Consider the following 111,727-nt stretch of genomic DNA (forward strand, 5'->3'; position numbering starts at 1 on the left):
CATTGGCAAAGGCGGGAAGGATGTCGCGCGGCTGTAATTCGCGATAGACGAACATGCCGATGAGGATGGCGGCGAGGCTTGCGACAGCGGCCGATTCCGTCGGGGTCGCGATACCGCCGAGGATCGAACCGACAATGATAATCGGGATCAGCGCGGCTGGCAGCGCGTCCTTGACGGCGGCAAGGCGCGCCTTCGCCGGCATGGGCGGCGTGGTGGGAAAGTCGTGCTTGCGGCCGAGCCATACGATGACGCCCACGAAAGCCAGGAAGATGAGGACGCCAGGCACGATCCCGGCAACGAAGAGATCGCCGATCGGAATCTGGGCAATGACACCGAAAATGATGAAGAGCATCGAAGGCGGAATGATCGGCGCGAGCAAGCCGCCCGCCGCGGTGATTGCCATCGACACATCCCGTGGATAGCCGCTGCGCTCCATTTCGGGTACTGCCAGCCGCGACATGATCGTGATCTGGGCAACGGTCGAGCCCAGTATGGACGCCATCATCATGTTGGCCACCAGATTGACATAGGCAAGACCGCCGCGAAGCGGGCCGAGCAGCGCAAGCGCAAGCCCCATCAGCCGCCGACCGATGCCCCCGGCATTCATGAATTCACCGAGCAGGATGAAAAGCGGAAGCGCGAGCAGGCCATAGTTTTCCAGCCCGCCGAACATCTGCTGGCCGAAGGACTGAAGCAGGACCGTGTTTCCGCTCGTGAAGATGTAGATCATCGCAAGCGTCGCAAGCGCAAAAGCGATGGGCATACCGACAGCAATCAAGCCGATGAAGGAGACGGAGGCGATCATGCGGCATCCCTCACCGGTGTCCGGCAGACGCTCACGAGCGATGCCAGGATATGAATGACCGACGTCACGCAAAAGAGCGGCAGGACCAGCCAGAACCAGAACTTCGCCATTCCCAGCGTCACTGTCGGCTCCTGATAGATGAAATTGAAGCTTGTCATCGAGTATGTCTCGATAGAGTCCGCCCGCCATAGACCGACGGGATCGAACCAGCTCCAGAGCTGCACGGAAAGAACGGCGAAGAAGACGAGCAGCAGCAGGTCCACCAGGATTGCAAGGCGCTTTCTCGCCGTGGCCGTCAGCGCATCGGGAAGCAGCGTCACGGCAATATGCTGACGGTAGGCGAGCCCCACCGACGCACCGATGAAGGCGATCCACGCCATCAGGAGAACAGCAAGTTCATCGACCCATATCAGCGGCACCCCGCCGGTGCGGGACACCACATTGGCGAGAAGCAGAACAAAGATCAGGAAAACAAGCCCGCCGGCGACGCGCGCCTCGACAGCCGCGACCTTCCGGCTAACGGCGCAGAGCCAGCCGGCGGAAACCTCCCCGCCCGTGGCAGCCGCTTTGCCTGCTGAATCGGTATTTTGCGTCAACAGCATCGATATTCCTCCCGAAGCGGATAAAATATCGATATTATTGCTATGTCAAATTCTAAATTGATATTTTTCTCGAAATGTCATAAATATCGGAAATCAACATCAAGGGATCAAGGCCATTGTCGAAATCGCAGCAGGATGTTTTGGAAGCGGGAGATGAGAAAACCCAGGCGGAGAAGGCCTACAGGCTCATGCGGGAGGACATCGTCTCCGGCGCGTTGGCACCTGATCTGAAACTAAAGATAGATTTTCTGCGCGACCGCTACGATATTGGCGCCGGGCCGTTGCGCGAGGCGCTGGCGCGCCTTTCCGGCGAGCATCTTGTGACCCTTCTGGGACAACGCGGCTTTGTCGTCGCGCCGATGTCGGTGGCCGATGCGCGGGAAATCGGACATCTGCGGAAAATATTCGAGGCGGATGCATTGTCGCAATCCATTCCCAAAGGCGACCGACAATGGGAAGAGCGGGTGATCACCACCTATCACCGGCTCGAAAGGATCGAATTGTCCGACAGGCAGGGCGCTGACCGCCTGGAAGAGTGGGAAAGGCTCAACAACGATTTCCACGAAGCGCTGGTCGCGGCCTGCCCTTCCACCTGGGTGCTGCGTATGCGCGAGATGATGTTCCGCCATCACGAACGTTACCGGAGGCTTTCCCGGGTCAAGACCGTCTTCACGCGCGACATCCATCTGGAGCATCGCACCTTGCTCGATGCGGCGCTCGACCGTGATGTCGAGCGCGCCATCGATGTTATCCGCAGTCACATCGAACGAACCACGAATGCCGTCGCCGACGCCCTTGAGAAGATGGTCGCTTAGGCCCTCTTGCAAAAATCTGCCCGGGGCAGGCTATCGTACCCCCTACAGCGGAACGAACGGCACGAACAGGATGGCGAGGCCCGCCGCCACGAGCGCAACCCGCACCGGCATCCGGTAGACAGCGATCAGGCCATACGAAACGCAAGTCAGACCGGCGGCCACCTTGACGGCGGCAAAAAATGCCGCCACCGGCGCCTTCGCCATTGCCAGAAGGTCTGGATTGGCGATCATCGCCAATGGGATCAGATAAAGCCCGATGCCGAGCGCCATCGCCGTGAATGCCACTTTCAACCAATCCTCCCGCACCATCCCGGCGGCAATGAAGACCGCGCCGCAAACGGGCGGCGTAATGGTCGACAGGAGCGCGAACCAGAACACGAAAAGATGCGCCTGAAGCGACTCCAGCCCGAGTTGCGTCAGTGCGGGTCCGGCAACGGAAACGCAGATGACATAAGCCGCCGTGGTCGGCACTTCCATGCCGAGAATGAGACAGGCTACTGCGGTAAGGAACAATGACGGCCACAACATGCCGCCCGCGCCCGACAGGATCAGCGAGGTGATCTTGACGCCAAGCCCGGTGATCGAAAGCACGCCGATAATCACCGAAGCGCAAAGGATGATCGCCGCGATAAGCGACACCTGCCGCGCCGCGCCGATGAGGGCATCCTCGAACCGGCCCAGCGCCGCGCGCGGATTGAAGCGCATCTTGCCGTCGACCAGAAGCAGGACCGCTCCGGCGAGAATTGCAATAGCCGCAGCATATTGCGGTGTGTAGCGCGCCACAAACATTCCCCACAAAAGGATGGAGAACGGCACCAGAAAGAAAGCCGATGTGACCAGCACGTCGCGTGGCGCGGGTTTCTCATCCATCGGCAACCCTTTTAGGGAATAACGCGTGGTGAAGGCATTTATGCCCACCCATACAGCGAGGAAATAGAGGATTGCTGGTAGAACCGCCGCAGCCATGATGCCGGTGTAGGGCGTACCCGTGAGTTCCACCATGACGAATGCCCCTGCCCCCATGAGCGGCGGCATGATCTGCCCCCCGGAGGAGGCCACCGCTTCGATCGCGCCGGCCAGCCGCTTGGGATAGCCGAGCCGGACCATCGCCGGGATGGTGATGGCGCCGGTGGAGGCCACGTTCGCCGAGGCCGAACCGGAGATAGAGCCGAACAGGGCCGACGAAATCACTGATACCTTGCCCGCACCGCCATTCAGCCGACCGGCAGCAGCGGCCGCCATATTCATGAAACCCCGCCCTGCCTCGCCCGCATTCAGCACTGCGCCAAAAATCACGAAGATCGCGACCGTGCCGACCGAAACGCCGGTCAGGCTGCCCCACAGCCCGCCCTCGGCGATCGTTAAAGTGCCGAGGAAACTTGCAAGCGGCGTTCCGGCATGGCCGAACTCACCGGGGATATACTGGCCAAACAGTCCGTAAAGCAGCGTCAGCGCGGCGACGCTCGGCAGCGCCCAGCCGATGGCACGGCGGGCAGTCTCGAGCACGACGACGAGCAGCGTGACGGCGATCCCGGTCTGCACGGAACCTTCGAGAAAACCATATTGGTCGGCAAGGCTCCCTTCGTTCAAACTCACCCAAAGGCACGCCGCGATCCCGGCCACGGCCAGCACCAGACCGGAAAGGCGTTTCAGTCCGCTCGAAGGTGTGAAAATCAGAAGCCACGGCAGGGTCAGCGCCATATGCAGCGGCCTGCTGACGAGGTTCGGCACCAGGCCGGAAAAGATCAGCCCCAGGTGAAAGGCAACGAGCAGCGCGGCAAGAGCCGCAAGGAGAATGCGTTTGGTCATTGAATGGTCGTTCGGAAAGGAGGGTTGAGCGGCAAGGAAAGAGCGCGGCATCCCGCCACGCTCTTCATTAAGGGCTTACATCTGCCCGTCACTCAGTTCAAAGCCCGCTTCCTTGTAATACCGGATAGCGCCGGGGTGCAGCTTGCCGGTGATATTGGCCAACAGGCTCTTGTCTACGCCGTTCCACCAGGGGGTCAAATCGCTCATCGCCGCCTTCTGCTCCCAGAAGGTCTTGGTGAGTTGATAGGCCGTCTCCTCGTCCATCGCCGCCGTGGTAAAGGCCACGACAGGCAGCGATGTCGTCAGGATGTCCTTGTCCTGGCCGGCATAGGTGCCTGCGGGAATGGTCAATGGGATACTTTTCGTTTCGGCTTCCTGCTCGGGCGTCATCGAAAGGATGTTGATATCAACGCTCGCCGCAGCCTCTACGACATTCGGCGCGGGCCAGGAGCCGGCGGTGACGAAGCCGTCGATCTGCCCGTTCTTCAGCGCATCGCCAGCATTGGAGAGTTCCGCATCGGCGATCTTCACCTTGCCATCGAGACCAAACAGCTTGAGATATTTCTCGCCCTCTGTCGCGCCGAACGATCCCTTGCCGAGCAGAATGGTCTTGCCTTCCATGCCTGCGAAATCCTCCGTACCAGAGGCCTTGGACATGACGAAATGCATCGTAAGCGACGGGATCGGAAAGAGGGCACGGATTTCGGCAAATTTCGGACTGCCCTTGCCCTTGAAGGCGCCGGTCTCTTTCTGCGCGGCATCGACCAGCGCCGGTGGAGTCGTGAAGACATAATCGCTGCCGCGAGCGCGCACTTCCATGACGTTTTGCACCGAACCCTGACTTTCCTCCAGAGTCATGATGATGTTGCCGTCCGTACCCTTCTTGATAGCCTCCGCGACCTCGACCCCCATCTGGTAATAGGATGAGCCCGCCTTGGCGGATTTATAGGTCACGCGGGTTTCGGCGTTTGCGGCATGGGCGGCAAGACCAAGGGCCAGAGCCGAGGCGAGTGTGGCTTTGATGGCTAAATGAAGCATTGCTGGATGTCCTCCCTGTTTTTTCTGCTTTGCTTCCGCATAGCAGGTGCAATCCCGTTTAGCCAAGCACATGATGCTTTTTTATGGCGCATTCCGCGCGTGCCTTGTCAGCCTTGTCGACAAATTGTCTACAGAATATGCATATCCGAAGCGCCGGGCTGATGGCATCACCCGAACAGGCCCGAAAACGCGAGGAGATATTGGGACGGTTCAAATCGCCGGGCAGGCACAGAGCTTTCTTTCCATGCATGACCAGATCAACCTGTGAACCGCCCCAGTCGCTACAAACTCACGACGGCATCCCGCCGTCATGCGGGAGCCGATGCGTTCGCACTATGCGTGGCATCATATTGGAAACGACCGCCTGAACTGAGAAGCGCTGTTCAAGCGTGCAACACGGGCCAAACAATTTCTTGCAAAGAATTCCAGGTTTTACGCCTTGATTAAAGCCAGAATATCGGCGTTGATCTGATCGGGATGTGTGGCAAACATGCCATGGGAGAGACCCGGATATGTCTTCAGCGAGCCATTTGGCAGCAACTTGACCGCCTTGTGCGCGGAGTCGTGTATCGGCACGACTTGATCGTCCTCGCCATGCATGACGAAAACAGGCTGCGTAATCGCTTTGAGATCGCTGGTGAAGTCGGTTTCCGAGAAAGCCGCGATGCAGTCATAATGCGCTTTTGCGCCTCCGGCCATGCCCTGACGCCACCAGTTGTCGATCAGCCCCTGGCTCACCGCCGCCCCCGATCGATTGAAGCCGTAAAACGGGCCGGATGGCACATCGATGTAGAACTGCGCCCTGTTTGCGAGGAGAGCGGTCCGGAATCCGTCGAAGACTTCCATGGGCAGGCCTTCGGGATTAGATGCGGTCTTGAGCATAATCGGGGGAACCGCCCCCAGGGTAACGGCCTTTGAAACGCGGCCGGCATCAGCGCGAGCAACGTAACGCACGACCTCGCCGCCGCCCGTAGAATGCCCGATATGGATGGCATTCTTCAAATTGAGCATACGGGTCAGTTCGACGACGTCCGCGACATAGGTATCCATCTCGTTACCGGTGTCTGTCTGGTCCGAGCGACCGTGTCCACGCCGGTCATGTGCGATGACCCGATAGCCCTCGGAGAGGAAGAACAGCATCTGGTTATCCCAGTCGTCGGACGAAAGCGGCCAGCCATGATGGAACATGATGGGCTGCGCGTCTTTTGCACCCCAGTCCTTGTAGAAAATCCCGGTTCCGTCAGAGGTTGTGAAATAAGCCATCGTAAAGTCTCCTTTGAGGTTGGATTGACACCCAAATGGTGATCGACGCTTACTTCTATCTGATTTCCGGGCCGAGTGCCCACTTCCCGTACGCGATTTGGATGCCGAATGCGGCGTGCTCCTTCATGATGTCCATCACCCCCTGATAGGTTTCCTGACGCGCCCAATCCTGCTGCAACTCGTAGACGAAGTGCTGCGCGGTAGTCGGAACTGCGCCGGCCTGGATCATCCGCTCGACAGCCCGCTCGTGAACCTGGATGTCAGTATCACCGCAGGCATCGGCAACGAAGAAGGCCTCGTATCCACGGCGGAGCGCCTCAATGACATTGAACGCAGCACAGGCGCCGGTCCACAGGCCGGCAATGACCAGCCGCTTACGCCCAGTTGCCTCTACGGCTGAGACAAAGCCGGGATCGAGCCAGGCATTGATTGAAGTGCGATCCGGGATCGGATGCCCCGGAAACACATCCTTGGCGACCTCAGGCACGAATTCACCGGCAAAAGTATTGGCGGTTACGGTCGTCAGTACCGTGGGCAATTTGAACAGCTTGGCAGCTTTGGCGACAATTTGGAGATTGTTTTTGATTTTCAGGCGGTCATGGCTTTCGACGCCCATGAACATCTGGGGCTGGAAATCGATAAGAACGAGCGCTGCGTCGTCGGGTGAGAAGTGCTGGTGGAAATTAGTTGGCATGGAATACTCCTTGCTTGCTGAATTCTTCCTGGCAGAGATTACCTAATTGTAACGAGCCGCAAACACCCGCAATAGCGCTCCAGATCGATATTCTGAGTTCAGAAAACCCGGACAATCAGCGGCCCTTATGAGCAGTTGGAGAGGGCGGTGCCAGCGCACGAACTGGCGACGGCCAAAGGTTCAGTTGAAGAATCTATCGGCACCTACGGTAAGACGACGCGCGACAGATGCGACGCGCCTGCCCTGAAAACGTGCCACGTCGAGTTCCTCGGAGTTCGGCGCGACCGTATCCTGGAGCGAAACGTGTGTAGCGCCGTAGGGCGTTCCGGCTCGGAAAAGCGCCGGGTCGGCATAGCCGAGGGGAACGATAATCAACCCGAGATGGGCCATTGGATTGTATAGTGAAAGAAGCGTCGATTCATTGCCGCCGTGCGTAGAGGACGTAGAACCAAACACAGAGCCAACCTTGCCGTTCAGCTTGCCCCTAAACCAAAGGCCACCGAGGCCATCGATATAGGCTTTTAGCTCTGAGGCAACAGATCCAAAGCGCGTTGGCGTGCCCAGGATGATGCCATCCGCCCATTCCGCGTCCTCCTCGGTCGGCGCCGAATATCTTTCATTCATTTCCGCTGCCTTTTCTGCCCAACCCGGCGCGTTCGCCATAACTTCGGCAGGGACGATTTCACGTGCTCGCCTGAGCCTGACTTCTGCGCCTTCAAGCTCGGCACCCTCGGCAATGGCCTTTGCCAAAGCCTCGGTCGAACCATTTCGAGAATAAAAGGCGATTAAAATCCTGGGTGCGGTCATAAACTTCTCCTGGAGCCATAACGATGTTCCATCGCAATTAGGCCCAGCCCACGATCGACGCTAGGCGGAAAACACAGAACTCAGCATCTGTCAGAAGAGGACAATGCCGGGTATTGCCAAGTCATTTGGCAATAGTTGAACGTGAACGGAGGCTCTCAGTTCGGGCGGGCATTTCCAATGTGTAGTCACGCACGCATAGGGCGAACGCATCGGCTCCCACGGCTATATCGAGACAGCCGACGATGCCGCTCTCTTTCTGCAACAGCAGCATGATATGCAGGCTACCCCGCCCTTTATCCTAGCTGTTCAGATTTCTCGGGTCATTTGTGTTGGCGGAAGAGAATGGGAGTCGAACCCACCAAAGACCGTCTGTCAGCCCCTCCCGGATTTGAAGTCCGGACATGCCACCGGGCATGTATCCCTTCCAGATATTGTTTTTATTACATAATTTCCGGTTTGGCAGTAATTGGAAGCTTCGTTTTGCTACCCAATTGCTACCATTTTTATTTTCCCTTCTTTGCTACCGCATTACTGATCATGACGTCAATCTGGGCGGCGGCGTTCGCCTGCATTCCCGGCATGACATGCGAATACAGGTCAAGCGTGATCCCGATAGTAGAATGGCCGAGCCGTTCGCTGGCAATCTTCGGATGGACGCCAGCGGCCAGCAATTGCGTGGCGTGGGTATGCCGAAGGTCGTGGAAACGAATACGGGGAAGATCGAGGCCCTTTATCAAATCCTGCCATGCGTCGGTGAAGGAGCGAGGCTGAAATGGCTTGCCCTCATGATCGGCAACAATGAAGTTTTCATCGGTCAGGCGTATTCCGAGAAGCAACAGGTTTTCCGCCTGCTTGGCGCGATGCGTCTGCAATGTGGCTGCGACAGAGGCAGGAAGATCGACAACACGCCCCTTGCCCGATTTCGGTTCTTTGTAGTGGGTTTCTTTGTTTGTCTGTTCTGCACTTTCAATGACCATCAGGCGCGATCCGGCGAAATCGACATGCTTCCACCGAAGGGCTGCAATCTCCCCTCGCCTCAAGCCGCACATGACCGCCAACAGCACCGGGATATGCAGGCGCTTGCCTTCCACCGCCGCCAGCAACCTTGCTGTTTGAGCGGGATCATAAGCCGCCATAGGCTTACGCTCGATTTTTGGAGCCTTGGACATTTCAGCGGGATTTTTTGGCAGCAAGCCCCAGACCACGGCCTGCTTCAACGCCATGACCAGAACGCGGCGCATGTGCCTGACAGTCGTTGGAGAAAGTCCTCCCTTGCCATCATGCCGCCCAGATACCAGCGCGGTCGAAAGCGCATTATCGATACGCTCAGTTTTAAGCTTGTTCAGAATGGTGTCGCCAAGCGCAGGGATGAGTTTCTGATTGCAAAGCTCTGCATAGCGTTCATGCGTCTTGCGGGAAACCGTCGGTTTCACGTGATCAAGCCACCGCTGTAAGAATTGTGCAATTGTGGTCTTATTAGGCTCGATATAGATGCCGCCGCTCAATTCGGAAATCAGCCGCGCACATTCCACCTGGGCTTGTCTCTTTGTGCCGTGGAACGTGTGCCATTTTCGGCGGCGCTGACCAGTTTCCGGATCGGGAACATCAAGGACAATTGCCCACTTACCGGGTGAGCGTTCGCGGATATGGCCTTTCATTTTCTAAACTTACCTTTCCACGTTCGGTTTCCAAGCCTTTCTTTCATGACATTATCCCAGAATTGGTCCTTTTCATCCTCTGACAAGGCTTCATATTCCTCCCTGCCCCCTTCTTTTTGCCACTCCTGACTGACTTGAACGATAACAGAGTTCTCCTCAAGCTCTCGTATCCGATCATTCATTTGGTCTATGATTTCCTTGAACTTGGCCTTTACCTCGGTCGATTTATTAAGACCTTCCGAAATCTTTCTCTCATCAATAATCGGGGTAATTCTATTGTACATTGAAATGAGAAGAACATGTAACTGATCTAAGCGCTCGTATATAGAATGCGCCGCACCCATTCTTTCACGAAGAAGGATGAACGATGGATCATTTGTATTGCCTTCTTTTGCTTGCGCATGAACATCTTCTCGCATCTCATCCCAGTGGGCCTCTGCAATTTTTAAGGCCTCATCTATTAGGTCTGTTGCTTCGTCAAGATCACTGTCAACTTCAATCCCCACTTGGCAAAGCCTTCGAATAGCTTCTGAACGGTTTTCTATTTTGTTCGCAAAGCGCCATTCATCAATCGCTTTAAGTTCGTCTTCTGTAATTACCATTTGCAAGCGCTTGCTATCGCTCTCGCCTAGTCTCGGTCGGGCCATTTGGGGAAAACTCCGGATTTTTTAGCAATCATACACATTAAACGTTGCAGGTCAAAACAAACTGGGTTAGATAGGTTTCGTGTGTATGATTGTGGTGAATGAAAGGTGAACCATGACATTGGAAGAAGCTCTATCAAAGCCAACGATTTCGGTTGTTGACGCCGGGAAGCTCTTTTTCGGGCTTGGACGTAATTCCGCCTACGAAGCCGCCAAGCGCGGAGATTTTCAGACCATACGACTGGGCGGTCGGGTCGTGGTGCCGGTAGCACCTCTCGCTGAACGTCTGGGCCTTCGGGCGAATATCGGGGGCAAAGCAGCATGACCAAGAAAGCAAAAGGCCCGGCAGAGGCGGCAACCTCTCCGAGCCAAAGTTCAACCCATCCCAAGCAAGGATATGAGAACATGGAAGTAGATAGCACAAGCGTTCAGAAAACGCCAGAACCATCAATTCTTGATCTAGCAAGGAAGGCGAACGGCACATCGACCACGATCTACGCGCTGCTTGGGATTTGCCGTGCTGCTGCTGAGTTTGCCGACGATCAAGAGGGCTATCTATTGGCCAAGGAAGTACCGGCTAATCTTTCCGCCACTCTCAAGCTAGCAACTGAATTGACGCTGGATATATCCGAATTCATTGAGCGCGTGATTGTCGCGGAGGGGAAGAAATGCTGAACCGTCGTTCCTTCCTCCGCAACGTCCCTGCCTATGGCGTGGCTCTCTCGGTTCCGGCTGCGGCGATTGCCCAGACCAAGCCGGTCTTAACGCCAGATGAACGGATTGACGCGGCTCTAGCCGAAATAGTCATCGCCTTGCGCGAGCGTTATCCAAACTGCCCGGTAAGGGTCGGTGATATCGACAACCTCGATCAAGGATGTATCACAATCATTACTCACTGCGGTGATGATAAGCCAGGAAAGGTCAACTTCCAGCGCAGGAGGTTGCCAGTATGAGGCCGTCACCTGCTGTTTATCGACTTCGCCGCCTGATGCTCGAAAAGTGGATTGAGGAGGCAATCGCTCTTCTCGACCAGATCGACGGCGATCCTGACCTTGAAGATGACGAACGCGAGGATGACCCGGCAGAACTGGGCATAGCCGATGCTGACGGATGGGTGGAGTGATCATGACAGGTGTCCGCATCTTCCTCGCATTCCTCCTGCTGCGCATCGCGCGCGGCGTCACCGAATTGTCAATTTGGATACTGCCGAAACTGAAAGGCGGTTCTTCTCATGGCTAAGAGATCATTTTCAATGGTTACAAGAACAATCTGGCGCTCGAAGAGATTTCGGGCGCTAGACGACAGCATGCGGCTACTGATGTTCTATTTCATAACCTCGCCGCATCAAAACAGCATCGGGTGCTTCACGCTTCCCGTTGAGTATGCCTGCGCAGATTTGGGCTGGCCGCAAGAGGTTTACGAAAGCGCACGCGATGGTCTGGCCAACTGCGGTCTGATCACGGTCAGTGAAGATGGTGAGACGATCTTCATATCAGATTGGTTCACGCATTGCCCGCCTTCGAACAGAAACCATGCTGTAGGGCTTGAGCGCCAGATTGAAGATATCCCGGATGAAGCCGTAAAGGACGCGGCTTTCACTGCCTATTCGGAAGCTGTGCTTGATGGCCAGAACGAGAACAAATTCCGGCCTTCTGGAGGAAACGTAAGCCACCTCACCAATACAAGCTTCCTGCGCGGGAGGGCTTAGAGATGGCTTCACATACCAATTACGCTTCCTATCGATACCCAATGCATACCCTATCGAAAGGGTATGGCGATCCTCTCTTATGGCTATCGAAACAAGGAGAAGGAGAAGGAGAAGGAGAAGGAAAAGCAGAAGGAGAACGAGAAGAACAAAAAAAAGAAAAAGAAAAATCGAAAAGGGAGATCGCCAAAAAGCCGTGTCTAAAATCTGGACACGGAAACGCACGCGATATGCGTCTTTTGGCTTTGGAGAGGGTGACTATCAGAAACGCCTCTGCCTTATCAGGAGATGCAGCATGAATGTTTTCAAACAGCCAGATGGCAAATATCTCGTGGTGAGTGGTAGCAACGTTCTGGCAGGACCATTTGATACCAACGCGGAGGCTTGGCGTGCTCTTGACCGGATTTCAGGCGAGCCAATCAGCCGTTCTGAAAAGGTGTCGATGTGGATCAATGAGCAGAATGGAGAGGCCACATGACGCATCGGTCAATTTTGCCTCAAGAACAAACAGTAAACAGCGAGCGGCGCAGCCCGGTCAGGGCGTCGTCACCGGCAGTAATTTCCCCGGAGAATAGCTCCCCGGAAAATGCCGCCTGTCGTCTCAAGAGCGACACCCGACAGGCGAACTGGAGGCGGGCCAACCCAAGCAAGTATGCGGCCCATATCGCCGTACAGCGGGCGCTCACTTCGGGAACGCTGAACAAGCAGCCTTGCGAGATCTGCGGGGCTTCTGAAGACGATGGCGTCAGGATCGACGCGCATCACGACGATTACCGGAAACCGCTCAAGGTGCGCTGGCTTTGCCGGACCCATCATTCACGTCTGCACAAGTGTGGCGAAGATCTCTTTGCGAAGAAGGATGCAACGCAATGACGACGCGTGAAACCTCCCAAGTGAAACAGGCTGCCGTATGGCTTGCCACGACACCAGACGCTGCGAAGCCACGGCCCGTCATTCCTCACCTCAAGAGCCGTTTTGGCCTGAATGCCGTCGAGGCAGTCAAGGCCATTGAGGAAAGCAACATCATCAAGGCGAGGGCGCAATGACGGAAATCAGTGATGAAGAACTTGAACGCCGCATGCGCGCCAAGCTGTTTTCTGCGGATTTCCGCGGAAATGACCCGTCGAAGCTGACCGAGACAGAGTTGAAGATCGCGGCAAAGCTCATGGGCAATTCGAATGCCCAGCGACTTGCACGATCTGACCGGCCCTTCCGATATCGAGCGCCTTTGGTCACCGCCGAATATTACCACACGCCGGACGGCGAATATCATCGCGGCGGCTGGTCGCTGGATCTCATCGAGGATGGTGTGCGGCGCAAACTGATCGACCGCGGCACATGGCGGGAAGTTTCGACCAAAGTTCGAGAGCTTTCCGAGAAAAACATCAACGTGAAGAAGTTCGAGACTGAACGCATGGTTGCTGAGGCTGAACGGCGCCGAGTGGATGCGGGCGTCAAGAAAGCAGGCAATCGCGGTGCAATCATGAATAGACTGAAGGAATTTCGCCTATGAACATCATGGACATGCGGATCAAACCGAAGGGAAAGCGCAAGGCGAAGAAGCTGCCAAATCCGGGCGCAGATGGGACAAAGATTTTTAACGTCGCGGTTCGACTAAGCCCGATCCGTTCAGAGAACCGATCCGTCAGGGCGCTACCTGGGACATTCGAATGGCGATATGCGCGGGCAAAGGGGAATGTCAAAGACGTGAAAGCACTGTTCTACCATGCGGGAAGCCAGTACGCGCAGGTATGGGAAAAGGCGGGAATTGCAAACATGGGGTCGCCAAACCTTGAAGCTCTGTCAGGCGGCGCGCGTCCCGGCCTAACCGATGGACGTTGCAAGGCGATAGAGGAACTACGGCGAGCGCTCAAGTATCTGGGCACAGGCTCGACCTTGCGACTGATCGCATACTGCGCAGACGGGAAGACCACCAAGGAGATTGCCAAGCGATTTGGCAGCACAGAGCGCGAAATGGGCCATGTCCTTCACAACGATCTGCGCGAGCTGGCGCGCTTCTACAAGCTGTTGGCACCCTGTGGACAGCACATCGTTTCGGGTTCGTAATGAATTGACATTCGTCACGAACTATGAGACACCATGATTATTCGGAAGAATTGTCACTAGAGCGGCCTTGTGCCGCTCTTTTCTCGTCTGGACCTTTTGTCCGTTCGCATGAACGAATTTAATTTTTCTCCATTGCGAGGCTGCGAAAGCGGCAAACGACAGCAGCATATAAGGCCGGGCTAGGTAGTGATTGCTGCAATCCTAGGTAACCCCGCAAGGGACTGTTCCAGCACATGCCCAGCCTCGCAGCTTAATCTAGTAACAAGTCATTGAAACAAGACCGCTGCCTCCATAGTTGGTGCCAGTGCAGCGTAGGGCAGTGCCAGACGTTTGATATTTTTCAGGGTGAGCTTTCGTTTCAGCCCGCGCCTTTTCAAGGTTTCTGTTGAATTCGGCTTTCTTCTTGGCGAGCAGACGGTCGCTGGCTTTACGATCATATAGAGAGCAAAGTTCCATTCCCGGGTCGCCAAGAGAAGCATTGGGAGCGTTGCATCTGGTAATTAGTGCGGTTTCGTTCGCTTTTCGCTCAGATGATGCACACGCGGTAAGAGACAAGAATAGAAAGGCTGAAACGAGAAACTTCGACATACGGTCACCGCCATAGGATGTCGTTAATACTTGGACACAAGTAAACGCCTGTGAACATTCAAAAAAGTGGAGCCCCGGACGCAGCAGGGACGCAGATCAGTTCCCCCATTTAACGTCCATTGGCTTGTCTGTTACGGCCCCGTCAGGGAATACACGGTGCTGCATCTTCTCAGAAACATTGGTCAACGTGCACCAATGCAATCCTCCAGGAAAACCGTCGGTAGGCCGGAACTGATCGAGCTTGGCTACAGCGTCCCAGTGATCGTCGGCTTTTATCTCGCCAGTCTCGATAAGTGAATGTTGACGGTCGAAAATTTGAAATCTGAATTTTTTCATGTCGCCCTCCGATGCGGATGATGTTCTCAGAATTTCAGGTCAAAACAAGATAGTTTTTGCCATGCTGAAGAAAAGCGAGCGAGATCGGTTCCGCGAGCGTGATCAATCCCAGCCATGGCGTCAATGGTACAAAACAGCCGAATGGCGCAAGCTCAGGGCCAAGGTTCTAAAGCGCGACCTCTACACCTGCCAGCAGACAGGTATTCTCCTGATCGGAAAGTACCCGGCAGCGAACAGCCCTGTAGTCGATCACATCAAGCCGCACCGTGGCGACCCGACATTGTTCTGGGACGAGAACAATCTGCAAGCCATGAGCAAGGGCTACCACGACAGGCTGAAGCAATCACAAGAACGCATCGGATATGAGAAGGGCAGCACCTTGGATGGTCGCCCTACTGATCGTTCGCATCCATGGAACCAACAGCTAGCTTCTCCATAAGAACTTTCTGCCAATCGATATTGACGTGCTGTAATACCCGCGTTTCTGGATCGGCTTTTTCATACCCAAAGAACGAGAGTTCACTCACCGGAAGCTCAGAAATTGAGTACTTCGCATCTTCGTGCCCGTGATCATCGATATAAGCAATAAACCGCGCCAATGCATGGTTATCGTCTTCAGCAATTACGGTGAGAGGCGGAAGCAAGTCCCCATTCTTCAAAGTGACTTTTGCAGCATACAGTTTCATGTGATCCCCCTGATCTTATGACAAGCACGACATTAACGTCTGACGACAACAAATCTAGGGGGGGGGTAGTCAGCATTCGAAACCCCTTCGGACTGTAGACCCGCGTCCCCCCTTCGTTTTCACCGAGAGCAAATTCAAAACAAAAAGTTGAGGGCATCCCGTAGGGATGAGTTGCAATGGACGTGATCGAAGGCACTGGCAGCATCGTTGTAGAGCCGGACTGGGAAAGCCTGTTTTCGGACGTTCTGGAGATCGAGGCAGCAAAAGAACACTGGCGCGTCATCACCACTGAACTGCGCGACCGTCAGCTACTGGCCCCGGCTAATGCCCACTCCATCCAGCGTCTGGTCTGTGCGTATATCATGTTTGATCGCATGTACCGGGCCGTTGCCGAGCATGGCGTGGTTTTGAAGGCAAAACGGGGCAGCAAGAGCGGCATCGACCGCGTAAGTCCATATTTCTCGGCGCTTCGTGAAGCTGGCACAGATGCGACGAACATTGAGGCCGAGCTTGGCATTTCGCCGCGCCGTCGTGGTTCTGTGACCAAGGCAGAGCGCAAGCAGCGCAAGGAACGCGCATCCGATGGCTATATCAGCTCGACCCGTCGCGGATGATCTGGCGACCCGATACGCATGTGATGCTGTAGACGGCAAGATCGTCGCCGGGGAACTGGTGATAGCGTCCTGCAAGCGTCATTTGCGCGATCTGGACGAAGGGAGCAAAAGGGGCCTGAATTTCAACGTCGATAAGGCCAAGCATCATTGCGGGTTCTTCCCGGCGATGTTGACCGTGACCGAAGGCGTTGCAGCGGGCAAGCCGTTCAATCTGTTGCCGTGGCACGGCTTTGTCGTTGCCTCTCTGTTTGGATGGGAGCGAGACGACGGACTGAGGCGCTTTCGCTTGGCGTGGATGGAAACCGGCAAGGGGCAAGCTAAATCGCCGCTCATGGCCGGTATTGGCCTGAACATGATGGGCTGGGCCGGTAAGGCGCGCTCTGAAGTGTTTGCCATCGCCAGCGACAAGGATCAGGCAAACGTCCTTTTCAAGGACGGCGTTGCAATGTGTCGGGCAAACCTGCCGGATCGGGATGAGGATGAGTTCGAGAGCCTTGAGAGCTTGGGCGAAGTCATCATTCGTGGCACGGGTGATAACGCATGGAAGATCGAGCATCCCGGAACCGGTTCCAAGTTTCAGTCGATTGCTTCGGCTGACGCCATTTCAGGCCCAAAACCGTATGCAGTTCTCGCGGACGAAATTCACGAGTTCAAGTCGCATCATCCGTTGAGCTTGTGGAAAGCTGCCATCGACAAGATGAGCGGCGACCCGCTGATGATACTGGGCACGAACACGCCAGCGACAAATCAGATTGTCGGCACTGAGTATTCGGAGATGTTTCAGAAGGTCGTGACCGGCCAAGCTGACGATGATGCTCTGTTCGGCTTCATTGCCCGTGTCGACAAAGCCGACAGGGACACGGTTTTCGAGAATGAGGAATGCTGGCCGAAGGCTTTGCCGGCTCTCGGCATCACATACCCGGTCAAGAACGTTCAGGATCGCGTGAGAACGGCCAAGCTGATGCTCTCTGAAGCATTGGCGACCAAGAGGCTATATTTCGGCATTCCGAGCGGAACTGACGGCTTTTGGTGTTCCGAGGAAGCATGGAACAGCTGCCAAGGTGTCGTAGACGAGGCTGAAATGGTCGGCTCGCCGTGCTGGTTGAGCCTCGACTTGTCCAAGAAGAACGACTTGACGGCGCTCACCGCGATCTGGCGCAAGGATTTAAAGTTGCATGCCAAGACGTGGTACTTCACCACGAAACAGGGCATCGAGGAGCGCAGCGTTCAGGACAATGCGCCTTATGACCTCTGGGCAGAGAAAGGCCTGATGGAAGCCGTACCCGGTGCCACCATCGATTATACCTTTGTGGCGTCGAAAGTTCAGGAGCTTTGTTCTAAGCACAAGGTAGATTTCCTCACGTTCGACCCCGCCAAAATCGGGGATTTTATCGATGCGTGTTCGCTTATCGATTTCAACGTCTGGCAGTACGAAGGACCGGACGAACCGCAAGGCAAGGGCCTGAAGCTGGTACGGCATGGGCAAGGGACTCGCATCGTTTTTCAGGAGCGTGCGCTCTGCATGCCGAAGTCCATCGAAAAGCTGGAAGATGCCATTCTTGACAAGGATATCGTGATCGACGCCAGCCCGGTAACGACCATGTGCGCCTCGAATGCGATCATTCATGCCGATGCGATGAACAATCGCATGTTCGACAAGAAGAAAAGCCGGGGCCGAATTGACGGCATGGTGTCGATAGCTCAGGCCGTCGGCGCCGCGAATAATGAGTTCAAGCCGAAGGAACGCAAGTTCCAAATGATGGTCGTAGGGCGCTGATCAAACAGTCAATTCGAACCTTTGGAGGTCCGTCATGGATATGACGCGGCGCGCATACTCTTTGCTCGAAATCAAGGCGGTAAATGAGGATGAGCGAACAATTACCGGCATTGCCAGCACCCCGGCTACGGATCGCGACGGCGACGTGGTGGAGCCGAAAGGTGCGGTTTTCAAGCTGCCACTCCCTCTACTCTGGCAGCACAAGGCTGATAAGCCCATCGGGCATGTGATCGACGCCACTGTTACCGCTTCTGGCATCGAGATCGTGGCGACGATTGCCAAGGACGTGACCGAAGAAATCGAGAACGCTTGGAAGCTTATCAAGGCGAAGCTCGTTCGCGGTCTCTCTATCGGCTTCCGAGGCATGGAAGCTGAGCAAATCCCCGGTTCGTTTGGCCGGAAGTTTACCAAATGGGAATGGTTTGAACTGAGCGCAGTTACCATCCCGGCCAATGCCGAAGCATCCATTACTTCGGTGAAACAGTTCGATACGGGTCTGCCTGCCGCGTCTGGCATTCCGGCGCCCGTGACGAAGACCAACCCCGGCGCTGCGGGGAAATCCACAAATCCAGTCATCCTTAATTCGAAGAAAGGAAATGCAATGGCTACCATTGCTGAACAAATCGCGGCGCTGGAAGCTTCGCGAAATGCGAAGACCGGCCAGATGGCCGTTGTCATGCAGAAGTCGATTGACGAAGGTCGCTCGACCGATGCCGCCGAACAGGAAGAGTTCGACACGCTTAACGGCGAAGTCGAGAAGATCGACGGTGACCTGAAGCGGCTTCGTGCGCTGGAAAAGGCACAGGGCTTTACTGCAAAGCCAGTCGTTGCCAACCAGATTGATACCGCTGAAAAGGCGGCTGCGGCTCGTTCCGGCATCGCGCTGAAAGGCCCGAAGCTTGAACCCGGCATCATGTTTGCACGTCTCGCAAAGGTGAAGGCACTTTCGAAGATTGACGTTGTGAACGTCCGCGAAGTCGCCAAGACCCTTTACGGCGAGGACTCCGAGATCTACGGCTTCTTTGCCAAGGCCGCTGTTCCGGCTGCGAGCACGGGTAATGCCAGTTGGGCGGGCAATCTGGTCGGCGACGAAACCAGCCTGTTTGCCGACTTCGTGGAATGGCTTCGCCCTCAGACCATCCTTGGCCGTTTTGGTGCCAACGGTGTTCCGACCCTTCGCCGCGTGCCGTTCCGCGTGCCGCTGATCGGCCAGACTTCGGGCGGTTCCGGTTACTGGGTTGGTGAAGGCAAGGCCAAGCCGCTGACCAAGTTCGACTTCAGCCGCACCAACCTTGCACCGCTGAAAGTCGCAAATATCGCTGTCGTGACGATGGAAGTACTGCGCGACAGTTCGCCATCGGCTGAGGCTATTGTGCGTGACCAGCTGGCCGCTGCACTTCGCGAACGTCTGGATATCGATTTCATCAACCCGGCCAAGGCCGCAGTTGCTGATATCTCTCCGGCGTCGATCCTGAACGGAGTGGCCGGTATCCCGTCGTCGGGCAACACTGCTGATGCCGTTCGTGCCGACCTGAAGGCACTTTTCGGTGCGTTCATCGCCGCGAACAATGCGCCAACGTCCGGCGTGTTCATCATGGAAGCCACCACGGCGCTTGCTCTCTCGCTCATGACCAACCCGCTTGGTCAGGCAGAGTTCCCAGGCATCACCATGAACGGCGGTACGCTCTCCGGCCTGCCGGTGATCGTGTCCGAGTACGTGCCTGACGGCATCGTTGCTCTGGTCAATGCGTCTGACATCTATCAGGCCGACGACGGTGACGTGAACGTCGATATGTCCATGGAAGCATCGCTCGAAATGGACAACGCGCCGACGCATGACAGCGATACGCCAACGCCTGCAACCGGCCTTGTGTCGCTCTGGCAGACGAACAGCGTGGGCTTCCGTGCGGAACGTACCATCAATTGGGCGCGTCGTCGCGCAAGCGCTGTTGCCTACCTGACCGGCGTGGCATGGGGCGAGCCGGAAGCACCGGAAGGTGGCGCATAAGCCTCGCTACCAGACAATGCCAGTCGCGCCCGTCGCGGCTGGTTTCCTCATTCGGAGATCAACCCCATGAAGTCGAAATCGTACATGACCCGCGCATTGCAGGCGCATGATCCGCGTTACGCGGTAATTCTGGGCAATCTCGGTTATTCCCGCGCCGACATGCGGGCAAAGGTCATTCGCAAGCCCAAGGCGAAAGAACAGACATCAAAGCCGGTTTCCGGTGCGCTGGGCGATCTGCGCAAGGAATATCAGGCTGTATTCGGAAAGCGCGCCTTTAACGGTTGGGACGCTGAGACGATCAAAGCGAAGCTTTCCGAGGCGAAGGACGCGAAATAATGGGAATTTTCGGGTCAATCATGAGGCGCGAACAGAAAGCCGTTTCGCCTGTCACACAAGGGCGCAGCGGCTGGCTGTCGATCTATGAGAGCTTTGCGGGCGCATGGCAACGAAACGTCGAGGTGAAATTCGATAGCGTGCTGTCGTTCTCGGCTGATTTCGCGTGTCGGACGCTGATCGCTTCTGATATCTCGAAACTGCCTATTCGGCTCATGCATCTGGATGATAATGGGATATGGACAGAAATCACGCGCAACCCGTTTTCAGCAGTACTCGCCAAGCCCAACAGGTATCAGAACCGTATCCAGTTCATGGAAAGCTGGGTGCTGTCAAAGCTCCAGTACGGGAACACCTATGTGCTCAAGGCGCGCAACGGTCGCAGTGAAGTCGTGGGGCTGTATGTTCTTGATCCCAAGCTGGTAACTGTGCTTGTGGCTGATGACGGATCAGTTTTTTACGATCTGAGCACGGATAACCTTGCGGGCCTTCCAACTTCGGTCCGAGTCCCCGCGCGCGAAATCATTCACGACCGTTTCAACTGCTTCTTTCATCCACTGGTTGGCATGTCACCAATATTTGCAGGTGGCCTCGCCGCAATGCATGGGCTTTCGATCCAGAACGATAGCACTGCCTTTTTCCAGAATGGCGCGCAGCCCGGCGGCATCCTTTCCAGCGATAGCGAAATCAGCGAAGCAACGGCCAAGCGCATCACCGAACATTGGAATACCGAGTTCAAGGGCAACAATGTCGGAAAGGTCGCGGTGCTGGGCGATGGCCTGAAGTATGACCCGCTGAAAGCCAAGGCAACCGACAGCCAGCTTATCGAACAGCTGAAATGGTCGGCTGAAGTCGTTTGTTCGGTCTATCATGTGCCGCCTTACAAGGCTGGCGTAGGACAGATGCCGACGAACAATAACGTTCAGAGCCTGAACCTTGAATATTATTCGCAGTGCCTTCAAATCCTGATCGAGAGCATTGAGCTTTGCCTTGATGAAGGACTCGGCACCGGCCCCAACCTTGGCACGGAACTGGACACCGAAAACCTGTTGCGCATGGATACCGTCACGCAAATGGATGCGCTCGACAAATCCAAGGGCATTCTATCACCGAATGAGCAGCGCAAGCGCTTGAACCTGCCGCCCAAGCCGGGTGGCAACAGCCCCATGCTTCAGCAGCAGAATTTCAGCCTTGAAGCTCTCGCCAAGCGCGATAGTCAGGCCGATCCGTTCAACAAATCGCAACCGGTGCCAGCCCAGCCTCAGCCAGAGCCTCCGGCAGTGGACAAGACCGTCTCGACGGTGGCCGTCAAAGCGCTGTTCGCCGGTCAAGCCAATCCACGAAAGGCCGCATGATGGACCTACAGAAGATATTCGATGAGGGGTTCGAAGCGGTCAAGGCTTATGTGGACCGCTCGTTTGAGACCTATGACGGCCGTATCGAAGCGCTGGAAAAGCGTGTTGCGGAATTGCTCGACCGACCGGAACCAATCAGCGTCAAAAGCGCTTTGATCGACCGGGAAAACAAGCTCGTGCTGACGTTCTCGAACGGTGAAACAAAGGAACTGGGCAATGTTGTCGGTGATGATGGCAAGCCAGGTGCCGACGGCCTTGGCTTTGATGATCTGTCTGTCGAGTACGATGGGGAAAAAACGGTAACGCTGAAATTCGTTCGCGGTAAGCAGAGCAAGGAGTTCCCCTTGGTTCTGCCTGTCGTGATCGACCGTGGCGTGTTCTCCGAAGGTAAGACCTATGAACCCGGCGACGGCGTGACGTGGGCTGGCAGCTTCTGGATTGCTCAGGAAAGTACGACAGAAAAGCCAGACAACGCCAAGGGCTGGCGTTTGGCAGTCAAGAAGGGCAGAGACGGCAAAGACGGAAAGATCGCGCCAGCGAGTCCTAATCAGCCGATACGGGTCACTATCCCGAAGGACGGTGAATAATGGCCTATAATTTCGTCACCGTCGCAGAAGCCAAGCGCGGCCTGCATTTCGATATCGAGGCTACCGAGGATAATGCACAATTTGAAATGCTGATAGCCGCCGCGTCCGAGCGCATTGCGGCTTATCTGGATACCCGTGTGGGAGAAGTGACCAACGAAAGCGGCGGCACGGATGACCCCCGCGTGAAAGTCGCAACGATCATGCTGGTTGGCTATCTCTACAATGCCCCGGATCAGAGCGCAGACGACAGCTTCGGCACCGGCACGCTTCCCAAGCCGGTATCCTCCATCCTCTATCAACTTCGCGATCCTGTGGCGATCTGAGGCAACCATGGCAAACATTCGACCCGGCGACCTCAATCAGGCGGTCGCGTTCGACATCATGACCAGCCAGCCGGACGGCCAAGGCGGTTACAATCAGGTGCCTGAGACAATCACCACACGGGCACATTTCCGCTTCCTACGTGGCGGTGAAACTGTGCAGGCGGCACGTCTCAATGGCAAACAGCCCGTTGTCGCCACGATCCGACGGAACGAGCGCACCCGACTGATCAAGACGGATACCGTCATGCGCGATACGCGCACCGGCACCAAGTACAACATTCGCGCCGTTGTCCCGACCGATGACCGGAAGTTTCTGGAAGTCACTGCGGAAAGCGGCGTGACCATCTAAGGAGCAAGCCATGCCTTGGGTACGGTTCAAAGAGGTTTTCAACTTTCCTGCGACACCTGCCGTCACGCAACGATATCCGGCAGGGTTTACCGGCAACGTCACCACTCGATGCGCTGACATGGCGGAAGCTCAAGGAAAAATCGAGCGCATCAACACACCACGCAAGGGCGAGGCTCCGCATGGCGATCAAGGCGACAATTCAGGGGCGCGAGGCGCTGAACCGGCGGCTTCGCCAGTTGGTGCCAGACGCGGAAAAGAACGCGGCTGAAGCAAAGTTGCAGATTGCGAAAGAAGCAGCCAACGCCATCGCGGCGAAAGCGCCTATCGGGCCTGCAACTGATCCATTCACCGGCAAGCCGAGACAGGCCGGGAAATACCGGGCCAGCATCCAAGGCGGATTGCAGCGCGACAATCTGGGAAATATCGGGATCGGTCAGAGCCGCTCCAAAGACCCGGATGCGACCGGCGTCTATGCTGAGTACATCTGGCGCTTTCTCGAATTTGGCACCAAGCCGCATATCAATAAGGGCGCAGCACCCGGAACACGTCACCCCGGCACTGCGAAGCAACCGCATATCTTCCCGACATGGCGAGCCATGCAGCGTAAGGCCAAGCGCCGCGTTCGGGACGCGATCAACAAGGCGGTCAGAAAGGCAAGAGGCAAGTAATGGCATCACTCAGCAACAGCTTGCAGGTTGCCGTCTATAACCGGCTGCTGGCCTTCACTCCGCTGACTGACATCGTGGGATCGGGCGTTTACGACATGTCCACGCTGGAGGCTGCGTATCCGTATGTGACGCTGGGAGACGAATATAACTTTCAGGACGATGTCACCTGCAAGAAATCCTATCGGGTCTATTTCCAGGTGGACGGATGGTCAGACCATCGCGGCTACAAGGAAGTGAAAGAGATTGCCCAAGCCGTGAATGACGCGCTCCACGAATATCCGCTGGATGTCGCGGGCTATAGGCTGATCAGTCTTTCACGCATAAAAACCGAGTATATCCGCCAGCCAGACGGCATCCTGTCCCATTCGGTCAGCGATTTTCTGGCTTACATAGAAGCGCTTTAAGCGCCGATCCCCTCACAACTTGACGCAACTGAACCGGTTCGATGGTCGATCCGGCAATAGAGGACTTTTACCCATGGCTGATGGACAGCAGATTGGCCGCCTTCTCCTGATCAAGATCGGTGACGGCAACATTACTCCCGGCCCGGAAACCTTCAAAAACCTTTGCGGCCTGCAAACCACATCCTTCAACATGTCGGCCAATGAGGTTGATACGACCGTTCGCGACTGCCAGAACCCAGCCGCAACGCCTCAGAAGACGGCAGAACCGGGCATCAAGAACCGCACCTTTACCGGCAATGGCAAGTACATCGCTGGCGCGGATAGCTCGACCTTCGTTCAGCACGTGATCGATGCGACCAAGTTCAATGCTCAGGTCAGCGTTCCCGGTATGGGCACGTTCACCGGGCCTTGGTTCGTTTCCGACTATGAGCTTTCGGGCGAGGATGAAGGCAACATGGATTTCAGCGCTACCTTTGTTGCCGCTGGACCGCTCACCTTCGAAGCAGAGGTATAATCAATGGCCGAGAAGGAATTTCCGCTTTCGGTCAACGAAGCACGTGGCGAGGTGGCCTTGTGGGTTGGTGATGTGCCTCTTGTCATCGCCGCCGAAATGGAGGGGCTTTCTGTCCTCTCCAGTCGGCTTGAATGCAAGTCGCTTCACGACCTTTTCACCCGGCTATCTGCCACGGAAGTATCAGCCACGCGGGCCGCTCTGCCTGCTCTGGCGGTGAAGGGCAAGGCCGAGGACGCTCTCAAGGTTCTGAAGCTCAAGCACTTCAAGGCCATCGCAGAGGCATTTTCCAAGGCTCTCTCCCATCATTTCGATGATGATGAGGGAAACGGCGCAGCCGTCAAGGGGAAGAAGTAGAGCAACCGCTCCCTTGGCGGCATTGGCAGAAAACCGCCTACGGTGCCCTACGGTGGACGCCAGACACGTTCTGGCGTTCTACACTCACGGAACTGGTCAACGCGATTGACGGCTACTGTGAGGCCAAAGGCATCAAGAGAAAGAAGTCAGGCGGACCAACCGACGGTGAAATGGCGTGGCTGCTGGCGAAGTACGGCTGACTTACTTCACATCCTCGCCGCTGACTGCAACCGACGTGGTCTCTTTTCCAATCGAAAACATCACGTAGCCGACAAACGGTAGGACCGAAGCCAGCGCGCAGACAACTGCCCATGCTTGGGCGGGGTTGCTTCCAACTGAGTACCTTGGGGCGTTGACCAACATTATGACCGAGAAGGCCATCGCAAGCGGCCCAAGGATCAGTAGAGCGGCACCGACCCAGCCAGTCTGGTTCAGTTCAGTCTTCGAACGAACTTCCAATCGCATTTCATTCTCCCAAGCCCAAAGTGATGGGTTCTTATAGGACGCCTTTCCCATGGCCGACAAGACAGATGATCTGATTATCAGTATCAGCACCGACATGGCGACGGTGCGCCGAAGCCTGAAGAAGCTTGAGGCCGATGTTGCTGCTTCGTCTAGCGGCGTGGTCAAGAAGTTCGAAGCCATGGGCAAAGGCATCGATAATTCGATCACCACCGCCATGCAGTCACGCATCAATGAGATGGTCGGGATCGGTACCAAGGCTTCCAAGCAGTGGACCGGCGCGCTTGCCCAGCAGGGTGCAGAGCTTGAAAAGCTGCGCATGCGTTACAATCCTGTGTTCGCAGCTGTCCGGCAGTATCAGGAAAGCGTCGTGGGCATTCAGCAGGCGCACCGAATTGGCGCTATCTCTGCTGAAGAAATGACGACAGCTATTCAGCGAGAGCGCAAGGCCACGCTGGATAGTATCGCGGCAATCAAGCAGCGTAATTCTGCCGTTGCGTCGATGCGTAAGTCCAGTGGACCGGGCAGCTTTCAGACTGCCAACATCGCCGCTCAGTTTCAGGATATCGCCGTCACGTCAGCTATGGGCATGTCGCCTATCCAGATCGCACTTCAGCAAGGCACACAGCTTTCCGCCGTCTTTAACGAGATGGGCAAAGGCCGCGACGTTATCAAAGGCATCGGCGCTGCCTTTGCCTCGATTGTTAGCCCGGTTTCGCTTGTCACAATAGGTGTAATCGCGGCGGGTGCGGCATTGGCTCAATACATTGCGTCAGCCGGAGATGTAAAGACTGCCGATGACATAATCAAACAGCATGAGGAGAATATTAAGCGTCTCGGTCCCGCATACGAACAGGCAATCAAAGAGCAGCAGAAGTATGCGACTGAAAGCCCTGCCGTTGTAGGAATTTCGCTTAAGGATGATCAGAAGCAGGCTATAGAGAAACAGATTAAAGACGCCCGTGCCGCATATGCCGCAATTCTTTCCGGTACATTGGAAAATGTAGGCGAGGGCGTTATGGGAACCAAAGCGGTTTTCAAACCTGCCGAACAAGCAATTGAGGCGTTTTTTAACTCAGTGCAATCGGGCGCTCCAAAGGTTGCCGTCTTCCGCGAAGAAATCGGGCGGCTGGCTGAGACAGGGAAGCTGACACAGGATGCAGCAGCAGACCTCCTGAAGTTTACCGATGCGGCATACGATAGTGAAAGTCGTCTGGGTAGCGTGTCTGGCGAGGTTGACAGGTACGCTGCTTCTTTTGGCGCGCTACAGGACGCCATAAATCGGGTCAGTTCTGCCAAAGCGCGAGACGAAGCGCAAAAGCTGTACGAACAGTTCAAGGACGGGAAACTATCTGTTGATGAGCTTCGCAAGGCTCTGGGCGACTTGTCGGCTAATGCCCCAAACCTGCAAAGTCACGTCGAAGAAATTCTTCGACTGTCGAAGGCGGCGGCCAATGCTAAGGCCGAAATTGACGGCATTTGGAAAGGTGCGCCGGGGCGGGAAGGTCGGCACATGGGGCCGGGTCTCGATCCGAAGTCATTCAATGACCGTTTCGGTGGAAACCAGGACGCTATTGATGCTCTAGAACGTCAGCGGAAAGAGCTTGAGAAGAAGCCGAAGCGTACAGCGGAGGATCGAAAGGCCGCGCGCGATGCGAATGCCTACCGCGATCTGGTCAAGTCCGCTCAGGATCGCATTGACCAGCTGATGCTGGAAGAGCAGCTTGTCGGCAAGACTGGCGTAGCTGCCGAGTCCATGCGCATGAAACTGGAGCTTCTTCAGCGGGCACAGGACAAGGGCCGCGCTATCAGCGCAGCCCAACTCCAGCAGATAGAGGGGCTGGCCGACGCTTACGGTAAGGCGGCGGAACGTGTTTCGGCCCTTGCGCTTGCAGAAGAGCTACGTTTCGAACGCGAGCAGTTGTTCCGCAGCCCGACAGAACAGCGCGTTGCAAGCCAGCTTCGCAATGCCGGGATCAGCCCTGATAGCGAGTATGGACAGGCCATTGGCAACCAGATCCGGCTCAATGAACAACTGGCAATCGGTCGGGACCGGGCTTTGGACTTCGCCCAAGGTCTGGCAAACGACATCCTGAACAGCGCCGATGCGATGGACATCCTTCGCAACTCGGTCAGCCGGTTAGCGCAGATGCTGATCGAGATGGGAACGAATAGCGCCATCAATGGACTGTTCGCCAATCTTGGCGGCGGATTGTTCGGCGGCGGGTTCCAGGCGAATACGACTTTGGGGAACTTCCTCAAGGGGGTACCGGGCTTTGCAACCGGAACAAACGCCGCTCCGGGCGGCCTCGCTCTGGTCGGTGAACGCGGGCCAGAACTTCTGAACATCCCTCGCGGTGCGCAGGTCATTCCGAATGACATTCTGGGTTCTATCGCACGTGGCGGTGTTTCCGCGCCGCGTGTGCCTTCCATTCCGTCGGCTGCAAATTCCAATGGATCGACCGGCGTTCACGTGACGCTCGGATGGTCGAAGGATGCGGACGGCAATATCGCGCCGATCATTCGCGACGTTTCCCAGCAGACATTCAAGCAGGGGATCAACGCTTATGACCGTGGCGGGGCCGTAAGAACCGCTCGCGATCTGCGACAGGTCAATCAAAGAGGACTGGTAAAGTAATGGCTGAAAGTCTTCCTACTGGCCTGAATTATCAGGATACCCCGCTGAAGCTCGTTCGCAGTGTTTCGTCATCGCGCTACGGGCAGCGGGTCATATCCTTTATCGAGAATGGAGACCCGTTCTGGCAGTGGACAGCGCGCATCATTTCCTTGACGCCAGCACAGCGTCAGAAGCTTGAGGCGTTCGTTGATCGCTGTCGGGGCGGTCAGGTGACGGTCCTTTACACACCGAAACATGCTTGCATTCCTCAAGCCTACTGGGGTGATGCGAACAATCCGGCTATCACCGGCACGGCCTCTCTTGCTGCGATCAATGGCAACACGTTGACCTTTAACGGCGTTGCTATCGGTCTGAAGCTGATGGACGGCGACCTGATTGGCTTCTCGATAGGCGATTACAGGTTCATTGCCCGGATCGTAGCTGACGCAACAGCGGCAAGCACAACCTTGCAGGTGAAGATCGAGCCTTTCTTGCCGTCCTACATTGGCGTTGGTTCGACAGTTCGTTTCAAGGAGCCTGTCATGAACATGCGGCTTCTGCCGAACAGTCTGGATATCGGTGAAGGCTTCTATCCAGACGCATCATTCCAGCTTGTGGAGGTGCCCAAGTAATGGCGTTTCCAGCACGATTGCAGCAGTTGCTTGACGAAGGCAGGGCCAAGATCGCATCAGCCGCCAAGTTTGAGTTCGGAACCGGTGTTTACGGCTTTTTCTCAGGGAAAGGCAGTCTGGACTATTCCGGGCTGACCTATCACGGCAATACACTGATTGATGTTGAAGAGCCGCGCTATGCGCTCGGAACGGCGGCACAGCCAATTACGATGAAGCTTCCCGCTGCCGCCGACTTCGGTCTGACGCCAGATAAGCTCGGCCAGATCGAGCAAGAAGATTACAAGAACCGCCCGGTCACTTTCTACGACTTCTATTTCGATCCGGACACGAACGCTTTCCTCCACGCAGAACCGACCTGGCACGGCTATGTCGATACCATCGATCACCGGGAGGAAGGCGAGGAAATCTGGCTGGAAGGACATATCGAGACAGGCGCGGTCGATAATTTCCGTGAGGGTTATCGGTACGCCTCGCATGAGGATCAGCAGCTGGTTTCACCGGGCGACATGCTTTTCGAGTATGCCGCGAGGATCAAGAATGAATTCTTCAAAATCAAGTTTGGCTAGGGTTCACGGTTGGGATCGTGCGCTTGAAGATGTCGCCACAGCCCATATCGGTATCGCCCCGGAATGGGGAAAATCCGATTGTCTTCTGACCGCTGCTGACGCCATGTTTGCCGTGACGGGCACCGATCCACTGGCCAAGTTCCGCGGCAAGTACAAAACGGAAAAGGGCGCCGCCCGGAAGATGCTCCAGAATGGATGCGAGAATGTCCGGGACGTGTTCGAGAAGTATCTTGAGCTTGAACCCGTGAACCGTTTTGCCGCCCGCCGTGGGGATGTCGGCGTGATGATCATCAATGGCGAATATACCGCCGGGTTCATTTGTGGGTCCGGTTTTGCGGTCAAGCAGCCGCACGGGCTGACATTCTTCCCGATCACAGAGATCGAACAAGCCTACAAGGTAGGCGACTGATCATACTGATAATTCGATGCGCTTAACGGCTCGCAATCGCGGGCCTGTTTTGTTGCGCCTATTCCATGGGATGTGCTGATGCCATTTCTTGCGCCTATCTTCACCGCTATCGGCGGGCTTGTATCAAGCGTGGCCGCATGGGCCGCGGCAAGCCCGATCCTCGCCGGTATTGCGCAAACTGCGTTCGGTATCGCGCTCAAATATGCCGTCAATGCGCTGTTTCCTCCCAAGACGCAAAGCCGCGCCTCGGAACTGGAAACGCAGTACGGTGCGAATATTCCGCGCTCTGTCATTCTCGGCACCTGCGCAACCGAAGGCCACCATATCTACCGCAACAGCTACGGATCGGGCGGCCGGCAGATACAGGACGTGTTCGTCCTGTCGAGCTTTCGCATAACGTCCGTGCCGCGTGTTCGTTATAACGGCCAATGGCGCGATCTCGTCCAGCAGGACGCTGACGGCTACTGGCTTGTGCCGAACGAAGGCACGAGTGGTGACGACCACGATAACGTCAGGGTCAAATTCTACTATGGCACGATGGATCAGCAGGCAGAGCCGACGCTGATCAATGAAGCCCGTCCCACTGGACGATGGACTGTCAACCATCGTGGTGCCGGTGTTGCCTATGCAATCGTGTTTTCTGAACTGCGCAAGAATGGCGATGGCCTGACCTCGCCAGCAAAGATTTTATTCGAGGTCGTGGGTGCTCCGCTTTACGACTGGCGCAAGGACAGCACGATGGGCGGTTCTGGTTCCCATCGATGGGACGATCAGAGCACATGGGAATATTCCGATAACCCCGTGGTGCAGATTTACAATCTGGAGCGTGGTTTTTTCAACGGAACCCAGCGCATGGTTGGCAAGGGTGTTCGTGCAAGCCGTCTGCCGTTGGCAGAATACACCCAGGCTGCGAACATCTGCGACGAAATCATGTCGGACGGTTCGAAGCGCTATCGTGCCCACGCGATTGCCAAGGACGGTCCCGGTGCAAACCACGATGCCAATCTGACGCCGATCCTTGAAGCAATGTGCGGTTCGTGGGTTGAACGTGTTGACGGCGAGTTCCCGATTGCTGGAGCTCCGCAGGCCATTGTCGCAACGATCACGGACAACGATATCAAGCGTGGCGCACCGCTTCGTTTCAGTGCCAAGCGCAAGCGCACGGAACTTATCAATACGGTCGCCGCGTCGTACGTCTCGCCGGATGACTTTTACGAGACCAAGGACGCCGCCACGCGCATCGATGCGGGCGCTCTTGCCGAAGATCGTGAAACGCTTGCAAGCGCTATTCCCTACGGTGCTGTCACTGACTCTCGCCAGGTGGACCGGCTGGCCGATATCGCCATTCGTGGCGCTCGATATCAGGCGTCGGCCGAAATCGTCGTGCATCCGAAATTCCTCGACATGATCAAGGAAGGCAGGTGGATACGCTGGAACAGCGCAAAGTATGGTGACCGGACGTTTCAGGTTCTGTCTCGTCAGCTTGGCGGCATCAATACGGACGGCGCCCGCGATATTGCGATATCGTTGCAGCAGATCAGCAATGGCGTGTTCGATCCCACGGCATATGAGACAACCCCGCCGAACATCATCGTTGTGCCGCCACCGCAGTATCTGGCAGAGGTCCAAAACTTCGATGTTATTCCTATCCTCGTGGGTGCTGACGGTCAGGGTGAACTGCCGGGCGTTCGGCTGCTGTGGGATACGATTGATGACATTTCTGTCGTCGGGGTCGATATCGAGTATTGGCCTGCCAATGATCCGTCTCAGGTATTCACGAAGTTTGTGACTTGGGATGTGACCAACGTTCCCATTGTTGAAGGTCTGACTTCGCTGACGGACTGGTTCGTTCGCACCCGCCTGCGCGTCGATAATGGTCGCTCGGTCGCGTGGGCGGCGGCTACGCCGTTCACTACGCTTAATGCTCGCGGTGATCAAAGCCCGGTCGATTACGAGGGCTTGGATGATGACCTGAAAAGCTACCTTGGATGGATCGGGCCGCAAATGCGGGAGATCATCCGGCAAGCGCAGGAACTGGCCACGACCACGGCTGACAACCACAACAGCAACTATGCTGACCGGCAGGCCATCCGTCGTGAATTGAGCAGTTCGTTCGGTACGGCGCAAGCGCAGTGGCAGGAGGATATCTTCGTCGCAACGGGGCCGAATAGTGCGATCGGTCAGCAGTTGACCCGGATCAACGCCCAGCTATGGGATAATACCGGTGCCAGCATTATCCAGTTGCTGCAAGTCCGTGTTGACGGTGTAGAAGATGATGTGGCAGCGCAAGCAGAAGCCATTACGCAACTGACATCTACCGTTAATGATGTCAGCGCTAGTGCGACATTCCGCATGGGAACCTATGTGTCACCCAGTGGCTGGAATTCCCGCATCGGCATGGAAGTTAGAGGCGGTATTGCCGATAGCTACAAGAGCGCCGGGTTGTTCCTCGATGTGAATTCGACGCAAGGCCGCGTCGTCATGATCGCAGACCAGATCGTGTTCTCAAATGGCACTCAGTATTTCAAGCCATTCGTCATCCAGAACAATGTCATGTACGGCGAAGGCTTCGTCATGGACTGGGCGAAGATCGTCAACGTGTCGATTGGCACAGCCCAAATTGCGAATGCCGCTATCACGTCTGCGAAGATCGGTGACCTTCAGGTAAAAACCAGCAATCTCGATTTTCACAACGTCACTCAAGATTATCAATCTAGCGGTAGCTTTCCGAGCAGTGGTTCCACAACAACGTCGTATGTAACAATTGCAACGATGGTAACTAATAACCCGCAAGCCGGAACGGCTTTCGCAGAAATTCGATCTTCCGCCAATTTCCAATCATCTATACCCGGAAGTGGTGGTTTTTCCGCTGTACAATTGAGATTTATCAATTTGACAACCGGAAGCGAATTTATTGCTGCGGATGACGGGGCCAGTAGAAGCAGTTCGGGAAGTGTTTCATTTAGTGTTTCGTGCGACGGCTTATTTATTGATCCTTCTGCCGTGCAAGGTAACAACACTTACGCTATTCAAGCACGAACAGTTTCCGGTTCTTCTGGAACTCCAAATTACCAAGGCGGAACTTGGCTGATCCGCGCTTTGGTCTGGAAGCGCTAATCCATCATCAAAATTCAAGCTGACAATCCGCGTCAACAGCGCAGGAAGGATAACTCATGGCCGTTTTGCCTGACTACACGTCTGGGACGATTTCGCTCGCCAATGGATCAACCACCGTCACCGGCACGGGCACGCTGTTTGATGTTGGGAATTTCCGTGCAGGCGATACGCTTCAAATCCAGAACATGACCGCCGTGATCGCGAGTGTCGATAGCAATACGCAATTGACGCTGGCCGAACCATGGACCGGTACCAGCCTGACCGATGCGCCATATCGGGCGCGTTATCTGCCGGACGGCGCTCGTGTCACAGCGCAGACGACGACGCTCATTGAAATGCTTGGTCAAGGCATTCTGCCCGGCATCGCCAATATGCCCAATGGCGTCTCCGGTCAGGTGATATCCGTTGATATTACCGGAAGCCCGGTTTGGGTTGATAATGTCGGTTATGCGGAGGGTGCGTGGACGCCGAGCCTAGATTTCAGCGGCCAGACGACGGGCATTACGTATGCGTCACAAACCGGCGCTTGGATACGTATCGGCAATTTTGTGTTCTGCAAATTCCGTATGGGGCTGAGTTCGAAGGGGACGGCAACAGGGGCAACAAGCGCCAACATGAACGGCCTCCCGTTCCCTATCAGAGAAAATTCAATGGGGGGCATTTTGAATATTGGCTATTACGCTGGAATGGCACTGCCTAGTCCAAATATGGCGGGCTTTCTGGCTATGGGCACTTCTGTTGCATTGCGAAGTCAAGGAACGGCATCAACCTCGCAGCTTAATGAGACGAACTTTACCAATACCAGTTTGATCATCGGCGGCATTGCCTATGAGGTGGAGCACTGATGGATGTTCTGGCTTATTCGTCATCTCCCGGTTTTAAGCCTATGCTCAAGGATCGGTCAGCGCCTCTCAATATTGCTGCGCTGCCAGTGGTCCCTTCGGATTTGTATGAGATCGTTGCGGTATCCGATGTTCGGGAGCTAAACCAGAACCCGCAGATTGCCTTCTATGATGGGCTGTTTATCGCCACTTGGGTTTGGTCGGCCGGATCGGAAACCGCTGCGACGCAAGGCATGTTCTCGACTTCTATCGATGGTGTTACCTGGACACCGCGCCAGTCATACACTGGCGTTCCTCCTTCCGGCTTTCGCTACAGCACGAACGGCCTATGGCTGCGCAACGGTGAGCTTTGGGCGCTCTACTACTTCACCGAGATCAACCTCGATCCGGTCGAAGGTGAGGAATATTACGGCCCAAGCCTGAAACTGATGGGCCGCAAATGGGAGAGCGGGCAGTGGGGCGCAGAGCAGGAAATCTTGACCGATTGTATGCTTGATTATGCTCCGATCCAGCTTCCAGACGGGAAATGGCTCGGTTCAGGCCGCAATCACAAGTTCGAGACGCAATTCATCCTTGGCGATATGGGGAACTGGGAGCGCGTCATCGTGCCATCACCGACTGGCGTGTTGCTGAATGAAGCGACAGTGTTGTCGGTCAATCCTCGCCTCATCTCTTACGAATACCGCAATGAGGAGGAGATGAACCCGCGTGTGCTGCTGCGGTCGTTTTCATATGATGGTGGGCATACCGTCAGCACTCCGATGAAAACCAATTTCCCGGACGCGCAGTCTAGACGGGCAGTCATGCGCCTGTCTGATGGACGTTATGTCTTGTCGTCAAATGCATCGCAGGAAATGGGGCGTCAGGTTCTGATGCTGTCAGTTTCGGATGACGGCCTGGAATATGACCGTGTCTATGTTCTGCGGAATAATCCGGAACCGGCGAAATTTACCGGCACCAGCTACTGGTCATTCGGCTTCAACTATCCGCAGTTTCTGGAAAAGGATGGCTATCTCTGGGTCATCTATTCGCAGAACAAGGAAGATGTCCAGATCAGTCGTGTAGGCCTTGGGGCATTTGATTAGTGGGCGTTTGAGTTTGCTCCGAGCCAAGTGAAATATTGCCCTTCATGCCAATTGATGAATACCAGAGGCTGATCCTTTAGACGTAAACTAGGTCTAGATTAGCTTGAATTTTATATCAAAATTGTTACACCTGCTTAATATGACGTTACCGGGGTGGGTAGATTGGGCAATATTGATATCTGTTCACAGGCAGAGTTTGCGACTGCTTTGAGCGCACGCGACTATGTCGTCGCAAGCAAGATTGGCATGACATTGCTACGCAATACGAAGCTCTCCATCTTGCAAGCAATAAATGTTATGCGTGCGGCAGGTATGGCCGGTGACCTTCCAGCATTTTCAGAGGCATTCCGCGCAGCCGCCGATCTTGTCAGCAAAACTCGCAATGATGATGCGCAGTTTTCTCGTGCTTGGAAGCAAGTCTTGAGGTTCGAGATCGAAACTTCCGACGTGTCGATGGCCGTTAATACTGTCGAGAGGGCACGAAGTTTGGGTGTCTCCAGTGAAGAGGATGAATTATTTTTGGCACCGATGCTCACATTTCTGGGTGAGCACGGGCTGACCCTTAAAGAGACTTTCAGGCTCATTGAAGTCGCCGCGGCAGGCCACGTTCCTCAAGTTAAAACCGGGTTGCAGATAAATTGCTGGTTTCGCCTACTGATTGTACCAAGGGACTCGTTGGATGCACGTGATACATGGATGTCCGTAACATCGCAGGCAATACGAGAGGCCAAGAAACGCAATATCCATTCAGTCATGATCCCTGACTACTTGGTCTCTGTAATCAGGAATAGCTCTCATTATACTTTGTCATTCCACACTGAAGGGGAACGGCAAGGATCGACGCATTTCAAACCCGCCGATCTTCCAGGCTATGCAGTTATAGATTGCGGCGGATATTCTGGATGGTCATCGCTGGCGCGTTCTTCAATTGCCGATTTGGAGCTTCCGCCACTCGTAGAAGCCGCTGAATTCTATGATCGCCATGTAGAGGACATCATTGTCCGCAACGTCTCAAAATACCCGCAGGCAACGACATGCCCAACAGTCTCGCTTCCAGAGAAATTTGTTTTCGTCCCCCTTCAGGTGAAATCCGACAGAACGCAAGAGCTTGCGAGGATTTCGATGATGGACATGCTGGATATGGTTGTTGAGCGCTTTCACGGGACGGATACCCGTGTTGTTGTGAAGCGTCATCCGAAGTGCCGAGATGACGAAGTGGCGGGCAAGATCGCCGAATTGTCAAGCGCCGGAGCTATCGTTGTGAGCGAGGACAGTATCCACACGCTCGTTTCAAAATCGCAAGCAGTTTTCACCGTAAATTCTGGTGTGGGATCAGAGGCGATAGTACACCTGAAGCCGATCTACTTATTCGGCGATGCTGACTATAATTGCGCAGTGCATCAAGTCATAGACCGTGATCACTTTTGGCGCATAACGGAGACAATATCTCCAGCCCTTTCCGATGGCGAGATGAAGCAGTTTCTTTGCTATTATCGCACGCGATATCTGGTCAAGGTAAGCGACCGTCGTCTTCTTTCCGCCGCGATAGCTGAGAGGGTCTTCGGTGAAATGGCTGCAAGGTCAAGGCGCTGCATCTTTTCATCTATTGCATCTTGGTGGCGTAACAAGGCCATGTCACCAGCATAGGGGTGGATCCGCCACCCACTCTGACTGCTTTCCTATGCCGAAAAAAAGAAAAACCCCGGCCAGAAGTAACCCGACCGGGGCGTCACACCGATCTAGCGGGGGCTTGGACCGGTATGCATTAGCTGAATAGCATATAAGGCCGGAAAGAAAACCCCGCCGAGTGTTCCGGCGATAGGGGTTGCAATTTGATGTTTAATTCACAATTATGATGAAGCTCACCAAATGGTGAGTGAAGGAGAAACGAAAATGTCCCGCAACGCAGTACCTGTTGCAAAAAATGATGGCGTTCAGTTCCCGCCGCGCCCGCCACAGGGTCCGGTTGATTTCGCTGCTGTGCGTAAGGACGTTATGAGCCGTTTCCCCAAGGTGCGAGCCGAGCTTGCAAAGTGAGCCTGTATGGCTCCCGATGGAAGAAATCATCGAGATCAATCGAGCCGAAGTATCAGAAACTGGTGAGAATTTTGCTATCTTGAGGCCAGAGCTTCTTGAGAGCGCGGTTGCACGGCCTATCAACCATTTCCATTATTCCGGTGACAGCGACATTCTCAGGCTCGCGGTTATTTTGATGGTGGCCATCGCTAAAAACCATCCGTTCGAGCAAGGGAATAAACGAACCGGGTGGACGGCAGGAATGATGTTCATGGTCGTCAACGGCTACGAAATCACTTGGGACTCTGAACTTGTCGCTCAGGAATTCATTAAACTGGTCAACGGTGAAATCACGATAGATCGGTTTGAAGAACAGATATTCTACTTCATACGGGAAAAATAGGGCCGCTTCGGCATCCTTTTTCATGCTTCTACCCAAGGCCCCTTCGTGCGGGGCCTTTTTCTATCCCTGAAAGGAACTGACCATGGATAAAACCGTGCCCGCCGGCGCGGCGCTTTTGCTCGACTTTATTGGCGGGATCGAAGCGCCTCGCGGCTATGACGTCATTTACGGAAATAATCAGGACAAGCTCCCGAAACCGATCACGAAAATGACGCTTGGCGAACTGGTCGATGCGCAGGCGTCGTTCACCAAGCGGTTTAAATCGTCGGCATCTGGCCGCTACCAGTTCATGCGCGCTACGTTGCAAGACCTTTCCCGTGAGCTTGGCTTGCGCGGCTCGCAGATATTTGATGCCGATCTGCAAGACCGGCTCGGCTTTCATCTCTTGAAGCGCCGCGGTTACGAGGATTTCATCTCCGGTAAGATCAGCCGCACCGAATTCGGCAGGCGGCTGGCGCAAGAATGGGCTTCTCTCCCGGTACTGGCCGCGACCAAGGGCACTCACCGCAATCTGAAGCGCGGCGAGAGCTACTATGCTGGCGATGCGCTCAATAAGGCTCTCGTCACGCCTGCGAAGGTCGAAGCCGTTCTGAACAAGGTCAAGACTGTCGGGGCCGTGCTGCCGGTCGTCGTCGCTCCAGAGGTCGTCACCATCGAAAAGCCAGTCGTGGCCGATCCCGGCGAGCTTGAACAGCATCCGGCCAAGAGCAAAACCGTCTGGACGTGGGGCCTTGCCGCTCTCGGCGCTGTCGTTACCGCCGCGGGCGATTTCCTTGGCGGACTGGATTGGCGCGTCCAGTTGTTCATCAGCGCTGCCATCGTCGCTTTTGCAGTCTATGGCATCAAGCGCCGCAACGATCTGTTCAAGGCCGTCCGTGACCTGAAATCGGAGATCGGGTGATGGGCGCACTCTGGGGACTTATCCCGCCATGGGTAAAATCCGCGCTCGCTGCCCTTGTGGCGGCGATTTTAGTTTTTGGAGCCGGTTACACTATCGGAGCGATGAAAGAGCGCCAGCGGGCCGCATTGGACGCGGCACAGGCCACAGCAAAGGCAATTCAGGAAAGGGCGAAGATCGATGAGAAAGTGGGCGGTCTGGACGTTATTGGCCTCTGTGTCGAGCTTGGCGGCTTGCAGTCAGACTGCGAGCAATTGCGCCGGGTGGAAGGCAATCCCGATTAAGTCGGCCACTGCCGTCTATCTGGCTGGGAATGACGCGCCAGCCGGGCAGGGGATTGCAGCGCATAATGCATATGGTCGAAAAGCATGCGGGTGGGACTGATGGAGAAATCAATGCCTGACGAAAACGATCTCCGCGCCCGCGTCGTGGGGTTGGAGCATACGGCGCAGTCCAGCATCCACCGTCTGAACGCATTGGAAACGTGGCAGCGTCAGCGTGAAATCGACAGCGCCCGTCATGATGAGAAATGGGTAGCCATGGAAGCTCGTATCGACACCCGGTTCAATGGGCTGGAAAGCGCGAATAAGAGTATTCAATCCACGCTATCCCGGATTATGTGGATCGTCGTAGGCGGCATTCTTGCGGCTGCTGTGACATTCGTTGTCAGCGGCGGGTTGAAGGCGATTTGACTTCCACCAATGGTGGGAGTTGGACGGTCGCTAAAAATTTAGCGGGCGGTTGGAAAAAACTGTTAGCTCGGTTTGGAAAAACCACGGAGATTGTAAGCCATTGTTTCCAAACAATCTGGACCTAGCAAACGCTAAGTTTTTGCCATGGCAAAATTGAATTATCTCCCGATTATCTCTGGAAATGGCGTGACTGTCACGTGACAGGTCACAGCGTCACATAACGTAACAAAAGCGTTACGCGTAACGTTACTGTAACGCTTCCGAAACGTTTCAGCGTCTGACAAGCGTCTTATTCAGACGGTTTAAGACGCCCTTACCCGCTCTTATATCGAGCAGCATCGACCCAACCAGAAATTGCTGCGCCTTTTGTTTGGCGCTTCACGGTTACGATCTGATCGTTGCAAACCCCTGATGCAACCCACACAGTTTTAGAATGCTGCTCCACATTGATCACTATATCGTTCCCCCACACATTAACCTGCGCTTGCACGAGATTACCTCCCTTCTCAAAAGAACATTACGAAAACACTTTGCTACCATTTTGCTACCCAACCCGGTAGCACGATCCAATATAGATGCATACAGATAAGGAAAGCGCCTGCCGCTATAGCCGAAAATTCGGGGTTTTCTAGGACGATTGAATACAGCAGCAGACATGGGCGTTAGAATTTGAAGTCCGGACATGCCACCGGGCATGTATCCCTTCCATATCCTTACCTATCGCAGGGTTTATCGTCGCGTCAATCTTCTGTCTTGCAAGTGCCCCCGGTTCGGGATTTAAAAAGGATGGCGGGTTATAATGACAGGAGAAAGCGCTGCGCATACTGGATTTCAGCTCCTGGCAGAGCCTCGCGGCCACATTGTTCGGATTGGCGCTGGTCACGCTTATCGGCGTGGGCATCCGCATCGTCATGATGCTTACGCTTCAACAGCGTCGCGAGCGGATGAACCGCCAGATCAATGAGCGCCTGAAGACACTCATCGCCGCCTACAAGACGCTGGGCGGTTCCTTTACCGGCAATCTGAGCGTCGATCCGCGTCACATGCGCGATGTGCGCATGCAGCAGCAGTCCGAGCCGGGAGAGGGCCAGACCGTAGAACTGATCATGCTTTCCGAACGGTCGCGGCGCATCCGCGATGCCGTGGAAGCAGCCCTGTCCGACATCCTGCTGCTCGGCACCGAGGAGCATATCCGGCTGGCCGAACGCGCCATCCGGGAACTGGTTTCGGGGCATCCCATCCATACCCATGCGCTTGTCGTATCGCTGCGGGACTTTATTCGACAGGCACTCGATCTCGATCCGATACCGGCGGACCTGCAAATCCCCGAACAGGGACCCGTGCGGCAAAGCTCTGCCGGCGGCCGCAACAGGGAGGGTCCCGGCGGCGGCAAAGGTGGCGGAGGAATGGGAGGAATGGGCGGCGGCGGAATGGGAATGGGCGGTCTCGCATTGGGTGACGAAACGTCATCCTCATCGCAGCGATCATGATCTCTCTTCGGACTGTGTGAACTCCCCGAACAGGTCCAGCTTGCGCCGGTTCAGCCTGCGCATGTCGCCACGCCTTATGGTAACGCTGTTGCGGTCGAAGAATTCCAGTATCTGGATCGCCACCTTGCGCCCGCTGTCGATACGGTCGCGAAAGCGGGCGGCAATGAACCAGCCGCTGTCAAAAGCCGCGTCCATATCCGACAGGATGGCGATCATCTCGGCAATGGTGGCGCGCAGGAAAAAATGGTCATGCGCCACTTCATGAACCCGGCCCATGCGCCCAGCCAGTTTCAGTAGCCGGCGAACATCTTCCTCACGCTCCCCCAGAAAACCGGCGATATCCCGTACGCGCGGCGGGCGAAACCGGGCCTCTCCCTCAAGGAGCGGCGCAACCTCGCGCCAAATTGTTTCGTCGGCTTCACTCATCGTGACTTCATGATCGCGAAGTCGCAGCCACGCACCGTCGAGCCGGACCAGATCCTGCTCGCCAAGCGCTGCAATGGCAGCGCGAAAGGCACTGGTGGGCAGGCGCGGCCGCAACTGCTGCCGCAACCGTTCCACGCCCATGCCGATCAGGTCCGGGTTCTCGTCGTGAAAGGCGCCAAGCCGCGCTAGGATGTCGTCGCGCAGACCGGCCCAGCGCTCCGGCAACAGGAGAAGCACGGAATTGCCCTGCGGCAGCGTCGTCGCATCAAGCGCCTGCGCCAGCCGCTCCGGCTCGTCCGCCAGCGCCCGGTCGCGCAGAAAGGCCGATGCATCCAAGAAAAACGGTTCGACGGACAGAAGCGCGCGCGCCGCTTCGACCGGATCGCCCATGGCATGGGCATCGAGTTGCGCCATGCGTTCGGGGCTGCGCCGCTTGCGCTGGGGCGGGCGCAGGTCGAGAAAACGACCGCCGCCGATAGTGCGCTGCGCGGACACGTCACGGATGACGAAACGGTCGCCCGCCGCCGCTGCAATCGGACGGTCCAGCACGAGCTGAACGCACCCTTCCGTGCCCGGCAAAAGTCCTTCCTCGCCCAATAGCACAATGCGCGCGCCCGCTTCCGCCGAGGCATGGTGCAGACGCACCGGAAACCACTGACCTATGGGTTTCTGCTCGGTGGGCAGGATTTGCAGCGATGCATCGATACGGTCGGTGGGGCGATGGAAGCCCGGCAATACAAGCATGTCGCCGCGGTGAACCGCATCCCGGGATATGCCCTCGCCCGCCAGATTGAGCGCGCAGCGGTCGCCCGCCCGTGCAGCTTCGGCCGGGCGGTTCTGAGCGTGGATGGTACGAATACGCGCCTGTCTGCCGGACGGGCTGACGATCAGTGGATCGCCGATCCGGGCCGCGCCGGAAAGCACCGTGCCCGTGACCACCGTTCCCGCCCCTTTCAAGGTGAAAGAACGGTCCACGGCAAGGCGAAACCCGCCTTCGGCGTGTCGCTCGCCAAAAGCGCGCGCTTGCGTTTCCAGCACAGCTTGCAATTCACCTATCCCGGCCCCGGTAAGCGTCGAGACCGTCAGGATGGGAATGTCGGCAAGGCCGGTCGGGGCCAATTCGTTGCGGATCGCGGCCTTCACTTCCGCCAGCCGCTCAGGTCCGGCAAGATCGCTCTTGGTAATCACGGCGATGCCACGCCTTATGCCGAGCAGATTGACGATGGAAAGATGTTCGCGCGTTTGCGGCATGATGCCGTCGTCGGCGGCAACGACCAGCATCACGAAATCGATGCTTGCCGCACCGGCCAGCATGGTATGCACAAATTTCTCATGCCCCGGCACATCGACAAAACCGAGGATCTGCCGATCCTCGCCGGAAAGCGGCAGATAGGCAAAGCCCAGATCGATGGATATTCCGCGTTCTTTTTCTTCTTTCAGCCGATCCGTATCGACCCTGGTCAGTGCGCGCACCAGCGAGGTCTTGCCGTGGTCGATATGGCCCGCCGTGCCGACGATCATGACCGGCGCGCCGCAAGGGCCGACAGATTACGCAGAAAACCGCTTTCATCGTCGAGACAGCGCAGATCGAGGACCAGCGCCCCTTTTTCAATGCGCCCGATGATCGGCAGGGGCAACTGGCGCAGGGCCTCGGCCAGTGCCGCAAGCGCGGAGCCACTGCCGTCATTCGGCACAATCGACAGGCCTGCGCTCGGAACCGTTGACAATGGCAGCGCGCCGGAACCGATCTGGCTGGCGCAATCGGCAACCCTCACCGTGAAAGCAGGCCCCAGAAGGCTTTCCAGTTCAGGCTTCAGCCTTGCCGCCTGTGCCGCGATTTCTCCCTGCGGGCGCGCCAGATAGCGCATGGTCGGAAGCTTTTCGGCCAGCCGTTCCGGGTTGCGATAAAGTTTCAGCGTGGCTTCAAGTGCCGCCAGCCTGATTTTGTCGACCCGCAGGGCGCGCTTCATCGGATTCCTGTTGATGCGCGAGATCAGGTCGCGCCGCCCGACGATAAAACCTGCCTGCGGCCCGCCCAGAAGCTTGTCGCCGGAAAAGGTTACGATATCCGCGCCCTCCGCCACGGCCTCACGCACGGTCGGCTCATGGGCGAGGCCGAAAGCGGCGAGGTCGGCAAGCGTGCCCGAACCCAGATCGTTGACCAGCGGCACGCCCTTCGCCGCGGCGATCTTCGCCAGTTCGTCGGCTTTCACTTCACGGGTGAAACCCTCGATGCGGTAATTGGAAGTGTGAACCTTCAGCACCAGTCCGGTATCGGGACCGATGGCGTTTTCATAATCGCGCGGGTGCGTCCGATTGGTGGTGCCGACTTCCACCAGCGTCGTGCCCGCGCGGGTCATGATGTCGGGCATACGGAAAGCGCCGCCGATCTCGATCAGTTCGCCACGGGAAACAACAGCCTCCTTGCCCGACGCCAGACTGTTGAGCACGAGCAGCACGGCAGCGGCATTGTTATTGACAACGGTTGCGTCTTCCGCGCCCGTCAGTTCGCAGATCAGGGCGCGCAGGTGATCGTCGCGCTCGCCGCGTGCCCCCGACGACAGGTCGAATTCGAGCGAGACGGCCTGCCGCATCGCCTCGGTCGCCGCCTCGATGGCCGCTTCAGCCAGAATAGCGCGGCCCAGATTGGTATGCAGCACCGTTCCGGTCAGATTGAACAGCGGGCGCAGGCTCGGGCGGTCCGAAGCATCGAGCCGCTCGATGGCGGCTTGCGCAATCCGAGCATGATCGGGAAGGGCCACGCCGGATTTCACCGCTTCGCGCAACTCGCCGAGGACAGTGCGAATGGCGGCAGTCGCCGCCGCGCGCCCGAAACGCGCAAGCGCTGCGCCGAGTTCCGGCATTTGCAGGACGGCATCGACGGACGGAAGATGACGCAGTGACGGCTTGCTCTGGTCCATGGCCGCTCACAGCCCGGCAAGGAGTGGAGAAAAGCCGCCGCGCGCATAAGGTGTCTCGCGCATCAGCATGTCGAGGCCGAGACTCGCCACATCGTCGGTCAGCGGATCGGCGTCGGTCGATTGCTGCTGATAGATGATTTTCACCCAGCTCTGGCATTCGTCGCAGGTTTCAGCCTTGATGACGCCGCCGCCATCCTCGACCTCCCTGTAGCCGATGCCCTTGGTAGAGCCGCAGCACACGCATTTGATGCGGACATAATGCCAGAGCGTGTTGCAGACGGAACAGGAGCAGAAGCGCGCGCCATGGGCGCCGAGCCAGCCGACGACCATCGAGCTTGACGGCAGGGAGCCGCAGGTCGGGCAGACGCCATCGGCGACCGGCTTCACCGATTTCGGATCGAGCGCGGAGGCAAGCCGCGTGAAATGAAGCTGAAGCCCAGCCCAGACATAGATATGTTCCGCAACGGCCTCGGGCGGCAGAACACCGGCAAAAATCGCCTCCACCATCCGGCGGCGCTCGCCCGCACTGACATTGGCCGCGCGTTCGAGAGCATCCATGGCATCCTGCGGCTTGGCGACAGGGCGCACCTCATCGAACAGCCGGTCAAAAATACTGCCGAGCACCTCTTGCGAAGCGGCATCCGTACGGTCGATGGCCGGCATACCGAATTCCAGCGCGCGGTCGGAAACATCGGGGGCCGCAACCGGGCCAAGCGCGGCATGGATGCGCGCCTGCGCATCCGTCAGTTCGGCAATGAATTCCAGATAGGGCTTGAGGGGACTGACCGACCCCATGAGGCGCAGGCGCGCTGCACGTTTTGCGAAAAGGTCGCCCGGATCGGGCAACCGTACGAAGGGCGGAGCCGAGATTTCACCGATAACGGTCGGGTCCGGCGCCAGATCTTTCTTGCCTGCCATGTCACTCCTCACGAACCCGACGGGCCACGCGGACCCAGAGGGTCTGTGGAAAATTAAGGAGCGGTTCCGGTTTCGACAGTCTTCGGAACCGCTCTACCTGTTGCTATGCGTCATCTCGCATTCTCGCCCAATTGCCGGATTTTTCAACCCGGCGACAGGATCACGCCACCGGCTTGCCGCCGGTCTGCTTTGCCTTCGGCTTCGACGCCAGTTCGCGCAGCCATTTGCGATGATGCCGCCATGCCCAGCCGCCGGTCACCGTGCCGCGCGTCATGGCGCTGATCGTTCCCTTGACCCAGATCGCCGCATAGACATGCACGATCCAGACGCAGATCGCGATGACGGCGACCATGGAATGAATGAGCAAGGCCCAGCGCTGCTGGTTGATCGTGGTATAAGAGCCGAAATATTCGTTCCAGATCATGAGCCCCGACAGGATCAGGACGATGATCAGGATCGACATCGACCAGAAGACCAGCTTCTGCCCGGCATTGTATTTACCGACTTCCGGCAGTTTTTCCTCATTGCCGGCAATCACGTCATTGGCCTGCGAAAGCCAGCGGCTATCCTCGCGCTTCCACAGATTGGCGCTCCAGAAGCGGAAGAAGAGGCCGAGAAAGCTGACGAACAGAACCACGCCGATCCAGGGGTGAATGACGCGCGTCCACTCGCCGCCGCCGAAGAGGCCCGACAGGAAGAACAGCCAGGGATGGAACATCGCCAGACCCGATAATGCCAGAAGCACGAGACTGATGGCGGTGATCCAGTGATTGACACGCGCCCCGCCGGAATAGCGGTGCACCCGAACCGGCTTGCCGGGGACTATGCCGTCGCCGCGTTCAACATCGTCAAAATCGGTCTTGCTCATGAGCTTTTTTCCCCCGTGAGCTTTTCGGCCTCGGCCTCGTCATGCGCCGTCACGACGTTCGGGCCTTTGAAGACATAGTGCAGAAGACCAGCCGCCGCGGCCAGCCCCATCACGGCCATGCCCGCATATTTGGTCACGCCTTTCCATGCTTCCACGACCGGGCTGATGCGCGGATCGTTCGGCAGTCCGGCGTAGATTTCCGGCTTGTCGGCATGATGCAGCACATACATGACATGGGTGCCGCCGACGCCCTGCGGATCGTAAAGCCCGGCATTTTCAAAGCCGCGCGATTTCAGATCCTCGATGCGCCCGTCGGCCCATTCCTTCATCTCGTCCTTGGTGCCGTAGACGATGGCTTGCGTCGGACACGCCTTGGCGCAGGCAGGCCCCTGGCCGACCGCGATACGGTCGGAACACAGCGTGCATTTATAGGCTTTCTGCGTCACGGGCGAGATGCGCGGAATGTCGAACGGACAGCCCTTCACGCAATAGCCGCAGCCGATGCAGTTCTCATGGACGAAATCCACGATGCCATTGGAATATTGCACGATAGCGCCCGGCGCCGGACAGGCCTTGAGGCAGCCGGGGTCCTCGCAATGCATACAGCCATCCTTGCGGATCAGCCATTCCAGATTGCCGGTATCGGGATTGTCCCATTCGGTGAAGCGCATCAGCGTGAAAGTGTCGGGCGTCAAGTCGTGGGGGTTGTCATAGACCCCCACATTGACGCCCACTTCCTCATGCGTGTCGTTCCATTCGGCACAGGCCGACTGGCAGGCCTTGCACCCGATGCATTTCGACACGTCGATGAGCTTGGCCACCTCCGTCTGGCGCTCGGCGGGCGGCGTCACGCTGGAAGCCGACCGCCTGATCAGGTCCTTATCGCCAAAGCGCGGAGACTGCGGCTGAACGTCGGGGTTGGGAACGGGTGGAAACATATCATTCCCTCCTTAAGCCACAGGCGCGCTTGAGCGCTCGATATTGACCAGAAACGCCTTGAATTCCGGCGTTTCGATATTGGCGTCGCCGACGAAGGGCGTCAGCGAGTTGGGGCCGAAGCCCTTGCGGGCGGCGCCCGTGAAGCCCCAGTGAAGCGGAATGCCCACCACATGCACCGTCTTGCCGTCGCAAACGAGCGGCTTGATGCGCTTGGTGACCACGGCCTTGGCCTTGACCGAACCGCGCTTGGACCAGACCCGCACCCAGTCGCCCTTGGCGATGCCCTTCTCCTTCGCCAGTTCTTCCGAGATTTCCACGAAGAATTCCGGCTGCAAGACGGCGTTCACATGAACGTGCTTGGTCCAGTAGTGGAAATGCTCGGTCAGACGGTAGGAAGTCGCCGCATAGGGGAATTCCTCCGACGCCGTTTCGGCGAACTGCTTGAAGTCGTCGTTGAAGACGCGGGCCACCGGATTGCCCCGCACATTGGGCGCAATCACATTGGCGAGCGGCGACTCGAACGGCTCATAGTGGGCCGGGAAAGGTCCGTCGCGCATCATGCCTCGAGTGAACAGGCGCGACGCGCCTTCCGGGTTCATGATGAACGGCCCGACCTCATCCGGTCTGGCTGTCGGCGCAATATCCGGCACGTCATAGCCGCTCCACTTCGACCCGTCCCACTCAATGAGCTTGCGGTTCGGATCCCATGCCTTGCCGTTGATGTCGGCGGAAGCGCGGTTATAGAGGATGCGCCGGTTGGCTGGCCACGACCAGGACCAGTTGAGATAGGCTCCCGTCTCGTCCGGGTCGTTATTGTCGCGGCGCGCCATGTTGTTGCCGGCCTCGGTAAAGCAGCCAGAATAGATCCAGCAGCCGGAAGCCGTCGAACCGTCGTCGCGCAATGCCGCGAAACCGGCAAGAAGCTTGCCCGCCTCAACGGCGACCTTGCTCGGATCCGTCGGATCCATGAGCGTGGTCAGCGCACGGCCGTTCACTTCCTTCGCCAGTTCTTCCGCCGTCGGCTCGCCCTCGTCCTCATAATCCCAGGTGAGATTGAGGACCGGATCGGGGAAGGCGCCGCCCTCCTTGCGGTAAAGCTCCCGCAGCCGGACGAAAATCTGGGCCATGATCCAGTTGTCGGTCTTCGCCTCGCCGGGCGGCGTCGCGCCGGGCCAGTGCCATTGCAGCCAGCGCCCGGAATTGGTGAGGGAGCCTTCGTCCTCTGCAAAGCAGGTGGACGGAAGCTGGAACACCTCGGTCTTGATCGAAGCGGAATCCACATCGTTATATTCGCCGTGGTTCTCCCAGAAACGCGAGGTTTCCGTTTCCAGCGGGTCCATGGTGACCAGGAATTTGAGCTTCGACAGGGCGTCGGTCAGCTTCTTGCGGTTCGGCACCGCCATCAGCGGGTTGAAGCCCTGGCAGACATAGCCGTTGACCTTGCCTTCATGCATCATGTCGAAGATGCGCAGCATGTCGTAATTCGGCACGTCGAGCTTCGGCAGCCAGTCATAGGCGAAGTCGTTCTCGACCGTTGCCGCACTGCCCCACATCGCCTTCTGGAAACTGACGAAGAACTTGCGATAGTTCTGCCAGTAACTCATCTGGTTCGGGCGCAACGGCTTGAAGGCGCGGGTCGACATATAGGTCTCGAAATCGACCTCCTTTTCCGCCGGTATGTTCAGATAACCCGGCAGGAGGTTCGACATGAGACCGATATCGGTCAGTCCCTGAATGTTGGAATGGCCGCGCAGCGCATTCATGCCGCCGCCGCGCACGCCGATATTGCCGAGGATGAGCTGGAGCATCGCCATGCAGCGAATGTTCTGCGACCCCTTGGAATGCTGCGTCCAGCCGAGCGCATACATGGATGTCATCGTGCGGTCCGGCGTCGAGCACGAGGCCATCATCTCCGCGACCTTCAGGAATTTCTCCTTCGGCGTGCCGCAGATGCGCTCCACCATTTCAGGCGTGTAGACGGAAACATGCTGCTTGAGCAGGCTCCACACGCAGCGCGGATTTTGCAGCGTGTCGTCCACGACCGCATAGCCGTCATCGCCGATCACATAATCCCAGCTCGAACGGTCGTAATCGCGCTTGGCCTCGTCATAGCCGGTGAACAGCCCGTCCTTGTATTCGAAGCCGTCCTGAACGACATAGGCCGCATTGGTGAAATGCCTGACGTAATCCCACTGCACGTGATCGTTCTGGATGCAGTAGTTGATGACGCCGAGCAGGAAGGCGATATCGGTTCCCTGACGGATGGGCGCGTAGAAATCCGCGACCGATGCCGTGCGCGTGAAGCGCGGATCGACCACGATCAGCTTCGCTCCGCGATTGGCCTTGGCCTCGGTCACCCATTTGAAGCCGCACGGGTGCGCTTCCGCCGCATTGCCGCCCATGACGACGACGAGGTCGGTATTCTTGATGTCGGTCCAGGAGTTGGTCATTGCTCCACGGCCAAATGTTGGGGCGAGACTCGCCACCGTCGGGCCGTGTCAGACGCGTGCCTGATTATCGAATGCCAATATGCCTGTGCTGCGCACTACCTTATAGGTGAGGAACGCCGTTTCATTGGTGGTCGCGGACGCCGCGAGAAAACCCGTGGACGTCCAGCGATTGACCGTGACGCCCGCGTCGTTCTTCGCGATGAAGTTGGCGTCGCGGTCGTCTTTCAGATGCCGCGCAATACGGTCGAGCGCGTCTTCCCAGGAAATCTGCTTGAATTCGGCAGAACCCGCTTCGCGCACCTGCGGAAATTGCAGGCGGGTCTTCGCCTTCACGAAATCCTTCAGTGCCGCGCCCTTCGGGCAGAGCGTGCCGCGATTGGTCGGATGATCCGTGTCGCCTTCGACATGCACCAGCTCGGCCTTCTCGCCCTTGCGCACATCCCCCTTGGAATAAAGGATGACGCCGCAGGCAACCGAACAATAGGGACAGGTGTTGCGGGTTTCGGCGGTATTCGCAAGCTTGAAGGGCCTGATCTGTTCGGCATAGGCGCTTTCCACCGCGCCGAAACCGAAAGACCCAAGCGCCGAAGCCGCCACCACCGCCCCCGTTCCGCCGAGAAACTGGCGGCGAGAGAGCTCCATATTCATTGCGCTGCACCTCCCCTGATCATTGGAAGAAATCGCCAGGGGGCGATTTTCTTCAATCCGGATTCACCTTTGTTCAGTTCACTCCAATAAAACCAAGTTGTCAACCGAGCGGATTACCCGGAAAATCAGCACTAAGACGTAATTATCAATAACATGACTTTTATAGTCATGTATAAATACATGGACTTCGTTTATGGAAAGACTTCCACACTCTCCCGGCGATTGACGTTTCCGTGTAAAAAGGCGAAACTTGCGGCGTGGCTTCTTTTCCCGCTCCCGAGTTTCGGGGCCTTGAACATGGATCGCACCCGCCTCGCACCGGCTTTTCAAGCCGGGTGCCGCAGATTTGCGCGGACGTCCGGTCCGGCGTGAAGCCATTCCTTCACAATTACCTTTTCCACTACCGGCCATCGCAGGAACCTGCCGTTCCATCGGGTGGCCGCACGGCTTCGCTCGCAGGAATAACAGGGACGAAAAGTCTAAAAAGGGGATCGTCATGAACCGTCGGGAATTGCTCAAGTCGGGCGCCGCCTGTGCCGCCTTCGGCCTGTTGCCGGGTTTCGCCCCGGCTGTCGCCGCCACGTTCGCGCCGAAGCCATCGGGCTGGCGCAGCTTTGAAATCACCACCACCGTCACGCCGTCCGCATCCGGGAAGGCCATCCGCGCCTGGGTGCCGGTGGCGGGTTTCAATGCCGACGACTGGAACCGCCCGGAAGGCAATCGCTGGACGACGAATGCGAAACAGGCGCGGCTCGACCGCGATCCGCACAGCGGCGCCGGGATGCTCTATCTCGAATGGGACGCGGGCGAAGCAGCGCCGCGAGCCGAGATCGTCAGCCTTGTTTCCACCCGCGACCGCGCAAGCGACATGGACGCTTCGGCAAAGGCCGTGCCGCTGACCCGCGCGGAGCGCGAACGCTATCTGGCTGGAACACGGCTTGCGCCGTTGGATGGCATCGTCCGGGAAACCTCCGACAGGATCGTCGGCGATGCCGGCAGCGATCTGGAAAAGGCGCGGCGCATCTATGACTGGGTGGTCGCCAGCACCTATCGCCGCGCATCGACGCGCGGCTGCGGCGATGGCGACATCGTCGCAATGCTGAGCAGCGGCGATCTTGGCGGCAAATGCGCCGACATCAATCCACTGTTCACCGCTCTGGTCAGGGCCGCTGGTATCCCCGCGCGCGATCTTTACGGCGTGCGCGTCGCGCCTTCCGCCTTCGGCTACAAGAGCCTCGGCGCGAAGAACGAGATCGTCACCAGTGCGCAGCATTGCCGCGCCGAAATCTATCTCGAAGGCATCGGCTGGATCGCGACCGATCCGGCGGATGTGCGCAAGGTGATGCTGGAAGAGGAAAAGGACGGGCTTGCCGCCGACGATCCGCGTGTCGCCGCGGTGCGGCAAAAGCTTTTCGGCTCCTGGGAAGGCAACTGGATCGCCTTCAATGACGGCAGCGACATCGCCTTGCCGTCTTCGCAGGGACCGGAACTCGGTTTCCTGATGTATCCGCAGGCCGAGGTCGCCAGTATTCGTATGGATTGCCTCGATGCGGATTCCTTCCGTTACGCGATGAGCGTGCGCGAGATAACAATTTAATTTGAGGAAATAGCATGGATATCGCATCGCCTATTCGTCTCAGCACCCTTGCCCATGGTGGCGGCTGCGGCTGCAAGATCGCGCCAGCCGTGCTCCAGGATCTGCTTTCCGGTCAACCGGCCATGCAACCCTTCAGCCGATTGCTGGTCGGCACCGAGACCGGCGATGACGCCGCCGTCTGGCAGCTCGACGACGACAATTGCGTGATCGCCACCACGGATTTCTTCATGCCGATGGTGGACGACCCGTTCGACTTCGGGCGCATCGCCGCCACCAATGCGATATCCGACGTCTATGCCATGGGCGGCACGCCGATCATGGCGCTCGCAATCCTCGGAATGCCGGTCAACAAGATGCCCGCCGAAATGATCCGCGAGATCATGAAAGGCGGTTCCAGCATATGCGCTGAAGCTGGCATTCCCGTCGCGGGCGGACATTCCATCGACGCGCCTGAGCCGATTTACGGCCTGGCCGTCATCGGCACCTGCAAGCTCGCCAATCTACGTAAGAACAATGGCGCGCGTGTCGGGGACGCCCTGATCCTGACCAAGGCAATCGGTGTCGGCATTTATTCTGCGGCTTTCAAACAACAAAAGCTCGATAGCGCCGGTTACGATGAAATGATGGCATCGGTCACATTGCTGAACCGGGCGGGCGCCGAACTCGGCAAGGATGAGGCCGTCCATGCGGTCACCGACGTTACGGGTTTCGGCATTCTCGGCCATGCGCTCGAAATGGCGCGTGGCTCCAGCGCCGGAATTACGCTCGATTATGGCGCCCTGCCCTTTCTGGGACAGGCCGAACCTCTGGCGCAGGCCGGGTTCGTGACCGGCGCTTCCACCCGCAACTGGGCGAGCTACGGTCATGACGTGCGGCTTCCCGACGATTATCCGCTCTGGAAACAGCAATTGCTGACCGACCCGCAGACATCGGGTGGCCTTCTCGTCTCCTGCGCGCCGGAGGAAGCCGAACGGATATTGAGCGGCATCCACGCCGCCGGCTATCCCTCGGCCCGGATCGTCGGGACAGTGACGGACGACGCGACCCGCGTGACTGTGACGGACTGATAACAATCGCGGCTCATCATCAACAGTTCGTTTCGCGAACAGGTTGCGGCCCTCTGGAAATCGTTGCCATGAGGCGATAAAGGCAACGGGATAATATTTTCCAGAGGGACATCATGGGTTATTTTCCAAGTTGGCGTTTGACATCGAACGCCGTCGTGCTTCCTGACGAGCGCCTGCCAGCCGCCGCTGCCGTGCCGATGGGCGTGCAGCATCTGCTTGCCATGTCCGGCTCGACCATCGTGGCGCCGCTGCTGATGGGCTTCGATCCCAATGTGGCCGTCTTTTTCTCCGGTATCGGCACGCTTCTGTTCTTCGCGCTGACGGCAGGCCGGGTGCCAAGCTATCTCGGTTCGTCCTTTGCCTTCATCGCGGTCGTCATCGCCGCGACCGGTTATAGCGGTTCCGGCCCCAATCCCAATATCGCCATCGCGCTTGGCGGCATCATCGCCTGCGGCGCGCTCTATGCCCTGATCGGCCTCGTGGTCATGGCCATCGGCACGGGCTGGGTCGAACGGCTGATGCCGCCCGTCGTCACCGGCGCCATCGGCGTTTCCATCGGCCTCAACCTCGCGCCTGTCGCCGTCAGCCAGTTGAAGGGGACCGGTACGCATATAACGATCGCGCTCCTGACCGTGCTCTGCATGGCGATGATTTCCGCCTATGGACCGCGCGGGACCAAGCGCCTGTCGGTGCTCTTCGCGCTCCTGTTCGGCTATCTTCTGGTTCTGGTGCTCGGCAACGGCCTTGGCATCGTGCCCGGCATCGATTTCACCGCCGTCGGCAATGCCGCATGGTTCGGCCTGCCGCATTTCACCGCTCCTGTCTTCAACTGGCAGGCGATCACGCTGATCGCGCCGGTCGCCGTCGTGCTGGTGGCTGAAAATCTCGGCCATATCAAAGCGCTCGGCTCGATCACCGGCCAGAGCATGGACCGCTATATCGGCCGCGGCTTCCTCGGCGACGGCCTTGCCACGATGATTTCCGGCGCGGGCGGCGGCACGGGCGTCACCACCTATGCCGAAAACATCGGTGTCATGGCAATGACCAAAGTCTATTCGACGCTCATCTTCGTCATTGCCGCCATCATGGCGCTGATCCTCGGCATGTCGCCGAAATTCGGCGCGATCCTGCAAACAATCCCGGCGCCGGTTCTGGCCGGTCTCGCGGTTTCGGTCTTCGGCCTCATCGCCTCGGCCATGGCGCGCATCTGGATCGTCAACAAGGTGGATTTCGCGGATTCCCGCAACCTGTTCACCGCTGGCGTGGCGCTCATTTTCGGCGCGGGCGACTTCACCTTGAAGATCGGCGATTTCGCCCTTGGCGGTATCGCAACCTCGACCATCGCAGCGCTGGTTTTCTACCAGTTGCTCGGTATCGGTCGCAGCGAAAAGACGGCCTGACAAGAGAAAAGGAGCGAGCGTAAGGCTCGCTCCTCACTCCGCCAGCAATTGTTCAGCCCGGACGCGCATTTCGGGTTCGAGCGGCATCGAGCGTCGCGCAACCTGATCGAAATGCACGGTCGTCGTTTCGTTGACCGCGCGCAATTCGCCATCCAGCGATCCGACCATCGTCTGGCGGAATGTCAGCGAGGAACGTCCGATCTTCACCACATGCGAGCGGATCGTCAGCAGGTCTCCGGCCTGCACTTCACGCTTGTATTCGGTCGTCGAGCGCATGTCGGCCCAGCCGAAGCCGGCATCGGGGATTTTCCCGGCAATATGTCCGAGCAACTGAAAGCTCGCATCGTCGAACATGGCCGCGTAATGCCGGACATTCATATGCCCCATGACATCGCACATCCACGGATGCGCGACGCCGACAAAAGTGACAAGACCGCTCATCGCGCCACCGACTGGTAGCCGCCCAGGAAGGCTGTGAGGTTATCGCCCAGCGCATCGCACAGATAGCCGCCTTCCTGCACGATGACGGTTGGCAGACGCAGCTTTGCGATTGCTTCGGCAATGCGGCCGAAACCGCCCGTCGTGACCGACAATCCGCCAAACGGATCGCCTTCGAACGGGTCTAGGCCAAGCGCCACAACCAGCGCATCCGGCGCAAAGGCTTCGATGCGGCGGAAGGCCGTATCGAGTGACACGAGGAATTCGGTATCGCCGGATTTGCGCGGCAGCGGCAGGTTGAGATTGTAGCCAAGCCCCGCGCCTTCGCCGCGCTCGTCGGCATGGCCCCAGAAGAACGGATAGAAGCGCACCGGATCGGCGTGGATCGAAACGGTCAGCACATCCGGGCGGGCATAGAAAATGCCCTGCGTGCCGTTGCCGTGATGAAGATCGACGTCGAGGATCGCCACGCGCTGGGCTTTCGAGCGCAGGCGCTGGGCTGCGACCGCCGAATTATTGACGAAGCAGAAGCCGCCCGCCACATCGGCAAAGGCATGATGCCCCGGCGGGCGGCAGAGCGCATAGGCCGCGACCTCGCCGCCCAGCACCGCATCGACGGCATCGACCGCGCTCCACGCGCTCCAGCACACGCTTTCCCATGTGTGCTCGGCGATCGGGCAGGCCGTATCGGCCATATGATAGCCCACCTGCCCAACGGCGGACGCTGGATAACGACCGTCACGCGCCAGCGGATGGATGTTCGGGATCACCTCTTCCGAAGCCTCCTCGATGCGTCGCCAGCGGGCATGGATGTGCTGAAGAAATTCCAGATATTCAGGCGTGTGCACGGCGGCAATCGGGCCAAGGCCATGGTTTTGCGGGCGGATGATCTCGCAGCCTGCGGCCTTCGCACCGGCCAGCAGGCGCTCGACACGCTCCGGCTGTTCGGGGTTCGGCTGCGGCGCGCCGCTGGAAAGAAAGGCTTTCGGGTCGTGACGCTTCTGCTCGACGGCGTAAAAGGCTTTCATGATGACTCCCTGGTTTTATTGATGCGCGCCAGACGGGCGAAAGCGTCGTCATAGGCACCGTGATCGCGGTCGGCTTCGATCCAGCCGATACCCAGCCGCTGATAAAATCTCTGCGCGGCAACATTGTCCCGGTCCACGGCCAGCCGCAGATAGACGCCGCCGCGCGCCACCGACCATGAGGCGACATGGCGCAGAAGCACTTCGCCGATCCCCCGGCCGCGAAAGGCTTCATCGACATAAAGGTCCTGCACATAGACACCGGGTTTTCCGAGCCATGTCGAAAAGATCGGGAAGAACAGGGCGAGCCCTGCAAATGTGTCGTCCACCTCGGCGATCAGACTGGTGAAAGCCGCGTTCGGTCCAAAACCGTAACGGCGGAAGTCCTCGACCGTGCTGGAGATTTTGTCCGCAGCGCCAAGCCCCGCGCCCATCGTGCGGATTGCTTCGTGAATCCGTTCCGCATCGGCAAGCTCACCGAGTCGGACCGCAATCCCCGTTTTACTGTCCAGCGTGATCTTCGGCATCAGAAAGCCACCCTGTCTCCACCTTTGAGGCCCAGATATTCCCGCGCCTCGTCGGGCGTGGCAACATCCAGCGACAGGCCGTCGAGGATGCTTCGGATGCGCCGTACCTGATCGGCATTGCTTTTGGCAAGCTGGCCGCGCCCGTCATAAAGGCTGTCTTCCAGACCGACGCGGACATTGCCGCCCATGGCCGCGGCCATGGTGATCATCGGAATCTGGTGCCGCCCCGCCGCGAGCACGGAGAAGGAATAATCGTCCCCGAACAGCTTGTCGGCAATCCGCTTCATATGCATGAGATTATCCGGGTCGGCCCCGATGCCGCCCAGAACGCCGAAGACGAACTGGATGAACAGATGGCCGGACACCAGCCCCCGGTCGCGGAAATACGCCAGCGAATAGAGATGGCCGACATCGTAGCATTCGAACTCGAAGCGTGTGCCGCAGCCCTGACCGAGACTGGTCAGAATGCCTTCCATATCCGCAAAAGTGTTCTTGAAGATCGAATGGCGCGTGGCTTCCAGCAGTTCCGGCTCCCAGGCATGTTTCCACTCGCGCGGCCTGTCGAGGGCGGGGAACAGCGCGAAATTCATCGATCCCATATTGAGCGAGCACATTTCCGGTTGCGCCTTAAGCGGCGCGGCCAGCCGATCTTCCAGCGTCATCAATGACGAACCACCGGTGGAGATATTCACCACCGCTCCCGTCGATTGCTTGATGCGCGGCAGGAACTGCATGAACAGGTCCGGATCAGCGGACGGCCTGCCGTCGCGCGGATCGCGGGCATGGAGATGCAGGATGGATGCGCCCGCTTCCGCCGCCGCGATGGCTTCGCTCGCAATCTCGTCCGGCGTCACCGGCAGATGCGGTGACATGGACGGCGTGTGCACTGAACCCGTCACCGCACAGGTGATGATCACCTTGCGGCGCGTCTTCTTCTTGTCGGTCATGATCCGGTTTCCTTACGCATTCACGGGCAGGTTGAGTTCACACGCCAGAACTTCCAGCGTATCGCCAAGGATGGCGGTGATCTCGCCAACCTGCTCGCGGCTCACGACCATGGGCGGGCAGACGAGGAAATGATCGCCCTCGACGCCGCCGCGTGTGCGGCGCGAATAGACGATCAGGCCGCGCTCATAGGCGAGATCGACCATGCGCTGATGGGCGTTCAGTTCCTTCGGCAGCGGCTTCATGGTTTCGGGGTCGGACACGAATTCGGCAGCCAGCAGCAATCCCCTGCCGCGCACATCGCCAATGAAGGGGAAGCGTTTTGCAAGCCCTTCCAGTTCGCCCTTCAGCGCATCACCCATGCGGGCGGCATTGCCGACCAGATCGAGCCGGTCGACCTCTTGCAAAACCGCCTTGCCCGCTGCACAGGCCAGCGGATTGCCGGCATAGGTGAAGCCATGCAGGAAGCCGCCCGCATCCAGCACCGGCTGCACGATGCGGGCCGGCGCGGCCATCGCGCCAAGCGGGCAATAGCCGGAGGCAAAGCCCTTGGACAACGCGATCAGATCAGGCTTGCAGTTCCAGTGGTCGCCGCCAAGAAATTTGCCGGTGCGCCCGGCGCCGCTCATCACCTCATCGTGGATGAGCAGGATGCCATGACGGTCGCAGATTTCGCGAATGCGCGGATAATAGCTGTCGGGTGCGACCAGCGCGCCGGTGGACGCCCCGCCGATCGGCTCCATGATGAAGGCGAGCACGCTTTCAGGGCCTTCTTCCTGAATTTTCTCCTCCAGCATGTCGGCATATTTCTGCCCGCGCTGTTCCATCGTGAGATTGTCCCGGTCGAGATAGGCGGTCGGGGCCGGAATCTTTGGCATTTCGCGCATGATGGGTGCGAAAGGCTCGCTAAGCGCCGCATAACCGGTGACGGCCAGCGCGCCAAGCGTGCCGCCGTGATAGGACGGAAAACGCGAAATCACTTTCCAGCGCTTGCCCTGCCCGGTCGCAACCGCCCATTGGCGGGCGAGCTTGATGCAGGATTCGACCGCTTCCGAACCGCCGGACACGAAGAAAATCCTGTCCAGACCCTCCGGCATACGCTCGGCGACCATGCGCGCCAGATCTTCCGCCGGTTCGTTTTCGAAATGCAGCCGATAGGCGAAGGTGACGCGATCCATCTGCGCCTTCATGGCATCGAGCACGTTGCGATTGCCATGGCCGATATTGACCACCATTGCGCCGCTCGACCCGTCGATGACGCGGCGTCCGTTCTGATCCCAGATATAGATGCCCTCGGCGCGGTCCACCAGCGGCCTGCGCAGGCGCGACTGGTAAAAAAGATGCGATGCCGGGCGTTCGTTCTGTGCTTCGGTGTTGAGCATGATGTTACTCTGTCAGCGCTTGAGATATTGGTTGAGAACATTGGCGGTCACACGCTCGACCATGCGGTCGCCGCGTTTGAGGGCCGCCACCCACTCGCAGCTTCCGGCGTGGAAGACCTCGCCCTTGCCGCGCGGGAAATTGACGATCATGCCGCAGCCGCGCTTGATGCGTTCCACGGCTGCATCGCCATTGTCGCCGATCAGTATATCGGCAACGAATTTGGCATCGGCATCGGAGAGGAACTGGTCGTCGGCCGGAATATCCGCGCTCTCCTCCTTGAGCGATGACATGCCGAGCGCCAGGATCTGCAATCCATCCGGCGCACCGCTGCCCTCTTCCGGCTCCGGCAGTCCACCACGGATCACATAATCAAGCCCATCGACCTCATAGCCGAGGGCATGGCCTTCCGCACCGAGAACATCGCCATAATAGATGCCGGTTCCGGCGAAGGCCCAGTGTTCGGGACGATAGACCGGGAAACCGCGCACGCCGCGCGGCGCGCAGCCGCCCCAGCCAACATAGAGACCGCGCAATGCGTTGAGACCGAAAGTTTCGGCAGCAGGCCGTCCGGTTTCCGCCGCTTCCCAGCAGCCGCTTGTGCGGCGCGGATCAGCGGAGCGATAAACCGGATCTTCGGCGCGGGCGCGATATTTGTAGCAGGTCTGGCGCTTGCCATTGTCCTCAAGCCGCGTCTGCCACATGAAGTTGCCAGCGAAACGCGCGGCACGACCGCCGCCATCGACATAATTGTCGACGGCATCGCGCATTTCCCACGTCCAGTATTCGTCATGGCCGACGAAAGCCACGCAGTCGTAACCTTCGAGGATTTCCGGCGCGAAATGCAGTTCATGCTGGCTGGCGAGGTCGACCGCATAGCCTTCGCGCTCAGCCCAGCGGAAGAACAGGCTGTCATAGCTTGCCCAGCCGGAAGAGGCATATTTCTTGGAATAACCGTTGGCAAAGGCCCATTCCATGTGCGGATAGCGCGGCGGTGCGGCAGGTGGCGTCACGAATTCCAGCGGTACACGCGGCGCACCGGACGGAAGGACAACAAAGCCACGGCAGAACGGACGCTCGATGCTCACCGTCGTCGCATACTGATCGCCATTCGGCCCGGTGATGCCCTGATAATGGTTGGAGCCGCCCCAGGTATTATAGGCTGTCCATGTGCCGGTCGCCGCGACCTGGAGGATTCGGCCGGGCTTGCGGCCTGCGGCCGGACGCAGAATGAAAAGATGATGGCAATGGATCGGCTCTCCATCATTGCCATGCGCGACAAGCGTGATGCGATAGGCGCCGGAAGGCCAGTTCTCGTCCGTCTTGAAGGCGAAGGTCGTCTCCCAGCCGCAGCCGGTCACCGAACATTGCGCCGGTGTGTCCTGCCATTTGCAGTCGATGCCGCGCTTGGAGAAGACCGGCGTTTCCACCGCCCCGTCGCGTACGATTTCGATATCGAAGCGCGTTGCCGTGGAACTGACCTGAAGACGGACGGTCGCGCCCGGCAGATAGGAATAGGCATCGGTATAGCACCAGATTTCGCCGCGCGGCCCATCCATGCCGGGATATTCGTAATAATGGCCGAGGACCGCTTCGCGACGCTGCGTCGGTGTCAGCCCGAAATCCGGAAAATCACTGAGGGTTTTCTCGTTCATTCCGACACCTCACGCAGCCAGATATTTCTTGAGGAAGGAGCGGGTGCGTTCCTGCACCGGATTGCGCAAAATCTGCTCCGGCGGTCCTTCTTCCACCACCACGCCGCCATCCATGAACAGGATGCGGTCGGCGACTTCACCGGCGAAACGCATCTCGTGCGTGACGATCAGCATCGTCATGTGTTCGGCGGCAAGCTGCTTCATGACAGCGTTCACCTCGTCCACCAGTTCGGGATCGAGCGCGGAAGTCGCCTCGTCGAACAGCATCACCTTCGGCTGCATGGCAAGCGCGCGCGCAATGGCCACGCGCTGCTTCTGCCCGCCCGACAGACGCGAGGGGTAGACGTCGATCTTGTCGGCAAGCCCGACCTTCGACAAGAGCTCCAGCGCCAGCGTGCGTGCGGCGTCCTTGCCCATGCCCTTGAGCTTGATCGGGCCGAGCGTGATGTTCTCCAGCACCGTCAGATGCGGGAACAGGTTGAAGTGCTGGAACACCATGCCCATCTGCTGGCGCACCGCATTGATGTGCTTTTCGAAGGCCTGACCGGTAAGAGGCTGATTGACCTGCACGCCATCGAGCCAGACTTCGCCGCCGTTCAGCGTTTCCAGATGGTTGATCGAGCGCAGAAGCGTGCTCTTGCCGGAACCGCTCGGGCCGATGATCGCAACGATCTGGCCGCGCGCGACGGAAAGGTCGATACCTTTCAGCACTTCCAGCGCGCCATAGGCCTTGCGGGCGTTCTTGACTTCGACCATCGGCTTTGCGGATTTGGGGCTGCTCATCGCGTGACCTCCACTTTTCTTTCTATGCGTCGCAGGCTGGCTTCAAGAACCAGATTGACCACGTAATAGATGGCCGCGACGGTGATGTAGAATTCGAACGGGCTGAAGGTTTCGCTGATGGCAAGCTGGGCGCTGTGCACCAGTTCCGCGATGCCGATGATCGAAACCAGCGACGTATCCTTCAGGAGGACGATCATGTTGTTGCCGATCGGCGGGATCGTGTTGCGGATCGCCTGCGGAATGACGACATAGCGCAAGGCCTGACCGTGACTGAAACCGACGGAGCGGGCGCCTTCCATCTGGCCCGGATCGACTGCCACAATGCCCGCGCGGATGATATCGGCGTTATAGACGGCGAAATGCAGGCTGAGACCGATAATGCCCGCGCCGAGTGCCGGAATGTCGATGCCGACCTGAACCAGCCCGAAATAGATGAGGAACAATTGCAGCAAAAGCGGTGTGCCCATGAACAGCCACATGAAGAACCGCACCGGCAATGCGAGGATTGCAGGTGCATAAAGCACCACCAGCGCAAACAGAATGCCGAACACGAAACTGAAGAACGCCGAAGCGACGGTCAGAACCAGCGTCCACCAAAGTCCGGTCAAAAGCAGATCGGTGTAAGGAGTGACGATACTGAAATCGAGAGCCTGCATCACGCCCCCCTCACTGCGCCGCGAAGCGCTTGTCGAGCATATCGACCCCGCGCGCCACGACATAGATGATGATCATGTAGAGAACGGCGGCAACGCCGAATATCTCGAACGGCTTGTAGGTCGAACCGATGAAACGCTGCGCGGTATAGGTCAGCTCAACCACCGAAATGGTGGAGACCAGCGCCGAGCCTTTCAAAAGCGCGATGGCATTGACACCGAGCGGACGGATCATCAGGCGGGCCGCCTGCGGCAGCACCACGAGCCGCATGGTCTGGCCGCGACCAAAACCGATGGAGCGCGCCGCTTCCGTCTGGCCGCGATCCACGCTCTGGATCGCGCCGCGGATCGATTCCGACATATAGGCGCCGATATTCAACCCCAGCCCGATGACACCAGCGGCAAACGGCTCCAGATTGATGCCGACCTGCGGACCGCCGAAATAGAGAATGAAAAGCTGAACGAGGCAGGGCGTGCCGCGAAAGACACTGACATAGGCTACCGCAAGCCGTCGCAAGATGACAGAACGCGACAGGCGGGCTGCCACGAGCACTGCGGCCACTGCAAGGCCAAGAACCAGCGCGAGGGCGGAAATTCGCACAGTTACCCATGCCGCCTCCAGAAAGAACGGGAGGACGCGCTGCATCAACGCAAAATCCATCGGAAAACTCCGGTCAATCGGTTCCCTGAGCGACTGTCATCCGACCTTGGCGGAATGGCGCTCGAACTTCTCCTGCCGGTGCATGATCACCCGGTCGGCACCCGCTTCGCGTGGCCCACCGGGTCATGCTCCGGCGGCCCGGACATATGCCGGGCCGGGGATCGAATGCGTCAGCGAATGTCGCTGCCGACCCACTGCATCGAGATCTTCTCATAGGTGCCGTCGGCCATGATGTCGTCCAGCGCCTTCTGCATCGCGGCCTTCAGTTCCGGATTGTTCTTGCGGATCGCAATGCCGATGGCGACGCTGCCGCCTTCGATATTCGGCGTATCAAGCCTGCGGACCTTCTGGCCGGTTTCCTTGATCGCGACCATCACCGGAATATTGTCCACCACGATAGCATCGACGCGACCGGAATTCAGTTCCAGCATCAGTTCCGGCAGACCCTTATAGGTGCGGATGGTCCAGCCGCCCTGTTCGCGCGCCCACTTCTCATGGGTTTCGCCGAGCGTCACGCCCAGCGTCTTGTCCTTGAGGTCGTCCAGCTTCTGGACGGCGGAGTCTTCCTTCACGAAAACCGCACGCCCCGCATGATAATAGGGACCGACGAAGTCCACGGCCTTTTCACGCTCCGGCGTGATGGTCATGGAACCGACCACCGTGTCGAACTTGCCCGCGCGCAGACCCGCAATGATACCGTCCCAGGCGGTGGTGATGAGTTGCGGCTTCAATTGCATCCGTTCGGCGATGGTCGTGCCGATGGCTGCGTCGAAGCCCACGACCTCGTTCTTCTCATTGACGAAGTTGAACGGCGGGTACTGGCCGCTCATGGCGATCTTCAGTTCGCCCGCCGCCTTGATCTTCTCAAGATCGTCGGCCTTTGCCGATGCGCTCGCAAAAACTGCGGTGGCGGCGATTGCGGCTGCGGCGATGAAACCCGTGAATTTGTTAAACATGCTGTTCCCGACTTCCTCTTGTTTGTTTGCTTGAGGCTTTTTGATGCCTTCCGATATTCATGATTGCTTTTATGAATGCATTTCGCAAATAGATAATGGAAATGGATTGCATAGATTTCATGAATGGATAATGCCATGTCGCTACATCGGCCCGAACGCCTCGTCTGGGACCTTGACTGGAACCTGTTGCGCAGTTTCGTCGTGATCGCGGAAGTGAAAAGCATCACCCGTGCCGCCGAACGGCTGAACCTCAAGCAGCCGAGCGTCAGCAACGCGCTGCGGCGTCTGGAGGACCGTATCGGCCAGCGGCTGATCGAACGCGACGCGACGCATTTCGAACTGACGGAAGTCGGCAAGCTTCTTTACGAGCAGAGCATCGAGGTGTTCGGCGCGATTTCGCAATTGCCGCAACTGGTGCGCGGCGTGGGCGACGATGTGACCGGCCATGTCACCATATCGGTGGCAAGCCATATCGTCTCGCCGATCTTCGACCGCGCGCTTTCCATGTTCCATGACCAGCACCCGCGCGCGACGCTGACCATCAACGTCTCCGCCAGCACGGAAGTGGCGCGACTGGTGCGCGAGAAACGGGCCTCTTTCGGCCTCGGTCTGGTGGGCAATCGCGACCCGGCGCTCGACTACACCATGGTCTACCGCGAGTTCTTCGGCTTTTTCTGCGGTCCCCGGCACCGGATGTTCGGACAATCCGGGCTGACGCTCGCCGATCTCAAGGGGGAACCATCGGTATCGTTCCAGACGGACCACATTGCCGATGCGTTGCGGCCCGTCGCGCTCCTGCGCAGCGAGGCCCGGCTTTCGCCGGAGGTGGTCGGCACCTCGTCAAGCCTCGAAGAAGTGCGCCGGATGATCGTCAACAGTCTCGGCATCGGCCCGCTTCCGCTGCATGTGGCGCGTCGTGACATCGAGGATGGCCTGCTGTGGCGTCTGCCGCCTTACGACAGCCCGCCTGCCATCGACGTTTTCCTGATCCAGAACCCGGAAATCAATCTCAACAAGGCGGAAAAAGCCATGCTGGCCGCGCTCGGATCGCTGATCGCCGAAACCCCGCTCGACGAGCGCATCTACAAGGATTGACCGGCAATCCTGTTCTTCCGTCACGCAACGCTGTGCAGTTCCGTGCAAACCTTGTTGCGGCCCAGATGCTTGGCGCGATAAAGCGCTGTATCGGCCCGGCGGAACACTGTCTGGAAATCGCGGTCGCCCGGCGTGTAGAACGCGATGCCCGCACTGGTCGTGGTCGTAAACCCTCCGGTCTGCGTATCGAAAGCGATCAGCGAGAGGGATTTCCGGATCGCATCGGCCAGGGACAGAACGTCCGTATGCGGCCTTTGGCGCAGAACCAGAACGAATTCCTCGCCCCCGATCCGGGCGACGAGCGCCTCGACATCGATATGATTGCGCAAGATGTCCGAAAATGCGCACAGAACGCCGTCACCAACCATATGGCCATGCGTATCGTTGATCGACTTGAACGCGTCGAGATCGAAGACGACGACGGAATCGCCAAGCCGCAGTTCGTCTTTCGAGAGAAGATCATAAAGGGCGCGCCGGTTCAAAAGGCCGGTGAGGCTATCCGTGCGGGCATCGTTGGCGTGGCGGCGGGCAATGCGGGACTGGGTGAAACTCAGCGACAGGGCGCCAATCCCGGTAATGCCGATAATGGCCGTTATGGCATTGAGGTCTTCGGCCCAGTTGACCGGAATATCCGTCAACACCCATTGCCGCTCGTGGATGATGACCGCACCGCACAGAAAGAAGGACAGAGCGGTCAGCACATAGAGCACGATCATGCCCGCGACCGGTATCGGCGCTTCGCGAAGGACATGGATATATTCCCGGGCCGTCATCACAAGCAATGCGGCCACGGCAATGTTGAAGACCGCCGTACCGATACCCGCCCAGCCGCCAAGAACCGGAAGTGCGACGGCGCAAACGACAATGATCGCAAAGGCGGTGAGCAAGCCGCCCGGAACGACGCGGCCCGAAATCTGCCGCGCGCCGACATACAGGAAAAGAAAACCTGCGGTTTCCAGCCCAAAAGCCACAATGGAAGCGGTCTCCAGCGAAAACGGCCCGGCATAATAGAGCACCGCGCCCGCTCCGAGCAGGATCATGCCAAGGCAGCCCCAGAACAGAAATCTGTCACGCGGGTTCTGATACCAGACGCTCAGTATGGTGAAGGCGACCGCCAGAGAGCAGATACCTGCTGCAAAAAACAAAGTATTCTGGTCCAGTCCCAAAGAGATGTTCCCCCGCCACCTTCGTGCCGCCGACCGAAGTGTAATTCAGCTTCGCATAATAAGCGATAAGGAATATCGGCAGCCGCGCAGCGTATGGACTTTCCCGGACCAAGTAAACCTCCGCGCGGTATCGAAGCGGCGTAGGGCATGCCCCCGCGGGCTTCAGCCCGACACGCTTACGCTGCGTCATCCAACTGTCACGCAATCGGAATAAAAGCTCCCAAATCATTTGGATTGCGGGAAAATGTTACGTACTTCTGATATAAATATAGACATTGCCGTTCGGGCTGAAGGCTTGCACCTCGCCTACGGTCCCGCCACCATTTTGAAAAATATAGATCTTTCACTACCCAAGGGACAGACGCTCGCCCTGCTCGGGCCGTCCGGCTGCGGAAAGACGACCTTGCTCCGTCTCGTGGCGGGCCTGCTGGCCCCGACCAAAGGGGCGATCACGATCAACGGCGTCACCGTCGCCGATGCCTCGACGGGCACTTTCGTTCCGCCCGAGAAGCGTCAGCTCGGCATGGTGTTTCAGGATTATGCGCTCTGGCCGCATATGACGGTCTTCGGCAATGTTTCCTTTCCGCTCGAAATGCGTGGGCTCGGTCGCGCCGAGCGCGAAAAACGCGTTGCCTCAGCGCTCGACCGCGTCGGCCTGTCCGGCTTCGGCAACCGGGCGATCAGCGATATGTCGGGTGGCCAGCAGCAGCGCGTCGCCATCGCCCGCGCCATCGTCGCCGAACCGGGGCTGGTCCTGTTCGATGAGCCGCTGTCCAATCTCGACCGCGAACTGCGCGAGAACATGGTCACCGAAATCGGCCAGCTCGTTTCCAATCTTGGCCTGACCGCGATCTATGTCACCCATGACCAGAGCGAAGCCTTCTCGCTGGCCGATCAGGTGGCGGTGATGCGCGGCGGCGTCATCGAGCAACTGGCCGCGCCGGAAACGCTCGTTGCCCGACCGACGACACCGGAAGTCGCGGATTTTCTACGGCTCGGCTGCGTCATACCGGTCGAACGCCGGGACGAGTCCTATCGTATCGCGCGCACGGAAATCCACCTCGCCCACGGCTCCACAGCCGAACGGGCAACCCATGTGCTCCTGCCGTCGCGCTCCGTGCGCAGCGGTCCGGTGCATGACGCGACCATTCCGGCAATTGTGCTGCGTTCGCAGTTTCGCGGCGACGGGCATCTGACCACGGTGCGCATCGGCCCGCAGCAGGACGGGCACGAACTGACCTATCTCGACCATATCCGGCTTTCGCCCGGCGCTCCTATCGGCATTTCGGTCGATGCGGACCAGTTACGCTGGTTTTCGCAATAGAAGCAAAGCCCGTGCGATGGCCGGACATTTTCAGACTGCGGGCAGCGTTCGCAATGCGGCGGCCAGGCACAAGATCACGACTTCATAAACATCTCAGGAGGCAAAGATGAACAAATCCATTTTCGGCGCGGGGCTTGCGCTTGTCGCTTCGCTATTGGCAAGCACGGCGGCCTATGCCGACATCACCGTCTATTCGGCAGGCCCCGGTAGCCTGATCGAAAAGCTCGCCGCCGGCTTTACCGCCAAGACCGGTGCGAAAGTCAACGTGTTTCAGGCGACGACCGGCAAGGTCATGGCCCGTATCGAAGCCGAAGCCGCCAATCCGGTGGTCGACGTCCTGATCTCGGCTTCATGGGATACGGCGACCGATTTCACCAGGCGCGACTGGCTCGTAGCCTATACCAGCCCGAATGCTGCGAAAGTGCCGGATTTCCTGAAAACAGAAACGGCTGTCGCGCAGGGCGTCTCGGCGCTCGCCATCGCGTGGAACCCGGCCAGCAAGACGCCGAAACCCACCGAATGGACCGATCTCGCCAAGCCTGAATACAAGGATATGGTCAATCTGCCGGATCCGGCGCAGTCGGGCGCGACATTCGAACTCGTTGCCGCCCTTCAGGCGCAGCAGGGTTGGGACCTGTTCAAGAACCTGCATGAAAACGGCGCGACCGTTGCCGGAGCCAATGCGCAGGCCCTCAACCCGGTTCTGCAGGGCGCCAAGGCCGCCGTATTCGGCGCAGTCGATTACATCTCGCTTTCAGGAAAAGCCAAGGGCGAATCCGTCGAAGTGATTTTCCCGGCATCCGGCACGGTCATCGCGCCCCGCCCGGCCATGATCCTGAAATGGTCGAAAAACCAGGGCGAAGCCAGGCAGTTCATCGACTACATGCTGTCCGACGAAGGCCAGAAGATGGTCGCCGACACCTATCTGATGCCTTCGCGCTCCGACATACCGGCCAACCGCCCGCTGATCGGCGATCTGAAAATCCTGCCGATCGACGCCAAGGAAGTCTACGGCAAACGCGACGAGACGCTGAAGGAATTCAGCACCATTTTCGCCGCCAGCAACTGACAGGACACGCAGGGATGAAGACGAATGGCGCGACCGCGACCAATCCGCTGGGCTTCGTTGCGGTCGGCGGACTGGCATTCATCGTTGCAGTGCCGTTTGTCTTCATCGTGCTGCAGGCGATCTTTCCGCAACTGGGACGAGGTTCGCTGGCCGAACCTTTCCTGCATCTTTCCACGCTGTTCGAGGACCCGAAACTCCTGCGCATGAGCGGCAATACCGTGCTGCTCGGCCTCGCCGTGGTGGCGCTTTCCGCCCTCATCGCCGTTCCTCTCGCCGTCTTCCGGGCGCTCTACCGGGTTCCATTCGCCGTGCTTTGGGACGTGCTCATGCTCGTGCCGTTCATGATCCCGCCCTATATCGCCACGCTCGGATGGATCATGACCCTGCAACCGCGCGGCTATCTCGAACAGCTCGGCGGGTTCAATCTGGCATCGTTCCTGTTCTCGGTGCCGGGCATGAGCTTCATCATGGCGCTGAACACTTTTCCGCTGGTCTATTTCGCGGTATCGCGAACGATCGAAGCGGTCGGCGCCCGCTATTCCGACGTCGGGCGCGTGTTCGGGGCTTCACCCTGGCGCTCCTTCTTCCGCATCACCCTGCCGCTGGCGACGCCGGGCCTTGCCGCAAGCCTTCTACTGGTCTTTGCCGCAGCCATCGAGGAATATGGCACGCCCGCCGCTCTTGGTCGACGTTCCGGTTTCGAGGTTCTGGTAACGGAAATCGACCTGCGCATTTCCGACTGGCCCATCGACCTTGCGGGAGCAGCCGTCTTTTCGCTGGCTCTCGTCTGCCTCTCGCTTGCGGCCTTTCTGGTCCAGCGCTGGATTCTGACGCGCCGTTCCTATGCAACGACGGGCGGCAAGCCGCAGGCCAAGGACAAGCGCCCGCTTGGAGCCATGACCGTTCCGGTGGTCACGCTTTTTGCCATCGTGGCCTTTGCCGCGACCGGCGTTCCGCTGCTTGCCATTCTGGCCACGGCGCTGTCGAAAACCGTTTCCGGCGGGCTGGTGCCTTCGAATCTCGGCTTCGGCAATTTTGCGGCCATTGCCGATGACAGCGCGGGCGGTATGCGCGCACTGATCAACAGCCTGTCGCTCGGCGTCGCAAGCGCCCTCGTGACCGGTGTCCTTGGCGCAATCGCCGCCTATGCGGTGGTGAAAATGCGGTTTCGCGGCCGTTTCTGGCTCGATCTTCTGACCGTCCTGCCCAATGCGCTCCCCGGTGTCGTCGTGGCTGTCGGCCTTATTCTGGCCTGGAACCAACCGGCCCTGCCCGTCTCGCCCTACAATACGCCATTGATCCTGCTGCTTGCCTATTGCTGCATTCTTCTGCCGCAGCCGATCCGTTATGCAACAGCAGCCTTTCATCAGATCGGCGATAATCTGGAAGCGGCTGCGCGGGTATGCGGAGCCAGCAGTTTCACGGCTTTTCGCCGCATTATGTTACCGCTGATCGCGCCGAGCCTCGTCACCGCCATGCTGCTGGTCTTTGCGGTCGCCACGCGCGAACTGGTCGCTTCCATTCTGGTCGCTCCGGTTGGAATGCAGACCATCTCGATCTTCATCTGGCGTCAGTTCGAACAGGGATCGGTCGGCCTCGGCATGGCAATGGCATTCATCGCCATCGTGATCACGACGCTTCTGCCGCTTATCCTGATGGGACTGTTGAAACGTTCCGGCCTCGTGAAAATCTGAAAAATGCCGCAGCGCCCGGAAGCGCCGCGGCATGGTCTTTACATGGTGCGGATTTTACGGGCTGTCGCCTGCAAAAGCTCGAACGCCGCGAAACGGCGATCATGCCATTTCACCCGTCCTGCATCGGGCCGGTTGACCGCGCCCAGTTCCGACATGGCATGCATGGCGGAGCCAAGATCTGGATAGGCCCCGCCCGCAACCGCGCCAAGCATGGCCGAGCCGAGCAGAACCGGTTCCGGCGATGTGGATGCAGCAATGACGAGGCCAGTCGTATCGGCCAGCACCTGACGAACCAGATCGGATCGTGCCGCGCCGCCACTGACGACAATAACGGCGGTCACGATGCCTTTGGCCTTTTGCGCCTCGACGATTTGCCGCGCTCCATAACCCAGACCGCACAATCCGGCGAGATAAAGCCCAGTCAGACTGTCGATACCCGCATCAAGATCAAGCCCGGCAATGATGGCGCGGGCGTCCGGGTCGGCGAAGGGTGCGCGATTGCCTAGGAATTCCGGCACGACATGAATGCCGCCGACGATTTCCGCCGTTTTCGCTGCGCCGCCGCGCGCCTCAACTTGCCACGCCAGACTGTCGGCCAGCCCCTTGCCTTCCGCCGCCGCCTGTCTTTCGGCTTCGGCTGCGAAGGGATGCATATGAATGAGATGATCGATAGCGGCACCTGCCGCCGACTGTCCGCCCTCGTTGAGCCACAAGCCCGGCACCATGGCCGAGAAATACGGCCCCCAGACCCCATCCACGAAAACCGGCGTTTCCGTAGTGGTCATGGTGCAGGCCGAAGTGCCGAACACATAGGCCATGCGCGACAGGACATCGCCTTCGCCCCCGCGCGCGCCAACGGTACCGATGCCGCCCGCATGGGCGTCGATCAGACCGGCGGCAATCGCGATGCCGGGCTTCAGCCCCAGTTCCGCCGCCGCTTCCGTGCTCAAAGTTCCGAGCTTTTCACCGCCCGCGCATACGTCGGTGCCGACGCGCTGGAAACCTTCGTCCGCCAGTTGCCCCAGACCGACTGCACGAAAATAGACATCATCCCAGCGTTTTTCATGGCTGAGATAGGTCCATTTGCAAGTAACCGTGCAAGCCGAGCGGGCTAGCGAGCCACAGGATTTCCAGGTGAGAAAATCCGTCAGGTCAAAAAACTGCCAGGCGGCGGCAAAGGTTTCCGGCTTGTTTTCCTTCAGCCACAAGAGTTTGGGCGTTTCCATTTCCGGTGAAATGGTGCCGCCGACATAGGCCAGCACCTTCGCGCCGGTCGCATTGATACGCTCTGCCTGATCGGTGGCGCGGTGGTCCATCCAGACAATGATGTCGCGCTGCGGATCATTCGACGGGCCGACCGCGAGCGGCGTGCCGCCATCGCCCAGCACAACCAGCGAACAGGTGGCGTCATAGCCGATACCGGCCACGAGAGCCGGATCAATACCGGCCGTCGCCACCGCCTCGCGCACACTTTCGCACACGGCCTGCCAGATATTGCCGCTCGACTGCTCGACAATGCCGCCAGCCGCGTGCCACATCGCAATATCGCGCTTGGCCGAGGCCAGCATCGCGCCTTTCGCGTCGAACACTCCGGCACGGGCACTGCCGGTGCCGACATCGACGCCGAGATAATAGCTGGTCATCGTCGCTCTCATTTACAGATCGAGGCTCTGGGGCAAGATAACGAGGTCGCGAATGGTGATGTTGCGCGGGCGCGTCAGCATGAACATCACCGATTCCGCCACTTCACTTGGCTGCATCAGGCTGCCTGCTGCGAGCGCTTCATCGAGCTTGGCCTTGGGCCAGTCGCTGATGAGCGCGGTCACGACCGGACCGGGCAGAACACCGCCGACGCGGATGCCATGCGGCGCGACCTGACGACGAACCGTGTGCACGAAAGCCTGTACGGCATGTTTGGACGCCGTGTAGATCGGCTCCCAGATCACCGGCACCACGCCCGCGACCGAACTGGTCATGATGATATCGCCGGTCTTGCGCTCCATCATATGCGGCAGCACGGCATGAATGGTACGGAAAGCTGCGTTGATATTGAGGTTCAACATGCGATCCCAAGCATCCGGGTCACCTTCCCACAACGGGCCGCCGATATAAGCACCCGCATTGGCATGGAAAATATCAAGCTGACCCGCCTGTTCGAGAATCTGCGGCATCATGGTGGCGACCGATGCCGGATCGAGCAGGTTGATAACGAGCGGCTTTGCCTTGTCGCCAAGCTCGGCGCATTTTTCTTTCAGTGCCTTCTCGTCACGATCGACGAGGAACACCGTCATGCCCGCTTCAACCATATGCTTTGCGCATTCGAAGCCGATGCCTGACGCCGCGCCCGTGACGGCGGCGACCTTTCCGGTGAGATCCTGAGCCATTCTATAGTCCTTTGAAATTTAAGCGCGACCGTGCGACTGGCGCGAGCGGCGTGCAAGGGAATCGACAATGACGGCAATCGCCAACACGGCGCCCGTGATCATGTAGCGGAGCGACGACGACAGATCGAGAAGCGTCAGGCCGCTGGCAATCGACTGGATGACGATGATGCCAAGAAGCGCCGACCATGCGCTGCCGCGACCACCAAACAGGCTGGTGCCGCCGATGACCGCCGCCGCAATGGCGTTGAGATTGACATCGCCCGTGCCGGCCTGCTGGCTGGAGGACGCCAGTCGCGACGCGGCCAGAATGCCGCCGGACGCCGCCAGAACCGAACAGGTCACGAAGGCCGAAATATAGACGAAGGTGACATTGATACCAGCGCGCCGTGCTGCTTCACGATTGCCGCCGACCGCCTGCATGGAACGGCCCCAGCGGGTGCGGGTCAGCGCATAATTCATCGCGATGACCAGCGCCACGAACAGGCCGAACATCCACGGCACGCCACGCGACTGGTTGAGATAGAACACCGCGCCGCCCGCTATCAAAGTGATGACGATGGCCTTGAAGGCGATACCGGCGCTGGAGGGAGCCGAAAGTCCCGCCTCGCGACGGCGCTGGGCCGAGCGAAAGCCGGACAGGAAGATCACAAGCCCTGCAACAAGCGCCAGCGCATAGGAAATCGGGCGCGGCATGACCAGCAACTGCCCGAAGCTGACGAGCCACGAGCCATAAGGCAGGTTGATCGAGCCGGTATTGCCAAGGAGATAAAGCTGAAGCCCGAGAGCGGCCAGCAGACCGGCCAGCGTCGAGACGAAACTCGGCATGCTGAAGCGGTTATAGAGGAAGGCGTAGAGCAGGCCGATGGCAGCGCCTGCGCACAGCGCGGCCAGAATGGCGAACGCCACCGGCCAGCCATTATTGACCCACAACACGCCAACGATGGCCGAGGCCAGGCCACTGACAGACCCGACCGACAGATCGATTTCGCCCAGCATCAGGATGCAGACGATACCAAGCGAGATCACGCCGATGGTCGAGCAGTCGAACAGGAGATTGACCAGATTATTGCTCGACAGAAAGACCGGGTTCAGGGTCTGGAACACGGTCCAGATGATGACGAGGCCGACAATGACCGGCAGCGAACCAAGGTCGCCGGAACGAACGCGGTCGAAGAAGCCGCGCAACGCGCCCGACACGCCTTCATCATGGCGCACGCGCGCATCCTGCCTGTCCAGAGGGGTCTTTCCAGTTGCCTTGTTCATTATGCCTCTCCCCGGTCAGCGGCGTCGTGCTGCGCCTGACGCCGTTCGGCGCGGCGGGAAACGGAATTGCTTGTAGCGCCGGTAATCGCGGCGACCAGTTCCTCATTCGATGAATCGGGATAGAAAACACCGTTGTTGCGGCCAAGACGCAGGACCACGATACGGTCGGCGACAGCGCGCACATCTTCCATATTATGGCTGATCATCAACACGCCAAGACCGCGATCACGGACGCGCTCGATGAGATCCAGCACTTCCGCTGTCTGCGCCACACCGAGCGCCGCAGTCGGCTCGTCAAGCATGATGAGCTTTGGATCAAGCAGCAGCGAGCGCGAAATCGCCACCGTCTGGCGTTGACCGCCCGAAAGCGACGCCACCGGCTCGCGCACGCTTGGAATGCGGGCGGAAAGCTCGTTCAGAAGCTTCCAGGCCTTGATTTCCATCGACACTTCATCGAGGCGATAGGGACTTAGTTCGCGACCCAGAAAAATATTGGCGACAACATCGAGATTCTCGCACAGCGCCAGATCCTGAAAGACCGTCGCAATGCCAAGATCGAGCGCAACGCCCGGCGAGGACAATACCACCTTCTCGCCGTTGAATTCGATTGTGCCCTCTGTCGGCTGGTGCACACCGGCCAGCGTCTTGATCAGCGTCGATTTTCCCGCGCCATTGTCGCCCACCAGAGCCACAACTTCGCCCGGATAAACCTCCAGATCGATATCGGTCAGCGCCGAAACAGCGCCAAAATTCTTGGAAATACCGCTCAACCGCAGCACCGGCTGCCGCGACGGTGCGGCTGCATTGTTTTCCTGGGACATGATCTCACTTTCCCCAGCCTGTCGCACGGCAGGCCATTGCGTATGCCCGGTCGAAGAACCGACCGGGCATATCGTTACTTAGTTGGTGATGCCAAGCTTCTTGCAGCCTTCGGCATAGCGATCGACGCACAGCGTTGCAGCGGGAACGATGTTCTTGTCGGTGATTTCGGCCTTCAGGTTTTCAGCCGTGACAACCGCCGGAACGAAAAGCTTCGACGGCGTGTTGTAAAGCGTGGCTTCCGCCTTCGGCTTTTCGCCGTTGAGCAACTGGGCGGCAACACGCGCGGCTTCCGACGCAACGATTTCCGACGGCTTGTTGATGGTGTTGTACTGGTCGCCCGAAATGATGAGCTGAAGCGCGGCGATAGTCGCGTCATTGCCGGTAACCGGCGGCAACGGATCGACGCCTGCGGCCTTCATCGCGGCAATCGCACCGCCAGCCGTGCCGTCATTGGCGGCGACGATGCCGACAATCTGGTCGTTGAAGCGGGTGATCTGGCCGCTCGCCCATTGCTGTGCCTTGCTCGGCGCCCATTCCGGCGTGTCAAATTCGGCCAGCGTCTTGTAGCCGCTATCCTTCAGACCGGCATGAATGCCGTTCTTGATAAGACCGGCGGCGGCATCGGTCGGCGAACCGTTGATCTGCAGCACACCGCCCTTGTCGGTTGGAACACCCTTGTCCTTCAGGTGCTTGACGAGCGATTCGGCAATCGATTTGCCAATGGCTTCATTGTCGAACGAAACGTAGAAATCCGACGTCGCATCCGGGATCGGACGGTCATAGGCAATGACCTTGATGTCCTGCGACTGGGCAAGCTTGACCAGCGAAGCGGCGGCTGCCGTATCCACAGCGTCGAGCACGATCACCTTCGCGCCCTGCGAGATCACCGAGTTGAACTGCTGCTGCTGCTTGGTCGCGTCACCGTCGGCGTTGAGATAAAGCACCTTGCAGCTTTCGCAGAGCTTCTTCATCTCGGCCGCGAAACCCGGATAATCGCGTTCTTCATAGCGTGTGGAAGCCTGATCGGGCATCAGAAAGCCGACCACTGCATCCTTTACCTCGGCGTGGGCCGTAGTGGCCGCCATCATCAGCACGCCTGCCAGCGCGCCTGTCATCTTCCCAGTCTTTTTCAGTCCCTGCATGACTCTCCTCCTGATGATCGTCGTTATTTTTTGGCATTCGTCGGGGATTTCCACCGGCAAATCTCAGCGTCGAATGTGCCAGATCGACCAGCCCTTCCTTCAAAGGGCCACCCAAAACCAGCACTGCACGATGCCTCCACCTGCCTGCGCCGCCATCTCCCATCAGGCGGAATCTTTTTCGTCGGACGATCAAGCCCGACCGGGTCCTCGCATAATCCGATACACAACAATTTGCACAATCGATTGTGCACGATGATAATGCGCCAGTGTCGGAAGTCTGTCAACACGATTCAATGGAGACGTTTCATGACAAAACGGCGGATGAGCGAATGCGGGACCGGCGAACTACTTGATATCCTTCAACGCATCGAGCGGTCCAGGGATTGCCGAACGCGGGGCGATCAGTTTCGGCATGATCAAATGAAGCTCCGGTTCCGTCACCCGGCGTTCCATCAGATCGAACGCCTTTGCAATCATACCCTCCACGTCCTGTAGGACCGAGATCACGGGGAATGAAAGAAACGAGGCAAAGGGGTCATAATCGTAGCACCCCACCACCAGATCGTTCAGCGTTTCATCGGGATGCTCGACCATATAGCGCAGCAGGCCCTCAAGATTGATCGAGGAGTTGATGAACAACCCGCGCGGCAGATGGCCATGATGTTCGCGATATTCATCGAGCGCGTGCAACGTGTTGGGCGGAGAATAGCCCGTATGGAAAACGCAGCCTTCGGGGTCGCCCCCCATAACGGTCTGCTTCACGTGATGAAAGCCGCGGATACGCTGCCTGGTCGATTCATCGTCGCGCCCGCCGAACAGGCAAAGCTCTTCGGGACGCAAAGGGTTTTCGCTGCCGAAATATTCGACGATTGCCAGCGTCAGCATCTTGCCGCCCTCGAAATTGTCGGTCGTCACCGAAGGTGCTTTCGAGCCGGGCAGATCGATATTCACATGCGGCAGCGCCGCCTTGACGCACAATTCATGCAAACCGTCGGGATCTGTCGCGCCGCAGATGAAAAGCTCGTCGATGGCATAGGAAATCAGGGTTTCCGCCGTTTCGCGCTCCTCTTCCGGGTCACGGCTTGCACTCACCACGACCGGGCAAAGGCCCCGCGCGCGCACATGAGCCTCGAAAGTCTGCGCCATTGCGGAAAAGAAGCGGTTGTCGTGGAGTGGAAGCAGCAATCCGACCAGCCCCGAGCGCGAATGGCGCAGCCCCTGCGCCTGCCGGTTAGCCGTGTAATCATGCTTTGCGGCCAGATCGAGAATGGCCTCCGCCGTTGCCTGACTGATGCGCCTTTTACGCCATGTTCCATTCAGCACGGCGCTGACCGTCGAGGGCGAACTTCCCGACAAAACAGATAGATCGTAGATCGTCGCCTTTTTCCGGCTGCCGCGCATGAAAACCCCTCTCTGTGATCTTTACGAATAATGGGAGCGCGCGGAAAGGGAAATATGTTTTTCCTGTTCGCGGTCACTCCGGCCTTTGCGATTGTCCGGAAATGCCGCAAGCTGTTACAATCGATCGTCAACGACAGGGAGGCATGGCATGGCAGACCTGACGCTTACCACCTACGACTGGGTTCCGCAGCCGCCGCGGGGGCATGTTCGCGACATTCGCGTGCGTTGGGCTCTGGAAGAAGCCGGACTGCCCTACCGCGTGAAGAGTACGCCGTTTCACGACCGACAGGCCGATCATTTCGCCCATCAACCGTTCGGTCAGGTGCCATGGCTCACCGATGGCGACATGACCATCTTCGAAAGCGGAGCTATTTTGCTTCATCTGGGCGAATTGAGTACCCGGCTGATGCCATCTGACGCGAAGGCGCGCAACAAGGTCATTCAATGGCTTTTCGCGGCGCTTGCTTCGGTCGAGGCGGCAAGCCAGCCCTGGTCTTTCTTCCAGTTCACCGGAAACGCCGACGAAACACCCATGAGGAAGTTCTTCGATGAATTCCTCGAAGCCCGCCTGAAGCATATGGAAACGGTTCTTGAAGGGCGCGAATGGCTGGTCGGGACTTTCTCCGTCGCGGACATCCTGATGGCGGATGTGTTGCGCCTTGTAGACCGATTTGGCGGATTGGCGGAATATCCTGCCTGTCATGCTTATGTCGAGCGGGCGAAAGCGCGGCCTGCATTCGTGAAGGCCTATTCGGATCAGATGGCGCATTTCGCCGCGGCAGACCGATAAATCAGCGATCTCGGAGCCAAGCAAAAGCGATAGACCCCGACAAAATGGCGACTTTTTGAAACGGCTCTCAAGCCGGATGCTGCTGGACGCTCAAGCCCCCGTCGATGGTGAGGCAGGTCGCGTTGATAAAGGGGCACTCGTCGGAGATCATGAAAACTGCCGCCATTGCGATTTCATGCGGTCGGGCGATGTACCCGCCGGGATGCAACGCCATGGTTTCGGCACGCGCGGCCACGGGATCGGGAAAACTGTTCCAGTAATCGACGGTCTTCCGGGTCTCGACATAGCCGGGTGCAATCGCGTTCACGCGGATCTGTTGCGGCGCATATTCCAGTCCCAGCGCCTTTGTCATGCCCATCAGCGCATGTTTCGCCAGCGGATAGGGAAATGTGTGCGGAATAATGGTGAAGGCATGGGTCGAAGCAATATTGAGGATGACACCGCCGCCCATCCCGATCATGCCCGGCAGCACTGCCTTGCTGCAATTCCACGCGCCCTTGAGATTGACATCGAAACAGCGGTTCCATTCCTCGTCGCTCGTCTCCAGCGGTCCGGCGAAGACATTGATGCCGGCATTGTTGACCAGCGCGTTGACGGTGCCGATCTCCCTGTTCGCCTGTGCTACGACGGCGGACACGGCTGTTGCATCCGAAATGTCGGCCTTTGCAAAGCCAAGCACTGCGCCCTGTTCGCGCAGCAGGAGCGCTTCGCGTTCAAGCCGTTCCATATCCATGTCGATCAGGAACAGCTCCGCGCCCTCGCGCACGAAGGCCTGCGCCATGGCAAGGCCGATGCCCTGTGCCGCGCCAGTCAGGAATATCCGTTTTCCGATAAGCCGGTCAGCCATGCCCCTGTCCCCTTACCATTCCGCGACACTGCCATCGGCATGGCGCCAGACAGGATTGCGCCAGTCGTGACCGATCCGGGTCCGTTCCCTGACGTAATCCTCATCGATCTCGACACCAAGGCCCGGACCTTGCGGGATGGCGACATAGCCGTCGCGATATTCGAAAACCTCGCGATTGGTTATGTAGTCGAGAATATCATTGCTCTCATTGTAATGGATGTTCAGGCTCTGCTCCTGAATGAAGGCATTATAGCTGACGGCATCCACCTGAAGACAGGCGGCAAGCGCTATCGGTCCCAGCGGGCAATGCGGCGCCAGGGCCACATCATGGGCTTCGGCCATTGCCGCGATCTTGCGGCATTCGGTGATGCCGCCCGCATGGGAAAGGTCAGGTTGGATGATGTCCACAAAACCGCGTGACAGAACCGACTTGAAATCCCAGCGCGAATAGAGCCTTTCGCCAAGCGCAATGGGCGTGGCGGTATGATTGGCAATCTCGGCCAGTGCCTCGACATTTTCCGACAGCACCGGCTCCTCGATAAACATGAGCTTGAACTGATCCAACTCGCGGGCGAGCACTTTTGCCATCGGGCGGTGAACACGGCCATGGAAATCGGCGCCGATGCCGATATGCGGGCCGACCGCCGCGCGCACCGCACCGATGGTTTCGACAATGGCGTCGATCCTGGCATGGCTATCCACGATCTGAAGTTCCTGCGCGCCGTTCATCTTCAGCGCCGTGAACCCTCGCTCCACCATTTCGCGCGCATTCGCAGCCACATCGGACGGACGGTCGCCGCCAACCCAGGAATAGACCTTGATGCGGTCGCGGCATCGACCGCCCAGCAATTCATGCACCGGCACACCAAGCGCCTTGCCCTTGATATCCCAGAGCGCCTGATCGACGCCCGCAATCGCGCTCATCAGGATGGGACCGCCGCGATAGAAACCGCCGCGATACATGACGTTCCAATGATCCTCGATCAGGCGCGGGTCCTTACCGACCAGATAGTCCGACAGTTCATGCACGGCGGCCTCAACCGTCCGGGCGCGCCCTTCGACGACCGGCTCGCCCCAGCCGGAAATCCCCTCGTCGGTTTCGATCTTCAGGAAGAGCCAGCGCGGCGGAACGATATAGGTCGTCAGTTTTGTGATTCTCATCGGGGTCGCTCGCTTGCAGACAAATATTGCGCTTCTCAGCCCGTCGGTACATCAGGATGTTATCCCTGAAAAACCCGATCGTAGGCCGCAATCGTGCGGCGTGCATTTTCGCGTACCGTCTCGACTGTGTCGCCGGGTCTGTAAAGGCTGGTGCCAAGGCCGAAAGTCCGCACACCCACCCTGGCATAATCGGCAAAGCTTGTATCCGACACACCGCCCACGGCTCCCACGACCGCACCGGCGGGCAGAACGGTCTTGATCGCGGCGATGCCCGACGGGCCGAGCGCACCTGCCGGGAAGAATTTCAATGCCGATGCGCCGCTTTTAAGCGCCAGAAGGGCCTCCGTGGCCGTATAGCAGCCGGGCATCGAATACAGTCCGCGCGCGGCAGCGGCCCCGATGACCTCGGGATCGGTATTGGGGCTGACCATGATGCGCCCGCCGAGATCGGCAAGCCGCGCGACGTCGTCCACGGCAAGAACCGTTCCGGCGCCGATCAGCACCCTGTCGCCGAACAGCTTTACAGCCTGCCCGATGGAAACCCATGGCTGCGGAGAATTCAGCGGGATTTCGATCACCTCGAAACCTTCCTCCACCAATACGGCGAGGATGGGTTCCACTTCTTCGTTGCGGATGCCGCGAATGATCGCGACAAGCGAACGCCGCAAAGAGGGCCAGACGGGATTGGTGTTCATCTCATGCTCCAGACACGGAAGGGTCAGACTGGGAATGGATCGAACGGGCAGCGGCCAGCAGGCCCGCCCTGACGACATTTTCTCCATCGAAAAGACGGACGCGGAAGCCCGCCTGCTCCATGACCGGCGCATATAGCCGGTTCAGCCGTTCGGATGCCACCAGCCCGGCTTCACCGCCGCCATGGATGCGCAGCGCCGCGCCGACTTCGGCGCCTATCAGCACGCCGGACAGATGGGCCGCGCCCTCGCCGTGCTGCTCGAAACCCAGAAGCTGGCTCGCCCTTATCTGGAACAGCATGGCCAGCGCCTCATCCGGCGCGCGCAGGCCGCGCTCGGCGGCTTTCGCGAATGCGGATGTTTCGGCGTCGAAAACGCTTGACGGGTCGACGGCATGTCTGAGGATCGAATGCTGCGACAGAACGGCGAAAAGCTCTCCCGTCATGAAACTGGTAAAGCCCGTCACCTGCCGGGCGGCGATGCTCACCCATTTGCAGTGGGTGCCCGGCATACAGACAAGCCCGTCCGGGAATGTTTCGACGATGCCGGCAAGCTGCGTTTCCTCGCCGCGCATCACATTGGCGGCGTCGCCCCGAATCTGCGCCACGCCGGGAATGATGTGAATGTCGCGTGCCGTTCCGGTGAGCCGGACCGCGCCTTCCGCCAGCCGATCGAGCCGTGCGGGAACGGACAGGTAGGGCGCTTCCACCCAGCCCTGGCGTGCGCCAGCCATACCGCTGACGAGTACCGGCAGACGGGCAGGCGCACCAAGCTTTTGAAGATGCTTCTCCAGCACGGCGGCGAACCCTGTTTCCGCCGCCTTCATCATGCCTTCGTCGCTCTTGCTTTCACCAAGCACGCGACCGTCTTCCGCCACCAGCCAGAGCCGGAAACTGGAGGTGCCCCAATCGACCAAAGCGTAGAACACGTCATTCTCCGTCATCTGCAATCCTTTTCTGCCGTCAGCTTCTGAAGGCGATGGTGGAGGAGCGCAGATTGTCGAGCAGCACCGCCAGAAGCAGAATGAAACCGCGCACGACATACTGATAGAAGGCCTGGATGTTCAACAGGTTCATCACGTTTTCCGCAATGCCCATGATGAGCACGCCGACGACCACTCCCGTCATGGCGGCCCGTCCGCCAGCCAGCGAAACGCCGCCCAGCACGCAGGCCGAAATCACAGAAAGCTCAAGCCCCGTCGCCGCATTGGGCTGGCCGGAGGTAATGCGCGAGGCAAGCAGGATGCCCGCGACGGCGCAGATCAGCCCCTGCAGCGCAAAAATCCAGATGCGCATGTTCGCCACATTAACGCCTGCCAGACGCGAGGCTTCCGGGTTGCCGCCAATGGCAAGCGTATTCTTGCCGAATACGGTGCGGTTCAGCACAAAGCCGAACACGATGAACAGGACGATCATCACCCAGATCGGCGTCGGCACGCCGAGGAATTTCGACAGCGCAAGCTGGTAGAAGGACGGATCGTTGATCCCCACGGCGCGACCGTCCGAGGAGATCAGCGCCAGACCGCGCACGATCTGCATCGTGGCAAGCGTTGCAATCAGCGCATTGACCTTGAACCGTGCAATGACCACGCCGTTGAAAAGCCCCACCACGAATCCCGCGCCCAGAGCGGCGATCAATCCCACGACGATGGAACCGCTTGCATTGGAAACCATCACCGCGATCATGCCCGTGAAGGCGACGCTGGAGCCAACCGAAAGATCGAAATCGCGCGAGGCAAGGCAAAGCATCATGGTGCAGGCCACGATGCCGATGGTCACGACCGATTGCAGCAATCCCAGCATGTTGCGCTCGGTAAGGAAATTGGGCACCGTCAGCGCCACGACTGCAAAAGCAATGGCGAAAATCACCACCAGACCCTGCTCGCCGAGAAGGAGTTTTTTCAAAGCGGTCATCGTGATGCAACCTTCTGACTGTCAAATTGAATGGCCGCCGTGCGGTCCGGCAGGGCAGCGGCAAGAATGGAGTGCTCGTTGAAACCGGCACGATCCACGGAAGCGGCGATACGCCCCTCGCACATGACGAGAATGCGGTCCGAGATGCCCATCACTTCCGGCAACTCGCTGGAAACGACGACTATCGCCATGCCGGTTTCGGCGAGGCCATAGAGAATCTCGTAGATTTCAGCCTTTGCGCCCACGTCGATGCCGCGCGTCGGCTCGTCCACCATCAGGACCTTGACGTTCTGTTCCGAAAGCCAGCGTCCGAGAATGACCTTCTGCTGGTTTCCACCGGACAGATGGACGATGTCCTGCTTGCGCGACGGGGTACGCACCCGCAACTGCCTGATGCTCTTTTCAGCGATATCGGCTTCCTTGCGCGGACTGATGAGGCCCATCGGAGAAAAATGCCTGCGCGCGGAAATCGCGATGTTTTCCTCGATGGAACGTCCCTGCAATATGCCGTCCGCCTTGCGGTCTTCGGGGCACAGCATGATGCCCGCCTCGATCGACCTGCGCGGATTGTTGGCGGCCACCCTTGCGCCATCGACTTCGACGCTGCCCCCAAAGCGGCTGTCGGCTCCATAGAGCAGGCGAAGCAATTCCGAACGGCCAGCGCCGATGAGCCCGAAAAGGCCGAGGATTTCACCGCTGCGCACTTCGAAGTTTGCCGGCTCCGGCAGCTCGGGACCGCTGAGTTTTTCAACCCGCAACCGCACCTCGTCTTTTACAGGACGGGCGCGCCAGCCCCATATGTCGGTGATTTCACGACCGACCATTTCCGCGATCACCCGGTCGCGGGTGACGCCTTCCAGGGTACCGTGATGGGCCGCGATCCTGCCGTCGCGCAGGACGGTCAGACTGTCGCAGAGATCGAAGACCTCGTCCAGCCGGTGTGACACGTAAAGGATAATCTTGCCTTCCGCCTTGAGCCGGCGGATCAGCCGGAACAGGATTTCGCTTTCGCGCGAGGAAAGCGACGAGGTGGGTTCGTCAAGCGCAATGACGCGCGCATCGACCATGACCGCCTTGGCGATCTCGACCATCTGGCGCTCACCGATGGAAAGGCGCGCCACCTTGACCGAGGGATCGATATCGAGGCCGATATCGGCAAGTTTCTTCGCCACGTCATCAAGCAACTGACGGGAACTGATGACACCGCCCCGATTGGGGAAGCGCCCGAGCCAGAGATTTTCCGCGACCGTCAGTTCGGGCACGAGCTGCAATTCCTGATGAACCACCACAACGCCCGCCTGAAAGGCATCGCGCACGGAGGCATATTTCTGCTCGACGCCATCGATGGAAATCGTGCCACCATTCGCGGCCTGATCGCCGGAGAGGATACGGATCAGCGTGGATTTGCCCGCGCCATTTTCGCCCATCAGGCCATGGACGCTGCCTTTGGCCACGTTGAAGGACACATCCGAAAGCGCCTGTACGCCCGGATAGGATTTCGAGATATGACTGAACGCCAGAAAGCTGTCCATGACATCTCCGGAGACTGTGGGATCATTTTCAGGGAAGGCACGGCCGTGGAATATCCGACGGCCGCGCCAGCAAACCCAGCTCGACTATTCGATGCCCAGGTTCTTTCGCACCTGCTCGTAATTATCGCGCAGGGCAAGTTCGCCGGTGGTCAGGATAAGCTTTTCCGGCTCCTTGTCATTGGCGATCCAGTCATACATGTTGCCCGCGGTTTCGTAACCGTGGCGCTTCGGCGAGATGATCACCGTGCCGAAGAAACCGGTCGGCTGAGGCTTCTTGAATTCGTTGATGGCCGAATCCGATCCGCCGATACCGACGACGATGACGTTTTCCGACGGGATGCCCACGCTTTCGGCGGCGCGCACGGCGCCCAGAACCGCTTCGTCGTTAAGACCGACGGCAACCCAATATTTTATCGCCGGGTTCTTGTTCAGAACCACGGTCGATGCATTGAGAGCGGCTTCCGTATCCGTCTTTGCCTGCGGCGCATCGAAAACATTGGCTTCCGGCAGACCGGCAGCCTTCATCACCGACAGCGCACCTTCCACACGGTCGACGGCGGTCGGCAACTGATCGTAGGAAACGCGTATCGCACCGACATCCTTCCAGTCCCAGCCGCGCTTCTTCACTTCGTCGCCGATGGCCTGACCGACGGCCTCGCCGATCTTGGTGGCCGAGATGCCCATATGCGGCACGTCTTCCAGCGGCTTGCCGTCGGCACTGACGAGGCGGTCATCGACCGTCATCAGCTTGAGATCGTTCGCCGCGGCCTTGGCGACGATACCCGGCCCGAGCTTCACGTCCGGGGTACAGATGATCACACCCTGCGCGCCCTGAGCGCCGAGATTGTCGAGCGCGGCCTGAACCTTTTCACCGTCTTGCGCGGCGATCTTGACGAGGGTGAAGCCTTTCTCCTTGGCCGCCATGTCGGCGAATTTCCATTCGTCCTGGAACCAGGGCTCTTCCGGCTGCTTCACCACAAAGCCGATCTTCACGTCCGCGGCCATGGCCGAGGTTATGCTGGCAAACGCGACAGTGCCTGCCACGAGCGCGGCCTTAAACAAACTCATGATGACCTCCCATAAACTTTTCCGCCACTCCTCAGCGGTTTCGAATTGGTAACTTCAATGACTGGAAGCGTCAACTCATTTGTATGATGAATAATTTGTGTTGTATTACCTTATCATGCGTATAATCATACAAACATAAATCAATGCATGCCTTACGACCGAGGTGGATTGGATAATCGATTTCGTTTAATGCGCATGAAGCGGCGAACGATACGCGAGATCCCGGCGATGCAGCGCCGCAATTCTTGCAGGGTGGAGAACTGACAGTGACAGCATTACCGTCGAGCGAACCGGCACGGAAATCCTCATCCGTCGCGGCGCGCCCGCGCGTGAAGAACGGCGTCATTTCCGCGCTTGCGCTCGATATCTGTTCGGATACTTTCCCGCCGGGCAGTTTTCTGCCGCGCGAGAACGATCTTTGCGCGCGTTACGGTGTCAGCCGCACAGTCATCCGCGAGGCGCTCAAGGTGCTGGAATCAAAGGGGCTTGTCCGGGGGCGCTCGCGTGTCGGCACGATCGTCTGCGAACATGAGGAGTGGAATATCCTCGACCCGCAGGTCATCGAATGGCTGGGCGACCGGGTCATCGAACTGAACCTTCTCGATTGTGTTCTGGAAGCGCGGCGTTGCATCGAACCTGCCGCCGTCATCATGGCCGCCCGCAAGGCCACGACCCAGGAAATCGCTGACCTCGAACATGCCTGGCAGATGATGCGGGACGCCGAGAGCGATCTGAACGCCTTCACTGAAGCCGATGTGCTGTTTCATTCCTGTCTGTTCAAAGCCAGCCACAACCGGATATTCCGTCAGCTTTCCCATACGATCAGCGCGGCGCTCAAATATTCACTCCAGACCTCCAACGAGATCGCGGACAAGCGGGACGAGGCCGTCGCCGCTCACGGCAATCTCGTGGAAGCGCTGCGCATGAAGGACGAAACCAGGGCGATCGAAGCCATCAAGCTGGTTCTGGACATGGCCGAGAGAGATCTGGATCAGGCAAAGACCGGCCCTGCGCGCAATGCCGAAGGCAAGGTTTGAAGTTTCGACCTGCGGGTAGGAACTGTTCAACGCGGGAATGCCTTGATAGATACAAATCAGCTAAATACAGGCATTCATGAAAGCGCCCGTCCTGACGAGAGGAAAGCATGGAAGAACGTTTCTCAGGCCAGGTACTGGCTTCCTCGAACGAGAAGGAGCCGGTCGTCCGAACCCTCGGTGAAATCGGCCTTAACGGTTTTGCACCCTATCTGATGAACAGGCTGATGGCGCGATATAATGCGGATCTGGCCGACTCCCTCAAGGCAAAGCAGATCACGACCGCGAAGCTGCGGGCGCTCGCTGTTTTGAGCGTCACCCCCTCTGCCACCATCAACGAATTGTCGGTCTTTACCGTAACCGAGCAATCGACGATGAGCCGAACCCTCGATTCCCTGGAGGAACAGGGGTACATCCGCCGTCAGGCTCGCGCTGAAGACATGCGGGTCCGCGATATTTCCATCACCGAGCAGGGCCGCGCCATTTTCGACGAGACCTGGCCGGTAATGTATGAATCCCTCCTCAAGATGTTCGCAGGCATCGACGAAGACGAACACCGCGCCTTCGTCGGCACATTGCAGAAAATGCTGCATAACATCCGCAAGAACGAAATCTGAGCGGCGTCAATCTCCCGAAGGCGTCGCCGGAATGAGCGCCGTCGCACAGGCGGCAAGCGCCGCCACAATGGCGAAAATATAGAAGTTCCATTGCGGCGCGACATTCATGCTGGCAATCAGCCCGCCAAGCATCGGCCCGGACAACGCGCCCAGACGTGAAAAGCTCAACGCCCAACCGGTGCCCGCCGAGCGGATGGCCGGATCGAGGCGCTGGGCAAGATAGCCCGTCAGCACCAGCGATGCCGATACCGTTCCGAACCCGGCAATCGCCACGAAGACATAGTTCAGCAGAAGTGAGCTTTTGAACGCCAGCGCCGCGATGCCAAGCGCGCCCAGCGCATAGGAGCAGGTCACTGTCCGGCGCACGCCGAAACGGTCGGCCCATGTGCCGAGCACAATGCCGCCAATGGCAGCACTGAGGCTGAAAACGGCGAGGAAAAGCAGGCTGTCGCCCAGTTCATAGCCGTTCTTGCGCATGATCTGCGGCAACCATTGCGCAAGCCCGTAGACAAGCAGCAGGCCCATGAAAAGCGCCACCCAGAAACAGGCGGTTTCCATGGCTTTCTTCGGTGAGAAAATCGCACTGAAGACGGTGCGCCAGCCGATGGCGCCCTGCTTTTTGGCCAGTTTCGCAGGAACTTCGACACCCATGCGCTTAGCGGTTTTGGCCGCCGCATCCGGCCTACCCCGACGCAGGAGCGATTCCACCGATTCCGGCAACAGTCCCATAAAGACAGGCACAAACAATAGCGGTATCGCACCCAGCAGCATCAGGAACCGCCAGCCATGTTCAACCAGAAAAGCCCGTCCGCACAGGGCTGCGGCCAGCAATCCCATCGAGTAGCCCGAATACATGAGACCGTAATTGAAGCTCTTCTTTTGCAGCGGCGAATATTCCACCGTCAGGGCGGCAGCGACCGGAATGATGCCACCAAGACCGATGCCCGCTACGAACCGGCTGATACCGAAGATCAAGGGCGTCGGAGCCGTGGCACTGGCGATCATGCACAGCGAAAACAGCGCGATGCTGGCAATGAACAACGGCTTGCGCCCGTAAAGTTCGCTCAACGTACCGGCAAGAATGCCGCCGATCAGCATGCCGATGACGGTATAGCTGCCAATCGCGCCCAGTTCGATGGGCGTCAACTGCCAGACAGTATCGGTCGAGAGCGCGGGCAGGATCGCACCGATCACCCCGACATCGTAGCCTTCGGCAAAAATGGCGAGCCAGCACAGCCCGACGACAAGCAGGCTTTTGCCTGCCGAAATTTCTCGTCCGGCGGCGGCCGGAGCCGTTACCGCCGGTTCTTTAACCCATTCTACCTGTGACACGGAGTTCCCCTTTTTATAAAGTCACGCAGTTGGATTCTCTTGTTATAAGGTGGCTACAGTTTTCAGCGCGCCGTCGAGCGCGATGCCCTGTTCATCAAGAAGCGCTGCCTGCCGCAGACGGCGCAGCCACGCGGCCCCGTCGTCGCGGCCTTCCAGCATTGGAAGCGCCGAAAGCACACGTTCAAATTTTGACAGGCCGCGCGCATGCGTGTCCGAATAGCCTTTCACCAGACGACGGCAGGCCAGAACCTCGACAGCAAGATCGTAATTCTTCGGCAGGATACGCAACGCCTGTTCCAGCCATGCCTGCCAATGCTCCGTCTCGCGATGATGGCGCAGACTGCCGCGCCGGAACCGTCGTAGACCAGACACGACATAAAGCCCGGCAAACCAGAACAGCGTCGCCGTATTGACCCGGCGGCCCTTGTTGACGCGCCGGTCAAGCCAGCCAGAAAGTTTCGGGCTGCTTTCGATCCACTCGCCCAGACGTTTCGGCAGGGTGCCGCAGACTTCATCCATGCGTGGATGCATATATTCGGTCGTATAAAGGATCTGGTCGGACTTAACGCCAACCTCTTTTCGCACACGCTCAAAACGAGAGCCGCGAACTTTCAAGTCGGCAACGCGGATTACATCGTCATAAGCCATGGCGACGGCCAGATATTTCGCCGCCTGAACCGTAAAGGCAAAGCCCTGCCCCTCGCCACCGTTCTCACGGTCGGCACGGGCCAATGCAGCACAACGCGTCAGGTATTCCTCCGCATAGGCCGGGTCCTGAAAATCGGTGAGTTTGCGCACGCCTGCATAAAGCATGGCATGAGCTTGCGCCGGGAAGTCAGAACGAATGCGTCCCAATAATGCGTCAAGCGCCGGATGACCGGCCTTTTCCGGCAGCGGATCAAGGCGCTTGGCCGGAGTAGCGGAAAGCTTGTCGTTCTCGCCCTGAAGCGCGCGCCGATAGGCAGCGTCGAAAGCCCTGAGGCTCGCTTCGATGCCCTTGCCGCCTGCGCGGATTGTGGCTTCAAACGCCTCTCTGTCGAAGGGCAGCGCACCGGACGCCGCGAGCGCCCCGAACAGGGCTGACGAAACCACGCTGCCATTTTTGACCGCAAGCGTGTCCATGTCGAAGGCGATGGTCTTTTTCGCCGCGAACGCCGTCGCGTCTTCCACGACAATCGGATTGCCGGTGCCGTCGCCGGGTTTTTCCTTTTCGCCGACAGCATAGGAGCGGTGCGTGGAGGCGATCAGCATGGTCTTGTCCGGCATCACGAGGCCGCGCAGAACGGAACGCCCGGCCTCCATGAGTTCGGCGGCAATCACCACATCCACATCGCCCGGCGTCGGCATCAGCGACAGGATCGGTGTTGCGCCATCCTTTGCCCGCAGCAGTTCCAGATAATAGATCGTCGCGCCTGTGCGCTGCGCCACGCCCGGCACTGATGTGGTCTGGGCGACCCACCCCTGCGCTTCGGCCAAAGCGACAATCCAGTCGGCCAGCACGCCGCCACCCTGCCCGCCCATGGCGAGAATGGCGATGGAAAGGGGTTTGTCCTGCGAGAGAAGCGCCGTTGAAGAAGTGGTTAGAGTTGGCATGATAATTCCTCAGTCGGCGAAGACGATGCGCGAAGCCTGACGGCGCTTTTGCAGCCAGCCGATGATCGCGGAACGGATACGGTGCGCGAACCTATCCCAGGCGGTGGGATTATGGATCACATCGGCACGGTAGAAGGATGGGCACAGCACTGCCGCCTCCGACACTTCGCCGCAATTGCCGCAACCGACACAGCTATTGTCGATTGCCGCGACCGGATCGTCCTTCAGCGGATCGTCGGTATGTTTGACCGAAAGCGAAGGACAGCCGGAAAGACGAATGCAGGCGTGATCGCCCGTGCACACATCCTCGTCCACGCCGAAGCGCTGCTTGACCATGCGCTTGCCGTCCTTCACCGCCTTGTTGAATTGCGGCTTCACGCGGCGCTGCTTGTTGAGCATGCATTCCGACGAGGCGACGATGATTTTCGGGCCTTTTTCCTCGGTCGTCAGCGCCTCTCTCAAGGTATCGCGCATTTTGGCGACGTCATAGGTGTGGTCGATCTGGCGCACCCATGTCGCGCCTATACCCTTGACCGCATCGACCACCGAATTGTTGGTCTTGCGGCGTGGATTGATCGCGCGCGACGACATGATGTCCTGCCCGCCGGTCGCCGACGAATAGAAATTATCGACCACGAGGATCACGCCGTCCTGCTTGTTGAAGACGGCATTGCCGACCGATGTGGCAAGCCCGTTGTGCCAGAAACCGCCATCGCCCATCACCGAAATGGCGCGCTTACCGGCTGGCACATTGAAAGCCGAAGCCGAGGCCGGCCCAAGTCCATAGCCCATCGTCGTGCCGCCGATATTGAACGGCGGTAGAATGGAAAAGAGATGGCAACCGATATCGGCGGAGACGTGATGCGTCCCCAGTTCCTGCTCCACCAGTTTCATGGCGGCGAAGATCGGACGCTCCGGGCAGCCGGTGCAAAAGCCCGCCGGGCGCGGCGGCACCACTTCGGCCAACGCCTTGACCCTTGTATCGGCTAGAACCGGCGACGGATCGGGCACCGGCGGACGATTGCCCAGCAATTGCGGCGCATTGGCCTCGAAAAATGCCGCCATGCCCTTGACCAGAACCGGCGTCGTATATTCGCCGCCCAGCGGCAGAATATCCTTGCCCGACAATTTGGTCTGGATGTCGCGGCGGCGCAAAAGCGTGTGCAGCGCCTGTTCGATATATTCCGGCGCGCCCTCCTCCAGCATCAGCACGGCTTTCTTGCCGGAAACGAAATCAATCACCTCGTCATCAATCATCGGATAGGCGACATTCATGACGTAAAGCGGCACGCGGCTTTCGCCATAGACATCGGCCAAGCCAAGCTGCTGCAAGGCGCGCATCGCGCCATTATAGACACCGCCTTGCAGAATGACCCCGACTTCGCCGGTCTCAGGCCCGAAAAACTCGTTGAGACGATTGGTCTTGATGAACTCAACCGCCGCTGGCCAGCGCTGTTCCAGCTTTTCCTTTTCATGGATGAAGGAAGCGGGCGGCAGGACGATACGATTGACGTCGCGCCGGGGATTTTCCAACGCCTCGGCCAGCGTATGCTCGGGACGCTTGTTGTCCTTGGCGACGAATTGTCCATGCACGTGACAGCTTCGAATGCCGACCTGCAACATGACCGGCGTATTGGAGGCTTCCGAGAGTTCAAAACCCTTTTCCACCGCATCGACGACGGAAGGCAGATTGGGACGTGGGGTCAGAAGCCACATCTGCGACTTCATCGCGAAGGCATGGCTGCGCTCCTGCATGATGGAGGAGCCTTCGCCGAAATCCTCGCCGGTGATGATCAGCGCGCCACCGGTGACGCCACCAGACGACAGGTTGGACAGCGCATCGGACGCGACATTGGTTCCTGCGGTCGATTTCCACGTCACCGCGCCGCGCACCGGATAAAGAACCGATGCCGACAGCATGGCGGCGGCGGCGGCTTCCGAAGCCGACGATTCGAAATGGACGCCCAGATCTTCCATCACGTCCCTGGCATCGGCCAAGACGTCCATGAGATGCGAGATCGGCGCCCCCTGATAACCGCCGACATAGGATACGCCGGACTGAAGCAGCGCCTTGGTGATGGCCAGAATGCCTTCGCCGTGGAAGACTTCGCCAGCGCCAAGCTTCAGATCCTCGACTTCGCGCGCAAAAGACCGCTCCGCCATGAGATTCCCCTTTTCCGTGATCCGGAATATTGTTTAAACTTGCACAAGCATATTTTTGCCGACGCATTTTTGTCAATGGGGTGGCGTCATCCGCAAGATATGCCAAATCATAAAAATGCAAATGCATATTTTTACTTTCGGCGATCACTCATCGACTCCAGACAAAAAATCACGTTTTCGACTTGACGACCTCCCTGACGGGCATATATTTTAAACTTAAAATATCGCTCAAGCGACCATGTAAGGGGAACGGATATGCGTATCGTATGCATCGGCGGCGGCCCGGCTGGACTTTATTTCGCCCTCCTGATGAAAAAGCTGCATCCGCAGCACGACATCACCGTGGTTGAACGCAACCGGCCCTATGACACATTCGGCTGGGGCGTCGTGTTTTCCGACGCGACCATGGAGGCCATGAAGGTCTGGGATTCCCAAAGTGCAGCGGAAATTCAGGATGCCTTCAACCATTGGGACGACATTGAAGTCCTGTTCAAGGGCACGCGCCAGCGCACATCCGGCCATGGTTTTGTCGGCATCGGCCGCAAGCATCTTCTCAACATCCTGCAAAAGCGCTGCGAGGAACTGGGCGTAAAACTCCAGTTCGAAACCGATGTGGACAGCGATCTGGATTTCCCCGACGCCGATCTCATTATTGCGTCGGATGGGCTCAATTCCAAAATCCGTACTCGCTATGCCGACGTCTTCCAGCCCGATATGGTCGTGCGTCCGAACCGCTATATCTGGCTCGGCACGGACAAGCTTTTCGATGCCTTCACTTTCGATTTCCGCAAGACGGATCACGGCTGGTTTCAAGCTCATATCTACAAGTTCGATGACAAGACTTCGACCTTCATCGTGGAGACCACCGAGGAAGCCTATCTTGCGCATGGTCTCGACAAGCTGGACCAGCAAAGCTCTATCGATTTCTGCGAGAATATCTTCAGCGAAGTGCTTGAAGGCCATAAGCTCATGACCAATGCGCGCCATTTGCGCGGCTCGGCATGGCTGAATTTCAGCCGTCTGATCTGCGGCAAGTGGAGCCATTTCAACGGCAGCTCGCATGTGGTGCTGATGGGTGACGCGGCGCATACGGCGCATTTCGCCATCGGTTCGGGCACCAAGCTTGCCATTGATGACGCCATCGAGCTGACCAACCAGTTCGAGAAGCTCGGTCATGACAAGGCAAATATTCCCGCCGTTCTGGCCGCTTATGAAGAAATCCGCCGCGTCGATGTCGCCCGCATCCAGAATGCGGCGCGCAACGCCATGGAATGGTTCGAAGTGGTGGGGCGCCGCTATGCCGACACACTGGAACCGGAACAATTCATGTATTCCATGCTGACACGCTCGCAGCGCATCAGCCATGAAAATCTGCGCCTGCGCGACAAGGAATGGCTTGAAGGTTTCGAACGCTGGTTTGCCCGCAAGCAGGGGCTGAACGTGACGGAAAGCGAACGCTGCCTGCCACCGATGTTCACGCCCTACAAGCTGCGCGATGTCACCCTGCCCAACCGCATCGTGGTTTCGCCCATGGCCATGTATTCGGCCACGGACGGGCTAATCAACGATTTCCATATGGTGCATCTGGGTAGCCGCGCCATGGGCGGCGCGGGACTGGTCTTCGCCGAAATGACCTGCGTATCCCCCGATGCGCGCATCACGCCCGGCTGTCTCGGCATCTGGAACGACCAGCAGATGCAGGGCTGGAAGCGGATCGTCGATTTCATTCATGCCAGCTCCGACGCCAAGGTCGGCATGCAGATCGGCCACGCCGGACGTAAAGGTGCCACAAAACTGGCATGGGAAGGCATCGACCAGCCACTCGAAGACGGCGCATGGCCGCTTCTGTCGGCTTCCGCCCTTCCCTATCTTGCAAACAGCCAGACGCCGAAGGCCATGGACCGTGCCGACATGGAACGAGTGAAGGCCGATTTCGTCGCCGCTGCGAAGCGAGCTGCGGAAGCAGGTGTTGACTGGCTGGAACTGCACTGCGCGCATGGTTATCTTCTGTCGAGCTTCCTCTCGCCGCTGACCAATCGTCGCGACGATGAATATGGCGGCAGCCATGAGAACCGCGCCCGCTATCCGCTAGAGGTGTTCCACGCCGTTCGCGCTGTGTGGCCGGAAAGCAAGCCGATTTCGGTGCGCCTCTCCTGTCACGACTGGACCGACGGCGGCAATACGCCGGAAGACGCGGCCATTTTTTCCGACATGTTCAAGGCGGCAGGCGCTGACCTCATCGACTGCTCGTCGGGACAGGTCTGGAAAGAGGAAAAGCCGGTCTATGGTCGTCTGTTCCAGACGCCCTTCTCCGACAAGATCCGTAACGAAATCCATATTCCGACCATTGCCGTCGGCGCGATTTCCGAAGCCGATCATGCCAATTCGATCATCGCGGCGGGGCGCGCCGATCTGTGCGCCGTGGCGCGGCCGCATCTGGCCGATCCGTCATGGTCTCTGCATGAAGCCGCCAAGATCGGATTGACCTCCATTGCATGGCCGAAACAATATCGCTCCGCCAAATATCAATATGAAACCAACCTTGCCCGTGCGGTGGCAACGCCGCAAGCGTCGAAATAGGAGCGGTCATGACGAAACCTGTTCTGGCCAACCGGCATGTGCTGGTCACGGGTGCGGGCAGCGGCATCGGCGCTGCCATTGCAGCGCGGCTTGCCCGTGAAGGTGCCCGCGTCACGCTGGCCGGGCGCAGACGCGAACCGCTGGAAGCGGTGGCGGCAACGCTTGGAACCGGCAATACGCATATTCTTGCGGGCTTTGACGTCACCGACCGCACGGCAATCGACGCAGGACTGCAATCGGCGCGCGCGACTTTTGGCCCGGTCGGCATTCTGGTCAACAATGCCGGCGAAGCGCCAAGCGCGCCCTTTGAAAAGACCAGCGCTGACATGTGGAACCATGTCATGGCGGTCGATCTGGGCGGTGTTTTCAATGTCACGCAAGCCGTTCTGCCCGATCTGAAAGCGGGCGGCGAAGGCGGGCGCATCATCAATATCGCGTCCACAGCAGGGCTGACCGGCTATGCCTATGTGTCGGCCTATTGCGCCGCCAAGCATGGCGTGGTCGGACTGACCCGCGCACTGGCGCTGGAACTGGCGAAAAAGGGCATCACCGTCAATGCGGTCTGCCCCGGCTTTACCGATACGCCGATCATCGCCCGTTCCATCGAAGAAATCATGCAAAAAACCGGACGCACACGGGAAGAAGCGCTTGGCGAATTCGTGAAGGCCAATCCGCAAGGACGGCTGATCAGGCCGGAAGAAGTAGCCGACACGGTATTCTGGCTGGCATCACCCGGCGCGCAGTCGATCAATGGACAGGCGATTGCAATCGCCGGTGGGGAGGTCATGGCAGGATGAGCGACAATCATATTTCGATGGCTTCGAATCTGAAGCCGTTCAAGGACTATCAGGCGAAGCATTTTCTCTGGGAGGTGAGCGATGACGGACGCGTCGCCACGCTGACCTTAAACCGGCCCGACCGCAAGAATCCGCTGACCTTCGAGAGCTATGCCGAACTGCGCGACCTGTTCCGCGATCTGGTCTATGCGTCGGACGTGCGCACAATCGTGCTTTCTGGTGCTGGCGGCAATTTTTCCTCCGGCGGCGATGTGTTCGAGATCATCGAGCCGCTCACCCATATGACCATGCCCGATCTTCTGGCCTTCACCCGCATGACCGGCGATGTGATGAAAGCCATGCGCAAATGCCCGCAGCAGATCATCGCCGCGGTCGATGGCATCTGCGCCGGTGCGGGCGCGATCCTCGCCATGGCATCCGATCTGCGTCTTGCCACGCCTGAAGCCAAGACTGCCTTCCTGTTCACCCGCGTCGGACTGGCGGGCGCGGATATGGGCGCTTGCGGCATTCTGCCGAGGATCGTCGGTCAGGGCCGCGCTGCCGACCTTCTTTATACGGGCCGTTTCATGAGCGCGGAAGAAGGCGAACGCTGGGGCTTTTTCAATGGGCTTCATGCACAGGCCGAACTGCCGGAAAGAGCATACGCAATGGCGCGCGCCATCGCCGACGGTCCATGGTTTGCCCATGGCATGACCAAGACCATGCTCAATCAGGAATGGGCCATGGGCATTGAGGAACTGGTGGAATCGGAAGCGCAGGCGCAGGCCATCTGCATGGCCACGCAGGATTTCCGCCGCGCCTTCGAGGCTTTCGCCGCCAAGCGCAAACCGGCTTTCGAGGGAAATTGAGATGAGCGCCATCGCACCCGCTTTGACGCGGGACCACCTCGACTGGCCGTTTTTCGATGCCGCCGATAGTGAATGGGCAGCGAAGCTCGACGCCTTTGCCGCAAGCCCCGCTCTGGCCGCAGTCGATCACAGCGACACGGACAACGCCTGCCGCACACTCGTGCGTGAACTTGGAAAAGCCGGATTGCTGGACGCTGCCGTCAGCCTGACGGGCGGCGACGGCATCTCGTCGCGCAAGCTGTGCATCGCCCGCGAAACGCTCGCCTATCATGATGGGCTGGCCGATTTTGCCTTTGCCATGCAGGGGCTTGGCACCGGCGCAATCAGCCTTGTCGGCTCGGATGAATTGAAACAGGCCGTGCTGCCGAAAGTCGCCAGCGGCGAATGGATTTCCGCTTTCGCACTGTCGGAAAAGCTGGCCGGCTCCGACGTCGCTGCCATGAGCTGCGCCGCCCGTCCCGACGGCGACCATTATGTGCTCGACGGCGAGAAGACATGGATTTCCAATGGCGGTATCGCCGATGTTTATACGGTCTTTGCCCGCAGCGGCGAGGCACCCGGAACACGCGGCATTTCCGCCTTTGTGGTTTTTGCCGACGATCCGGGATTCTCCATTTCCGAACGCATCAATGTGGTGGCCCCGCATCCGCTGGCAACGATCCGGTTCGACAATTGCCGCATTCCGGCAAGCCGTCGTCTGGGCGCTCCGGGCGAAGGTTTTAAAATCGCCATGCGCACGCTCGATATTTTCCGCGCTTCCGTGGCAGCGGCAGCACTGGGTTTTGCGCGACGCGCGGCAGCCGAGGCGCTTGACCATGCCCGCAGCCGCCCAATGTTCGGCGGTACACTTGGCGATCTGCAACTGACCCAGGCCGCTCTTGGCGATATGGCGACCGACATCGATGCGGCGGCGCTTTTAACCTACCGCGCCGCCTGGCGTCGCGACGTGCAGAAGCAAAACACCACCAAGGAAGCCGCAATGGCCAAGATGGTGGCAACCGAAAACGCGCAGGGCGTGATCGACCGCGCCGTGCAGATGTTCGGCGGGCGCGGCGTGAAAAGCGGCGAAATCACCGAGCGGCTTTATCGCGAGATCCGGGCGCTGCGCATCTATGAAGGCGCGACCGAAGTGCAGAAACTCATCATCGCGCGCGAACTCATGAAGGCCGGTTGAACCGCTCAATTACCCCACATCCCCCTTGGAGACTGACATGCAAAAAACTCTTCAGCCGCAAGGCTGGGTCCGACCGATTGGTTATGCAAATGGCGTCGAAGCACGCGGACGTATGATCTTTATCGGCGGACAGATTGGCTGGAATGGACAGCAACAATTTGAAACCGACGATTTTGTGGAACAGACCGGCCAGACGCTGCAAAATATTGTCGATGTTCTGGCGGAAGCAGGCGGCAAGCCGGAGCATATTACGTCGATGACCTGGTATTTTACCGACAAGGCCGAGTATCAGGCCAATCTCAAGGGCATCGGCCGCGTTTATCGCGAGATCATCGGCAAGCATTTTCCAGCCATGGCCGCCGTGCAGGTGGTGGCACTGGTCGAAGACCGTGCGAAGATCGAAATTCAGGCCCACGCCGTCATCCCGGATTAAGATTACCATGACCGCTTTTTCCGACACCGTAGCCCTGCGCCATCTGCTTCTCGCCGAGCACGCGGCGAGCAAGATCGAAGGCCTGAACGCCGAGCCGCGCGCACTCACCACCATCGGCATTGCCGGAACCGGCCTGATGGGCGCTGGCATTGCCGCCGCCTGCCTTGCCGCCGGTTATCGCGTCATCGGCTATGAGCAGAATGCGCAAGCAGCAGAAGCGGGACATGCGCGTATCACCGGCCTGATCGACAAGGCGGTAACGCGCGGAAAACTGTCTGCGGAAGCGGCCGATAGCCAAAAGGCCCGGCTTGCCACCACGGACGATCCCGCAAAACTCGCAGCGGCGGAACTGGTCATAGAGGCCGTGTTTGACGATTTTGACGTGAAAGCTGCTCTGTTTAAAAAGCTCGACGCACTTCTGCCGCCCGAAACGATATTGGCCACCAATACGAGCTATCTCGATCCCGATGCGCTCGCTGCCGTGACCGGGCGTGCCGACCGCGTGCTCGGCCTGCACTTCTTTTCTCCGGCCCATATCATGCGCCTGACCGAAGTGGTGCGCTGCGCAGAAACTTCCGACGAATCACTGGCAACCGGTATCGCCTTCGTCCGCGAGATTAAAAAACTGCCGATCGTCACCGGGGTCAGCGAAGGTTTTGTCGGTAATCGCATCTTCTCCGCCTACCGAACGGAAGCCGAAACAATGCTCGCCGAGGGCGCATACCCGGAAGATATCGACCGCGCCATGGTCGGTTACGGCTTTCCGATGGGATTGTTTGCCGTCTACGACATGGCAGGGCTGGAAATCGCCTGGGCGCGACGCAAGCGCATGGCCGCAAGCCGCGACCCGAAAGCACCCTATTTCGACGTGGCCGACAGGCTGTGCGAGGCAGGTCGTTTCGGGCGCAAGGCCGGGCGCGGCTGGTATGACTATGCCGATGGCAAGCAGGCCAGCGATCCAGAAGTTCACGCGCTGATCGACGACTACCGGACGCGCAACGCCATCGCGCCCAAAAGTTTCACAGACACGGAAATCATGCAGCGTCTGCTTCGGGCCATGGCGCAGGAGGGACAGGCGCTGCTGGATACGGGCATTGCGCGCCATCCCGACGACATCGATCTGGTGCTCGTCAACGGCTATGGTTTTCCGTCAGGCAAGGGTGGCCCGATGTTTGTCGCCAGTCGAGCAGACGCATAAGCTCAAAAAAGCTTCTGCAAAAGCTTTTGCGTGGTTTCGATATCCTGCACCATCAGGCTTGCTGCCTTTTTGGCCGTGCCCGCACGCATGGCGTCCAGCATTTCATAATGATAGGTCGAATAGGGCTGGATGACGCCCTCGTCGACCTGCTGGCGGATGTGATTGGTGAGAAGGCGCATATAAGGCCCAAGCCGCAGCCAGAGCGTCTCGATCATCTGCGGCAGGGTTTCCGATCCCGACAGTTCATAGATCGTGAAATGGAACTCCTGGTTCTTACGCAGCATCTCGTAGATCTTACCCTCGCGCCCCAGCGCCTCATGCTCGCGCGCCAGCGTCAGGCACCGATCAATATCTCCGGACCCCATATGCGGAGTAGCGAGTTCCGTCGCCAGACCTTCCAGCGAAACGCGAACCCGGCATATGTCATCCAGCCGCGCTCGTGAAATATCCGGGACACGAGCCGATCCGTTGCGCGCGATCTCCAGTCCGTTTTCTGCTGCAAGCCGCCGCAGCGCCTCGCGCACCGGCATGTGGCTGGTGCCAAACTCCGCCGCAAGTGCTGCAATCGTCACCACCTGCGATGGCTCGAAGGAACCCCACATCAAGGCGTGGCGAAGCTGCTCGTACACATTGTCCTGCACGGTCACGCGTGAGGACACTTTCGACAGACGGGTTTCACCGATCATTGCAATGCCCCCAAAACCTGTAATCTTTCCATAACCATCGGTTATCGGCACCGGACCCGAAAGACAAGTGCACGCTGCCCTTCCGTTTGGAATGCCGGTTGACTGAATATTCTAACCCGCCGCAAACCTGTCCAGCGCATCGCAAAGGGCCTCCGTCCCGGCCAGCGAAGTCACGGCTCCCGGCGAAAACCGCAAGGTGCGGCCGCGGCAATCGCAATAGAAGCCCTCGGCCTTCAACCTGGCCATGATGTCCGCTGCGCTTTCAGGCGAGGAAGCCTGCGCCATCACACTGCCGCCTCGTTCCCCCGGCTTATGCGGCGAGACCAGTGTCAAGGCGGAATTCTCCTTCACGCGTTCCGCCAACATGGCCGTCATCTCACCGTTATGGTGTGCCAGCGTTTCAATTCCTGTTGCAGACACGAAATCGAGGCCGGGTTGTGAAGCAAGCGCCGCCAGAACCGCAGGCGTGCCATGATCGAACCGGCGCGCATCGTCCGCATAGTCAAAAGCGTCGAGATCCCACGAAAACGGATTGGGCTGACTGAACCAGCCGCGCAGTTCCGGCTTGCATTGCGAAAGCAGATCGGGACGCACATAGAGCATACCAGCCCCGGAACTGCCGCAGAGCCATTTGAGCGACGATCCGATCACCACATCGATCTCGCCCGTCTTAAAGGGGCAAATGCCAACACCCTGTGTTATATCGGCGACGACAAGGGTGCCGTGTTTTTTCCCATGCGCGCACATTCGGTCCAGATCGACCCGTTTCGACGTCGTGGACGAAACCCATGTCACGAGCGCCAGCGCCACATCGCTGCCCCAGGCATCGATAAAATCCTCATCGTGCACGAAACGTTCGCCATCGCGTATGGGAACCGTTTCGAGCGTGAAGCCGAAACGCGACTGCAATCCGTCGAGCAGGAAATGCAGGCTCGGAAAGCAGTCCGCAGCCGTCAGGATTTTACGCCCGCGCAACCGTTTTTCCGGCAATGCCCCGATCAGGCTGTAGAGCGCCAGCGTGACGTTTTCCACTGTCGTCATGGAGCCTGCCGGTGCGCCGATCAGCCTTTCCCAACTCTGGATAAAGCGTCCGCGCTCGGCCAGCATGGCAGGCCATTGCGCGTCGTTTTCCGCGGACCAGATCGCCGCATAGCGATCCAGAACCGTCTTGACCTTTTCCGCCTTGCCCGGAAACGTTCCGATCGAATGATAAAGAAAATAACCGCTCATGGGAGTGCCTGTCATATTTGATTGTTCTACCGGGCTTTTTCGCGCTTGAAGCGTGCCTCAAGAAGCCCGACCAGACGCACCAGCGGCAACAGGAGGACGAGATAGATGAGTGCAGCGCCGATCAACGGCGTCGGGTTGGCGTAGAGCGCTTGCGCGTCCTGCGCTTCCTTTAGCAGTTCCGGCAAAGCCACGGTGGAGGCCAGTGCAGTATCCTTGAACATGGACACGCAATTGCTTGTCGTCGGCGGAATGATGATGCGGATCGCCTGCGGCAAGACAACCTTCCACAAGGTGACCGGAAAGGAGACGCCGAGCGCCGCCGCAGCTTCGAACTGGCCGCGCGGTACGCTTTCTATGCCGGAACGAAATACTTCGGCTGAATAGGCGGCCATGACCATGGAAAAGGACATGATCGCCGAGGTCCATGCCGAAAAGCGTATGCCGACAAAAGGCAGCGCGTAATAGATGAGGATCAGGACCACCAGAACCGGCATCGCGCGGAAGACGTCGATATAGGCGATGGCGATGTAACGCATTATCTTCGGACCATAGATCCGCGCAATGCTTATCACCAGTCCGGACAGAATGCCGCAAACAATGCTGGCAATGCCGATGAGCAGTGTATTGAGCAGGCCGCGACCGAGCGCAGGCAGGCTCGATCTCAGCACATCAGCGTTCAGAAAGGTTTCGGCGAATGTCATGTTGACGTCCTTCGCAGGCGGTTCCTGGCGAACGAGGCCTGCCAGATTCGGAAAACAGCGCTCGCATATGGGCACGTTCAAGCGAATACGCCCATATATAGCCGGTTAAATTCAGGACTTTGGAATTGGTGCGACCGTTACCGTCGAAGAGCCGACAGCCGGATCAGTGCCGAACCACTTCTTGTGGATCGCCGCTGTAGAGCCGTCCTGCTTCATCGCGGTAATAGCGTCGTTGAGCTTGCCCAGCAGCGGATGGTCCTTCGCCATCATCAGCCCATATTGTTCGCCGGTCTGAATACGGTCCCTGACCGCAAAGCCCTTCATCTTGAGGAAGAGATGCTCCATGCCGGGAATGTCGGAAATAACCGCATCGATACGGCCCGCACCGAGATCGAGGAACAGGTCCTGCTGGGAATTATATCCCTTGATATCGGCGAAGCCCCTGACGTCCTTGTTGTCCTTGACCCATTTCTCACCGGTAGAACCCGAGAGCGCGCCAACCGTCTTCCCGTTCAGATCGGCCAGCCCTGCTATCGTGCTGTCGGCCTTGGTGGCGACGCCGATGTCAGAGTCATAATAAGGCTGGGTAAATGACTGTGATTTAAGGCGTTCGGGCGTTATCGTTATGGAAGAAACCGCCACATCAATGCGACGCGACGTGGTCGCGGCAAACAAGGCCTGAAAACCGTAATCGGCGATTTCGGGTTCCAGGCCCGCACGCCTGGCGGCCTCGGTCGCGATATCGATTTCGAAACCTTCGAACGTGCCGTCGGCACTCTTCAGTTCGAAGGGCGGATTGCTTGGATATGCGCCGATATTCAGCGTGTCGGCGGCATGAGAGGCCGGTGTCACAGCCAGTATACTTGCAAAGCCTGCTAAGGCGAGAAAAGCGCGGCGGCGAATTTTCATTCCGTAGTTCCCTCTGGTTTTGGCCGTTTCTCGGGCGAGAGTTCCCTGATCGCCCCGACGGCATTTTGATTATTTGATCACAGGAAATTTGAGGTTTCAACTAAAATTAGCCGGTCTCCTCTTGGGTCTTATCGGGAGAACCTGCCGATCGTCCGGCTCAAAGAGAACCGAAGAAGCGTTGCAGCCGATCCATCGCCTCATTGACACGGTCTACCGATTGCGAGCCGAAACAGACGCGTAGGTGGCCCTCGCCGGCGGTTCCATAGAAACTCCCAGCTTCCAGGACGACGCCTGCTTCCGTCATGATCCGCTCGGCCATGTCCTGCGATCTCGTGCCCAACGCGGATATGTTCGGAAAGGCGTAGATCGTTCCTTCCGGCCATTCACAGGTGACGCCCGACATCTGGTTGAGGCGCGATACCACGATGTCGCGTTTTACCCTGTCTTCGGCCACCAGTTCGCAAAGCACCTCTTCCGGACCGGTGACTGCCGCCAGTGCGCCCGCCTGAACGAAGGTGTTCACATGCGTGACGTCGTTGGTCGTGATTTTCAAGATGCCTTCGATCAGATGCGGTGGCGCGACCAGATAACCAAGCCGCCAGCCATCCATGGCAAAGCTTTTGGTGAAGGCGAACATTGAAATCGTCCGTTCCTTCATCCCGGGCAGCGATGCTATGGAAACATGCCGCGCCCCATCAAACACTATGTCCTCGTAAACCTCGTCGGAAACGACCACGAGGTCATGTCGGCGGGCAATATCCGCCAGCACTTCCAATTCGCCGTGACTATAGACCCGTCCCGTCGGGTTGCACGGATTGATCAGGACGATCATTTTGGTTCTGGATGTTATCTTCGGCTCGATCAGTTCCGCCTTGATCGAGAAACCCTCGCTGGCATCGAGTGGCGCCGAAACGGGCTTCCCGCCCGCAAGTTCTATCTTACCGATGTGCTGCGGATAATAAGGCTCCAGGAGGATCACCTCATCGCCTGGATCGAGCAACGCCATGAAAGCGGCGAACGAGGCATGGGTCAGCCCATTCGTGACCACTATATCGGACGCCGAAACATCCATATTGTTCTTCTCACGCAGGCGGACGGTCAGGGCTTCGCGCAGTTTCGGCAAACCCTGGAAGTGGGAATAGTGGACGTCGCCGGCCATCAGCGCATCGGCCGTCGCCTGCTTGATATGCAGCGGCGTGTCGGCATAGGGGCTACCGAGTTCCATGTGAATGAGGTCGGCGACCCCGGAGCCAAGCGCGGCCGCTTTGGCGTACATGCCGAAGGATTTTCTTGAACTCTCGGTAATGCGTTTGGCAAGACGGACCATCAATATTTCTTTCTCATTATTTACTCCACCAGAGCGCGCTTCAGTCGGATTGAATCAGATCGGCTCTTTAATTCTTTACTTTTGAAGCCCCCTGAAAGCCGTCTCGGGATAAGTCGGCAAGCTCAATACGCTTCAACGTTAAAAGATCATTTGATCAAATGACAAGGAAAATCTTTCCCGGAGAATGCTTTTCGCCAAACGGGCGATCCGCCTTCGCCTCATCGTGGAAGAAGCCCAAATCACGCCAATATGGCAAACCGGCACTCGGACGGGTTCATAAATGCCTATCCAGGCACATGGCTCGATTTAGGGTTCAAACCCAAAAGCGACATGAGCGTGCGACAATGGTGATTTCGATCACCGGAACTTGAGCTAGGGTCAGGACCTATTAATTTGATGAAAATGGCCCTGAAATGACAAGAACTGCAAGGAAAGACGCGAAAAACGGGGTGGTTCCCCCGGTTGAGCGGCTTGACGCGGCAGATCGCCAATTTCCGGCCTTGGCATTTCGGTGTCCGAAGGATGTGGTCCATCCGCCCGGCTACAGCGTTGAAAAGTCTCGAAAATGAACCACATTTCCTTCGCCTTTTCTCCTCGTATCCAAACGGATGGCCTCACACCATTTCCACCAAATTAATAGGTCCTGACCCTAAATTGCCATTGAGAACGTCAGATGCGCATTTCCGGCGATCTTCTACTCTTCCTCACTGTCGGAAAGATGATTGCCGACCGATTTCTTGAGGAGTTTCATGTCCTCCAGCAACGCGCCTATGGTGTCGTGATCGACATCGGCCATGAGATCGCGCAGCCAGCCTTCATGGACCCGCGCCATGCGTGCAAATGACGTCCGTCCTGCATCCGTCAGACGGGCGACCGTTACGCGCCGGTCCGCGCCGGGCGTTTCGCGACGCACCATGCCTTCACTCTCCAACCGCTCGATCAGTCCGGTGATATTGCCATTGGTTACCATGGTCCGGCGTGACAGTTCGCCGAGCCGCAATCCATCCGGTTCGCGATAGAGCTGCGCCAGAACATCGAATTGCGGCAGCGTAGCGCCGAATTCGTTGCGGAGACGACGGCGTATTTCCTGCGAGACGAGCCGCGTCGTCGCCAACATGCGCAACCATAACCGGAGCTCCTGCTTGTCGCTCCCGTCTACCCCCGAGACGATCATTTCGAGATCTACCGGCATTCTCTACCTCTTCTTCCGCAACGCATTGCGCAACCAGATGAGAATTGCGCCTGGCGACCGATATTTCAAGCCTAAATGAAGTCTGGCTTCACAGCTTGTCACAGCAAAAATATCCCTGGAGCATTTCCCGCGCGACCGGCAGCAAGAGAAAACTCACCGTTCATTATACTTGAATACATATATTCACTGGCATCAGGCAGCACCGCCTCTGAAACAAATCAAGCCAATTTTCCGCAGATACCCTGCATGAATAAGAAAGCCGTTCGTTTTTCAGAGCGATATAGTTGCAATAACATATTTTCTCTCTTAGGCTTCCGATCGAACGCCTGAACGAGCCCGGTTCATAAATGACCGCAAGAATGTCGGCACCGGCTCGGGGCGAAATGGGGATTTCATGAACGATATATCTGCCCTTTCCAGCCTCGCGTCCGGATTGCTATCCGGCGCCGTCAAAGTCGTCGACATCACTGCGCCACTCGGGCCGAATACGCCTGTATTGTATCTGCCGCCGCAATTCGGAAGAAACACGCCCAATGTAAAGGTTCACACGATCAGTCAATATGACGAAAATGGCCCGTTCTGGGCGTGGAACTGGATCGAACTGGGCGAGCATACAGGTACGCATTTTGACGCGCCGTGCCACTGGATTACCGGGAAGGATCACCAGAACAACACGACGGACACCATCCCGCCTCAGAACTTCGTTGCACCTGTCAACGTTATCGACCGATCCGGAGAAGCTGCCGCCGATGCGGATTATCTGCTGACGGCGGAGAGCATCAAGGAATGGGAAGCTGAGCATGGTGAAATTGAAGCCGGCTCATGGGTTTTGATGCGCACCGACTGGTACAAGCGCAACGGTTCGACTGAAACCTTCCTCAATGCGGACGAGAACGGCCCGCACTCCCCCGGACCGACAGTCGAAGCAATCGAATATCTGCTTTCGAAGGGTATAATCGGCTGGGGGCAGGAAACTGTTGGCACCGATGCCGGTTGCGCGGGCGGCATGACGCCACCATTCCCGGCGCATAATCTGATGCACAAGGCTAACAAATATGGCCTTGCCAGCCTGAGCAATCTCGACCAACTCCCTCCCAAGGGCGCGATCCTGATCGCGGCACCGCTGAAATTCGTCGAAGGCACCGGTTCACCGGTTCGAGCACTCGCACTGGTTGGCTAAATCCAGCTAATCAGTTGCCTTCGCTGCATTTCCGAAAAGTCCGGCAGTTGCGCCGCCGGGCTTTTCTCATGCTGTGCGAATGTCGGAAGACCGGCCTGTCCGGCGTCAGTCTCCCTGCGCGACGATATCCGCCACCGTGCGATTATAGTGCTCTTGGAGCAAACGGACACTCACATCGATTTTCCGGGCAAGGGCCGCTTCCATGATATGACTGTGCTCGGCCGACAGATCGCGCCCCGATGTCATTTTGCCCTCGCCGCGAAAACTTGGTAGGCGGTAGCGCTGGGTCTCCGCGTAAAGTTGCTCGAACAAGGCAAGCAGGCGCGGCGAGCCGCAAGCCGCCAAAAGCGCACGATGAAATTCATGGTGCCGCGTTTCGAACTGCATCAAGGCATCGTCCGCATAGCCCCCCTCGGCCTCCTTCATACGGCGCGACTGGAGATCGAGCCCGTGAAACGCCGCGACCAGACCGGTTTCCCAGTCGTCTCCGCCCTTTTCTATCGAAAGGCGCAGCGCCTCGCTTTCGACGAGGATACGCACGCTCATCACATCCCGCATTCCTTCGGGAGATACGGGGGCGACAGTGAAACCACGCGGCGGATCGTTGACGACAAGCCTTTCAGCATGAAGCCGGTTCAATGCTTCGCGCAAGGGAGAAAAACTCAAACCATATTGGGCTTTGAGAAATTCGAGCCGAAGTGCTTGCCCGGGGATCAACCGTCCATGCAATATATCGTTACGCAAATTGAGGTAGGCGGCTTCCGCTAGAGTCATTGCAACACGGACCAGTCTTTATATTCTCATATTGTGCCGGCCGCCCGCCTGGGACGGCTCGTCCGGCTTTCATCATAATCCTTCCATACCGGTCTATCGATCTGGAAATAATCCCCCGGACGCAAATATCCGCCGCTGCCATGCATACGGGCGACAAGCCCCAGACGCGGCGTGTCGATGTAACAACGCTCCGCATCCAGCACAAATTCGTCGCGAATATGCACCATGGTCACTTCCCCGATCACGATGGTCTGGAGCGGCCCGGTCACGAGCGAAGTCAGCATCCGGCATTCTATCGAAACCGGAGCCGATGCGATACGCGGCGGCGTCACGGTTTGCGATGCGATGATGTCGAGCCCGGCCAGTTCGATTTCGTCGATGGCGGCGGGCGCATCGATACAGGTCAGGTTCATGGCCTCGACATTGGCCTCATCCACAAGATTGATGACGAATTCCCCGGTCGCCAGAATATTCGCCGCCGTGTCCTTCAGCCTTCCATCCTGCGGCATGAGACCGATGGCGACAGTCGGCGGCATATTGCCCATCATGTTGAAAAAGCTGAACGGTGCTGCATTGCGTACGCCATCGGCGGACAGGCTGGTGATCCAGGCAATCGGCCTTGGTACGATGGACGAGGCCAGTATCTTGTAGCGCTCCTGACCCGAAAGCCTGTTCATATCGAACTGCATGGCGCTTACTCTTTTCCGGTGCCGGACAGACGGCTGACCGTATTCTTGGGCCGGTCATCGACAGTCAGTTGGAAAACGTCCGGGCGACCGTAATGGCCGCTCACATCGAAATCGAACTTGCCACGCATGATATCATCGGGATCGATCTCGGCATAAAGGATCGTCTCACCGCTGAAATCCGGCCCGGCTAGCACCTTGCCGAACGGGCTGATGATGGCGCTGCCACCGCGCATCATGACAGTCTCCGGCGCGTCGCCCAGCGACGACTCGTGATCAGCTGCATAGGCTGCGCGGGTGATGTACTGACATGCCGTCAGCACGAAGCAGCGTCCTTCAAGCGCGATATGCTGCATGGATGGAACCCATGTGTCGCGGTCATCCGCCGTCGGCGCGCAATAAATGCCGATGCCTTGCGAATACATATGCATGCGCAGCATCGGCATGTAGTTTTCCCAGCAGATGACGGCTCCGATCTTCCCGAGCGGCGTATCGAAAACCGGCATGGTCGAGCCGTCGCCAAAGCCCCAGATCAGGCGTTCACCGGCTGTCGGCATCAGCTTGCGGTGCTTGCCGATCAATCCCCGTTCGCCATCGAAAAACAGCGCTGTGCAATAAAGCGTTCCGCCATCGCGTTCGATACAGCCGATAACAATGAAGGCACCGGTTTCGGCGGTTGCTTCAGCGAGGATAGCCACTTCTTCCCCATCAAGATCGATTGCCGCATTATAATAGTTCAGATAGGCCTCGCGCCCTTCCGGCTTGCGCTGACCGATGGGGCAGCCAAACGACGCGCCCTTGGGATAACCGCCCAGAAATGCTTCCGGGAACACGATGAGCTTTGCGCCCTCGCCTGCCGCCTTGCGGATGGCGCCCGCGGCCTTGCGCGCAGATGCGAGCGAATCGTCTGGAATGGAGGCAATTTGCGCAACGGCGGCTTTCCAGGATTTGCTCATGGGTGATTTCCTTGGGCGTAGGCTTCCACAATCGCGCGCACCAGTTTTCCGTCCGGTTCGCGCAGCGTCAGCGGCAGATTGAAGTGATGATGATCCGGCATTTCGACAACCGTGACGGCATGTCCCGCCTGTTGCCAGCTTTCCGCATAGGCTGCTGTCTGACGGCGGAACTCATCGGTTTCAAGCCCGCCAACCGAGGCGATCAGATGAGCCGATGAATGCTTCGGAATGAGAAATTGCGGGCTGTTGCGCACGACCATCGCATCGTCAAAATTCATCCAGCCATTGATATGGGTATGCAGTAGGGGCGCCAGATCGTGCAAACCGGAGAGGTCAAGCCCGACAGCTATAATATCTTGCGGCACGCCGAACTCGGCTTGCCAGTTATCGGACAGCAGCATGGCCGTCAAATGCCCGCCCGCCGAAGTGCCGCCAACGGCGAAGTGACCGTCGCCGATATTCAGATCTTTGCGATTGCGATGCAGAGAGGCCACCGCCGCGCGGACTTGCCGAACGATCTCGTCCAGCGTGACGGCGGGTGCCAATGTATAATCGAGCACGGCCACCGAAAATCCCTGCGCGTGCAGGCCCGGCACGACAAAGGCGTTGTCCGCCGCATTGCCGCCGCGCCAGTAACCGCCATGAATCCAGATAAAGAGCGGCGCGCCATCGCCTGCCGGATAAAAATCCAGCATCTCGCCGCTGGCCGGATCATAAACGATCCCGGCCCGGTGATCGAAATCCTTCGTCACGCGCCGGCTGACATCGACCAGCTTCGCATATTCATCATCGAAGGAAGCGACGCTGGCGCGAGCATTATACTGAACATCCAGAGCCGCAGAATCGTAACCCTGATAGGTGAAATCGCCCATCGTCAAATCCCCAGATAGCGGTGTGAGAGGTCTTTGTCGGCGGCAAGAGCTGCGGGACTTCCCGTCCAGACCACGCGCCCCTTGTCGACAATATTGTGCCGGTCAACCAGACTGGCCATTTCCGCCAGATTCTTGTCGATGACGAGAGTGGTCTGACCGATATTTTTCAGTTCGTGCAGACAGCGCCAGATTTCGGCGCGGATGATCGGCGCAAGCCCTTCCGTCGCTTCATCGAGAATGAGCAGTTGCGGATTGGTCAGAAGCGCCCGCCCGATGGCCAGCATTTGCTGTTCGCCGCCCGAAAGCGTGCGCGCAAACTGTCGTCTGCGCTCTTCGAGCCGTGGGAAAAGCTGCACTACCCGTTGCAGCGTCCATGGGCCGGGCCGGGCCGTTGCCACGAGGTTTTCCTCCACGCTCAGCGATGAAAACACCCGTCGCCCTTCCGGCACCAGCCCGATGCCCAGCCGCGCAATGGCGTTGGGCGGCATTCGATTGACCACAGTATCGCCAAACCGGACTGTCCCGCCCGTCGGCTTGATCATGCCCATGATGGATTTGACGGTCGTGGACTTGCCCATGCCGTTGCGGCCGATCAGCGAGACGATTTCGCCTGCTTTCGCCTCCAGCGACATGCCGAACAGAACGCGCGCCTGCCCATATCCGGCTTCAACCTTGTCAAGCGTCAGCATCAGGCTTCCTCCCCCAGATATGCGGCTCTCACTTCCGGGTGGGCGCGGATTTCGCTCGCGGTTCCGGTGAAGATGATCTTGCCATAGACGAGAACGCTGATCCGGTCGGCGAGCGCGAAAACCGCATCCATATCGTGCTCGATCAGCAGGATCGGATAATCCCGTTTCAGGCTTTGCAGAAGTGCGGTGAGCGAGGCGGATTCCTCCGGCCCCATACCGGCCATCGGCTCGTCGAGCAGGATGAGACGCGGATTGCGGGCGAGCGCGACCGCGATTTCAAGCTGCCGTCTCTGGCCATGCGCGAGGCTGGACACGATACGGCTTTCATGCTCGCCAAGCCCAACCCGCGCCAGCCATGTTCTGGCGATTTCCCGGTTCTGCACATTGCGGCGCGGATTGCGGAAAATATCCGGCGAACCGCCATTGCGGGCCTCCAGCGACAGGAGCACATTTTCCATCGCCGTAAAATCGGGGCAAAGCTGCGTGAGTTGGAAAGACCGCCCCATCCCCATGCGCGCACGCTGATAGGCGGGCAGACGCGTAATATCCTGCCCGTCGAACAGGATACGGCCCGTATCCGGGGCAATCTCGCCGCATATCTGGGCGATCAGTGTGGATTTTCCCGCACCATTCGGGCCGATCAGCGCATGCAGCTCGCCCTGACGCAGATCCAGATTGACGCCATTGGTGGCGACGAGCGCCCCGAATTTCTTGTGCAGGTCTTCGATGACCAGAACGCAATCGTGTTTTTCAGCCATGACGGTTCCCCAACAGACGGCCCAACATGCCTTGTTGTCCGAACAGCGCGATCAGGGTCAGGATCGGCCCCATGATGATCATCCAGTGCTCGGTCCAGCCCGACAGAATCTGCTCAAGCACGATGAAGACCGCCGCACCGGCGATCGGCCCGACCAGCGTGCCAAGCCCGCCCAGAACCACGATGGCCATGAACTCGCCCGACTTCGACCAGGTCGCCATGTCCGGCGTGACGAACAGCGCATAATTGGCCCACAGGATTCCGGCCAGTCCCGCGCCAAACGCCGAGATGACAAAGGCCGTCAGCCGGAAATTCAAGGGTCTGACGCCCAGATTGACAGCGCGCCGCTCGCTCTGACGCAGGGCTTGGAGGATCAGGCCGAAACGCGAATTGACGATCATGGTGCAAAGCGCGGTCCATAAGACCAGAAGGACCAGACACAGATAATAGAACACCGTTCCATTGCCGGTATCGATCAGTGGCAGGGTGTTGCGCGCATCGATCAGCAAGCCGTCGTCGCCACCATAGGTTTGCAGCGAAACCAGAATGAAGAACACCATCTGCGCGAAGGCGAGCGTGATCATGATGAACTGGACGCCCGTGGTCTTGAGCGCCAGCCAGCCGACGGCAGCGGCCAGCACCACGCAGGCGGCAAGCGCAATCGGCCAGACAACGAGGGCGGCATTCGATCCGTCCCAGCCGAACAGGGGCTCGCCCATATTGGTATGATAGGCGACGATGCCGACCATATAGCCGCCAAAGCCGAAGAACATGGCATGGCCGAAACTGACCAAGGCGCCATAGCCGATGATGAAATCGAGACTGACGGCGGCAATGCCATAGATCACGACCCGCGTTGCAAGCCCCTCCAGTGCGTTGTTGCCCGTTGCCCCCGAAAGGAAGGGAACCAGCGCAAAGGCGATGAGACCGATAAGAATAATAGCTGTTTTGCTGGATCGCATCGATCAGTTCCTCGCAGGCAACAGGCCCAGAGGGCGGAACAGCAGGACAATGGCCATCAGCACATAAATGCTGGCCGAGACGAGCCCGGCGCTCAGCGTGTCGGCTGTCGCGGGCGGCAGCAAAAGCTGCATGATCTGCGGAAGATAGGCGCGGCCCATGCTATCGACCATGCCGACCAGAAGCGCCCCCACCAGCGCACCATTGACCGATCCCACGCCACCAATGACGATGACGACGAATGTGGTGATCAGAACGCGCTCGCCCATGCCGATTTCAATGGCGAGCAGCGGCGCGGCCATCACGCCCGCCAGCCCGCATAAGGCACCGCCGAGCCCGAACAGGATCGTATAGAGACGGCGGACATTGACGCCCAGCGCATCGACCATTTCGCGGTCGTCGGCACCGGCGCGGATCAGCATGCCGATGCGCGTCTTGTTCACCAGAAACCACAGGCCCACGGCCACCAGCGCGCCGACGACGATGAAGGCCAGACGCATGACCGGATATTCCAGCCCCGGAAGCACCGGCACGGCACCCTGCAAGGAGGGCGGGATGTCCACGAAAGGCGGCTGGCGTCCGAAAATCATGCTGACCGCCTCATTCGTGAACAAAATGAGGCCGAGCGTCGCCAGAACCTGATAGAGATGGTCGCGCTTGTAGAGCCATTGAATGACCGAAAGTTCCACCGCCATGGCATAAAGGCCCGCGCCGAGGATGGCCGCGCCCATGCCAAGCAGAAAGCTTCCCGTTCCAAGAATGGTGAAGGCGGCGCAATAAGCGCCCACCATATAGAAAGCGCCATGGGTCAGATTGATCACGCCCATGATACCGAAGATCAGGGTCAATCCGGACGCCAACATGAAAAGCATGGCGCCGTATTGCAGGCCGTTCAGCGCCTGTTCGATGAATAACAGCATCCGCTTTCCTCATCATGAAAATTTGAGGCTCCGCGTCCGCACCGGAAAAGGCGAGGACACAGACGAATGATCGGGAACGCTGCTACAGCGCTCCCGATCCGTCATTGGGCAACCGTCACTTCATCGTGCATTTCGATGCATAGGCATCGGTATAGTCGGTCGCGACCTTCTTCACGATGTTCTGGACGATCTTGCCGTCTGCATCTTTTTCAAACTTTGTCAGATAATAATCCTGAACCGGATGCTGGTTCTGACCCATCTTGAAAGCGCCGCGGATCGCGGTGAAGTCGGCCTTGCGAAGCGCATTGCGGAAATCGTCCTGCTTGCTCAGATCGCCATTGACCGCCTTCAGGCCCGTACCGATCAGATGCGCCGTGTCGTAGGCCTGCGCGGCATACATCGTCGGGTCGCGGCCATAATCCTTGCGGAAGGCGGCAACGAACGCCTTGGATGCCGGATTGTCCGTT

At 58.4% G+C, this 111,727-nt stretch carries 117 protein-coding genes, 1 tRNA gene and 1 pseudogene (2 of these 119 cut by a window edge); 57 read left to right on the forward strand and 62 right to left on the reverse strand.

What is annotated here, in order from left to right:
• Positions 1-805, reverse strand: partial view of a TRAP transporter large permease gene (locus FHS76_RS09685; RefSeq protein ID WP_183651348.1) — the 5' portion only. It extends 467 nt beyond the left edge of the window; the window shows 805 of its 1,272 coding nt (coding positions 1-805); its start codon is at positions 803-805; its stop codon lies beyond the left edge, outside the window.
• Positions 802-1,407 carry a TRAP transporter small permease gene (locus FHS76_RS09690; RefSeq protein ID WP_183651350.1) on the reverse strand — a complete coding sequence of 202 codons (606 nt, stop codon included), beginning with the start codon at positions 1,405-1,407 and terminating at the stop codon, positions 802-804. The genes FHS76_RS09685 and FHS76_RS09690 overlap by 4 nt, the downstream gene beginning before the upstream one ends.
• Before the next feature lie 116 nt (positions 1,408-1,523).
• Here FHS76_RS09690 and FHS76_RS09695 point away from each other — a divergent pair, with 116 nt between their 5' ends.
• Positions 1,524-2,222, forward strand: coding sequence for an FCD domain-containing protein (locus FHS76_RS09695; RefSeq protein ID WP_235992623.1), 699 nt, complete (start codon positions 1,524-1,526; stop codon positions 2,220-2,222).
• Between the two features lie 42 nt (positions 2,223-2,264).
• On the opposite strand, the gene FHS76_RS09700 is transcribed toward FHS76_RS09695, so the two are convergent.
• A complete protein-coding gene (locus tag FHS76_RS09700) occupies positions 2,265-4,031 on the reverse strand; it encodes a TRAP transporter permease (protein ID WP_183651353.1) in 1,767 nt (588 codons plus the stop codon).
• 75 nt (positions 4,032-4,106) lie between these two features.
• On the reverse strand, positions 4,107-5,069 hold the full coding sequence (locus tag FHS76_RS09705; RefSeq protein WP_183651356.1) for a TAXI family TRAP transporter solute-binding subunit: 963 nt from the start codon (positions 5,067-5,069) through the stop codon (positions 4,107-4,109).
• 70 nt (positions 5,070-5,139) lie between these two features.
• Here FHS76_RS09705 and FHS76_RS09710 point away from each other — a divergent pair, with 70 nt between their 5' ends.
• The gene (locus FHS76_RS09710; protein WP_183651359.1) at positions 5,140-5,337 is read left to right on the forward strand and encodes a hypothetical protein; all 198 of its coding nucleotides are present in this window, start codon (positions 5,140-5,142) and stop codon (positions 5,335-5,337) included.
• 164 nt (positions 5,338-5,501) lie between these two features.
• Here the strand turns inward: FHS76_RS09710 and FHS76_RS09715 are convergent, their stop codons facing one another.
• From FHS76_RS09715 to FHS76_RS09740, 6 genes are all read right to left on the reverse strand, one after another.
• On the reverse strand, positions 5,502-6,332 hold the full coding sequence (locus tag FHS76_RS09715; RefSeq protein ID WP_183651361.1) for an alpha/beta fold hydrolase: 831 nt from the start codon (positions 6,330-6,332) through the stop codon (positions 5,502-5,504).
• 55 nt (positions 6,333-6,387) lie between these two features.
• Positions 6,388-7,026, reverse strand: coding sequence for a hydrolase (locus FHS76_RS09720; protein ID WP_183651364.1), 639 nt, complete (start codon positions 7,024-7,026; stop codon positions 6,388-6,390).
• A gap of 180 nt (positions 7,027-7,206) precedes the next feature.
• A complete protein-coding gene (gene wrbA, locus FHS76_RS09725; protein ID WP_183651366.1) occupies positions 7,207-7,833 on the reverse strand; it encodes an NAD(P)H:quinone oxidoreductase in 627 nt (208 codons plus the stop codon).
• 330 nt (positions 7,834-8,163) lie between these two features.
• Positions 8,164-8,259 (reverse strand) — tRNA-Sec (locus tag FHS76_RS09730).
• A 77-nt stretch (positions 8,260-8,336) separates the two neighbouring features.
• Positions 8,337-9,491, reverse strand: a complete 1,155-nt coding sequence (locus FHS76_RS09735) for a site-specific integrase (protein WP_183651368.1) — start codon at positions 9,489-9,491, stop codon at positions 8,337-8,339.
• Positions 9,488-10,138, reverse strand: coding sequence for a hypothetical protein (locus FHS76_RS09740; RefSeq protein WP_183651370.1), 651 nt, complete (start codon positions 10,136-10,138; stop codon positions 9,488-9,490). Before FHS76_RS09740 ends, FHS76_RS09735 begins: the two co-directional genes overlap by 4 nt.
• Before the next feature lie 112 nt (positions 10,139-10,250).
• Between FHS76_RS09740 and FHS76_RS09745 the strand changes: the two genes are divergently transcribed.
• The 11 genes from FHS76_RS09745 to FHS76_RS09795 all read left to right on the forward strand — a co-directional run bounded on the left by FHS76_RS09745 (position 10,251) and on the right by FHS76_RS09795 (position 13,907).
• Positions 10,251-10,460, forward strand: coding sequence for a hypothetical protein (locus FHS76_RS09745; protein ID WP_183651372.1), 210 nt, complete (start codon positions 10,251-10,253; stop codon positions 10,458-10,460).
• Positions 10,457-10,810 carry a hypothetical protein gene (locus tag FHS76_RS09750; protein ID WP_235992624.1) on the forward strand — a complete coding sequence of 118 codons (354 nt, stop codon included), beginning with the start codon at positions 10,457-10,459 and terminating at the stop codon, positions 10,808-10,810. Before FHS76_RS09745 ends, FHS76_RS09750 begins: the two co-directional genes overlap by 4 nt.
• Entirely contained in the window at positions 10,804-11,088 is a 285-nt protein-coding gene (locus FHS76_RS09755; RefSeq protein WP_183651374.1) for a hypothetical protein, read from the forward strand. Before FHS76_RS09750 ends, FHS76_RS09755 begins: the two co-directional genes overlap by 7 nt.
• Positions 11,085-11,258 carry a hypothetical protein gene (locus tag FHS76_RS09760; RefSeq protein ID WP_183651750.1) on the forward strand — a complete coding sequence of 58 codons (174 nt, stop codon included), beginning with the start codon at positions 11,085-11,087 and terminating at the stop codon, positions 11,256-11,258. Before FHS76_RS09755 ends, FHS76_RS09760 begins: the two co-directional genes overlap by 4 nt.
• Positions 11,259-11,366: 108 nt before the next feature.
• Entirely contained in the window at positions 11,367-11,843 is a 477-nt protein-coding gene (locus FHS76_RS09765) for a hypothetical protein (protein ID WP_183651376.1), read from the forward strand.
• A 2-nt stretch (positions 11,844-11,845) separates the two neighbouring features.
• A complete protein-coding gene (locus tag FHS76_RS09770) occupies positions 11,846-12,139 on the forward strand; it encodes a hypothetical protein (RefSeq protein ID WP_183651379.1) in 294 nt (97 codons plus the stop codon).
• Positions 12,136-12,318, forward strand: a complete 183-nt coding sequence (locus tag FHS76_RS09775; RefSeq protein ID WP_183651382.1) for a hypothetical protein — start codon at positions 12,136-12,138, stop codon at positions 12,316-12,318. The genes FHS76_RS09770 and FHS76_RS09775 overlap by 4 nt, the downstream gene beginning before the upstream one ends.
• 80 nt (positions 12,319-12,398) lie before the next feature.
• Entirely contained in the window at positions 12,399-12,713 is a 315-nt protein-coding gene (locus FHS76_RS09780) for a hypothetical protein (protein WP_183651726.1), read from the forward strand.
• Entirely contained in the window at positions 12,710-12,886 is a 177-nt protein-coding gene (locus FHS76_RS09785; protein ID WP_183651386.1) for a hypothetical protein, read from the forward strand. The genes FHS76_RS09780 and FHS76_RS09785 overlap by 4 nt, the downstream gene beginning before the upstream one ends.
• Positions 12,883-13,353, forward strand: a complete 471-nt coding sequence (locus FHS76_RS09790; protein WP_183651389.1) for a hypothetical protein — start codon at positions 12,883-12,885, stop codon at positions 13,351-13,353. The genes FHS76_RS09785 and FHS76_RS09790 overlap by 4 nt, the downstream gene beginning before the upstream one ends.
• Positions 13,350-13,907 (forward strand): hypothetical protein, encoded by a 558-nt coding sequence (locus FHS76_RS09795; RefSeq protein ID WP_183651392.1) that lies wholly within the window; start codon positions 13,350-13,352, stop codon positions 13,905-13,907. Before FHS76_RS09790 ends, FHS76_RS09795 begins: the two co-directional genes overlap by 4 nt.
• 255 nt (positions 13,908-14,162) lie before the next feature.
• Here FHS76_RS09795 and FHS76_RS09800 read toward each other — a convergent pair whose 3' ends face one another.
• Positions 14,163-14,495, reverse strand: a complete 333-nt coding sequence (locus FHS76_RS09800; RefSeq protein WP_183651395.1) for a hypothetical protein — start codon at positions 14,493-14,495, stop codon at positions 14,163-14,165.
• Between the two features lie 96 nt (positions 14,496-14,591).
• Positions 14,592-14,831: a hypothetical protein gene (locus FHS76_RS09805; RefSeq protein ID WP_183651398.1), complete on the reverse strand. Its 240-nt coding sequence runs from the start codon at positions 14,829-14,831 to the stop codon at positions 14,592-14,594.
• On the opposite strand from FHS76_RS09805, the gene FHS76_RS09810 reads away from it, so the two are divergent.
• A complete protein-coding gene (locus FHS76_RS09810; RefSeq protein WP_210306058.1) occupies positions 14,830-15,270 on the forward strand; it encodes an HNH endonuclease in 441 nt (146 codons plus the stop codon). The two genes, FHS76_RS09805 and FHS76_RS09810, sit on opposite strands and share 2 nt — an antisense overlap.
• Here the strand turns inward: FHS76_RS09810 and FHS76_RS09815 are convergent.
• The gene (locus tag FHS76_RS09815; RefSeq protein WP_183651399.1) at positions 15,224-15,517 is read right to left on the reverse strand and encodes a hypothetical protein; all 294 of its coding nucleotides are present in this window, start codon (positions 15,515-15,517) and stop codon (positions 15,224-15,226) included. The two genes, FHS76_RS09810 and FHS76_RS09815, sit on opposite strands and share 47 nt — an antisense overlap.
• 176 nt (positions 15,518-15,693) lie before the next feature.
• On the opposite strand from FHS76_RS09815, the gene FHS76_RS09820 reads away from it, so the two are divergent.
• The 13 genes and pseudogenes from FHS76_RS09820 to FHS76_RS09880 form a co-directional block, all read left to right on the forward strand.
• Positions 15,694-16,131 (forward strand): P27 family phage terminase small subunit, encoded by a 438-nt coding sequence (locus FHS76_RS09820; protein WP_183651402.1) that lies wholly within the window; start codon positions 15,694-15,696, stop codon positions 16,129-16,131.
• Positions 16,100-17,908, forward strand: a complete 1,809-nt coding sequence (locus tag FHS76_RS09825) for a terminase large subunit (protein WP_183651405.1) — start codon at positions 16,100-16,102, stop codon at positions 17,906-17,908. The genes FHS76_RS09820 and FHS76_RS09825 overlap by 32 nt, the downstream gene beginning before the upstream one ends.
• A gap of 34 nt (positions 17,909-17,942) precedes the next feature.
• Entirely contained in the window at positions 17,943-19,916 is a 1,974-nt protein-coding gene (locus FHS76_RS09830) for a phage major capsid protein (protein WP_210306059.1), read from the forward strand.
• Positions 19,917-19,982: 66 nt separating this feature from the next.
• Positions 19,983-20,252 carry a hypothetical protein gene (locus tag FHS76_RS09835; protein ID WP_183651408.1) on the forward strand — a complete coding sequence of 90 codons (270 nt, stop codon included), beginning with the start codon at positions 19,983-19,985 and terminating at the stop codon, positions 20,250-20,252.
• Between the two features lie 20 nt (positions 20,253-20,272).
• The gene (locus tag FHS76_RS09840; protein ID WP_235992625.1) at positions 20,273-21,604 is read left to right on the forward strand and encodes a phage portal protein; all 1,332 of its coding nucleotides are present in this window, start codon (positions 20,273-20,275) and stop codon (positions 21,602-21,604) included.
• On the forward strand, positions 21,601-22,191 hold the full coding sequence (locus tag FHS76_RS09845) for a hypothetical protein (RefSeq protein WP_183651414.1): 591 nt from the start codon (positions 21,601-21,603) through the stop codon (positions 22,189-22,191). Before FHS76_RS09840 ends, FHS76_RS09845 begins: the two co-directional genes overlap by 4 nt.
• A complete protein-coding gene (locus tag FHS76_RS09850; protein WP_183651417.1) occupies positions 22,191-22,514 on the forward strand; it encodes a head-tail connector protein in 324 nt (107 codons plus the stop codon). The genes FHS76_RS09845 and FHS76_RS09850 overlap by 1 nt, the downstream gene beginning before the upstream one ends.
• 7 nt (positions 22,515-22,521) lie before the next feature.
• Complete coding sequence (locus FHS76_RS09855) at positions 22,522-22,863, forward strand: head-tail adaptor protein (RefSeq protein ID WP_183651420.1); 342 nt, start codon at positions 22,522-22,524, stop codon at positions 22,861-22,863.
• A 179-nt stretch (positions 22,864-23,042) separates the two neighbouring features.
• Entirely contained in the window at positions 23,043-23,531 is a 489-nt protein-coding gene (locus FHS76_RS09860; RefSeq protein WP_183651423.1) for an HK97 gp10 family phage protein, read from the forward strand.
• Positions 23,531-23,935 carry a DUF3168 domain-containing protein gene (locus tag FHS76_RS09865; RefSeq protein ID WP_183651426.1) on the forward strand — a complete coding sequence of 135 codons (405 nt, stop codon included), beginning with the start codon at positions 23,531-23,533 and terminating at the stop codon, positions 23,933-23,935. Before FHS76_RS09860 ends, FHS76_RS09865 begins: the two co-directional genes overlap by 1 nt.
• 73 nt (positions 23,936-24,008) lie before the next feature.
• The gene (locus tag FHS76_RS09870) at positions 24,009-24,449 is read left to right on the forward strand and encodes a phage tail tube protein (protein WP_183651429.1); all 441 of its coding nucleotides are present in this window, start codon (positions 24,009-24,011) and stop codon (positions 24,447-24,449) included.
• Between the two features lie 3 nt (positions 24,450-24,452).
• Entirely contained in the window at positions 24,453-24,803 is a 351-nt protein-coding gene (locus FHS76_RS09875) for a hypothetical protein (protein ID WP_183651432.1), read from the forward strand.
• A gap of 23 nt (positions 24,804-24,826) precedes the next feature.
• Positions 24,827-25,003 (forward strand): annotated as a pseudogene (locus tag FHS76_RS09880) (phage tail assembly chaperone); the annotation flags it as partial.
• Position 25,004: 1 nt separating this feature from the next.
• Here FHS76_RS09880 and FHS76_RS09885 read toward each other — a convergent pair.
• Positions 25,005-25,268, reverse strand: a complete 264-nt coding sequence (locus tag FHS76_RS09885) for a hypothetical protein (protein WP_183651435.1) — start codon at positions 25,266-25,268, stop codon at positions 25,005-25,007.
• Between the two features lie 49 nt (positions 25,269-25,317).
• Here FHS76_RS09885 and FHS76_RS09890 point away from each other — a divergent pair, with 49 nt between their 5' ends.
• The 13 genes from FHS76_RS09890 to FHS76_RS09950 all read left to right on the forward strand — a co-directional run bounded on the left by FHS76_RS09890 (position 25,318) and on the right by FHS76_RS09950 (position 40,032).
• A complete protein-coding gene (locus tag FHS76_RS09890; protein ID WP_183651437.1) occupies positions 25,318-27,903 on the forward strand; it encodes a phage tail length tape measure family protein in 2,586 nt (861 codons plus the stop codon).
• Positions 27,903-28,514, forward strand: a complete 612-nt coding sequence (locus FHS76_RS09895; RefSeq protein ID WP_183651440.1) for a hypothetical protein — start codon at positions 27,903-27,905, stop codon at positions 28,512-28,514. Before FHS76_RS09890 ends, FHS76_RS09895 begins: the two co-directional genes overlap by 1 nt.
• A complete protein-coding gene (locus FHS76_RS09900) occupies positions 28,514-29,080 on the forward strand; it encodes a hypothetical protein (RefSeq protein ID WP_183651443.1) in 567 nt (188 codons plus the stop codon). The genes FHS76_RS09895 and FHS76_RS09900 overlap by 1 nt, the downstream gene beginning before the upstream one ends.
• A complete protein-coding gene (locus FHS76_RS09905) occupies positions 29,052-29,489 on the forward strand; it encodes a DUF6950 family protein (RefSeq protein ID WP_183651445.1) in 438 nt (145 codons plus the stop codon). Before FHS76_RS09900 ends, FHS76_RS09905 begins: the two co-directional genes overlap by 29 nt.
• 78 nt (positions 29,490-29,567) lie before the next feature.
• Positions 29,568-32,606 (forward strand): phage tail protein, encoded by a 3,039-nt coding sequence (locus FHS76_RS09910; protein WP_183651448.1) that lies wholly within the window; start codon positions 29,568-29,570, stop codon positions 32,604-32,606.
• Between the two features lie 56 nt (positions 32,607-32,662).
• On the forward strand, positions 32,663-33,451 hold the full coding sequence (locus tag FHS76_RS22540; RefSeq protein ID WP_235992626.1) for a hypothetical protein: 789 nt from the start codon (positions 32,663-32,665) through the stop codon (positions 33,449-33,451).
• Positions 33,451-34,533 carry an exo-alpha-sialidase gene (locus tag FHS76_RS09920; RefSeq protein WP_183651451.1) on the forward strand — a complete coding sequence of 361 codons (1,083 nt, stop codon included), beginning with the start codon at positions 33,451-33,453 and terminating at the stop codon, positions 34,531-34,533. The genes FHS76_RS22540 and FHS76_RS09920 overlap by 1 nt, the downstream gene beginning before the upstream one ends.
• A 162-nt stretch (positions 34,534-34,695) precedes the next feature.
• Positions 34,696-36,180 (forward strand): capsular polysaccharide export protein, LipB/KpsS family, encoded by a 1,485-nt coding sequence (locus FHS76_RS09925; protein WP_183651454.1) that lies wholly within the window; start codon positions 34,696-34,698, stop codon positions 36,178-36,180.
• A gap of 406 nt (positions 36,181-36,586) precedes the next feature.
• Positions 36,587-36,952, forward strand: a complete 366-nt coding sequence (locus tag FHS76_RS09930; protein ID WP_183651456.1) for a type II toxin-antitoxin system death-on-curing family toxin — start codon at positions 36,587-36,589, stop codon at positions 36,950-36,952.
• An 82-nt stretch (positions 36,953-37,034) separates the two neighbouring features.
• Positions 37,035-37,853: a lysozyme family protein gene (locus tag FHS76_RS09935; RefSeq protein ID WP_183651459.1), complete on the forward strand. Its 819-nt coding sequence runs from the start codon at positions 37,035-37,037 to the stop codon at positions 37,851-37,853.
• Complete coding sequence (locus FHS76_RS09940) at positions 37,853-38,134, forward strand: hypothetical protein (protein WP_183651753.1); 282 nt, start codon at positions 37,853-37,855, stop codon at positions 38,132-38,134. The genes FHS76_RS09935 and FHS76_RS09940 overlap by 1 nt, the downstream gene beginning before the upstream one ends.
• Before the next feature lie 111 nt (positions 38,135-38,245).
• Complete coding sequence (locus tag FHS76_RS09945; protein ID WP_183651462.1) at positions 38,246-38,542, forward strand: hypothetical protein; 297 nt, start codon at positions 38,246-38,248, stop codon at positions 38,540-38,542.
• A gap of 860 nt (positions 38,543-39,402) precedes the next feature.
• Positions 39,403-40,032, forward strand: coding sequence for a hypothetical protein (locus tag FHS76_RS09950; protein WP_235992627.1), 630 nt, complete (start codon positions 39,403-39,405; stop codon positions 40,030-40,032).
• On the opposite strand, the gene selB is transcribed toward FHS76_RS09950, so the two are convergent.
• From selB to fdnG, 6 genes are all read right to left on the reverse strand, one after another.
• Positions 40,027-41,979 (reverse strand): selenocysteine-specific translation elongation factor, encoded by a 1,953-nt coding sequence (selB, locus tag FHS76_RS09955; RefSeq protein ID WP_183651465.1) that lies wholly within the window; start codon positions 41,977-41,979, stop codon positions 40,027-40,029. The two genes, FHS76_RS09950 and selB, sit on opposite strands and share 6 nt — an antisense overlap.
• Positions 41,976-43,379: an L-seryl-tRNA(Sec) selenium transferase gene (gene selA / locus FHS76_RS09960; protein WP_183651468.1), complete on the reverse strand. Its 1,404-nt coding sequence runs from the start codon at positions 43,377-43,379 to the stop codon at positions 41,976-41,978. Before selA ends, selB begins: the two co-directional genes overlap by 4 nt.
• Positions 43,380-43,385: 6 nt before the next feature.
• Positions 43,386-44,297 (reverse strand): formate dehydrogenase accessory protein FdhE, encoded by a 912-nt coding sequence (gene fdhE, locus FHS76_RS09965; RefSeq protein WP_183651471.1) that lies wholly within the window; start codon positions 44,295-44,297, stop codon positions 43,386-43,388.
• 160 nt (positions 44,298-44,457) lie between these two features.
• Positions 44,458-45,165, reverse strand: coding sequence for a formate dehydrogenase subunit gamma (locus FHS76_RS09970; RefSeq protein ID WP_183651474.1), 708 nt, complete (start codon positions 45,163-45,165; stop codon positions 44,458-44,460).
• The gene (gene fdxH / locus FHS76_RS09975) at positions 45,162-46,103 is read right to left on the reverse strand and encodes a formate dehydrogenase subunit beta (protein ID WP_183651477.1); all 942 of its coding nucleotides are present in this window, start codon (positions 46,101-46,103) and stop codon (positions 45,162-45,164) included. The genes FHS76_RS09970 and fdxH overlap by 4 nt, the downstream gene beginning before the upstream one ends.
• A gap of 12 nt (positions 46,104-46,115) precedes the next feature.
• Positions 46,116-49,202, reverse strand: a complete 3,087-nt coding sequence (fdnG, locus tag FHS76_RS09980) for a formate dehydrogenase-N subunit alpha (RefSeq protein ID WP_210306060.1) — start codon at positions 49,200-49,202, stop codon at positions 46,116-46,118.
• 496 nt (positions 49,203-49,698) lie between these two features.
• On the opposite strand from fdnG, the gene FHS76_RS09985 reads away from it, so the two are divergent.
• The 3 genes from FHS76_RS09985 to FHS76_RS09995 all read left to right on the forward strand — a co-directional run bounded on the left by FHS76_RS09985 (position 49,699) and on the right by FHS76_RS09995 (position 53,266).
• A complete protein-coding gene (locus FHS76_RS09985; protein ID WP_183651480.1) occupies positions 49,699-50,799 on the forward strand; it encodes a transglutaminase-like domain-containing protein in 1,101 nt (366 codons plus the stop codon).
• A 14-nt stretch (positions 50,800-50,813) separates the two neighbouring features.
• Entirely contained in the window at positions 50,814-51,866 is a 1,053-nt protein-coding gene (gene selD, locus FHS76_RS09990) for a selenide, water dikinase SelD (protein WP_183651483.1), read from the forward strand.
• Between the two features lie 113 nt (positions 51,867-51,979).
• Positions 51,980-53,266 (forward strand): solute carrier family 23 protein, encoded by a 1,287-nt coding sequence (locus tag FHS76_RS09995; protein ID WP_183651486.1) that lies wholly within the window; start codon positions 51,980-51,982, stop codon positions 53,264-53,266.
• 33 nt (positions 53,267-53,299) lie between these two features.
• On the opposite strand, the gene FHS76_RS10000 is transcribed toward FHS76_RS09995, so the two are convergent.
• The 10 genes from FHS76_RS10000 to FHS76_RS10045 form a co-directional block, all read right to left on the reverse strand.
• Complete coding sequence (locus FHS76_RS10000; RefSeq protein WP_183651489.1) at positions 53,300-53,707, reverse strand: acyl-CoA thioesterase; 408 nt, start codon at positions 53,705-53,707, stop codon at positions 53,300-53,302.
• Positions 53,704-54,732: a histone deacetylase family protein gene (locus tag FHS76_RS10005; RefSeq protein WP_183651492.1), complete on the reverse strand. Its 1,029-nt coding sequence runs from the start codon at positions 54,730-54,732 to the stop codon at positions 53,704-53,706. The genes FHS76_RS10000 and FHS76_RS10005 overlap by 4 nt, the downstream gene beginning before the upstream one ends.
• Positions 54,729-55,256, reverse strand: a complete 528-nt coding sequence (locus FHS76_RS10010) for a GNAT family N-acetyltransferase (protein WP_183651495.1) — start codon at positions 55,254-55,256, stop codon at positions 54,729-54,731. Before FHS76_RS10010 ends, FHS76_RS10005 begins: the two co-directional genes overlap by 4 nt.
• Positions 55,256-56,203 (reverse strand): BKACE family enzyme, encoded by a 948-nt coding sequence (locus tag FHS76_RS10015; protein ID WP_183651498.1) that lies wholly within the window; start codon positions 56,201-56,203, stop codon positions 55,256-55,258. The genes FHS76_RS10010 and FHS76_RS10015 overlap by 1 nt, the downstream gene beginning before the upstream one ends.
• A gap of 12 nt (positions 56,204-56,215) precedes the next feature.
• Positions 56,216-57,583 (reverse strand): aminotransferase family protein, encoded by a 1,368-nt coding sequence (locus FHS76_RS10020; RefSeq protein ID WP_183651501.1) that lies wholly within the window; start codon positions 57,581-57,583, stop codon positions 56,216-56,218.
• A gap of 12 nt (positions 57,584-57,595) precedes the next feature.
• Positions 57,596-59,236, reverse strand: a complete 1,641-nt coding sequence (locus FHS76_RS10025; RefSeq protein WP_183651504.1) for a N,N-dimethylformamidase beta subunit family domain-containing protein — start codon at positions 59,234-59,236, stop codon at positions 57,596-57,598.
• Positions 59,237-59,245: 9 nt separating this feature from the next.
• Entirely contained in the window at positions 59,246-60,019 is a 774-nt protein-coding gene (locus FHS76_RS10030) for an amino acid ABC transporter ATP-binding protein (RefSeq protein WP_374828578.1), read from the reverse strand.
• Positions 60,016-60,675 carry an amino acid ABC transporter permease gene (locus tag FHS76_RS10035; protein ID WP_183651507.1) on the reverse strand — a complete coding sequence of 220 codons (660 nt, stop codon included), beginning with the start codon at positions 60,673-60,675 and terminating at the stop codon, positions 60,016-60,018. The genes FHS76_RS10030 and FHS76_RS10035 overlap by 4 nt, the downstream gene beginning before the upstream one ends.
• 10 nt (positions 60,676-60,685) lie before the next feature.
• Positions 60,686-61,333: an amino acid ABC transporter permease gene (locus FHS76_RS10040; protein ID WP_183651510.1), complete on the reverse strand. Its 648-nt coding sequence runs from the start codon at positions 61,331-61,333 to the stop codon at positions 60,686-60,688.
• A gap of 170 nt (positions 61,334-61,503) precedes the next feature.
• Positions 61,504-62,289, reverse strand: a complete 786-nt coding sequence (locus FHS76_RS10045) for an ABC transporter substrate-binding protein (protein ID WP_183651513.1) — start codon at positions 62,287-62,289, stop codon at positions 61,504-61,506.
• Positions 62,290-62,424: 135 nt separating this feature from the next.
• Between FHS76_RS10045 and FHS76_RS10050 the strand changes: the two genes are divergently transcribed.
• Complete coding sequence (locus FHS76_RS10050) at positions 62,425-63,384, forward strand: LysR family transcriptional regulator (RefSeq protein ID WP_183651516.1); 960 nt, start codon at positions 62,425-62,427, stop codon at positions 63,382-63,384.
• Positions 63,385-63,404: 20 nt separating this feature from the next.
• Here FHS76_RS10050 and FHS76_RS10055 read toward each other — a convergent pair whose 3' ends face one another.
• Positions 63,405-64,529, reverse strand: coding sequence for a GGDEF domain-containing protein (locus tag FHS76_RS10055; protein ID WP_235992628.1), 1,125 nt, complete (start codon positions 64,527-64,529; stop codon positions 63,405-63,407).
• Positions 64,530-64,794: 265 nt separating this feature from the next.
• Here FHS76_RS10055 and FHS76_RS10060 point away from each other — a divergent pair, with 265 nt between their 5' ends.
• The 3 genes from FHS76_RS10060 (at position 64,795) to FHS76_RS10070 (ending at position 68,637) form a co-directional block, all read left to right on the forward strand.
• The gene (locus FHS76_RS10060; protein WP_183651522.1) at positions 64,795-65,874 is read left to right on the forward strand and encodes an ABC transporter ATP-binding protein; all 1,080 of its coding nucleotides are present in this window, start codon (positions 64,795-64,797) and stop codon (positions 65,872-65,874) included.
• Between the two features lie 106 nt (positions 65,875-65,980).
• Positions 65,981-66,943, forward strand: a complete 963-nt coding sequence (locus FHS76_RS10065; protein ID WP_183651525.1) for an ABC transporter substrate-binding protein — start codon at positions 65,981-65,983, stop codon at positions 66,941-66,943.
• A 14-nt stretch (positions 66,944-66,957) separates the two neighbouring features.
• Complete coding sequence (locus tag FHS76_RS10070; RefSeq protein WP_183651528.1) at positions 66,958-68,637, forward strand: ABC transporter permease; 1,680 nt, start codon at positions 66,958-66,960, stop codon at positions 68,635-68,637.
• Positions 68,638-68,675: 38 nt separating this feature from the next.
• On the opposite strand, the gene FHS76_RS10075 is transcribed toward FHS76_RS10070, so the two are convergent.
• The 6 genes from FHS76_RS10075 to FHS76_RS10100 form a co-directional block, all read right to left on the reverse strand.
• Complete coding sequence (locus tag FHS76_RS10075; protein ID WP_183651531.1) at positions 68,676-70,280, reverse strand: FGGY-family carbohydrate kinase; 1,605 nt, start codon at positions 70,278-70,280, stop codon at positions 68,676-68,678.
• 12 nt (positions 70,281-70,292) lie between these two features.
• A complete protein-coding gene (locus FHS76_RS10080) occupies positions 70,293-71,021 on the reverse strand; it encodes an SDR family oxidoreductase (protein WP_183651534.1) in 729 nt (242 codons plus the stop codon).
• Positions 71,022-71,039: 18 nt separating this feature from the next.
• Complete coding sequence (locus FHS76_RS10085; RefSeq protein ID WP_183651537.1) at positions 71,040-72,284, reverse strand: sugar ABC transporter permease; 1,245 nt, start codon at positions 72,282-72,284, stop codon at positions 71,040-71,042.
• Positions 72,284-73,105 carry an ATP-binding cassette domain-containing protein gene (locus FHS76_RS10090; RefSeq protein ID WP_183651540.1) on the reverse strand — a complete coding sequence of 274 codons (822 nt, stop codon included), beginning with the start codon at positions 73,103-73,105 and terminating at the stop codon, positions 72,284-72,286. Before FHS76_RS10090 ends, FHS76_RS10085 begins: the two co-directional genes overlap by 1 nt.
• A gap of 78 nt (positions 73,106-73,183) precedes the next feature.
• Positions 73,184-74,248: an ABC transporter substrate-binding protein gene (locus FHS76_RS10095; protein ID WP_183651545.1), complete on the reverse strand. Its 1,065-nt coding sequence runs from the start codon at positions 74,246-74,248 to the stop codon at positions 73,184-73,186.
• Between the two features lie 345 nt (positions 74,249-74,593).
• Entirely contained in the window at positions 74,594-75,649 is a 1,056-nt protein-coding gene (locus FHS76_RS10100) for a substrate-binding domain-containing protein (RefSeq protein ID WP_183651548.1), read from the reverse strand.
• A 148-nt stretch (positions 75,650-75,797) separates the two neighbouring features.
• Here FHS76_RS10100 and FHS76_RS10105 point away from each other — a divergent pair, with 148 nt between their 5' ends.
• Positions 75,798-76,439, forward strand: a complete 642-nt coding sequence (locus tag FHS76_RS10105) for a glutathione S-transferase family protein (protein ID WP_183651551.1) — start codon at positions 75,798-75,800, stop codon at positions 76,437-76,439.
• A 67-nt stretch (positions 76,440-76,506) separates the two neighbouring features.
• On the opposite strand, the gene FHS76_RS10110 is transcribed toward FHS76_RS10105, so the two are convergent.
• From FHS76_RS10110 to FHS76_RS10140, 7 genes are all read right to left on the reverse strand, one after another.
• A complete protein-coding gene (locus tag FHS76_RS10110) occupies positions 76,507-77,286 on the reverse strand; it encodes an SDR family oxidoreductase (RefSeq protein WP_183651554.1) in 780 nt (259 codons plus the stop codon).
• A 12-nt stretch (positions 77,287-77,298) separates the two neighbouring features.
• Entirely contained in the window at positions 77,299-78,447 is a 1,149-nt protein-coding gene (gene dgoD / locus FHS76_RS10115; RefSeq protein WP_183651557.1) for a galactonate dehydratase, read from the reverse strand.
• 59 nt (positions 78,448-78,506) lie between these two features.
• Complete coding sequence (locus FHS76_RS10120; RefSeq protein ID WP_183651560.1) at positions 78,507-79,142, reverse strand: 2-dehydro-3-deoxy-6-phosphogalactonate aldolase; 636 nt, start codon at positions 79,140-79,142, stop codon at positions 78,507-78,509.
• A gap of 1 nt (position 79,143) precedes the next feature.
• A complete protein-coding gene (locus FHS76_RS10125) occupies positions 79,144-80,082 on the reverse strand; it encodes a 2-dehydro-3-deoxygalactonokinase (RefSeq protein ID WP_183651562.1) in 939 nt (312 codons plus the stop codon).
• A gap of 19 nt (positions 80,083-80,101) precedes the next feature.
• Entirely contained in the window at positions 80,102-81,052 is a 951-nt protein-coding gene (araH, locus tag FHS76_RS10130; RefSeq protein ID WP_183651565.1) for an L-arabinose ABC transporter permease AraH, read from the reverse strand.
• Positions 81,049-82,584, reverse strand: coding sequence for an L-arabinose ABC transporter ATP-binding protein AraG (gene araG, locus FHS76_RS10135; protein ID WP_183651569.1), 1,536 nt, complete (start codon positions 82,582-82,584; stop codon positions 81,049-81,051). The genes araH and araG overlap by 4 nt, the downstream gene beginning before the upstream one ends.
• 84 nt (positions 82,585-82,668) lie before the next feature.
• Positions 82,669-83,652 carry an arabinose ABC transporter substrate-binding protein gene (locus FHS76_RS10140; protein WP_183651572.1) on the reverse strand — a complete coding sequence of 328 codons (984 nt, stop codon included), beginning with the start codon at positions 83,650-83,652 and terminating at the stop codon, positions 82,669-82,671.
• A 266-nt stretch (positions 83,653-83,918) separates the two neighbouring features.
• Between FHS76_RS10140 and FHS76_RS10145 the strand changes: the two genes are divergently transcribed.
• Together FHS76_RS10145 and FHS76_RS10150 are read left to right on the forward strand one after the other, a co-directional pair.
• Positions 83,919-84,689: a FadR/GntR family transcriptional regulator gene (locus FHS76_RS10145; RefSeq protein WP_183651574.1), complete on the forward strand. Its 771-nt coding sequence runs from the start codon at positions 83,919-83,921 to the stop codon at positions 84,687-84,689.
• A gap of 107 nt (positions 84,690-84,796) precedes the next feature.
• On the forward strand, positions 84,797-85,303 hold the full coding sequence (locus tag FHS76_RS10150; RefSeq protein ID WP_183651577.1) for a MarR family winged helix-turn-helix transcriptional regulator: 507 nt from the start codon (positions 84,797-84,799) through the stop codon (positions 85,301-85,303).
• A 6-nt stretch (positions 85,304-85,309) separates the two neighbouring features.
• Here the strand turns inward: FHS76_RS10150 and FHS76_RS10155 are convergent, their stop codons facing one another.
• Genes FHS76_RS10155 through FHS76_RS10165 form a run of 3 tightly spaced genes read right to left on the reverse strand, consistent with a single transcriptional unit; the run spans position 85,310 to position 90,391 of the window.
• Positions 85,310-86,635: an MFS transporter gene (locus FHS76_RS10155; protein ID WP_183651580.1), complete on the reverse strand. Its 1,326-nt coding sequence runs from the start codon at positions 86,633-86,635 to the stop codon at positions 85,310-85,312.
• A 42-nt stretch (positions 86,636-86,677) separates the two neighbouring features.
• Positions 86,678-88,228: an indolepyruvate oxidoreductase subunit beta family protein gene (locus FHS76_RS10160; protein WP_183651583.1), complete on the reverse strand. Its 1,551-nt coding sequence runs from the start codon at positions 88,226-88,228 to the stop codon at positions 86,678-86,680.
• Between the two features lie 9 nt (positions 88,229-88,237).
• Positions 88,238-90,391, reverse strand: coding sequence for an indolepyruvate ferredoxin oxidoreductase subunit alpha (locus tag FHS76_RS10165; RefSeq protein WP_183651586.1), 2,154 nt, complete (start codon positions 90,389-90,391; stop codon positions 88,238-88,240).
• 255 nt (positions 90,392-90,646) lie between these two features.
• On the opposite strand from FHS76_RS10165, the gene FHS76_RS10170 reads away from it, so the two are divergent.
• The 6 genes from FHS76_RS10170 to FHS76_RS10195 are packed head-to-tail and all read left to right on the forward strand — an operon-like array spanning position 90,647 to position 97,421.
• Positions 90,647-92,971: a bifunctional salicylyl-CoA 5-hydroxylase/oxidoreductase gene (locus tag FHS76_RS10170; protein ID WP_183651589.1), complete on the forward strand. Its 2,325-nt coding sequence runs from the start codon at positions 90,647-90,649 to the stop codon at positions 92,969-92,971.
• Between the two features lie 8 nt (positions 92,972-92,979).
• A complete protein-coding gene (locus FHS76_RS10175; protein WP_183651592.1) occupies positions 92,980-93,768 on the forward strand; it encodes an SDR family NAD(P)-dependent oxidoreductase in 789 nt (262 codons plus the stop codon).
• Complete coding sequence (locus FHS76_RS10180; protein ID WP_183651595.1) at positions 93,765-94,616, forward strand: enoyl-CoA hydratase family protein; 852 nt, start codon at positions 93,765-93,767, stop codon at positions 94,614-94,616. The genes FHS76_RS10175 and FHS76_RS10180 overlap by 4 nt, the downstream gene beginning before the upstream one ends.
• A gap of 1 nt (position 94,617) precedes the next feature.
• Entirely contained in the window at positions 94,618-95,790 is a 1,173-nt protein-coding gene (locus FHS76_RS10185; RefSeq protein ID WP_183651598.1) for an acyl-CoA dehydrogenase family protein, read from the forward strand.
• 37 nt (positions 95,791-95,827) lie between these two features.
• Positions 95,828-96,223, forward strand: coding sequence for a RidA family protein (locus FHS76_RS10190; RefSeq protein WP_183651601.1), 396 nt, complete (start codon positions 95,828-95,830; stop codon positions 96,221-96,223).
• A 7-nt stretch (positions 96,224-96,230) separates the two neighbouring features.
• Complete coding sequence (locus FHS76_RS10195; RefSeq protein ID WP_183651603.1) at positions 96,231-97,421, forward strand: 3-hydroxyacyl-CoA dehydrogenase; 1,191 nt, start codon at positions 96,231-96,233, stop codon at positions 97,419-97,421.
• 2 nt (positions 97,422-97,423) lie between these two features.
• On the opposite strand, the gene FHS76_RS10200 is transcribed toward FHS76_RS10195, so the two are convergent.
• From FHS76_RS10200 to FHS76_RS10225, 6 genes are all read right to left on the reverse strand, one after another.
• A complete protein-coding gene (locus FHS76_RS10200; protein WP_183651605.1) occupies positions 97,424-98,107 on the reverse strand; it encodes a GntR family transcriptional regulator in 684 nt (227 codons plus the stop codon).
• A gap of 111 nt (positions 98,108-98,218) precedes the next feature.
• Positions 98,219-99,337: an aminotransferase class V-fold PLP-dependent enzyme gene (locus FHS76_RS10205; RefSeq protein WP_183651607.1), complete on the reverse strand. Its 1,119-nt coding sequence runs from the start codon at positions 99,335-99,337 to the stop codon at positions 98,219-98,221.
• Positions 99,338-99,363: 26 nt separating this feature from the next.
• A complete protein-coding gene (locus FHS76_RS10210; RefSeq protein WP_183651609.1) occupies positions 99,364-100,038 on the reverse strand; it encodes an amino acid ABC transporter permease in 675 nt (224 codons plus the stop codon).
• 111 nt (positions 100,039-100,149) lie between these two features.
• Positions 100,150-100,947, reverse strand: a complete 798-nt coding sequence (locus FHS76_RS10215) for an ABC transporter substrate-binding protein (RefSeq protein ID WP_183651611.1) — start codon at positions 100,945-100,947, stop codon at positions 100,150-100,152.
• Between the two features lie 157 nt (positions 100,948-101,104).
• Positions 101,105-102,274: a pyridoxal phosphate-dependent aminotransferase gene (locus FHS76_RS10220; RefSeq protein ID WP_183651613.1), complete on the reverse strand. Its 1,170-nt coding sequence runs from the start codon at positions 102,272-102,274 to the stop codon at positions 101,105-101,107.
• Positions 102,275-102,968: 694 nt separating this feature from the next.
• Entirely contained in the window at positions 102,969-103,466 is a 498-nt protein-coding gene (locus FHS76_RS10225) for a MarR family winged helix-turn-helix transcriptional regulator (protein ID WP_183651616.1), read from the reverse strand.
• 394 nt (positions 103,467-103,860) lie between these two features.
• Here FHS76_RS10225 and FHS76_RS10230 point away from each other — a divergent pair, with 394 nt between their 5' ends.
• On the forward strand, positions 103,861-104,646 hold the full coding sequence (locus FHS76_RS10230) for a cyclase family protein (protein WP_183651619.1): 786 nt from the start codon (positions 103,861-103,863) through the stop codon (positions 104,644-104,646).
• Positions 104,647-104,751: 105 nt separating this feature from the next.
• Here FHS76_RS10230 and FHS76_RS10235 read toward each other — a convergent pair whose 3' ends face one another.
• The 9 genes from FHS76_RS10235 to FHS76_RS10275 all read right to left on the reverse strand — a co-directional run.
• Positions 104,752-105,420 carry a GntR family transcriptional regulator gene (locus tag FHS76_RS10235; RefSeq protein ID WP_183651622.1) on the reverse strand — a complete coding sequence of 223 codons (669 nt, stop codon included), beginning with the start codon at positions 105,418-105,420 and terminating at the stop codon, positions 104,752-104,754.
• A 26-nt stretch (positions 105,421-105,446) separates the two neighbouring features.
• Positions 105,447-106,109, reverse strand: a complete 663-nt coding sequence (locus FHS76_RS10240; RefSeq protein ID WP_183651625.1) for a flavin reductase family protein — start codon at positions 106,107-106,109, stop codon at positions 105,447-105,449.
• A gap of 5 nt (positions 106,110-106,114) precedes the next feature.
• Positions 106,115-107,062, reverse strand: a complete 948-nt coding sequence (locus tag FHS76_RS10245; protein WP_183651629.1) for a carbon-nitrogen hydrolase family protein — start codon at positions 107,060-107,062, stop codon at positions 106,115-106,117.
• Positions 107,059-107,934, reverse strand: coding sequence for an alpha/beta hydrolase (locus FHS76_RS10250; protein ID WP_183651632.1), 876 nt, complete (start codon positions 107,932-107,934; stop codon positions 107,059-107,061). Before FHS76_RS10250 ends, FHS76_RS10245 begins: the two co-directional genes overlap by 4 nt.
• Positions 107,935-107,936: 2 nt before the next feature.
• Positions 107,937-108,623 (reverse strand): ABC transporter ATP-binding protein, encoded by a 687-nt coding sequence (locus FHS76_RS10255; RefSeq protein WP_183651635.1) that lies wholly within the window; start codon positions 108,621-108,623, stop codon positions 107,937-107,939.
• Positions 108,623-109,381, reverse strand: coding sequence for an ABC transporter ATP-binding protein (locus tag FHS76_RS10260; protein WP_183651638.1), 759 nt, complete (start codon positions 109,379-109,381; stop codon positions 108,623-108,625). The genes FHS76_RS10255 and FHS76_RS10260 overlap by 1 nt, the downstream gene beginning before the upstream one ends.
• Complete coding sequence (locus FHS76_RS10265) at positions 109,374-110,342, reverse strand: branched-chain amino acid ABC transporter permease (RefSeq protein ID WP_183651641.1); 969 nt, start codon at positions 110,340-110,342, stop codon at positions 109,374-109,376. Before FHS76_RS10265 ends, FHS76_RS10260 begins: the two co-directional genes overlap by 8 nt.
• Positions 110,343-110,345: 3 nt before the next feature.
• Complete coding sequence (locus FHS76_RS10270) at positions 110,346-111,260, reverse strand: branched-chain amino acid ABC transporter permease (RefSeq protein ID WP_183651644.1); 915 nt, start codon at positions 111,258-111,260, stop codon at positions 110,346-110,348.
• Positions 111,261-111,375: 115 nt separating this feature from the next.
• Positions 111,376-111,727: the final stretch of an ABC transporter substrate-binding protein gene (locus FHS76_RS10275; RefSeq protein WP_183651647.1), read on the reverse strand. It continues 833 nt past the right edge of the window; the window shows 352 of its 1,185 coding nt (coding positions 834-1,185); the start codon falls outside the window, past its right edge; its stop codon occupies positions 111,376-111,378.

This window comes from Brucella daejeonensis, from assembly GCF_014199265.1.
Taxonomy (GTDB): Bacteria; Pseudomonadota; Alphaproteobacteria; order Rhizobiales; family Rhizobiaceae; genus Brucella; species Brucella daejeonensis.

Excerpts from the sequence above, each read along its gene's own strand:
- FHS76_RS09690 (WP_183651350.1), bottom strand. The coding sequence starts at position 1,407 with ATGCTGTTGACGCAAAATACCGATTCAGCAGGCAAAGCGGCTGCCACG.
- FHS76_RS09700 (WP_183651353.1), bottom strand. The coding sequence starts at position 4,031 with ATGACCAAACGCATTCTCCTTGCGGCTCTTGCCGCGCTGCTCGTTGCC.
- FHS76_RS09705 (WP_183651356.1), bottom strand. The coding sequence starts at position 5,069 with ATGCTTCATTTAGCCATCAAAGCCACACTCGCCTCGGCTCTGGCCCTT.
- FHS76_RS09710 (WP_183651359.1), top strand. The coding sequence starts at position 5,140 with ATGATGCTTTTTTATGGCGCATTCCGCGCGTGCCTTGTCAGCCTTGTC.
- FHS76_RS09715 (WP_183651361.1), bottom strand. The coding sequence starts at position 6,332 with ATGGCTTATTTCACAACCTCTGACGGAACCGGGATTTTCTACAAGGAC.
- FHS76_RS09720 (WP_183651364.1), bottom strand. The coding sequence starts at position 7,026 with ATGCCAACTAATTTCCACCAGCACTTCTCACCCGACGACGCAGCGCTC.
- wrbA (WP_183651366.1), bottom strand. The coding sequence starts at position 7,833 with ATGACCGCACCCAGGATTTTAATCGCCTTTTATTCTCGAAATGGTTCG.
- FHS76_RS09735 (WP_183651368.1), bottom strand. The coding sequence starts at position 9,491 with ATGAAAGGCCATATCCGCGAACGCTCACCCGGTAAGTGGGCAATTGTC.
- FHS76_RS09740 (WP_183651370.1), bottom strand. The coding sequence starts at position 10,138 with ATGGCCCGACCGAGACTAGGCGAGAGCGATAGCAAGCGCTTGCAAATG.
- FHS76_RS09745 (WP_183651372.1), top strand. The coding sequence starts at position 10,251 with ATGACATTGGAAGAAGCTCTATCAAAGCCAACGATTTCGGTTGTTGAC.
- FHS76_RS09750 (WP_235992624.1), top strand. The coding sequence starts at position 10,457 with ATGACCAAGAAAGCAAAAGGCCCGGCAGAGGCGGCAACCTCTCCGAGC.
- FHS76_RS09755 (WP_183651374.1), top strand. The coding sequence starts at position 10,804 with ATGCTGAACCGTCGTTCCTTCCTCCGCAACGTCCCTGCCTATGGCGTG.
- FHS76_RS09760 (WP_183651750.1), top strand. The coding sequence starts at position 11,085 with ATGAGGCCGTCACCTGCTGTTTATCGACTTCGCCGCCTGATGCTCGAA.
- FHS76_RS09765 (WP_183651376.1), top strand. The coding sequence starts at position 11,367 with ATGGCTAAGAGATCATTTTCAATGGTTACAAGAACAATCTGGCGCTCG.
- FHS76_RS09770 (WP_183651379.1), top strand. The coding sequence starts at position 11,846 with ATGGCTTCACATACCAATTACGCTTCCTATCGATACCCAATGCATACC.
- FHS76_RS09775 (WP_183651382.1), top strand. The coding sequence starts at position 12,136 with ATGAATGTTTTCAAACAGCCAGATGGCAAATATCTCGTGGTGAGTGGT.
- FHS76_RS09785 (WP_183651386.1), top strand. The coding sequence starts at position 12,710 with ATGACGACGCGTGAAACCTCCCAAGTGAAACAGGCTGCCGTATGGCTT.
- FHS76_RS09790 (WP_183651389.1), top strand. The coding sequence starts at position 12,883 with ATGACGGAAATCAGTGATGAAGAACTTGAACGCCGCATGCGCGCCAAG.
- FHS76_RS09795 (WP_183651392.1), top strand. The coding sequence starts at position 13,350 with ATGAACATCATGGACATGCGGATCAAACCGAAGGGAAAGCGCAAGGCG.
- FHS76_RS09800 (WP_183651395.1), bottom strand. The coding sequence starts at position 14,495 with ATGTCGAAGTTTCTCGTTTCAGCCTTTCTATTCTTGTCTCTTACCGCG.
- FHS76_RS09810 (WP_210306058.1), top strand. The coding sequence starts at position 14,830 with ATGTCGCCCTCCGATGCGGATGATGTTCTCAGAATTTCAGGTCAAAAC.
- FHS76_RS09805 (WP_183651398.1), bottom strand. The coding sequence starts at position 14,831 with ATGAAAAAATTCAGATTTCAAATTTTCGACCGTCAACATTCACTTATC.
- FHS76_RS09815 (WP_183651399.1), bottom strand. The coding sequence starts at position 15,517 with ATGAAACTGTATGCTGCAAAAGTCACTTTGAAGAATGGGGACTTGCTT.
- FHS76_RS09820 (WP_183651402.1), top strand. The coding sequence starts at position 15,694 with ATGGACGTGATCGAAGGCACTGGCAGCATCGTTGTAGAGCCGGACTGG.
- FHS76_RS09825 (WP_183651405.1), top strand. The coding sequence starts at position 16,100 with ATGGCTATATCAGCTCGACCCGTCGCGGATGATCTGGCGACCCGATAC.
- FHS76_RS09830 (WP_210306059.1), top strand. The coding sequence starts at position 17,943 with ATGGATATGACGCGGCGCGCATACTCTTTGCTCGAAATCAAGGCGGTA.
- FHS76_RS09835 (WP_183651408.1), top strand. The coding sequence starts at position 19,983 with ATGAAGTCGAAATCGTACATGACCCGCGCATTGCAGGCGCATGATCCG.
- FHS76_RS09840 (WP_235992625.1), top strand. The coding sequence starts at position 20,273 with ATGAGGCGCGAACAGAAAGCCGTTTCGCCTGTCACACAAGGGCGCAGC.
- FHS76_RS09845 (WP_183651414.1), top strand. The coding sequence starts at position 21,601 with ATGATGGACCTACAGAAGATATTCGATGAGGGGTTCGAAGCGGTCAAG.
- FHS76_RS09850 (WP_183651417.1), top strand. The coding sequence starts at position 22,191 with ATGGCCTATAATTTCGTCACCGTCGCAGAAGCCAAGCGCGGCCTGCAT.
- FHS76_RS09855 (WP_183651420.1), top strand. The coding sequence starts at position 22,522 with ATGGCAAACATTCGACCCGGCGACCTCAATCAGGCGGTCGCGTTCGAC.
- FHS76_RS09860 (WP_183651423.1), top strand. The coding sequence starts at position 23,043 with ATGGCGATCAAGGCGACAATTCAGGGGCGCGAGGCGCTGAACCGGCGG.
- FHS76_RS09865 (WP_183651426.1), top strand. The coding sequence starts at position 23,531 with ATGGCATCACTCAGCAACAGCTTGCAGGTTGCCGTCTATAACCGGCTG.
- FHS76_RS09870 (WP_183651429.1), top strand. The coding sequence starts at position 24,009 with ATGGCTGATGGACAGCAGATTGGCCGCCTTCTCCTGATCAAGATCGGT.
- FHS76_RS09875 (WP_183651432.1), top strand. The coding sequence starts at position 24,453 with ATGGCCGAGAAGGAATTTCCGCTTTCGGTCAACGAAGCACGTGGCGAG.
- FHS76_RS09885 (WP_183651435.1), bottom strand. The coding sequence starts at position 25,268 with ATGCGATTGGAAGTTCGTTCGAAGACTGAACTGAACCAGACTGGCTGG.
- FHS76_RS09890 (WP_183651437.1), top strand. The coding sequence starts at position 25,318 with ATGGCCGACAAGACAGATGATCTGATTATCAGTATCAGCACCGACATG.
- FHS76_RS09895 (WP_183651440.1), top strand. The coding sequence starts at position 27,903 with ATGGCTGAAAGTCTTCCTACTGGCCTGAATTATCAGGATACCCCGCTG.
- FHS76_RS09900 (WP_183651443.1), top strand. The coding sequence starts at position 28,514 with ATGGCGTTTCCAGCACGATTGCAGCAGTTGCTTGACGAAGGCAGGGCC.
- FHS76_RS09905 (WP_183651445.1), top strand. The coding sequence starts at position 29,052 with ATGAATTCTTCAAAATCAAGTTTGGCTAGGGTTCACGGTTGGGATCGT.
- FHS76_RS09910 (WP_183651448.1), top strand. The coding sequence starts at position 29,568 with ATGCCATTTCTTGCGCCTATCTTCACCGCTATCGGCGGGCTTGTATCA.
- FHS76_RS22540 (WP_235992626.1), top strand. The coding sequence starts at position 32,663 with ATGGCCGTTTTGCCTGACTACACGTCTGGGACGATTTCGCTCGCCAAT.
- FHS76_RS09920 (WP_183651451.1), top strand. The coding sequence starts at position 33,451 with ATGGATGTTCTGGCTTATTCGTCATCTCCCGGTTTTAAGCCTATGCTC.
- FHS76_RS09930 (WP_183651456.1), top strand. The coding sequence starts at position 36,587 with ATGGAAGAAATCATCGAGATCAATCGAGCCGAAGTATCAGAAACTGGT.
- FHS76_RS09935 (WP_183651459.1), top strand. The coding sequence starts at position 37,035 with ATGGATAAAACCGTGCCCGCCGGCGCGGCGCTTTTGCTCGACTTTATT.
- FHS76_RS09940 (WP_183651753.1), top strand. The coding sequence starts at position 37,853 with ATGGGCGCACTCTGGGGACTTATCCCGCCATGGGTAAAATCCGCGCTC.
- FHS76_RS09945 (WP_183651462.1), top strand. The coding sequence starts at position 38,246 with ATGCCTGACGAAAACGATCTCCGCGCCCGCGTCGTGGGGTTGGAGCAT.
- selB (WP_183651465.1), bottom strand. The coding sequence starts at position 41,979 with ATGATCGTCGGCACGGCGGGCCATATCGACCACGGCAAGACCTCGCTG.
- selA (WP_183651468.1), bottom strand. The coding sequence starts at position 43,379 with ATGGACCAGAGCAAGCCGTCACTGCGTCATCTTCCGTCCGTCGATGCC.
- fdhE (WP_183651471.1), bottom strand. The coding sequence starts at position 44,297 with ATGGCAGGCAAGAAAGATCTGGCGCCGGACCCGACCGTTATCGGTGAA.
- FHS76_RS09970 (WP_183651474.1), bottom strand. The coding sequence starts at position 45,165 with ATGAGCAAGACCGATTTTGACGATGTTGAACGCGGCGACGGCATAGTC.
- fdxH (WP_183651477.1), bottom strand. The coding sequence starts at position 46,103 with ATGTTTCCACCCGTTCCCAACCCCGACGTTCAGCCGCAGTCTCCGCGC.
- FHS76_RS09985 (WP_183651480.1), top strand. The coding sequence starts at position 49,699 with ATGAACCGTCGGGAATTGCTCAAGTCGGGCGCCGCCTGTGCCGCCTTC.
- selD (WP_183651483.1), top strand. The coding sequence starts at position 50,814 with ATGGATATCGCATCGCCTATTCGTCTCAGCACCCTTGCCCATGGTGGC.
- FHS76_RS09995 (WP_183651486.1), top strand. The coding sequence starts at position 51,980 with ATGGGTTATTTTCCAAGTTGGCGTTTGACATCGAACGCCGTCGTGCTT.
- FHS76_RS10000 (WP_183651489.1), bottom strand. The coding sequence starts at position 53,707 with ATGAGCGGTCTTGTCACTTTTGTCGGCGTCGCGCATCCGTGGATGTGC.
- FHS76_RS10005 (WP_183651492.1), bottom strand. The coding sequence starts at position 54,732 with ATGAAAGCCTTTTACGCCGTCGAGCAGAAGCGTCACGACCCGAAAGCC.
- FHS76_RS10010 (WP_183651495.1), bottom strand. The coding sequence starts at position 55,256 with ATGCCGAAGATCACGCTGGACAGTAAAACGGGGATTGCGGTCCGACTC.
- FHS76_RS10015 (WP_183651498.1), bottom strand. The coding sequence starts at position 56,203 with ATGACCGACAAGAAGAAGACGCGCCGCAAGGTGATCATCACCTGTGCG.
- FHS76_RS10020 (WP_183651501.1), bottom strand. The coding sequence starts at position 57,583 with ATGCTCAACACCGAAGCACAGAACGAACGCCCGGCATCGCATCTTTTT.
- FHS76_RS10025 (WP_183651504.1), bottom strand. The coding sequence starts at position 59,236 with ATGAACGAGAAAACCCTCAGTGATTTTCCGGATTTCGGGCTGACACCG.
- FHS76_RS10030 (WP_374828578.1), bottom strand. The coding sequence starts at position 60,019 with ATGAGCAGCCCCAAATCCGCAAAGCCGATGGTCGAAGTCAAGAACGCC.
- FHS76_RS10035 (WP_183651507.1), bottom strand. The coding sequence starts at position 60,675 with ATGCAGGCTCTCGATTTCAGTATCGTCACTCCTTACACCGATCTGCTT.
- FHS76_RS10040 (WP_183651510.1), bottom strand. The coding sequence starts at position 61,333 with ATGGATTTTGCGTTGATGCAGCGCGTCCTCCCGTTCTTTCTGGAGGCG.
- FHS76_RS10045 (WP_183651513.1), bottom strand. The coding sequence starts at position 62,289 with ATGTTTAACAAATTCACGGGTTTCATCGCCGCAGCCGCAATCGCCGCC.
- FHS76_RS10050 (WP_183651516.1), top strand. The coding sequence starts at position 62,425 with ATGTCGCTACATCGGCCCGAACGCCTCGTCTGGGACCTTGACTGGAAC.
- FHS76_RS10060 (WP_183651522.1), top strand. The coding sequence starts at position 64,795 with ATGTTACGTACTTCTGATATAAATATAGACATTGCCGTTCGGGCTGAA.
- FHS76_RS10065 (WP_183651525.1), top strand. The coding sequence starts at position 65,981 with ATGAACAAATCCATTTTCGGCGCGGGGCTTGCGCTTGTCGCTTCGCTA.
- FHS76_RS10070 (WP_183651528.1), top strand. The coding sequence starts at position 66,958 with ATGAAGACGAATGGCGCGACCGCGACCAATCCGCTGGGCTTCGTTGCG.
- FHS76_RS10075 (WP_183651531.1), bottom strand. The coding sequence starts at position 70,280 with ATGACCAGCTATTATCTCGGCGTCGATGTCGGCACCGGCAGTGCCCGT.
- FHS76_RS10080 (WP_183651534.1), bottom strand. The coding sequence starts at position 71,021 with ATGGCTCAGGATCTCACCGGAAAGGTCGCCGCCGTCACGGGCGCGGCG.
- FHS76_RS10085 (WP_183651537.1), bottom strand. The coding sequence starts at position 72,284 with ATGAACAAGGCAACTGGAAAGACCCCTCTGGACAGGCAGGATGCGCGC.
- FHS76_RS10090 (WP_183651540.1), bottom strand. The coding sequence starts at position 73,105 with ATGTCCCAGGAAAACAATGCAGCCGCACCGTCGCGGCAGCCGGTGCTG.
- FHS76_RS10095 (WP_183651545.1), bottom strand. The coding sequence starts at position 74,248 with ATGCAGGGACTGAAAAAGACTGGGAAGATGACAGGCGCGCTGGCAGGC.
- FHS76_RS10100 (WP_183651548.1), bottom strand. The coding sequence starts at position 75,649 with ATGCGCGGCAGCCGGAAAAAGGCGACGATCTACGATCTATCTGTTTTG.
- FHS76_RS10105 (WP_183651551.1), top strand. The coding sequence starts at position 75,798 with ATGGCAGACCTGACGCTTACCACCTACGACTGGGTTCCGCAGCCGCCG.
- FHS76_RS10110 (WP_183651554.1), bottom strand. The coding sequence starts at position 77,286 with ATGGCTGACCGGCTTATCGGAAAACGGATATTCCTGACTGGCGCGGCA.
- dgoD (WP_183651557.1), bottom strand. The coding sequence starts at position 78,447 with ATGAGAATCACAAAACTGACGACCTATATCGTTCCGCCGCGCTGGCTC.
- FHS76_RS10120 (WP_183651560.1), bottom strand. The coding sequence starts at position 79,142 with ATGAACACCAATCCCGTCTGGCCCTCTTTGCGGCGTTCGCTTGTCGCG.
- FHS76_RS10125 (WP_183651562.1), bottom strand. The coding sequence starts at position 80,082 with ATGACGGAGAATGACGTGTTCTACGCTTTGGTCGATTGGGGCACCTCC.
- araH (WP_183651565.1), bottom strand. The coding sequence starts at position 81,052 with ATGACCGCTTTGAAAAAACTCCTTCTCGGCGAGCAGGGTCTGGTGGTG.
- araG (WP_183651569.1), bottom strand. The coding sequence starts at position 82,584 with ATGGACAGCTTTCTGGCGTTCAGTCATATCTCGAAATCCTATCCGGGC.
- FHS76_RS10140 (WP_183651572.1), bottom strand. The coding sequence starts at position 83,652 with ATGAGTTTGTTTAAGGCCGCGCTCGTGGCAGGCACTGTCGCGTTTGCC.
- FHS76_RS10150 (WP_183651577.1), top strand. The coding sequence starts at position 84,797 with ATGGAAGAACGTTTCTCAGGCCAGGTACTGGCTTCCTCGAACGAGAAG.
- FHS76_RS10160 (WP_183651583.1), bottom strand. The coding sequence starts at position 88,228 with ATGCCAACTCTAACCACTTCTTCAACGGCGCTTCTCTCGCAGGACAAA.
- FHS76_RS10165 (WP_183651586.1), bottom strand. The coding sequence starts at position 90,391 with ATGGCGGAGCGGTCTTTTGCGCGCGAAGTCGAGGATCTGAAGCTTGGC.
- FHS76_RS10170 (WP_183651589.1), top strand. The coding sequence starts at position 90,647 with ATGCGTATCGTATGCATCGGCGGCGGCCCGGCTGGACTTTATTTCGCC.
- FHS76_RS10175 (WP_183651592.1), top strand. The coding sequence starts at position 92,980 with ATGACGAAACCTGTTCTGGCCAACCGGCATGTGCTGGTCACGGGTGCG.
- FHS76_RS10180 (WP_183651595.1), top strand. The coding sequence starts at position 93,765 with ATGAGCGACAATCATATTTCGATGGCTTCGAATCTGAAGCCGTTCAAG.
- FHS76_RS10185 (WP_183651598.1), top strand. The coding sequence starts at position 94,618 with ATGAGCGCCATCGCACCCGCTTTGACGCGGGACCACCTCGACTGGCCG.
- FHS76_RS10190 (WP_183651601.1), top strand. The coding sequence starts at position 95,828 with ATGCAAAAAACTCTTCAGCCGCAAGGCTGGGTCCGACCGATTGGTTAT.
- FHS76_RS10195 (WP_183651603.1), top strand. The coding sequence starts at position 96,231 with ATGACCGCTTTTTCCGACACCGTAGCCCTGCGCCATCTGCTTCTCGCC.
- FHS76_RS10200 (WP_183651605.1), bottom strand. The coding sequence starts at position 98,107 with ATGATCGGTGAAACCCGTCTGTCGAAAGTGTCCTCACGCGTGACCGTG.
- FHS76_RS10205 (WP_183651607.1), bottom strand. The coding sequence starts at position 99,337 with ATGAGCGGTTATTTTCTTTATCATTCGATCGGAACGTTTCCGGGCAAG.
- FHS76_RS10210 (WP_183651609.1), bottom strand. The coding sequence starts at position 100,038 with ATGACATTCGCCGAAACCTTTCTGAACGCTGATGTGCTGAGATCGAGC.
- FHS76_RS10215 (WP_183651611.1), bottom strand. The coding sequence starts at position 100,947 with ATGAAAATTCGCCGCCGCGCTTTTCTCGCCTTAGCAGGCTTTGCAAGT.
- FHS76_RS10220 (WP_183651613.1), bottom strand. The coding sequence starts at position 102,274 with ATGGTCCGTCTTGCCAAACGCATTACCGAGAGTTCAAGAAAATCCTTC.
- FHS76_RS10225 (WP_183651616.1), bottom strand. The coding sequence starts at position 103,466 with ATGCCGGTAGATCTCGAAATGATCGTCTCGGGGGTAGACGGGAGCGAC.
- FHS76_RS10230 (WP_183651619.1), top strand. The coding sequence starts at position 103,861 with ATGAACGATATATCTGCCCTTTCCAGCCTCGCGTCCGGATTGCTATCC.
- FHS76_RS10235 (WP_183651622.1), bottom strand. The coding sequence starts at position 105,420 with ATGACTCTAGCGGAAGCCGCCTACCTCAATTTGCGTAACGATATATTG.
- FHS76_RS10240 (WP_183651625.1), bottom strand. The coding sequence starts at position 106,109 with ATGCAGTTCGATATGAACAGGCTTTCGGGTCAGGAGCGCTACAAGATA.
- FHS76_RS10245 (WP_183651629.1), bottom strand. The coding sequence starts at position 107,062 with ATGAGCAAATCCTGGAAAGCCGCCGTTGCGCAAATTGCCTCCATTCCA.
- FHS76_RS10250 (WP_183651632.1), bottom strand. The coding sequence starts at position 107,934 with ATGGGCGATTTCACCTATCAGGGTTACGATTCTGCGGCTCTGGATGTT.
- FHS76_RS10255 (WP_183651635.1), bottom strand. The coding sequence starts at position 108,623 with ATGCTGACGCTTGACAAGGTTGAAGCCGGATATGGGCAGGCGCGCGTT.
- FHS76_RS10260 (WP_183651638.1), bottom strand. The coding sequence starts at position 109,381 with ATGGCTGAAAAACACGATTGCGTTCTGGTCATCGAAGACCTGCACAAG.
- FHS76_RS10265 (WP_183651641.1), bottom strand. The coding sequence starts at position 110,342 with ATGCGATCCAGCAAAACAGCTATTATTCTTATCGGTCTCATCGCCTTT.
- FHS76_RS10270 (WP_183651644.1), bottom strand. The coding sequence starts at position 111,260 with ATGCTGTTATTCATCGAACAGGCGCTGAACGGCCTGCAATACGGCGCC.